The sequence below is a fragment of the Mesorhizobium sp. M1217 genome, from assembly GCF_040318275.1.
Taxonomy (GTDB): domain Bacteria; phylum Pseudomonadota; class Alphaproteobacteria; order Rhizobiales; family Rhizobiaceae; genus Mesorhizobium.
The window spans coordinates 1-110,256 of sequence record NZ_JAMYMA010000005.1; the positions used below are offsets into that span (position 1 = coordinate 1).

Below are 110,256 nucleotides of genomic sequence, written 5' to 3' on the forward strand. Positions count from 1 at the left end.
ACAAGACGTCAAATCCCCCGCAAACAAGCGAACAACCGCCGCAACCCCGCCGCCGCAAGCTTTTGCTCATGACTGCGCAACAGGTCCCTTGTGGGAGAAGGTGGATCGGCACGCAGCGCCGAGCCGGATGAGGGTGCTGGAAGAAACTCGGCGTAAAATATTGAGGGATTTTAAGCGCTTATTTCTTCGCTGTAGCGATCCGTCCAACACCCCTCATCCGACCGAGCTTCGCTCGGCCACCTTCACCCCCAAGGGGAGAAGGGAAGCCAGCGCCGGGCTTACTACCGCACAGCGATCCAGCGCTGTTCCGCGAACGAGCGCGCCATCGCATGCACGGTGCGCTCGATCTCCAGGCCTTCGTCGAAGTCGATGATCCGCGCCGGCTTGCCGGCAAGCCGCGTCAACAGTTCCCGGCATTCGATGATCTTGAGGTCATTGAAGCCAAGGCCGTGGCCGGGCGCCGGCAGGAAGGCGTCGTAAGGCCTGTGGTGCGGGGCAACCAGGACTGTCCGATAGCCTTGCTCCGTCGGTCGGTCGGCTGTCAGATAGAGCTGGAACTCGTTCATCCGCTCCTGGTCGTACAGGATCGAGCCCTTCGAACCAAAAATCTGGATGGCGATCCGGCCCTTGCGGCCCCAGGCCGAACGGTTGACCAGCAACGTGCCGGCAATGCCGTTTTCGAGATGCATCAGGATGCTGGCGATGTCATAGGTCTCGACGGCGCGGCGCCCGCCCGAGGCGACGCGGCGTTCGGCATAGGGCCTGGCCATGTCGCACATGACTCGGGCGACGCGGCCGAACAGTACCGCTATGAGCGACAGCGGATGCACGGCGAAATCGTCGAGCGCGCCGTAACCGGACGCCGCCTCGTGCTTCCAGAAGAACGGCGCCTCCGGATCGGCCATGAAGTCCTCGTCCATCTCGATACGCAGATGGTTGACCTCGCCGATGATCTTCTCGTCGAGCAGCGCGCCGATATGGCGGATCGCCGGGTTCTGAATATAGTTATAGCCCAGCGCGGCAACCTTGCCGGATTTCCGCGCGGCCGCAGCCATCGCTTGCGCCTCCGCAAAACTTGGCGCCATCGGTTTTTCACACCACAGATGCTTGCCGGCTTCGAGGATGGCGATGGCCATTTCCGGGTGGAACTGGTTCGGCGTAGTCAACGAGATGACATCGACGTCGGGATCGTCGACCACTGCGCGCCAGTCGCCGGAGGCCTTGGCGAAGCCGAATTCGCTGGCACGGCGTTTGGCAAGGTCCTCGTTGACCTCGCCCAGATGGACCAGCCTTGGCTTGTCGACATCGGGAAAGACGGTGCCGACCGCGTTCCAGGCAATGGCGTGGCACTTGCCCATGAAGCCCGTGCCGATAAGACCTACCCCGACCATCCGCTTGCCTCCCTCTGTGCAAATTTTGTGTGGATGAATTAATCCATTTTGTTCGCAAATGGAACGCTTGTCTCATTTTTTATGGTGTTCTTGCACAGGCCCGCTATGATGGGGCACAGAGGGAACCGACGATGAGCCTGGGCGGAGCTACGATGGACGAACGGGTGCCGCGCGATTTCGAAACGCTGCGGGCGACGATCCTGGAGCGGCGTCAGAGCCTGCCGAAACGTATCGCCCAGATCGCCGCCTATGCGCTCGACAACCCAGACGATATCGCCTTCGGCACCGCTGCCAGCATCGCCGCTTCGGCCGGTGTCCAGCCTTCGACCCTGATCCGCTTTGCTCAGCAGCTTGGTTTTGACGGTTTCACCAGCCTGCAGCTGGTGTTTCGCGAGCGCCTGCGCGAGCGCAACTCGTCCTATGATGAAAGGCTGGCCGCATTGCGCGCCAAGGCCGAGGAAGGCGCCGGCCACCGGGCGATCTTCGACGGTTTTGTCGCCGCAGCCAGCACCTCGCTCAACGACATTTCGCGCACGCTGAATGAAGACCATTTCGAAGATGCGATCGCCGTGCTGGCCAAGGCGGAAACCATTTACCTGCTGGCCAAGCGACGCTCCTACCCGGTCGCCTCCTATATCGCCTATGCATTGGGCAAGCTCAAGATCCGCAACCAGCTGATCGAATCGGCCGCCGGCCTGAACGCGGAGATGATCGGCTTTGCCTCTCCAAGGGATGCCGTGATCGCCATCAGCTTTTCGCCCTATGCCCCGGCCACCATCGAGGAGGCGCGCGTCATTTCGGAGCAAGGCGTGCCGATCGTGGCGATCACCGACAGCTCCTTTTCGCCGCTCGCCCAATTCGCCAGGGTCTGGTTCGAGGTCGCCGAGGCCGATTTCGCCGGCTTCCGCTCGCTGTCGGCGACGATGGCTTTGGCCATGGCGCTGACCGTTGCCGTCGGCGAGAAGCGGCGCGATAGCGGCCGCAAGCGCAAGGCCTAGATCACCTCTATTGCCGTTTCGCCTTCTGCCAAAAGCCGCGCTGCGTCGCGGGCAGGCGGCGACCCGAACTGGCGGGCATACTCCCGGCTGAACTGGGAAGCACTCTCATAGCCGACAGCGAAGGCGACACGCGCCACGTTGCCCGGCTGGGCAATCAGCAGATGGCGGGCTTCCAGCAAGCGGATTTGCTTTTGATACTGGATTGGGCTCATGGCCGTCGCCGCCTTGAAGTGACGATAAAACGCAGCACTGCTCATATGGGCGATCTCGGCCAGATCCCCAACCCGGACCGGCTGATGGGGGTGCGAACGGATCCAGGCGATCGCCCTGCCGATCCGGGACAGATGGCCATCGGCGCGCGCAAGTTCACGAAGCTTTCCGCCCTGGGGGCCTTGCAGGAGCCGAAACAGCATCTCCCGCTCGAGCATGGTCGCGAGCACGGGAATCTCCGCTGGCCGGTCAAGCAACCGCATCATTCGACGCAACGCGTCGAGCAGATCGTCATCAACGGGAGTGGTGGAGAAGAAACTGTAGCCACCGAGGGCTGGCGCGTGCTCGACGAGGAGCGCGGCGACGGCTTGCAGGTCAAGGGTCAAGCCAATGGCCAGATAAGGACGCGCCGCGCTCGCTTCGACTATCTGGCTGATAGTGGGCGTCTCGACAGTGTAGATGAAATAGCTGGCCGGCTTGTAACGAAGAGCCCGGGAGCCGATCAGGACCGTCTTTGCGCCCTGCAATACGAATAAGATCCCCGACCCCCACACACCCGGCAATGGTGCCGTGGCGACTTCGCTGCGGCCGATCGAAACGCCGGGAACCGCCGTTCTTGTTCGTCGCCCGCGCGCATGGCGGCCGGCGATCTCGATCAACTCCTGCAGCGCCTCGCTCATCGCGCCAGCATCGCGCATTCGCGGTGGCTGAGCAACAGCGTGAGAGGATTAGGCAAGAGCTGGAGAGTTTCCGGCGCGCGGCGTCCGCTGCGTCGCGCCATTTGTGGGGTCTTCCACAAGCAACATGGAGACACCGATATGAGAACATCAAAGACCGCGCTGGTGACCGGCGCCAACAAGGTTATAGGCCGCGAAATCGCCCGGCGGCTGGCGACCATGGGCTTCAAGGTCTGGCTCGGCGCCAGGAGCGCCGAACGCGGCATGGCGGCTGTGCAAGCCTTGCGCGCCGAAGGGCTCGACGCCGCGTGGCTTGAGCTCGACGTCACGCAGGATGACAATGTGGCGGCGGCAGCCGAGGCACTCGGGCAGGCCAGCCCCTGCCTCGACGTGCTGGTGAACAACGCCGGCGTCGCCATCAATTACGACCTGCTGCCGAGCCAGCAGCGGATCGCCGACATCCAGGCCACCTACGACGTCAATGTCTTCGGCCCGATCCGCGTGACCCAGGTATTCCTGCCGCTGCTGCTGGCAGCACCTGCTGCCCGGATCGTGATGGTGAGCAGTTCCACCGGGTCCATCGGCCGGGCGCTCGATCCCGCCACCGCGAACCACGCCGTCAATATGATGGGCTACGGCAGCTCCAAGACAGCCTTGAACGCCATCACCGTGGCCTTCGCCAGGGAGCTCGCGCCCCGAGGCATCAAGGTCAACGCCGCCGCGCCCGGCTATACCGCCACCGATCTCAACGGGTATAAAGGTCACCGCACGGTGCAGCAGGCGGCCGAGATCGTCATTCACCTGGCGACCTTGGACGCCGATGGCCCGACCGCCGGATACTTCAACGATGACGGCCCGCTTCCTTGGTAAATCAGCTGGTTTCAGTGGTAGACCCTTGACGTTCGTCCGACTTCAAAGTTTCTGAACGCGCGAGCCTTGCACAGCACTTTTCAGCCTTGGGAATGCTCGTTCCATATTGACTATGGATTGGAATTATTATTTCATATTGCCGGCGCCACGCTGCCGCTCGCGCGTGTTACCCAAGACAACAAAGCCGATGGGAGGTTCGAATGGGCGAAGCCGTGGAAGCGAGACATGCGCCGCTCGACATCATCACGATCGGCCGTGCGTCCGTCGATCTCTATGGCCAGCAGATCGGCTCGCGCCTGGAAGATATCACCTCCTTTGCCAAGTCGGTCGGCGGCTGTCCAGCCAATATCGCAGTCGGCACTGCCAGGCTCGGCCTGCGCTCGGCGTTGCTCACCCGCGTCGGCAATGAGCAGATGGGCCGCTTCATCCGCGAGCAGCTGACCCGCGAGGGCGTTTCGGTCCAAGGCCTCAAGACCGATCCGGAGCGGCTGACCGCCCTGGTGCTGCTGTCGGTCGAGGATGAGGGCGTCTCGCCGATGATCTTCTATCGCAGCGATTGCGCCGACATGGCGCTTTCGGAAGACGATATCGATGAGGCCTTCATTGCTTCAGCACGCGCGGTCGTCGTCACCGGCACGCATTTTTCACGGCCCAACAGCGACGCCGCGCAACGCAAGGCGATCCGTGTCATGAAGGCCAAGGGCGGCAAGGTGGTGTTCGACATCGACTACCGCCCTAACCTGTGGGGCCTCGCCGGCCATGCCGAAGGCTTCGAGCGCTATGTGAAATCCGACCGCGTCTCGGCGCAGTTGAAGACGGTGCTGCCCGACTGCGATCTCATCGTCGGCACCGAAGAGGAGATCATGATCGCCTCCGGCGCAGACGATTGCCTGAGCGCGCTGAAAACCATCCGCTCGCTGTCGACGGCGACCATAGTGCTGAAGCGCGGTGCCATGGGCTGCATCGTCTATGACGGGCCGATCAGCGACGATCTCGAGGACGGTATCGTCGGCAAGGGGTTTCCGATCGAGGTCTACAATGTGCTCGGCGCCGGCGACGCTTTCATGTCGGGCTTCCTGCGCGGCTGGCTCGGCGAGGAAAGCCTGGCGACGGCCGCGACCTGGGCCAATGCCTGCGGCGCCTTTGCCGTATCGCGGCTGCTCTGCGCACCTGAATACCCGACTTTCGAGGAATTGCAGTTCTTCCTGAAAAACGGCAGCAAGCATCTGGCGCTGCGCAAGGACGAGGCGATCAACCACATCCATTGGGCGACCACGCGCCGGCGCGACATCCCCTCTCTGATGGCGTTCGCCTGCGACCACCGCGTCCAGCTGGAGGACGTCGCGGCAAAGGCCGGCGCCGATCCGTCGCGAATCCCGGCTTTCAAGGTGCTGACGGTCAAGGCTGCGGCAAAGGTCGCGGCTGGCCGCGGCGGCTATGGCATGCTGCTCGACGAAAAATACGGGCGCGAGGCGATGTTCGAATTCGCCCACCATTCCTTCGCCTGGCTCGGCCGGCCGGTCGAGTTGCCGGGTTCGCGGCCGCTTCGCTTCGAGTTCTCGCAAGACATAGGCTCGCAACTGACCGAATGGCCGGTCGACCACTGCATCAAATGCCTGTGCTTCTATCATCCCGACGATCCCGCGGCGCTGAAGAGCGAACAGCAGCAGAAACTGCGCGCTTTGTTCGAGGCCGCGCGGAAAGTGGGGAGAGAACTTCTGGTCGAGATCATCGCCGGCAAGCACGGCAAGCTCGACGACATGACCATCCCGCGGGCGCTTGAGGAACTCTACGCACTCGGCATCAAGCCCGACTGGTGGAAGCTCGAACCGCAGGCATCGACCGGCGCATGGGCAAAGATCGAGGCGGTGATCCTGAAGAACGATCCGTGGTGCCGCGGGATTGTACTGCTGGGTTTGGAAGCACCGCAGGACGAATTGGAAGCGGCCTTCGCCGCCACCGCCAAGGCGCCCATCGTCAAGGGTTTCGCTGTCGGCCGTACCATCTTCATCAACGCGGCCGAACAATGGCTTGCCGGCAAGATGTCGGACGATGAGGCGGTTGCCGACATGGCGTCGCGCTTCGAGAGGCTGACCGAGGCATGGCTTGCCGTGCGCGGCCGCAAAGCAGCATAAGAAGGCGCGGCATAAGGACTGCGGAGGAAAACGACATGACCAAGACAATCCGCCTGACGATGGCGCAGGCGCTGACCCGCTTTCTTGCCCAACAGATGGCCGAGATCGACGGCAAGAAAGTGCCGATCTTCGGCGGCGTCTGGGCAATCTTCGGCCACGGCAATGTGGCCGGCGTCGGCGAGGCGCTCTACCAGGTCCGCGACGAATTGCCGACGTTCCGTGCCCATAACGAGCAAGCGATGGCGCATGCGGCGATCGCCTATGCCAAGGCCAATTTCCGCCGCCGCTTCATGGCGGCGACCAGTTCGATCGGCCCTGGCGCGCTGAATATGGTGACGGCGGCAGCACTTGCGCATGTAAACAGGTTGCCTGTCCTGTTTCTGCCCGGCGACGTCTTCGCCAATCGCATTCCCGATCCCGTCCTGCAGCAAGCCGAGGATTTTTCCGACGGTACGGCGACGGTCAATGACTGCCTCCGGCCGGTGTCGCGCTATTTCGACCGCATCACCCGGCCGGAGCAGATCATGCCGGCGCTCAACCGCGCCATGCAGGTGCTGACCGATCCGGCTGAGTGTGGCCCGGTAACGCTGGCGCTGTGCCAGGACGTGCAGGCCGAGGCCTATGATTATCCCGAGAGTTTCTTTGCCGAGCGGCTCTGGACCCAGCGGCGAGCGCGCCCGGACCGCCAAGAGTTAGCAGCTGCAGTGGCGGCGCTGAAGAGCGCGAAGAAGCCATTGGTGATTGCCGGCGGTGGCGTGCTCTATTCGCAAGCGTCGGATGAATTGGCGAAGCTGGCGCAAGACGCTGGCATTCCGGTGTGCGAGACGCAAGGCGGCAAATCCTCGCTGCCCGACGATCATCCGCTGAACATGGCGGCGGTCGGCGTTACCGGCACTTCGGCTGCCAACAGGCTGGCCGAAGAGGCCGACGTCGTGCTTGCCGTCGGCACCAGGCTGCAGGATTTCACCACTGGCTCCTGGGCGTTGTTCAAGAATTCCGGCAAGACCATGATCGGGCTCAACGTCCAGCCTTTCGATGCCGGAAAGCACCAGGCGCTGCCGCTGGTCGCCGATGCGGCTGAAGGGCTCGCCGAACTCGGTGCGGCGCTGAAAGGCTGGAAAGCTCCTTCTGGCTGGACCGACAATGCGATCAGCGGCAAGAAGGACTGGCAGGCGGATGCCGGCAAGGTGACGGCGTCGACCAATGCCGCCTATCCGTCCGACGCGCAGGTGATCGGCGCCGTACAGCGCGCCATGGGCTCCGGCGTGGTACTGCTCCATGCCGCCGGCGGCTTGCCCGGCGAATTGCACAAGCTATGGCAGGCGGGCGCGCCCGGCTCCTATCATGCCGAATACGGCTTCTCGACCATGGGCTACGAAATCGCCGGCGGGCTTGGCGTCAAGATGGCCAAGCCCGACGAGGAGGTTGTGGTGATGATCGGCGACGGCTCCTACCTGATGCTCAATTCCGAGGTCGCTACGTCGGTGATGCTCGGCCTCAAGCTGACCATCGTGCTGCTCGACAACCGCGGCTATGGCTGCATCAACCGGCTGCAGATGGCGACCGGCGGCGCCAACTTCAACAATTTGCTGAAGGACGCTCGTCACGAGACCTTGCCCGAGATCGACTTCGCCGCGCATGCTGCAAGCATGGGTGCGATTGCCGAAAAAGTGGCGTCGATCGCCGGGCTGGAAACGGCCCTGGCGCAAGCGAAGAAGAATACGCGAACGACCATGCTGGTCATCGACACCGACCCGCTGGTTTCGACCGAGGCCGGTGGAAGCTGGTGGGATGTCGCAGTGCCGGAAGTCTCGGCACGGCCGCAAGTGAACGCGGCGCGCAAGAAATATGAGGAAGCGCTGAGCGGGCGGCGGTTTTAACGCGCCCGCCAACGCCGCCTCGAATGTCAGAAATTGGAGTGACGACTTGAAAGCCAAACTGGGCATGTCCCCGATTGCATGGTGGAACGACGATCTTGCCGAACTCAGCGATGATGTGTCGCTGGAGGAGTGCCTGCGCCAGTCGCGCTCGGCTGGCTTTACCGGCATGGAAATGGGCCGCCGCTTTCCCAACGATCCGGAGATCATGCTGCCGATCCTGAAAGAGGCCGACGTGACGCTGTGCGGCGGCTGGTTCTCCGGGACGCTGGTCGACGAAGACATGGCGAAAAACAAGGTTCGTATCCAGCCGATGATCGACCTGTTCAAGGCGGTGAATGCGCCCTGCATCGTCTATGGTGAAGTCGGCCGTTCAATCCAGGGCGACCGCTCGAAACCGCTTGCCATCAAGCCGAGGCTGTCGGACGATGAGATGAAAGCCTACGCCAGGCGGCTAACCGAGTTCGGCGAATGGTGTGCCGGGCAAGGCATGCCGCTCTCCTACCATCATCATATGGCGGCGGTGATCGAGACCGAGCCGGAGCTCGACGCTTTCATGCGCTATTCGGGAGAGGGCATTCCGCTGCTGCTCGATGCCGGTCACCTGGCCTTTGCCGGCGGCGATGTGCTGCGCGCGATAGACAACCACCACCGGCGCATCAACCACGTGCATGTCAAGGACGTACGCATGCAGGTGATCCAAAAGCTGGATCGCAACAAGCAATCCTTCCTCGACGCGGTAGCACTTGGTGCCTTCACCGTGCCGGGAGATGGATCGCTGGATTTTGGCGCCATCGTCCAGAGGCTCGCCAACCACGGCTATGAAGGCTGGTTCGTGGTCGAGGCCGAGCAGGATCCGAAGAAGAACCCGCCACTCAAGATGGCACAGGTCGGCTACAAGGAATTGATGCGGGTGATGACGGCGGCCGGCTATACGGTTGAGACACAGGGCTTTCCCAATGCTTGAGAGTTCGCGAGGAAGGGCTGACCCTATGCCGGCGTTTATCCGATGAAAGACTCCGAGCACCCGTTTTTCCGGCCTTTGTGGCGGCGCGTCGCCATTGTCGCGGTCTGCCTGGTCTGGTCGGTGATCGAATTCGCTACCGGCACGCCGTTCTGGGGCGTGATCGCGCTCGGCTTCGCCGGCTATGCGGTCTGGCAGTTTTTCTACCTCTACAAACCGGCCGACGAAGACAAGCCATCGGCAAACGCCAAACCGAAGGAATGACCATGTCGAAGCTGCTCGTCAAAGCCAATAAGGGCCACGGCCGCATAGCCCATGTGACGCCGCAAAACGCCGGCTGGACCTATGTCGGCTTCGATCTGCATCGGCTGAGGCCCGGCGACACCGCTTCCGGGCAAACCGCGGATCGTGAGGTCTGTCTGGTATTCGTCACCGGCAAGGGCAAGGTCAAGGCCGACGGCAAGGATCTCGGGCTGCTGGGCGAACGCATGTCGCCGTTCGAGGGCAAGCCGTGGTCGGTCTATGTGCCGCAGGGCTCGGAGTGGTCGGTGAGCGCCGATACCGATCTCGAACTCGCCGTGTGCTCGGCGCCGGGGCTTGGCGGCGGTCTGCCGGTCCGCATCATTGCGCCGAAGGATCTCGGCCAGGAGACCCGCGGCAAAGGCACCAACACGCGCTACGTCACCAACGTCCTGCCGGAGCGAGAGCCGGCCGATTCCCTGCTGGTGGTCGAGGTCATCACGCCCGGCGGCCACACATCGAGCTATCCGCCGCACAAGCACGACCAGGACAATCTGCCGGCCGAATCCTATCTCGAAGAGACCTATTACCACCGCCTCAACCCGCCGCAGGGCTTTGCTTTCCAGCGCGTCTACACCGATGCCGACCAGAACGGCTCTCGTTCGCTCGACGAGGCGATGGCGATCGAGGACGGCGACGTCGTGCTGGTACCCAAGGGTTATCACCCCTGCGCCGCCTGCCACGGCTATGATCTCTATTATCTCAACGTCATGGCCGGACCGAAGCGGACGTGGAAATTCCACAACGCGCCCGAGCACGAATGGCTGATGGCCTGACCGTTTCCCCTTCCCTTCTCAACCGCTGGTCCAAGCCGAAAAAATCGTCGGCTAATGACCAGGCTGTGTCGTTTTGTTACCGAAAACGCTGCAAAGCTTCGTCATTTCGTCATGCAAATCGCCTATGGCAGCGGGGCTGACGAGGAACTTCGATGCGCTACGCGATCTATTTCACCCCCCTGCAGGACGAACCGCTGGCGCGGATCGCCGCCAATTGGCTCGGCCGTGATCCCTTCGGTGCCGCCACGAGGCCGGTCGAGGCGGTGGGCGAGTTGTTGGCAGCGGAAGTTGCCTTCCATACCGCCTCGGCGCGCCGCTACGGCTTTCATGCGACGCTGAAGGCGCCCTTCCGGCTGGCTTCAAACGAGACGGAGGCCTCGCTTCGCGCCGCACTCGACGATTTTGCCGAGGCGACGCCGGTGGTGACGGTCCCGCGTCTCGTCGTCAGCCAGATCGACAGCTTTTTCGCGCTCGTGCCGGAAGGACCGCTGCCGGGGCTCAACCGTTTCGCCGATGATGTGGTGCGCGGCTTCGACCGCTTTCGCGCGCCGCTGACAGACGCGGAGATTGAACGCCGCAGCCCCGACTCGCTGAAGCCCGATGAGTTCCGCAATCTCTGCCAATGGGGCTACCCCTATGTCTTCGAGACGTTTCGTTTCCATATGACCCTGTCCGGCCGGGTGTCGTCACAGGAAAGCCCCCGTCTTCGCCTAGCAATCGACAGCCTGTTTGCGGACGTGCTGCAACGGCCGGTGCCGGTGGACGCGCTGACGCTGTTTGTCGAAACTGAGCCGGGTGCGCCGTTCATGGTGCTGTCCCATCACGCGCTCGGGCGCCGCCCGGCCAGAAGAACTGCCTGAGATGACTATTTGCTTCAACCGCATTGTGCGACGCCAATCCATTTTCAGTTGGCTGCAAAATGCTCCGAGGACTGCCTGAAATGACCGCCGAGACCGTTCTTGACAACGCCCGCATCGTGCTTGCCGACCAGATCGTCGAAGGGTCGATCGTGCTGCGCGACGGCGTGATCGCCGACATTGCTCCCGGCGCTGGCCGCAGCGGCAAGGACATGGGCGGCGACTTCATCATCCCTGGGCTGGTCGAGCTCCACACCGACCATCTCGAAGGCCATTACGCGCCACGGCCGAAAGTGCGCTGGAACCCGATCGCCGCGGTGCTCGCCCACGACGCGCAGGTGGCGACCGCCGGCATCACCACCGTGCTCGACGCCTTGCGCGTCGGTATGGACGAGGACGCCGACCTGACGGCCGCCGACATACGCAAGCTGGCCGAGGCGATTGAGGACAGCGTCCAGCAGGACCGGCTCAGGGCCGACCATTTCATCCATCTGCGCTGCGAGGTTTCGGCGCCGGACTGCCTCACAGCCTTCGCCAATTTCGACGGCGACGAGCGGGTCAGGCTGGCGTCGCTGATGGACCACGCGCCGGGACAGCGGCAATTCGTCGATCTCGAAACCTATGCGTATTACTACCAGCGCAAGCTGAAGCTGACCGATCGCGATTTCCAGAAATTCTGCGAAAAGCGGATGGCGGAATCGGCGAAGAACTCGAGCCCGAACCGCAGCTTCATCGCCGCTGCGTGCAAAGAGCGCGGTATCGTGCTCGCCAGCCATGACGACGCAACCGTCAGCCATGTCGATGAAGCGATCGAGCAAGGCGTCCGTGTCGCCGAGTTCCCGACCACCGAGGAGGCGGCTCGGGCTTCGAAAGAGGCAGGGCTCGGCGTTTTGATGGGCGCGCCGAACGTCATGCGCGGCGCTTCGCATTCGGGCAATGTCTCGGCCCGCACACTGGCCGGCGACGGCCTGCTCGATATCCTGTCATCGGACTACATTCCGTTCAGCCTGATCCAGTCGGCCTTTTTCCTCGGCGACGTGGTCGAGGGCATCTCGTTGCCTCAGGCAGTGGCGATGGTGTCGAAGAACCCGGCCGAGGCGGTCGGCCTCACCGATCGCGGTGTCATCGAGCCCGGCCGGCGCGCCGATCTGGTTCGCGTGCGCGTCGACGATCACGTCCCGGTTGTCCGCACGGTGTGGCGGCAGGGACGGCGGGTCGCATGATGGTGTCGGCATCGGTCGAGCGTGAATTGTCCGCCGCGGGATTTCCAATCCGCGACGGCGTCTTCGTCGCCGTCGTCGGACCGAGCGGTGCCGGCAAGGACACGGTGATTGGCTATGCGCGCGCCATGTTTGCCGACGAGAGCCGACTGGAGTTCGTTCGCCGGGTGATCACCCGGCCGAGCGATGCGGCCACCGAGGATCACGATACGCTAGCCGACGCTGCCTTCGTCGAGGCCGAAACGGATGGCGCCTTCGCGATTTCCTGGGAGGCGCATGGCCTGCGCTATGGCATCCCGGCCGAAGTCGACTGGTCAGTCTCCAACGGCCGTGTCGCGATCGCCAACGTCTCGCGCGCGATCATCCCGACGCTGCGGGACCGCTACGCCAATCTGGCTATCGTCGAGATCACGGCTGCACCGGAGATCCTGGCCGAGCGGCTGGCCTTGCGCGGGCGCGAGTCGCGCGGCGAAGTGCTGGCACGGCTGGCGCGCAGCGCCAATGTGGCGCTGTCCGGACCGGGCGTCACCTCCATCGACAATAGCGGCCCTCGTGAAGCCGCCGGCGAGCGCTTCACCGAGGTGCTGCGCAAGGCCATGGCCTTCTCCGACATGTCGGGCCTCATCTAAGGCGCGCCCATCCGATGCATTCGGGATGGGCGCTACTTGTCTAACCCATATCTTTTTGGAAACCGGTATCCACTGTTCGGATCATGGCCTCATGCGGCGTGCCGGTCCCGACCAGCGTGATGAGTATCCGTGCTAGTGGTTGTCGAAGGCTTCGCTGGTGCATCCGCCGGTGTATCCAGAACTGCAACGTGATGCCGATAGACCATCTCCCAGCCCTTCCAGCCGGTGAACAGCAGTATGCAGACCACTATGAACGACAACAGCGCGCCCCACGGTCGGACCGCGGCCTCGGCGCCTTGAGCATAGCGAAGGTAGAAATTGATCAGAGCCACAACGACCGCGGTCAAGTTGCCCAGCATGTGGTACCAGGCGTCGGACAAGGCGCGAATGCGCGGCTCGTTGAGGAAGTCGATAAAACCAGCTGTCGCAGCGAGAAGCGCCATTACGATAGCTGCCCCGATCAGCCACATCGATGCCCGTGCCCAGAAGGCGTCGGCAGTCCCCCAGAAAACCAGGTCGGTGACAAAGGCACCGGCAAGAAACGCGACAGGAAAAGGTATCAGCATCGGGTGGAGGGGGTGAGTTCCTACCTTTGCGGTACTTACTGGATTCATGGGCATGGAACGCCTCCGCGTAGCAAAGCTTAAATAAACGCTCAGATACGGGTTTCGTTCCAAATAGAGATTAACCTGAACTGCTGTCGCGAAGCTCAGGCTGACCTTTTCATGCCTGCCAATGGCAGTCGGCGTATTTCATCCAGCTATTTTTGCGTCATTCCGCGGCAGCACCCGCCACGCCCTTGCGGGTGGCTTCCAGCATCCGCCGCCGCGCCCTGAACACGCCCCATTGCTGGTCGACCAGAACGCCGATGAGGATCACCCCGCCCATCACGGCGAAGTTGAGCGAGGACGGGATACCGAGCAGGTTGACGAGGTTCTGCAACTCCTGCAGCAGCACCGTGCCGAGCAGGACGCCGATCAGCGAGCCTTCGCCGCCGCGCAGCGAGAAGCCGCCGAGCACCGCTGCCGCGATGGCGTAGAGCTCGTAGAACTGGCCGTGGCTCGCCGGCGAGATCGAGCGTGTGTACATGGCGAAATAGATAGCCGACAGCGCCGTCAGCACGCCGCAGATGACATAGGCGGCCATGACGATGCGGCCGGTGCGGATGCCGGAATATTTCGCCGCTTCCTCGTTCTTGCCGATGGCGTAGAGATATCGCCCGAACACCGAACGGTGCAGCACCACCCACATGACGACGGCGATGACGATCAGCGCGATGAAACTGTTCGGCACGCCCCAGGACCGCCCCGCCGTCAGGAACTCGAGTTCCGGGAAGTTCTGTCCGAAGGCAAAGCCGGCGGTGCCGTCGGCGGTATAGAAGCGCGCCACGCCGCGATAGATCAGCAGGCCGCACAAGGTCACCACGAAAGGCTGCAATTTGAGCCGGGTGATCAGCCAGCCATGCGCCAGCCCGATGATGCCGCCGAGCACCAGGATCAGCGGCAGGGCGACCGGCCAGGCCATGCCGCGCGTGGCGATGAAGTCGATGAACAGCACGCCGAGCAGCGCAACCACCGAGCCGACCGACAATTCGATGCCGCCGGTGATGATGACGAAAGCCTGGCCGATCGACAGGATGCCGAACAACCCGATCAGGTTCGAAGTGTTGGCGAGATTGATCGGCAGCAGGAAGCGCGGGTTGATGATCGCCACCACCGCGCCGACCACCAGGATCAGGATCAGCAGGCCGAGATCTTTCTTGCTCATCGTCTTCTCCCAATGCCGGCGAACTATTTCGGGTGCTTGCCGACCGCCAGCAGCAGCACGTTTTCCTGGCTGAACCGGTCCTTGTCGAGAATGCCGGAGATCTGGCCTTCATGCATGACGGCGATGCGGTCGGAAACACCGATCACCTCCTCCATGTCGCTGGAGATCATCAGCACGGCGACGCCGGCATCGGCCAGCGCCCGCATCAGCCCGTAGATCTCGGCCTTGGCGCCAATGTCGATGCCGCGTGTCGGCTCGTCGAGGATCATCACCTTCGGCTTCATCGCCAGCCATTTGGCCAGCACGACCTTTTGCTGGTTGCCGCCCGACAGCGTGCCGGTACGCGTCTGCACGGTGGGCGCCCTGATGCCCAGATCGGTCTTCTGTTTCTCGGCGGTGGCGGCCTCGGCGCTGGCCGAGACCAGCGAGCGCCGCGAATGCGCCGGCAGATTGGGCAGCGAGATGTTCTGGGCAATCGACAGATCGAGCAGGATGCCGGTCAGCTTGCGGTCTTCCGGGACGAGGAAAATACCGTTGGCCACTGCGTCCGCGGCCGAACCAAGAACCAGATCTTTTCCGTCAAGCTGGAACGAGCCGCCAAAGCTCTTGTCGATGCCGAACAGCACGCGCGCCAGCTCCGTCCGACCGGAGCCGACGAGACCGGCAAGGCCGAGGATCTCGCCATGCCTGACGTCGAGGTCGACGGGCCGGTCGGGATAGGCGGCGGTGCGAATGGCCTTGACCGACAGCGCGACAGAGCCCGGCGGGCGCGCCGATTCTGCGGCCTTCTCCCTCTCCTTGAGCATGCGGCCGATCATCAGCTTGACCATCTGGTCGTGATTGATGGCGCTCTTCGGCAAAGTTCCGGCGAGCATGCCGTCCCTGAGCACGACGACGCGGTCGGCGACGCGCTCGACCTCGTGCAGGCGGTGTGAGATGAAAATGACGCTGATGCCGTCTGCCTTCAGCGCCTTGATGACACCAAGCAGCTTGTCGGTTTCGGCGATCGGCAGGCTCGAGGTCGGCTCGTCGAGGATAACCAGCCTTGCCTTGATCGACAGCGCCTTGGCGATCTCGACCATTTGCTGCTGGGCCAGCGACAGCGCCGATACCGGCGTATCGGCCGAGAAATTGGCGCCCACGCGTTTGAGCAGCGGCGCCGCCAGCGCTCGCAGCCTGGCGCGGTCGACCAGCTTGAGCGGGCCGGCGCGCAGCGGTTCGCGGCCGAAGAAGATATTGGCGGCAACGTCGAGGTTTTCGAACAGGTTGAGTTCCTGGTGGACGAAGGCGATGCCCGAACCGATGCTGGCCTCGACAGTCAGCCCGTCATGGGCGGCGCCATCGACAATGATGGTGCCGGTGTCCGGCCTGGTGACGCCGCCGAGGATCTTCATCAGCGTCGATTTGCCGGCGCCGTTTTCGCCGACCAGGCCGATGACCTCGCCGGGCCTGACCTCGATCGAGAACCCGTCCAGCGCGACAACGCCGGGATAGGTCTTGCGCACACCGTTGAGGCTCAGGAACGGAGCGTCCGTGGATGCAACGATGGATGGGTCGGAATAATTCATCACGCCTGACAGCAGCCGGTGAGCCGTTTTGGACTCAGACTGACGGGCCTCGCGAGGCCCGTCAATAGAACGCCGGCTCAAGGCGAACCTTGAGCCGGCGCAACCTAGTTTGCTCAGTTTCCAGACATCGCCTTGAGGCTGGCGGCGTAGGCGTCGACATCGTCCTTGCCGATGATCTTGGTCGGGATGATGATCAGTCCATCGGCGGGAACGCCCGACTTGTTGCCTTCGAGATAGGCGGCCATCAGCTTCATTCCCTGATAGGCCCATTCGAAGGGCTGCTGCACGACGGTGGCGGCGACGGTGCCTTCCTTGACGCCGCCCAGCGTGATCGGATCGTCGTCGAAGCCAACGACGGTGATCTGGCCGAGCTTGCCGGCATCGCGCAGCGCCTCATAGATACGCGGCGTGTTGTAGGAATAGAAGCCGACCATGCAGGTGACGTCGGGGCTGGCGACCAGCGCGTCCTCGACGTTCTTCTTGGCGCGGGCCTGGTCGATGTCATCGCCACGCACGTCGACCAGTTCGATCTTGGTGCCGGCGAGGCCGTCCTTCATGCCCTGGATGCGTTCCTTGGCATTGTCGGCGCCGAGCAGGCCGACGAAGCCGAGGCATTTGCCGCCATCTGGCATCGCCTTCTTGGCAATCTCTGCCGCCTGCTTGCCGGCATCGACATTGGACGAGCCGATATAGGCGACACGCTTGGTCTGCGGTGCGTCGCTGTCGGTGGTGAACAACGCCGTTTCCGAGGCGATCTTGTTCAGCCCGTCGGTCGACGTCTTGGGATCGACGGCCGAGACCATGATCGCCTTAACACCGGCCGTCACCAGATCGTCCATCAGGCGCTGCTGGATGGCGACCGAGGACTGCTCCGGATATTTGAGTTCTAGATTGTAATTGGGCAATTCGCCTTGAGCCTTCTTGACCCCGGCTTCGGCAGCCTTCCAGAAATCGGAAGCGCCGTTGACGACGAAGGCCAGTGTCGGCTTGTCGTCGGCCCGCGCAATTGCGCTCACGGACAGGCCGAGCAGCAGGGCCGCAGCGGCGACGGACGCATTTCGTATCGCAGATTTCATATTCAACCTCCCATTTGACTCAGTAATTTTCGCTGATGATGAACGTGCCGGCGCGGCTTGGACGCCCTCCTCCTCAGGGTTCCGGCAGCGAAGAACGACGCCATTCCAGCCGCGATCGTCGACTTTAGAGACTCATTCGTCGTTCGTAAATAGTCCGATTTGTCTGACATTTCCTCGAAACGGCAGGCGAGCTTCGGTTGACGGGAACTGTCCGCCACTAGGCTGGCTTACGTTCCGAACATGCGCGGGTCCGATGTTCGTCCGAGCATGATGGATTGACGTTATAGGGCCGCCGGATATTAGTAAAGAGTATTAGTTTAATCGGGATTCTCACAAGAAAGGGGCCTCCCAATGCGCTGTCACGTCGGATTCGCGACTAAATCACTTAAGACGGCACTTATATCTATTAGCATCGCTTTACCTTACAAATGCGAGATTTGAGGGACGAATGACATGAACGAACCACTACGCGATCCCGTCCTTGAGGGTACAAGGCGGCGCAAACCGTCCGGGAAAAACCCCAGAGGCCGCGTTACCATGACCGACATCGCCAGGGCCGCCGGTTGTTCGCAGGCGACGGTTTCGTTCGTCCTCAACAACACGCCGGGCATCAGGCTATCGCAGCAAACTCGTGAGCGGGTGATAGAGGCGGCGCGGGCCCTCAGTTATGCGCCGCCGGTGTTTTCCGCCCTGCGAGCCCCGGTTGCCGCTTTTGACGGGCTGGATGGCGTGATCGGCTTCGCCGTCGACCAATTGGCGACCAGCCCGGAGGCGGTCGTCGCCATTGAAGGGGCGCGGCAAGCCTCGTGGAACGCTGGCAATGTACTTTTGGTGGCGCAGACCATGGGCGACGAGGTGATGGAGCCCCGGGCCATCGCGGCGCTGACCAAGCAGGGCATTTCGGCGCTGATCTACATGACCATCTTCACCCGCGAGATCGTCGCGCCGGAGTATCTCTACGGCCTCGACATTCCGGTCATCCTGCTCAACTGCTACACCGCCGACTATGCCTTCCCCGCCGTGGTGCCGAGCGAGATCGCCGGCGGCCAGAGCTCGACCCGGCACCTGATCAGCCATGGCCATCGCCGTATCGCCACCATCACCGGCGAGCCATGGATGCAGGCGGCGCAGGACCGGCTGAAGGGCTACCGCCGGGCGCTGGCGACAGCCGACATCCCGTTCGACCCGGCCTTGGTCGTCGAAGGCGATTGGTCGGCGAGCGCCGGCTATGCCGCGACCATCAAGCTACTGGCGCTGAAAGACCGGCCGACCGCCATCTTCTGCCAGAACGACCGCACCGCGATCGGCTGCTACGAGGCGCTGAAGGAGGCCCGCCTGCACATCCCCCAGGATATTTCGGTGGTCGGCTATGACGACGAGGAGATCGCGCGCCATCTGTTCCCCCCGCTGACGACGTCGATCCTGCCGCATATGGCGATGGGGCAATGGGCGATCGAGCAGCTGGAAGTCCCCGCCCCTCCCGGTCGTGGCCGCCATCCCATCACCAAGCTCGAATGCCCGCTGGTGGAGCGGGAGTCGGTTGGCGCGGTGGCGGGCTGACGCGAGGCGGCGGAATAGTCGGCGATCGACAATTGCATAGGCTTGACATCGCGCCCCGCATAGATCCGATTGAGCCCTATGAGGTTGCAAAGCTGCTATAATTTTCAGGACTTTCGCAGGCTGGCCAGACAGCGCCTGCCAGGACCGATCTTCGACTATATCGATGGCGGCGCGGACGACGAGACGACGCTGCGGCGCAACACGGCTGCGTTCGAGGACTGCGACCTCGTCCCAAACGTGCTTGCCGGTGTCGGGCAGATCGACATGTCGGTCACCGTCATGGGCCAGAAACTGGCGATGCCGGTCTATTGCTCGCCGACGGCTCTCCAGCGACTGTTCCACCATAGCGGCGAGCGCGCCGTCGCCGCGGCGGCGGAGAAGTTCGGCACGATGTTCGGCGTCTCATCGCTCGGCACGGTCAGCCTGGAGGAAGTCCGCAAGCACAGGACGCCGCAGGTCTATCAGTTCTATTTCCACAGGGATCGCGGCCTGAACCGCGCCATGATGGAGCGCGCCAAGGCGTCCGGCGTCGAGGTGATGATGCTGACCGTCGACAGCGTCACCGGCGGAAACCGCGAGCGTGACCTGCGGACCGGCTTTTCGATCCCCTTTCGGCTTACGCTCGGCGGTATGATGCAGTTCGCGATCAAGCCGAGATGGGCCATCGACTATTTGACGCACGAAAAGTTCAGCCTGCCGCAGTTGGACGGCCATATCGATCTCGGTGGCGGAGCGCTTTCCATCAGCCGCTATTTCACGGAGATCCTCGACCCGTCGCTGGATTGGAAGGACGTCGAAGACATGGTCCGCTTCTGGAACGGCCAGTTTTGCCTGAAGGGGATCATGAGCGTTGCCGATGCCAGAAAGGTCGTCGACATCGGCTGCACCGGCATCGTTCTGTCAAATCATGGCGGCAGGCAGTTGGACGGCTCGCGCAGTCCCTTCGACCAGCTGTCAGAGATCGTCGACGCGGTGGGCGACAGGATAGACGTGATCATCGACAGCGGCGTCCAGCGCGGCACGCATGTGCTGAAAGCCCTGTCGTTGGGTGCCAAGGCCGTCGGTATCGGGCGCTACTATCTCTTCCCGCTGGCAGCCGCCGGACAGGCCGGCGTCGAACGGGCGCTCGGCCTGATGCGAACCGAAATCGAACGCGACATGCGGCTGATGGGATGCAGGTCGGTGGCAGAGCTTTCCAGTGGGAATGTGCGGTTTAGGTGAGTGGCGGGAGATGCGCACGGCATAAGCTTTGTCGAAATGCGAACACTACACCGACCTGCCGCCGCTCCTGCCGTCCGTTTCGAAGACGGCCTCGCCGGAAACAGCATCCGTATATCCGCCTTCAAGCTGCTGCAACGTATGCCGGAACCGATCAAGATTGCCTCGCATTTTGGGCCGAGCATCGACCATGTGCTGGAAAGTGTCCCACTCTCCAATCGAAAAGAAGGCGCCATCTCCGGATTTGATGAGAGCCATTTTTCGCAATCCCTCGAAATTGCGCGGAGCGCTGCTGAACAGTTCGACGAATTCGTCTTCACTTCCCGGCTTGACCTGGAAGCGGACGCTGTTGAATGCCATCATGTATGTTCCCCCCGTGAAAGACCTGAAGAACCTCGAATGCGCGAAAGCCCTAAGGCACCTCAAACCCTCAAACGAGCGTATCGGAAAATCGGAAGGTTGGCTTCAGCCATCTCACGCCGAACGCCTGTTCCTGGCGATGTTTGTTAGGAAGAGGACGACACTCGATCTCAATCGCGCGCCCTGCTGGCCAGCAATGAAACGCGCTGTTAACGCCGTTCGCGGGTGACAGGATGTTGGCCGCAGGTCAAACGTGTAGTCTGCATCTGGCTGTCAGTTGCGGAGGCGGAAATGAATTTGCTTCGGATTGCGCTCTTGTGCACGGCCATGATCGACCTTGGAATGCCTACCGTTCGCGCTGAGGATCGGCCTGTGCCGCCGAACAACAAAGCCGCAACAGTGCAGCCGCCCGTTCATTGTGAAGGCCAAAACTGTCTCCCGCCGGCGAAAGATCCCGTGCAGGAATGCACCGGCCAGGATTGCACGCCAGCGCCGCCGACTGAACTGGGTCCGGAGATCAAGCAGGCCGACTGAGTCGGCATCAGCAGACCATCCCCTCTTTTGGCAGGGATGGCGCTCAGCCCTCGCGACCCTCCGACCATCGGCGCCGGTCACGGTCATAGTCGGGCGGCTATGAGCTCACCGCGCCCGAGAGGCCCCATGAGGCGGGCCGTGCATTGGATTGATGGCGCGCCCGAAGAGGATGAAACTGGGAACTCGTATGTTATTGCTGCGCCTATCGATTTCTCAGATCACCGCTCGGAGCCGAAGGTCCGCCTTGCGCGCCATAAACTGTCCCTTGCCACCCCTGAACAGCCAAAATCGGATCCAACCGGTCATTCGTCAAGGGGAAGCGAAGTGACCTCCATGCAGAATTCGAGCGCTCATCGGCGTTGGGCGCAATCCGGCCGCGGCCCTCCTGGGGCTAACGTTCAGGGCAGCGGGATCGGCTTGTCGCTGAGTGTGCGCAAGTAGGCGATCAGGTCGACCCGTTCGGTCTCGTCCGGAACACCAGGCGTCTCCATGTAAACGCCCGGCGTGGTGAGCATGGGTCCGAAGAGATATCTGTTCAGATCCTCGTACGTCCATACACCCTCCCAGTCGAGCAAAGCGTCGGAGTAACGCATTTTTGCCACAGACGCCTTGTCGCGACCGACGACGCTCCACAAGTTGGGTCCCGTCTTGGTCGCTCCCTGTGGCTCGGCATTGTGGCAACCGGCACACAGGCGGGTGAAGTAGGTTCGGCCTTTCTCGACATCGGCAGTAGCCAACTTCATCGAGATCGGAGCTGGTGTTGGCAAGACGACGCCGTGCGACATGAGATAGTCGGCAACTTCGCGTTGCCCCTTGAATTTTGCCAGATGGAGCGGTGTCTTGCCGTCCTTTGTCTTCGCATTCACGTCCGCGCCGGCCTCGACCAGTGCCTTCACGCAGTCGAAACAACCGAGATTCACCGCGATGTGGAGTGCGTTTTCGCGGCTGCGCTTCGAATTTGGATTTGCGCCCCCATCCAGCAACAGATTGATCAGGTCGATCCTGCGTTTTGCCAAAGCCGGCATGAGCGCAGGCCCCAAAAGCGGCGTCGGGGCGGCGTTAACGTCGGCACCGCGTTCCATGAGCAGTTTTGCCGCCGCAAAATGCCCGCCCCTAACCGCAAGATAGAGTGGTGTCGCGCCCCCGTCGCTCTCATCGACGCCGGCACCAGCGTCGAGCGCTGCCGTGATCCCGGCGACATCGCCCTTCATGGCGGCGTCGTGGATGGAGGCGGCATGCGATACAATCGGAATGTGTAGAAGCACCAACAGAATGAAAGGCAAGAACCCGCGCATTAGCATCTCCCAAGGCAAGCCTGAGGACCCGGCACGATTTCAAGAAGGGCAGAGGTTAGTACGAATGCTCGATAGCGGCAACGCACGTGTGATCGAGTTCGCCGCCGCCGTGGCGGGCGGCGGCAGCGCATGCAGTCGCCTGCATGCAAGGCGGTCCTAAACATCAGCCGACCAGCCGTGGCTCATCCCCCAAGGAGAAGCCGTTTCTCAGCGCCGGGAATCCCGCAGATTTGCCGGTAACCGCTAAAGCGCCACCACGATGGCAATGATGAGCGGCTAAGCGGTCCATCGATGCCGGTGGATTGGGATGTACATTACAAATGGCGCGCCCGAAGAGATTCGAACTCCTGACCCCCAGATTCGTAGTCTGGTGCTCTATCCAGCTGAGCTACGGGCGCGCAACAGGCCATGCTTTGCATAGCCCCGCGATCCGATCCTGGCGACCGGCCGCGAATGTGAGCTGTTCCCTAGCGACTGAATTTGCGAAAAGCAAGCCGATCCTGGCCAAAAGTTTTGCCGTCACGTTTTGCCGTCATGCGCCGGCCGGCGAAGGTAAGATCGCGTCACGCGGCGGCCGAGCCGATAGGTCGTCGTCTTGGATCGGTCATTTGCCAATCGGAACGGTCCGTAACGAAACAAGCCGTTGCACGGCGGCCGAGCCGATGACTCTTAGTCCCGGACCAACCATTTGCGAATTGAAACGGTCCGTAACGAAACGGTTCGTTACGCCGGGCGGCGCAGGCCGTTGCGGGCTTGGTCGAGCCGGACCGGCTGGTCGGGAATGGTGACGGCGAATGTGGTGCGGCCGCCGATGCTTTCGACCAGCTCCACCGTGCCGCCATGGGCGCGGATCAATTCATGGGCGATCGCCAGGCCAAGGCCGGTGCCGCCGCTGCGGGCCGAGCCGCGAAACGCCGCGAACAGGTTTTCGCGCGCCTTCGGCGGCAGGCCGGGGCCGGTGTCGGTGACGACGATGCGGCTGACGCTGCCGATGCGCTCGGCCGATATGGTCAGGCGGCGCACTACGGCGCTCTCGGTGTCCGCCGCCATCGCCTGCACGGCGTTGCGGCTAAGATTGGTGAGCACGCGGAACAGCTGATCGGAATCGGCGTCGACCTCGAGCACCGGATCGACGGCGTTGACGAATTCGATGCCGCATTCGATGTCGAGCAGGCCCTGGACGTCCTCGACCAACTGGCGGAGCCGCAGCCTGCGACGCGACGGCGGCGGCTCCTGGGTGCGGCCATAGGACAGCACGCCTTCCGAATAGGACACGGCGCGATCGAGCGCGCGCAGCAGTTTTGGCGCGAAGGCCTGAACAGTCGGGTCCTTTACCTGGCGCAGGCGGTCCGACATCAGCTGCGCCGAGGCAAGGATGTTGCGCATGTCGTGGTTGATCTTCGACACGGCCAGGCCGAGATCGGCCAGGTGCTTCTGCTCGGTCAGCATCTTTTGCAGCCGCTCCTGCATCTGCGACAGCTCGCGTTCGGCGACGCCGATCTCGTCGGCCCGGGCGGCGGGGTGAATGATGCGACCGGGATCGTCGGGCGCCTCGGAAAAGGACAGCATCGAGCGCGTCATCGTCCTGATCGGGCCGATCATGATCAGGTCTATCGCGGCGTAGACCAGCATGGCGGTGAACAGCGAAATCAGCAGCGAGACGAAGGCGACGTTGCGCGAATAGATCAGCATGGCATTGCGCAGGCGGTGGTCGGGCATGATCAGCTCGAACTCCTTGTCGCTGTCGCCGACCGGCCCGAAAACGCGCAGCATCCTCTTGCCGCCGAAAAACAGCGTGTCCAGCGCGCCGGTCATGCCCTTGATCATGCCGACATTGGCGATATCGATATGCTCGTCCACCTGCGGCGGCATTTCGGCCACGACCAGCAGCCGCGAGACGCCGCCGTCGCGCACCGCGATCGCCTTGGCGCCGATCGCCATCAGCACGTCGTTCTGGGCGGCACGCGACAGCGAGGCAGGTTCGCCCTGCACCAGGACGATGGAAACAGCAGCGGCAGTACTCAGCCTCTCCTTCAGCCAACTCAGCCGGTAACTGGCGATCCAGGGCACGAAGATGAGGATTTCAGCCAAGAGCACGAAGACGATGGTGAGCAGCAGCAACTTGGTCGACAGGCCGCGCGCCAAGGGCACCCTGCGGGTGGCGGCCTTCGCCTCGGCGATGCTTTCGTCGGTTGCTGGGACTTCACTCATGCTCGTCGTCACGGCTGCCTGTCATCACGGCTGCTTGTCTTAAGGACTGCTTGTCTTCACGATCGCTTGATCGGGTGAGATTAGGCGATTGCGGCTTTTTTGCCAAATTCATCCTTGGTCGAAGCCGGACAAAGGGCCGCAAGACGTCCCTCCCGGTCCGACAACGCCGGCCCGACGCGCTGGATTGACTTCCAAAACCCTTCTTTCTATAAGCCCGCTCACGCTCGGGCCATTCGTCCCGGCGCGGTTTCGATCGCGCCAAAACCGGCCCGGCAAAGCTCCTGTTACAAAGTGACAGAATCAAGAAGGGCCGCACCCCGCGGTATTTAAACAAATGAAGCGTACTTACCAGCCGTCCAAACTCGTCCGCAAACGCAGGCACGGCTTCCGTGCCCGCATGGCCACCAAGGGTGGCCGCGGCGTCGTCGCAGCCCGCCGCAACCGCGGCCGCAAGCGTCTCAGCGCCTGAGCACCAAGCGAGAGACAAGATCGTTGCCCGCAACCGGCAAGCCAACGGGTGCCCATCCCAAGCGGCTTCTGAAGCGCGCGGAATTCCTGGCTGTCCGCCGCGGCGAAAAGCGCCGCGGACGGCTTTTCCTCGTCGAGGTTCTGGGCCGCGGCGACTGCGAAGCGCCGCGCGTCGGCTATACCGTCACCAGGAAGGTCGGCAACGCCGTCGTTCGCAACCGCATCCGGCGGCGGCTGAGAGAGGCCGTGCGCACGCATGCCGCGGATGACATGGCGCCGGGCAATGATTATGTCATCGTCGGGCGCGAAGACGTGCTTACCACTCCGTTTGGCCAGTTGAAGGCCGAACTCTCCCGCAGATTGCGTGGAACACGATAGGCCAAGGGCTTCGATGGAAAACAACCGCAACTTCTTCATCACCATCGCACTGTCGGTGCTGATCCTGGCGCTTTGGCAATATTTCTATGTGATGCCGCGCAGCGAGATGCAGCGCGAAGCCGCCCGGATCGAAGAGCAGCGCGTGGCGGAGCAGAAGAAGGCCGCCGAAGGCACCAGTCCGGGCGCCAGCGAAACACCGGTACAGCCCGGCGCCATTCCGAGCGCGCCTGGCGGCGATGCGGTGACGCCGGCCGGCCGCGACCAGGCGATTGCCTCGACCAGCCGCGTCAAGATCGACACGCCGAGCCTCGAAGGTTCGATCAACCTCACCGGTGCGCGCCTCGATGACCTCCGGCTCAAGCATTACAGGGAGACGGTCGACAAGACCTCGCCCGAGATCGCGTTGCTCAACCCGGCGTCCCTGCCGAACGGCTATTTCGCCGAGATCGGCTTTTCTGGCGCGCCGGATGTGGGCACGCTGCCCGGCCCCGACACGGTCTGGCAGACCGACGGCAAGGCGACGCTCACACCGGCGACGCCGGTCACGCTGACCTTTACCAACGACAAGGGCCTGACCTTCAAGCGCACCTTCTCCGTCGACAGCCAATATATGTTCACCGTATCCGACACGGTTCAGAACGGCGGCTCGGCGCCGGCGACGTTGTCGAACTATGGCCGCGTTACGCGTTTCGACAAGCCGGCCATCGCCAGCACCTATGTGCTGCACGAGGGCCTGATCGGCGTTACCGGAAGCGAGGGCCTGCAGGAATACAAATACTCCAGCGTCGAATCGGACAAGGAATACAAGCCAGGCAAGTCGACCGACGGCTGGCTGGGCATCACCGATAAGTATTGGGCGGTGACCCTGGTGCCGCCTAGCGGCCGCGAATTTCAGCCCAAATTCTCTTATTTCGAGTTCAAAAGCGGGCCCCATCCTCACAGCTACCAGTCCGATTTCCTGTCCGATCCCGTCACGGTCGCTCCCGGGCAATCGACGACCGTGGAGTCGGAGATATTCGCCGGCGCCAAGGAAGTTTCGACGATCAACGCTTATGAAAAGGACCGTCATATTCGCCAGTTCGACCTGCTGATCGACTGGGGCTGGTTCTATTTCATCACCAAGCCGATGTTCTGGCTGATCGACACGCTTTACAAATTCTTCGGCAATTTCGGCCTGGCGATCCTCGCCACCACCGTCATCGTCAAAGCGCTGTTCTTCCCGCTCGCCAACAAGTCCTATGCGTCGATGGCGAACATGAAGAAGGTGCAGCCCAAGATGCTCGAGATCCGCGAGAAATACGCGGACGACAAGATGAAGCAGCAGCAGGCGATGATGGAGCTGTACAAGACCGAGAAAATCAATCCGCTCGCCGGTTGCTGGCCGGTGGCGTTGCAGATCCCGGTGTTCTTCTCGCTCTACAAGGTGCTCTACATCACCATCGAGATGCGGCACGCGCCGTTCTTCGGCTGGATCCAGGATCTGGCGGCGCCGGATCCGACATCGATCTTCAACCTGTTCGGGCTGATCCCGATCACCTTGCCGCACATGCTGATGATCGGCGTCTGGCCTCTGATCATGGGCGTGACGATGTTCCTGCAGATGCGCATGAACCCGACGCCGCCGGACCCGACGCAGGCGGCAATCTTCACCTGGATGCCTGTGATCTTCACCTTCATGATGGCGGGTTTTCCGGCCGGCCTCGTCATCTACTGGGCCTGGAACAACACGTTGTCGATCCTGCAGCAGGGCGTGATCATGAAGCGGCAGGGCGCCAAGATCGAATTGTGGGACAATCTGGTCGCGCTGTTCCGCAAGAAACCGTCGCCGGCGGAATAGCCGGCGCTCCGATAATGCGAAACCAGAAAGCCCCGGTTCGTCCGGGGCTTTTTGCACAAGCTGCCGGCCTGGATTAAGCGATTGGTACTGCGGGACGGATCGCGCTATTTTGACCTGCCTGGCAGGTGCTCGACGGAGCTCGATATGACCGGACCCAATCCATCGATCAAGCATCCGATCCCGTTGCACACACGCGTCGGCTTTCTGAAACCGCTGGTGACGGCGCCTAATATCGAGATCGGCGACTTCACCTATTATGACGACCCTGACGGACCTGACAAATTCGCCGAAAAATGCGTGCTGCATCATTATCCGTTCATCGGCGACAGGCTGGTCATCGGCAAGTTCTGCGCCCTCGCCGAGGGCGCGCGTTTCATCATGAACGGCGCCAATCACGCCATGTCCGGCTTTTCGACCTATCCGTTCAATATCTTTGGCCACGGCTGGGAAGAAGGCTTCGACCCGGCGACATGGTCGAAGGAGGTGCGTGGCGACACAATCGTCGGCAACGACGTCTGGATCGGCATGGAAGCGGTGATGCTGCCGGGCGTCAAGATCGGCGACGGCGCCATTGTGGCGGCAAAGTCGGTGGTGACGCACGATGTGCCGGCCTATGCGATCGTCGCCGGCAATCCGGCCAAGGTGGTGAAGATGCGCTTCGATGACGGGACCATCCGGCGGCTGCTGGCGCTGGCGTGGTGGCACTGGCCGGTGGAAAAGATCAGCCGCAATCTCGATGCCATTCGTGGCAGCAACATTTTTCTTCTGGAGGCAGCGGTTTGAACGCGTTGAACAAGACCACGATCGGCATCGAATTGTTCACGCGAGCCTGGATCTTCATCCGCGGCGTGCCGGCGATGAAATTCCTGCCGCCGGAGGGTCCACCCGAGATCGCCTTTGCCGGCCGCTCCAATGTCGGCAAATCGTCGCTGATCAACGCGCTGGTCAACCAGAAGGGGCTGGCGCGCACCTCCAACACGCCGGGCCGGACGCAAGAGCTCAACTATTTCGTGCCGGGCGGATTTTCGGGAGAAGGCGCCGATCTGCCGCCGATGGCACTGGTCGATATGCCGGGCTATGGCTACGCCACGGCGCCGAAGGAAAAGGTCGACGAGTGGACGAAGCTCGTGTTCGACTACCTGAAGGGCCGGGTGACGCTGAAGCGCGTCTACGTGCTGATCGACGCCCGCCATGGCATCAAGGCCAAGGACGACGAGGTGCTGTCGCTGCTCGACAAGGCGGCGGTGTCGTATCAGATCGTGCTGACCAAGACCGACAAGATCAAGGCGGCGGGGGTACCGCGACTGGTCGAGGAAACGCTCCAGAAGATCAAGAAACGACCGGCGGCCTTCCCCTTCGTGCTCGCCACGTCGTCGGAAAAGAGCGAGGGTCTCGAGGAACTGCGTGCGGCGATCGTGCTCGCCGCCAATGGCGGATAGGCCACCGACCCTGGCAGCCTGTCAGGCGGGGCTGGAGGCCCGTTCCTGCTCTGCAAGCTGTTCGGTGCCGTAGGCCTTCAGGAACACATCGACGCCCGACCTGACGATGTGTTCGATCTCGGCCACACTTGGCGCCTTGGTGCGATAGGCGAAAATGCACTGGCGGAAAAGACCGGCCAGACACAGCTCGGTGAACTGATAGGCGGCAAGCTCGACGTCGTCGATCTTCAGCAGGCCGCGTTCGATAGCCATGTTGAGGAAAACGACGACCCTGTCATGGCCACGCTTCGGGCCGCGTTCGTAGAACCGGGCACCAAGCTCCGGGATGCGTTCCGACGCGCCGATCACCGTCCGCTGCGCCAGGATGACCCTCGCCGAAGTGATCTTCATGGACAGCACGATGCCGAACTTCACCAACGTCTGGCGAAGGTCGCCGATCTGGTCGAGCACCTCATACATGTTCTTGAAAATCGTGCCGCGCTCTTCCTCGATCAGCGCTTCGAAGAGCTCTTCCTTGTTGGCGAAGTAGACATAGATGGTGCCCTTGGACACGCCGGCCTCGCGCGTAATGTCGTTCATCGACGCGGCTTCGAAGCCCTTTTCGATGAAGACACGGCGCGCACCGTCGATGATCTGGCTGCGCTTGACCGGGTCTTGACCCGCGGCCGGGCGGCCGCGCGGCAGACTGTCCAGCAGATCGCACTGGTCCTTGCCAGCGCTGGGCAATGAGCCTGAACCAGGCAAAGGAGCGGCCTTGGGGACTTCGGCCATAATGTCACACCTCGTAAAATAATTCGAACCATCCGGTTCGATTGCTCTTGATATGGTCCTCTTTAAGCGCTAAGTCAACGTCGAGATCGAACCGAACGGTTCAGTCTGACAAAATTCAGCGCCAGTTAATTTAGAGAGACTATCATGTCCTCGAACGCGCCCACCAGTGCCGAAGTCCGCCCCTTCCCCAGTGCCAAGGTCCAGCCTGCGATCGAAGCGCCGGAAACCCCTCTCAAGCCCGCCGACGTCACCCCGCTGGCTCCCGCCAAGAAGAAGCGGTCGATGCGCTCGATGTTGCTGCCCATCATCGGCCTGGCCCTGCTGGGCGCCGGCGCCTGGTATGGCTATGATTACTGGACCGACGGGCGCTTCATGATCACGACCGACGATGCCTATGTCCAGGCCGACACCGCGTTCATCTCGCCAAAAATCTCGGGTTATGTCGATCAGGTCAAAGTGACCGAGAACCAGCAGGTGAAGGCCGGCGACCCGCTGCTGATCGTCGATGACGGTGACTACAAGATAGCCGTTGCCCAGGCCGAGGCGCAGATCGCCACGTTGAGCAAGACGCTCGACCGCATCGATGCCCAGACCGAGGCGGCGCGCGCCTCGCTCAAGCAGGCGCAGGCGCAGAAGACCGCCGACCAGGCCGCGGCCGATAATGCCAAGCGAGCTCAGGTTCGTGCCGCCCAGTTGCTCAAGACCCGCGTCGGTACCCAGGCCCAGTTGGACGATGCCCAGACGGCGGTCGAGCAAGCCAATGCCGCACTAGCCGGCGCCGACGCGCAGATCGCGGCGGCTCAGGCGAATATCGGCGTGCTCCAGGCGCAGCGGGCGGAATCGGCAAGTACGCTGGGCTCGCTGCAGCTTGCCCACGACAAGGCGGTGCGGGATCTGTCCTTCACCGTGCTGCGCGCACCCTATGACGGCGTGGTCGGCAACCGCTCGGTCGAGCAGGGCGACCTGATCAGCCCCGGACAGAAGCTCGCCGTCATCGTGCCAATGGACAAGCTCTACATCGTCGCCAACTTCAAGGAGACCCAGCTTGCCCGGCTGGTGCCTGGTGAAAAGGTCAGAGTGTCGGTCGACGCGATCGACGGTCAGGACATCGAGGGTACCGTGTCGTCGCTGGCCCCGGCTTCGGGAGCAGTGTTCTCGCTGCTGCCGCCGGAAAACGCCACAGGCAATTTCACCAAGGTGGTGCAGCGCGTTCCGGTTCGCATCGACGTGCCCGCGGATGTGCTGAAGACGGGCAAGCTGCGCGCCGGCCTGAGCGTCGTCGTCGCCGTCGACAGCCGCACGGCGCCTTCGGCATCGAAGTAAAGCGGAACCGGGAGCAAAGGTCATGGCGACCGCAACCCTAACTGCAGGATCGGCGCCGACGCCAGCCATGCCGGCGCCGGTTGACCACATCTCGACACGCCGCGTCATCGCCTTCCTGGCAATGGTGTTCGGCATGTTCATGGCCATCCTGGACATCCAGATCGTCTCGGCCTCGCTGGCCGAGATCCAGGCGGGCCTGAGCGCCAGTTCGGACGAGATTCCGTGGGTGCAGACGGCGTATCTGATTGCCGAGGTGGTGATGATCCCGCTGTCGGGCTTCCTCAGCCGGATGCTGTCGACGCGGGTGCTGTTCACAATCTCGGCGGCAGGTTTCACCGCGGCCAGCGCGCTGGCGGCGACCGCAACCAATATCGACCAGATGATCGTCTACCGCGCCGTGCAGGGCTTCATCGGCGGCGGCATGATCCCGAGCGTCTTTGCAGCCGCCTTCACCATCTTCCCGCCGTCGCGTCGCGCCATCGTCTCGCCGATGATCGGCCTGGTGGCGACGCTGGCGCCAACCATCGGCCCGACCGTCGGCGGCTATATCAGCCATGCCATGTCCTGGCACTGGCTGTTCCTGGTCAACGTCGTGCCCGGCATTCTGGTGACGACGGCCGCCTGGTCGCTGATCGACTTCGACAAACCCAATCTCAAGCTGTTCAGCAAGTTCGACTGGTGGGGGCTTGCCGGCATGGCCGCCTTCCTGGGCTGCATGGAATATGTGCTGGAGGAAGGTCCCAACAACGACTGGCTGCAGGATCAGGCGGTGTTCATCTGCGCCGTCATCATGACCTTCGGCGCGGTGCTGTTCTTCTGGCGCGTGTTCACCGCCGAGGAGCCGATTGTCGATCTGAGGGCTTTCAGCAATATCAATTTTGCCTTCGGCTCGCTGTTCTCCTTCGTCGTCGGCATCGGCCTCTACGGTCTGACCTATCTTTATCCGGTGTTCCTGGGGCGGATCCGCGGCTACGATTCGATGATGATCGGCGAGGCGCTGTTCGTCAGCGGCCTGGCCATGTTCTTCACTGCGCCGATCTCCGGCATCCTGTCGAACAAGATGGACCCGCGCATCATGATGATGATCGGCTTCTTCGGCTTCGCCACGGGGACCTGGTGGATGACGCATCTCACCGCCGACTGGGATTTCTATGAACTGCTGATCCCGCAGATCCTGCGCGGCTGCTCGATGATGCTTTGCATGGTGCCGATCAACAACATTGCGCTCGGAACCTTGCCGCCGGAGCGGCTGAAGAATGCGTCTGGCCTGTTCAACCTGACCCGCAATCTCGGCGGCGCCGTCGGCCTGGCAGTCATCAACACCGTGCTGATCGACCGCAATGCCTTCCATTACGCCAGGCTCTCCGAGCACGTGCAATGGGGAAGTGCCGCTGCGCAGCAGAAGCTGCAGAACATGACGCTCAACTTCGAGCAGACCGCCGGGCTCGACGCCTCCAAGGCGGCCATCTCCAAACTGTCAGGCATGGTCCAGCAGCAGGCGTCGCTGCTGTCGTTCATGGACGTATTCTTCATGCTGACGGTTTTGTTCGCGACGCTTGGGCTCTTCACCCTGGTGATCCGCAAGCCAGCCGCTCAGGGCGGCGGTGGCGGAGGCCATTGAGGCGCGCTGGATCCCCCGCCTGGCGCCCTCGCGCATGACCCCGAAAAGCGATTTCGGGGTCATGCGCAAAATCAACCATTACGAAGTCTTGGAGCGGCGGACACTCCACCGCTCCAACTTTTTGTTTGAGCATCGGATTTTCCCAAAACCGCTTCGCACTTTTGGGTCCGATGCTCTAGCGCTCTCCGACAAAGTCAGGGGCGCAGCCATCCTCAGGCCGTCGCCGGCTTGAAGGTCAAGGCGACACCGTTGATGCAATGCCGCAACCCGGTCGGCGGCGGACCGTCGTCGAAGACGTGGCCGAGATGGCCACCGCAGCGGCGACAATGGACCTCGGTGCGGGTCATGCCCAACGACCTGTCCACGGTCTTGCCGATCGCGTTGGGGATTTCCTGCCAGAAGCTCGGCCAGCCGGTGCCGGAATCGAACTTGGTCTCTGACGAATAGACCGGCAGGTCGCAGCCGGCGCAAGCGAAGATGCCTTTGCGGTGCTCGTTGAGCAGCGGACTGGTGCCCGGGTATTCCGTGCCCTCCTTGCGCAGCACATTGAAGGCCGCGTCGGACAGGATGGCGCGCCACTCGGCCTCGGTCTTGGTAACCTCGAAAGTCTCGGCCGCGCGTGCATCCTGGGCTCCGCCCATGCGCAGCGCGGTGGCGCCTGCGACAACGCCAATGGCTGCCGCACCACTCAAAAGAAGCTCGCGACGGTTCATGCCCATTCCTCCTGTTACTGCTTGTGCCAAATTCGACCGCCAGACGGAAATCAAAAGCCGGTGACGATCGCTGTCCTCAAAGCGGGACTCCGCGCCTATCCACTTGCGTGAACGGCGCGGAGTGTGCGCAGGGAGGCCCTTAGCGATATCTTCGCCGGCAGCGTGCGTTTGTTACATCTTCGGCAGGAGAACCTTGTCGACGACGTGGATGACGCCGTTGGACTGCTCGACATCGGCGATCGTCACATTAGCGACATTGCCGTTCTCGTCGGTCACGGTGACCTTGCCGCCGTCGGTCTTGAGCGACAGTTCGCAACCACCGACCGTCTTGACCTTGTGGGTGCCACCGTCATCCTTGACCATCTTGGCGACGTCGGCGGCCATCGCCTTGGCGCCGATGACATGGCAAGTCAGGATCTTGACGAGCTTGTCCTTGTTTTCAGGCTTGAGCAGCGTCTCCACCGTGCCGGCTGGAAGTGCCGCAAAGGCCTCGTTGGTCGGCGCGAACACGGTGAAGGGGCCAGCGCTTTGCAGCGTATCGATCAGGCCGCCTGCCTTGACGGCAGCGACCAGCGTCGTGTGGTCCTTCGAGTTGACAGCATTTTCGACGATGTTTTTCTGGGCATACATGGCGGCGCCGCCGACCATCGGATTTTGGGCATAGGCAATGGTGGCGATCGCAGAAATCGCAACCGTGCCGGCAAGCAAAAGGGTGGCGAATTTACGCATGATTTCAATCTCCTTGGGTTATCGTTCCCCTCGTTCGGGAACGCAAGAAGATACGCAACAGAAATGCCGGAGTTTCGTCCTCACGTAAGAAATATTGTGTCGCTTCAATTTTCCATGTGCTAATCGGTCACCGCCGACAAGCTTTGCATGATTTTGGTTCGTGAGAGATAGATTTCAGGTCTTATTCCGAAGCAAGAATCGGTCAGATGCTCTTCAGATCGCCCGCTGCGACCACCGGTCCAGTCGGCTGGCCGGTCGGCGAACCGCCGGCAGGCTCGACGCTGACCGCAAGCACGGCGCCTTGCGCCAATTTCTCCCGGACGGCGGGCGGGATGGCCAGATGCGCGGTCGCACCGGCCGGGATGACGCCCATCGACACCGGCGCGTTCTTGCCTTCGATCATCCACAGCTCGAAGTCCTTGCCGGCGGTCCGCTCGCCGGAGACGTGGGAAAGGCCGACATCGTGACGGACGGCGTCGTAGACGACGAGATATTTGACATCGCTGCCTTCGGCTGCCAACGAGGCGACAAGCCGGGTTTGCGGCTCGACGACCGGTGGATTGACGTAAGGCAAGGCAATATAGATTGCCAGCGCCGCAATGGCGGCGGCGGCAAGACCGCGCCAGAAGCCAAGGCTCGACCAGAGGCCGGCGCGCGGCTCTGCAGCGAACAGCCGGCGGTCCAATGCTTCCTTGACCCTGATCGGAGGCTCTGTCTCCGGATAGGCGGCGGCCATCGGCGAAAGATGCGCCTCCCAGGCATCCACAAGGCGCGCGAAGGCGGCGTCCGCATCGATGCGGCGCGACGCGATCTCGCGTTCATCGGCGGCCAGAACGCCAAGAACGTATTCGGCGGCGAACAGGTCGTCGCCCCCACGTTCCGGTCCATTGTCGTCAGCCAGCGTCATCTTTCCAGGCATTCTCTCAGTTTCAACAGGCTGCGCCGCAGCCAGGTCCGCATCGTGTTCAGCGGTACGCCATAGCGCTCCGCCAGCTCCGCATAGCTTTTGCCGTCCAGATAGGCGCCCCGGACGGCCGCCGCCCTGTCCTTTTCCAATTCATCGAGACAATGGTAGATGCGTCCGGACTCACCGCCCGCCACGGCCATGGCCTCCGGCCCCGGCGCCGGATCGGCCACGTCGAGCGCGGCATCGATATAGGCGGCAGGCTCTCGCCGCGCCCTGATCCGATCGATCGCATGATTGCGCGCAATGGCCACCAGCCAGGAGATCGGGCTCAGATCCGAAACGGCGAAACGGTCCGCCTTCGTCCATATCTTGACGAAGACCTCTTGAAGCGCCTCTTCTGCATCTCCCCGATCCTTCAATACACGAAGGCAGACGCCGAAAAGTTTCGCGCTGGTCTGCCGGTACAGCAGATCGAACGCAGCCCGGTCCTTCATCGAGGTCCGGACAATCAGGTTGCTGATGTCCTGCGGCGTCATCGGCCGCCAAATTAGGCGATTGCAATGTATTTGCAACGACTGAAATGGTCTTGCGCACTGGCAGCGCCAGCGTCGATTGCCAAGGAAATCGCCGCCCGCTAGCTTGCCATGAGCGGGAGGGCGACCATGTCGATCGAGCGGGTTCTGTGGGAGCATGACGCAACCGGCCAGGCCGCACTCGTGCACAAGGGAGAGATCACACCGCAAGATCTCGTCGATGCGGCGATCGCCCGGGCCGAGGCCACCCAGCCGGAGATCAACGCCATCGCCGAACCGCTTTTTGAGGCGGCGCGGGCGCGAGCGAAAACCGTCGACCACAAGCTGCCGCTTGCCGGAGTGCCCTTTGCGCTGAAGGACCTCGGCATTGCCATGAAGGGCGTGCCGACGCATGGCGGCAGCCGCATCCCAGCCTACACCCCCGATTTTAACTCGGTCATGACGGAACGCTATCTGGCCGCCGGCCTGGTCCCGATCGCCACCAGCACCGCACCCGAACACGGGCTGAGGCTGGTGACCGAGTCGGTGGCTTACGGCGTCACCCGCAGTCCATGGGACACCGCTCACACGACCGGCGGTTCCTCGGGCGGCGCGGCTGCGCTGGTCGCGGCCGGCGTCGTGCCGGTGGCGCACGCCTCGGATGGCGGCGGCTCGATCAGGGTGCCTGCGGCCTGTACCGGGCTGGTCGGGTTGAAAACCTCGCGCGGCCGCGTGCCCTTGACGCCGCTCGTCACTGAAAGCTGGTACGGCTTTGTCGTCGACCATGCGTTGGCCCGCTCGGTGCGCGATACGGCCCTGCTGCTCGACCTGACCCACGGGCCCGAACCGCTGTCGCCCTACGCGGCACCCTCGCCGAACGGCAGTTTCACTGCGGCCGCCGGGCGCGATCCGGGCAAGCTCAAGCTCGCCTTCTACCGAAAATCGCCGCTCGGCCTGCCGATTTCGGAAGAAACCTTGAAAGCTCTGGATGCGGCGATTGGGCTGGCGCGCGAAGGCGGGCACAGCGTCGAGGAGATCGACCTGCCCTATATCGACCGCGATTTCATCGCCGATTTCGCCAGAACCGTCGCCGCGGCGGTGGCCGGCACGATGCGTGGCGAGGCCTTGCGCGTCGGCCGCTCCATCTCAGGCGATATCGAACGCGCCACGCGCGTGATGAGCCGGTTCGGTGAAATCCTCTCGGCCGGCGAAATCTATGCCGGCCTGCAGCGGCTGCACGCAACCTCGCGCCGCCTTATCACCGAAACCGCGCACTATGATGCAGTGCTGATGCCTGTCATCGCGCACCCGCCGCTCGCCTGCGGCACCATGGACCCGAAAGGCGCCGACGAATTCATCGAGAATGTCCTGGACAGACTGCGCCTCGCCGGCCTGCTGAAGTTCAAGCCGCTATTCGGCCAGCTGATGGACAAGAGCCTTTGGTTCACCCACTGGCCGGCGATCCAGAACGTCAGCGGGCAACCGTCGATCACGCTTCCGGTTTACGTGACCGATGCCGGCCTGCCGCTAGGCGTCCAGGCCGCCGGCCGCCCCGGTGACGAGGAGACGCTTTTGTCGTTCGCCGCGCAGATGGAAAAGATCTCGGGATGGCTGGGCCGGCGGGCGCCGCTGCAGGTGCCGGCATAGGCGGTGATTTGATCGATCGTGACAGCAAAGCCGTTTGCCCCCTCGTCCAATTCCCGCTAAGACGCCGCCGTTCATGCCAAGCTGGGAACCACGCCGATGACGGATGTCGCCGCCACCGCCGAAATGCAGGCCGCGCTGCTTTCAAGGGCGCTGCCCTATATGCAGCGCTACGAGAACAAGACGGTCGTGGTGAAATATGGCGGCCACGCGATGGGCGACATCGCGCTCGGCAAAGCCTTCGCCCGCGACATCGCACTGCTCAAGCAATCCGGCGTCAACCCGATCGTCGTGCATGGCGGTGGGCCGCAGATCGGCGCCATGCTCAGCAAGATGGGCATCGAATCCAAATTCGAGGGCGGCTTGCGTGTCACCGACCAGAAGACCGTCGAGATTGTCGAGATGGTGCTGGCCGGGTCGATCAACAAGGAAATCGTCGCGCTGATCAATGCCGAGGGCGAGTGGGCGATCGGCCTGTGCGGCAAGGACGGCAACATGGTGTTTGCCGAAAAGGCGCGCAAGACCATGATCGATCCTGATTCCAACATCGAGCGGGTGCTCGACCTGGGCTTCGTCGGTGAACCGGTCGAGGTCGACCGCACATTGCTCGACCTCCTGGCGCGGTCCGAAATGATCCCGGTGCTGGCGCCGGTGGCGCCCGGCCGCGACGGCCATACCTACAACATCAACGCCGACACTTTTGCCGGCGCCATCGCCGGCGCCTGCCAGGCGACGCGCCTGCTGTTTCTCACCGACGTGCCCGGCGTGCTCGACAAGGATAAGAAGCTGATCGACGAGTTGACCGTGGCCGAGGCCAAGGCCCTGATCAAGGACGGAACGGTCTCGGGCGGCATGATCCCCAAGGTTGAAACCTGCATCGAGGCAATCGAGCGCGGCGTCGCTGGCGTCGTCATCCTCAACGGCAAGACGCCGCATGCGGTGCTGCTCGAGCTGTTCACCGAACACGGCGCCGGCACGCTGATCGTGCCGTGAGTGGCCTCAGTCTGTTCAACGCCGCGACAGACCGGAAGACCATCCGATCACCATCGCAGCGCTTGTCAAGACAGGCGGGCGGGCGAACGGTCGACTAGGTAGTCTCCGCCTTCGTCGCTCGCCGCCAATCGATCATCCGGGCTGAGGAAGGCGCGCGATGACCTTTATCTCAAAATCGAAGCCCGCCAGCCAATTCACCCCCACCGCGGTCCAGTTCGGGTAGGGCGGTTCACCGATCGCCCTAAGTCGAACGGCGTCAATCGCCTCCCACTGTTTGGCCGGGTCGGTGTGGAACGTGGTCACGTCAACAATGTCGTCAAACGTGCAACCGGCGGCCTTCAGCACCGCCGCGAGATTGTCGAAGGCAAGCTGGACCTGCTTTTCGAAGGCTGGCTCCGGCGATCCGTCCTCGCGGCTGCCGACTTGGCCCGAGACGAACAGAAAGCCGCCTGAGCGGATCGCCGCCGAATAGCGATTGACTTCGTAGAGGGCCTGCCGACCGGCAGGGAAGATCGCATCGCGTTTGGTCATTGTTTCACTCCAATCAGACAAGGCAGGCCGGTCCCGACCATCGCGATGTGGCTTCTCCGAGAAGGTGAGAGCCGCCCGCAAGACTTCGGGGTTTTGGATCGCTGCGTTCCATTTTCCGGGGCGGTCGCTGATATCCGTCCCGTATCCCGAAGTGGGTACATACATTCCGTATGTCAATATACATACGTTGCGTATGCTTGTTAAAAGATTGCCCGAGCCGGTCAGGCGCGCGACGAAATCGTGGTCGCAGGCGGTGTCAGCCTGCGCGCCGGGTGCGCGACCACCATCGATTCCTCTTCCTCGTCCTGCGGCGCGCCCCAGAATTCGGCGAGCGTCGGGCCATTCTTCAGGCGGCGGTCGCGAACCAGAAAGCCCCAGACTTCGCGGAACCAGACGCGGCGGCCCATTTTGGTGTACCAGCGCATCGAATGCCGTTGCTCCGGATCCTTGTGGAACAGGATGCGCGCCAAGGCCTTGGGCCGCGACTGCACGGCCAGTTCGATCAGCTTGACGGCGAAGAACAACATCCACGGCTTGAGGCGGGTCATCTGCAGCACCTGGTGCTTGTAGTCCCACAGGCGGGCGTCCAGCTGGATCACCTTGCGATCCCTGGCAATCCTGAAGAACGGCGTCCAGCGGTGCGGCGTCACATAGAGCGCCTGGATCTGGTCGGGGTCATAAGCGATCAGCTGGCGGAAGCCGCGCCAGAGGTCGCGGAAACTTTCGTCCTCGAAACCGGCCACCCAGGTCGCCATCGACAAGATGCCGTTGAGGCGCAGCAGCCGTATCGCCTCGCGGTCGGATGAGGTGCTGCCGCCCTTGCGGATCAACTGGAGCGTCTGCTCGTCGGTATTTTCCATGCCAAGCAGCCAGCGGATGACGCCGGCCTTGCGATAGAGATGCAGGCTGCCGGCGTCGCGGACGATGTCGTCGGCGCGGGTGGAGCCGACGATCAGCACCGGCACATTCTCGGCGATCATCGCATCGAGAAAGGCGCGCCAGGCTTTTTTGGACGAGGTCGGGTTCTCGTCGGCAAGGTTGATCAGCTCGACGCGGTGCTCGCGGTATAGCCAGGCAATCTCCCGCGCGAACTTCACGGGGTCGCGGTGCCGCCAGCGCGTCCAGAACCCCCGCTGGCCGCAATAGTTGCACAGATGCGGACAGCCTCGCGAGAACTGCATGACCACCGCACGCTTGCCTCCCCAATAGCTATAGCGAGTGATATCGATCAGTTCCCAGCCGATGCGGTAGTCGTCGAGATTGGCGATCGTCCTTGCCGGGTTGGTGGCAAAAGGCCGGCGCAAATCGTCGCGAAAGGCGATGCCCGCCACATCCGACAGCGGCTTGCGTTTTTCAAGCGCTTCGACCAGCGCGACGATGGTCGCCTCCCCCTCGCCACGAACGATGAAGTCGAAGGCCTCCGTTTCGGCCAGTATGTCGCGCCAGTGATAGGTCGGAAACACGCCGCCATAAATCAGGATTGTCGCCGGATCGATGTGTTTGACCATGCCGGCGATCAGTAGGGCTGTCGGATGCGCAGAGGTCGAGCCGGAATGGCCGATCAGAATACAGTCGGGATGATCGCTCAAGGCGTCCCGGACCAGCGTGGCAAGCGGCATCGGCCCGAATTCGGCGTCCACAAGTCGCACTTGATGTCCCGCGTCGATCAGCGGACCGCCCAGTGCCAGCAAACCGAGCGGCGGCAGATGGTCGTCCGGCACACGGCTGCCGATGGCCGTATGTGGCGGGTTGATCAGGACGATTTTCATGGCGGACCTTATGCAATGGCGGTCCGCATGTCGTAGTCGGCGATCTAGCGCTGGAGATTGGCTCGCTTCAGCAGTTTGTGTGCAGCTTTTCCGCAGAAATGCCTACCGTCTGAGATGTGCAAGCGGGACATGGCCCGGCCCCTTGATGTTCTGCAGCACAAGCTGGGTGTGGACGTCGCGCACGCCTTCGAGCCGCATCAGCCGGTGCATGACGAAGGCATTGAGCTCGTCGACCGACGGCACCATCACATGCAACAGGAAATCATGATCGCCGGTCATGGTCCAGCATGAGGACACCTCGTCCATCCGCTGGACGGCGGCGATGAAGCTTTCGGGCGAGCCGTCGCTGTGGCTGGTCAGGCGCACCTGGATGAACACCTCGACCATCAGCCCGACGGCGCGACGGCTGAGCACCGCGGCGAAGCCCTTGATGATGCCCGCCTGCTGAAGCGCCTCGAAGCGCCGCGCGCAAGGTGTCGTCGACAGGCCGATCTCCTGCGCCAGTTCGGATACCGGCTTGCGCCCGTCGCGCTGCAGGCTGTCGAGCATCTTGATCTCGAATTCGTCAAACTGAGGCATTTTCACTCTCCCAAAGCTCGATCGTGGAGTCTTTTACCTCCAACCCCGCATTTGAGCCACCATCAAAGCTGATTTGCCTCGCGCCATCCGGCTAGAATTTCCGACGATCCGCTGATCATGATTTCCAGGGAGAGCAAGCCATGACGATGAACGTTGCCGACTACGCCCGCGAATGCGCGGCGCGAGGCCTTCGCGGCGATTATTCGGTCTGCCGTGCCGATTTCACCGTGGCGCAGGGCTACAATTATAGCGACGAAGAACAGGCGGTGTGGCGCACGCTGTGCGACCGCCAGACGAAGCTGACCAGGAAGCTCGCCCACCATTCCTATCTCGATGGCGTTGCGGCGCTCGGCCTTCTCGACAAGATCCCGGATTTCGGTGAGGTCAGCGAGAAGCTGCGCAAGCTCACCGGCTGGGAGATCGTCGCCGTGCCGGGGCTCATTCCCGCCCAGCCGTTCTTCGACCACCTCGCCAACCGTCGCTTCCCGGTCACCAACTGGCTGCGAACCCAAAAGGAGCTCGACTACATTGTCGAGCCCGACATGTTCCACGATTTCTTCGGTCACGTGCCGATCCTGACGCAGCCGGTCTTTGCCGACTTCATGCAGATGTATGGCAAGAAGGCCGACAGCGTGATTGCGGTCGGCGGCGACGAGATGATCACCAGGCTTTACTGGTACACCGTCGAATACGGGCTGATACGCGAGCCGGGCCAGCCGCTGAAGGCTTTCGGCGCCGGGCTGATGTCATCCTTCACCGAGCTTCAGTTCGCGGTCGAAGGCGGCGAGGCGCACCATGTCGCCTTCGACCTGGAAACCGTAATGCGCACCGGCTACGAGATCGACAAGTTCCAGCGTGCCTATTTCGTGCTGCCGTCGTTCGACGTGCTGCGTGATGCTTTCGAGACCGCCGATCTTGCGGCGATCGTGGCGCGCCGCAAAGGCGAGCCGGCGCTCGACCCGGCGAGCCTATAGGCTGTCGGCTGTTTCCAGGGCCTCGGATTTCAGCCGGGCAAGCTGGTCGCGCTGAAGGTCGAGCGACGCGGTGACGAAGCGCAGGATCGTGGCCAGCTCGGTGTCGCTAAATGTGGCGATCACCTTTTCTCCCTCCTGCGCGATCGCACCATAATAGCGCGCCGATAGTTCTCGCGTGAGTTCCGTCGCCTCTATGACCACCTTGCGCCTGTCCTCGAGGCTGCGCGTTCGTGTCAGCAGGCCGCGCGCCTCCAGCCGGTCGATCAGCGCGGTGACTGCGGCCGGCGTCAACCCTGTTGCGGCCGCGACCTCGCCAGCCGATTGCGGGCCGCCATAGAGCAGCGCCAGGCAATGGCGTTCCGCCGTACTCAGCTCAAGCCTATCGCCTACTGCCTCGTCATAAGCCTGCGTCGCGTCTTGCCAGCCCATAATGGCAAGGCTGATGGCCGTCTTCATGTCGGCCCGATTCATGCTTGACGAGTTTATTTCGATCATCTAACTATCAATTTGCCTAACATTACGGCCATTATAGTAATATGCTGCGTCGGGCGCAAGGCACGGCCTGTCGCAGCACGCAAGGAGTGGACAATGAACCAGAACCAGACGCGCGGCCCACTCACACCGGCCGAAGAATTCAAATACGCCAAGCTGGCGATGGAATGGTATGGCTGGGGTTCTCCCATTGGCCTTGGTATTGCACCGGTCGCGCTGGCGGCCGCTGCCCTGCTGTTCCGCATCGCCATCTTCGGATTTTGACAGCACTGGCCGCGGCGCGGTTGAATTCTGATAGGGTGGAATTTTTCCAGCAGAAGGCTTAGGGCCGAGCTCACGCCGCTTCGGAAATGTCACGATCGATGATCGACAGGTTGCGGCCGCGATGCTTGGCCTCGTAGAGCCGCTGGTCGGCGGCGCGCATCAGCTCCGACACTGCGGCGTCCTCGCCGCAGGTGGTCCCGCCGATACTGACCGTCAGCGGAACGGTTCGTTCGTCGACGGGCCGAAAACGGATACGCTCTACTTCACGGCGGATGCGCTCGGCGACGCGCCTGGCTTCGTGTTCGGTGGCGCCGATCAGAAAGGCGCAGAATTCCTCACCGCCGATGCGGCCAAGGACATCGCCGCTGCGCACGCCACGCTCTATCGCACTTGCGATCAGGAGCAGCGCCTCGTCGCCGATCAGATGGCCGTAGCTGTCGTTGATAGTCTTGAAATGGTCGGCATCGACGATCAGCAATGCCCCGCGATCGGATTTACGCCGAGAGCCGTCGAGGGCGGCAAAGAAACTTTCGCGGTTGAGCATGCCGGTCATGTCGTCGCGGCTCGCCTTTTCCGCCAAGCGCCTGTGGGCGGCGGCGAGCTGGGCATGGGCGCGGGCGAGTTCGCGATGCGCGGTCTTCAACCTTTCGCCCTGCCAGACCGTATAGGCGCCGGCGCCCCAGGCAAGAGCCAGCGGGCATACGGTAGACGTCAACCAGATGGTGCGATTGATCGGAAAACCCATTGCCGGCACGACGATCAGCGTCAGCAAAAGTGAGACGGCGACGGAGGCGAAAGCGATGGCGGCAGACTTTAGAAATATGCGATTCATCGCTTGCTCCCACTGGTCCGTCTTGGTGCCAGCAAGCGCTGAATGTCACCTTTCGGCGATGCTTAAGATTTTAATCACGGCACCATTTTCACCACCCAGGGCGCGCATAGGTTGTGGATAAACCTCCTGTTAGAAAGATCGTTTCGTGCCATAAGGACGGTATGACCACGCTTCCCGACCCCGCCCGCTTTGCCCATGTCACCGACTGGGTGTTCGATCTCGACAACACGCTCTATCCGCACCATTCCAATCTGTTCTCGCAGATCGATGTGAAGATGACCGCCTATGTCGGAGAATTGCTGACGCTGCCGCGCGAGGAAGCACGCAAGCTGCAGAAGGAGCTCTACCGGGAATACGGCACGACACTGAACGGGTTGATGACGCGCCACGGCATCGACCCCGACGACTTTCTCGAGAAGGTCCACGACATCGATTATTCCTGGCTGGTGCCAGATCCCGTCCTCGGCACCGCCATACGCCAGCTTCCCGGCCGCAAATTCATCTTCACCAATGGCGATCGCCGGCATGCCGAACGCACCGCGCGGCAGCTGGGCATTCTCGAGCATTTCGACGACATTTTCGATATCGTCGCAGCCGGGCTGAACCCCAAGCCGGCGCGACAATCCTACGAGAAATTTGCCGAACTCCACGCCGTCACCGGGCAAAATGCGGTGATGTTCGAAGACCTCGCCCGCAACCTGTCGGTGCCGAAATCGCTGGGCATGACCACGGTGCTGGTGGTGCCGCGCAATTTCGAGCCGACCTTCTCGGAAATCTGGGAACGCGACCCGGCCAACGAGGACGACGTGGACTTCGTCACCGACGATCTCGCCGGCTTTCTCACGGCGATCGTCGAAGTCCCCGCTTGAGGCAGTCGGCGCGCTTCAAATTCTTGCTTGCATATCAGAGCTTATAGAAGCGGCTGACGATCCCCCAGGCCTCGTCGGCGGTGTCGACGAAATCGATGATGTCCTGGTCGCCGGGGGTGATCGTACCTTGCTCGGCGAGGAAATCGAGGTCGATCGCCCGTGCCCAGAAAGCCTTGCCGAACAGGATGACCGGCACCCGTTCCATGCGGCCGGTCTGGATCAGGGTCAGCGTCTCGAAGAACTCGTCCATCGTACCGAAGCCGCCGGGAAACACCGCAACGGCCTTGGCACGCATGACGAAATGCATCTTGCGGACCGCGAAATAGTGGAAGTTGAAGCAGAGTTCCGGCGTCACGTAGGCGTTTGGCGCCTGCTCGTGCGGCAGCACGATGTTGAGACCGATCGACGGCGCGCCTACATCGTCGGCGCCGCGATTGCCGGCCTCCATGACGCCAGGCCCGCCGCCGGTCACCACGACGAATTCGCGATAGTACGAAGTGGCCGACTGCTGCGAGCAGAGGCGGGCGAATTTGCGCGCCTCCTCATAGTATTTGCTGTTTTGCTCGAGATTCTTCTTCTGCGTCTCGTTCTTGGCCGCCCAGGCTTCACCGCCGGGCTCGGGGATGCGCGCGCCGCCGAACAGGATGACGGTCGATTGGATGCCGCGCTCGGCCAGGATCATCTCCGGTTTCAGCAGTTCGAGCTGCAGCCTGACCGCGCGCAACTCGCGCCGCGTCATGAAATCGGGGTCGTTCCAGGCCAGCCGATATGTCTCCGCGCGCGTTTGCGGCGTGTCCGGCACGCTTTTCGACCGCTCCAGATCCTCGTCCGAATGCGGTAGCGGCGTCCACCCCGCCTTTTCCATGGGAGTCATATTTTGCTTTACCCGTCCAATCATTCACTTGCGCCGTCCCGTGACGCTGCCGCGATTGACCCTCCCCAAGCCTTCACATAGGGTCCGCGCGACTTTCAAACAGGTTAAGGCGCCGGCCCTTAACAGCTTGGTAATGGAGCGAATTCATGTCGAAGCCCGATCTCGCGAGTCTCGAGAAGATCATCGAGAACGCCTTCGAGGAACGCGACACCATTTCGACCGCAACCCGCGGCGAGACGCGCGAGGCCATCCAATCGGCGCTCGACCTGCTCGACCGGGGCGTCGCCCGCGTCGCCGAGCGGCAGGCCGACGGCAAATGGCACGTCAACCAGTGGCTGAAGAAAGCGGTGCTGCTGTCCTTCCGGCTCAACCCGATGGAGATCATCAAGGGTGGTCCCGGTCAGGCGGTATGGTGGGACAAGGTGCCTTCGAAGTTCGACGGCTGGAGCGCCGTCGATTTCGAGAAGGCCGGCTTCCGCGCCGTGCCGTCGTCGATCGTGCGCCGCTCTGCCTATGTCGCGCCGGGCGCCGTGCTGATGCCGTCCTTCGTCAATGTCGGCGCCTATGTCGATAGCGGCACCATGGTCGACACCTGGGCGTCGGTCGGCTCCTGTGCCCAGATCGGCAAGAATGTGCATCTGTCGGGCGGCGTCGGTATCGGCGGCGTGCTGGAGCCGATGCAGGCCGGCCCAACCATCATCGAGGACAATTGCTTCATCGGCGCCCGTTCCGAAGTGGTCGAGGGCTGCATTGTTCGCGAGGGCTCAGTGCTCGGCATGGGTGTCTTCATCGGCCAATCGACCAAGATCGTCGACCGCGCCACCGGCGAGATCTTCTACGGCGAAGTGCCGGCCAATTCCGTCGTCGTCGCCGGCTCACTGCCGGGCAAGCCTTTTCCAAACAACGAGCCCGGCCCCAGCCTCTACTGCGCCGTCATCGTCAAGCGGGTCGACGCAAGAACCCGTTCCAAGACCTCGATCAACGAATTGCTGCGCGATTGATCTCCCGAGAACGGATGCACCGGGTTGACTGACAAACCTCAATTCCTATGGCTTTTCTTCAGCCTTTCTGGGCGGGTGAATCCGAGCGCTTATGTTTTGGCTGGCCTCTTGCCGGTCATCGTTCAACTCTTTCTGCTCTACCAGTTCGCGCGAACGCCGTTAGGCACTGCCGCGAGCCAGTATTGGGCGCTCGCCTTATGGATCGCTGTGTTCGTCTCGACATGGTCGACCTTTGCGCTAACGGCGAAGCGGTTCCATGATTTCGGCAAGCCTGCCTATTACGCATTGATCTCTCTCATTATCGGCTTCGTCCTGCTTTTTATCCTGGCTTTTTTCAAAAGTGACCCAGGCCCCAACCGCTACGGCAAGCGCACCAACGCACCGGCCGAACCCTGAGCGCCAATCGGACATTTCGTCATGCGCTACCGCTCGCTTGATTCGAAACTGATCCTCGAAACCGCCGAACGGCTGGAAGAGCGCGTCGCCGAGCGCTTTCCCGATGCAGGCCTGCGCGGCGTCGCCGCCGAGCTCGTGTCGCTGTCGCGCGATCTGGCAAAGGCAGCCAAGGCGCTGGAGGCGCCGATCTGGTGGCTGCGCGGCCTCATCATCGCCGCTTTCGTCGTCGGAGCGCTGATGTTCCTGTTCGTCGGCACAATCCTGCCGCTCGGCCGCATCTCGGGAAACCACGATGCCTTCCAGTCGGTGCAAGGCATCGAAGCCTCCCTCAACATGATCATCCTCGCCGTGCTGGGCTTCCTGGCCCTGATCCGCTCCGAGGAGCGGATCAAGCGCAAGCGGGTGTTCCGCCAACTCCACGGGCTGCGGTCGCTCATCCACGTCATCGACATGCACCAGCTGACCAAGGATCCGGCAGCACTTTCAGCCAGTTTCAAGCCGACTGCACATTCGCCAGCCCGCATCACCAACGCCGCCGACCTTGCCCGCTATCTCGACTATTGCTCCGAAATGTTGTCGATCACCGGCAAGATCGCCGCGCTGTTTGCCCAGTCGGTCAATGACGCCGTGGTCATCGATGGCGTCAATGACATCGAGAACCTGGCGTCGAACCTGTCGCGAAAGATCTGGCAGAAGATCACGCTGATCGAAACCCCTCATGGGCAGCCGGCACATGCGAAGAAAACCGATCCCGAGCCGGGTCCGCCGCGTCGGCCTGCAGTCCGCAGACGACCGGGGCCGGCAAGCTAAGACCCGCGAGCCGGCGGCAGATCCGCTAGAGCGGCAGAGCGGGGAGTTCCGAAACCCCGGTTTTGCGCCGGACGCTCTAAGCGAATGTTAATCACCCTGGCCCAGCATGCCGGCGAAAACTGTGTCGACCGGCACGGAGCGCTCGACTGGCAAGCGACCTATCCCTGACCACCAAGGAGCCGCGCAAAACGTGGAGCGCCGCCGCTCGCCTGTTTGCCTGGTTCTCTTCGCCGATGAGATTGGAACCGGAAGCCGTCCGCGCCCGGCTTCTCGACACCACTTTCGACCGCAAATTCGCAGTCTTGTTCGGCACCATCAGCGTTCTGGTGGTTGCGGTCAGCGCCGCACTTGCCACGAAGGATTGGTGGCCCTACGCCTGGATCGCAGCCGACCTGATGCTTTTCGTCGTCCGCGTTCTGCTGATGCGGGAATGCGAGCAGGCCCGCAGGCGCGGCTCGAAAGGGCCGCTGGCGGGCCTGATGGCAGCCAGCGGTGTATGGTCGGTCGTTTTCGGCCTCGGCTGCTATGGCTGTGTTGCCAGCGGGAATATGGCGCTTTCCGTACTTGCCGCCTTGAATGTCGCAGGTGTCGTTGGCGTGGTGTCGTCACGCAATGCGGCCACCCCGCGCTTCGCCATATTCGTCATGTTGGCCGTAAGCCTGCCTTACGTGGTCGGTGCATTGTTTTCCGCAGCGCCCGGAATGCCGATCGTCGGAATTCAAACGCCGTTCTATGTGGCCGGCGTCATCATCGTGCTGCTTCAGAACCACGCAATCAACGCCCGCATGATCCGCGCCGAGCTGGACAATCGCGACCTGGCGATCAAGGACGCGCTGACCGGCCTGCCAAACCGCATCTTCCTGCAGGAAAAATTGCGCGACATGTGCCGCGACCTTGCGGCGCCGGCCGCCAATGGCGGCAAGCCGTTTGCCGTGCTCAGCATGGACCTCGACGGCTTCAAACAGGTCAACGACCGTTTTGGTCATGCGGTCGGCGACGTGCTGCTGCGCAAGGTGGCCGAACGATTGAAGCGCGGCTTCCGGCCGGGGGACGTGGTCTTCCGTATCGGCGGCGACGAATTCGTCATCCTTTTGCCCGCAACCTCGGAGATCGAGGCCACCTATCTGGCAAAGCGGGCCATCGAAAAGGTCTCGGTGCCTTTCGACCTCGGGGTCGGTTCCGCCATCCATGTCGGCTTGAGCGTCGGCAGCGCCTTTGCACCCGCCGACGGCGGCGATCCGGAAATCCTGCTCACCTGTTCCGACCATGCACTCTACGAAGCCAAGCGCACCGGCAAGGGCCGTTATTGGGCGCCTGTGCGGGCTACGATCTGACGGTCGCAGCGACAGCTTCCGGCGGCAAGCAAGGCGATCCGCGCCTCTCCTGCTCGGCCGCGCGCACCAGTGCAGTGACATGCTTCAGCAAAGGCGCCGGCGTGCCGGCCTTTTCGGCCAAACGCAGGACCGCGCCTTGCAGTTCGCCGATCTCCGTCGACCGGCGGCGCCGCAGGTCATCCCACATCGACGAACGCGCGGCCGGATCGATGGCAAGCATCCGCCGCGCCAAGAACTTGAACAGCCCGTCGGGCAGGCGAAGCACTTTCGGCAGCAGTGCGGGACGCAGGCCGGCGATGCGAGCGGGTTCGATGCCTGTCGCCGTCATTGCCGCCAATGCTTCGTCGATCTGACCGGCCAGGATCAGCCGCCAGCGGCGATCGGCAAGCTCTGCCGCCAGCGGCAGACCGGAAAGCGCCACCAGCGCGTTGTTGAGGTTGAGCAGCAGCTTGTCCCATAACACCGCGTCGATGTCACCATGCGTCGCGACGGCAAACCCCTCGACATCAAGCAGTTCGTCAAGGCCCGCCGAGCCCTGTTCGATCATCACTTTGCCGCCGCTGGCGCGGTGCAGGCGAAGCGGCAATTCGCCCTCCGGCGATTGGACCACGTTGAACGGCACCATGCCCGCGAGCACCGGCTGGGCGGTGAGATGGGCTCGCAATTTATCGGCATTGTCGACGCCGTTCTGCAGGCTGAGTATCACCACGTCCGGTCGGGCATGGGCGGCAATCAGCCCGGCCATGTCTTGCGTCGCGCCGCTCTTGACCGTTACCAAAATGACATCGGCATCGGAGAATGCTACCGCCGGATCGGCGGTGACCGACAATGCGTCCGGTTTGACAGAACGGTCGCGGCCGTCAGGGTCGGTGATGCGCAATCCAGCTTCTTGCAGGGCCTTCTCGACGCGCGGTCGCGCCAGCAGAACCACCTTTCGCCCGGCAAGTATCAGGCAGCCGCCGGCGTAGCAGCCGATACTGCCGGCACCGGCGATTACGATCGTCTTGCCACGCGTGACCATGCGATGGCCCTGTTCTGGTCGAGAGACCTTGCCGCAATTATACGACATGAAAACCATAATGTCGGCGGCATGGCTGGCCCTCACGTCTGGCCGTGACAGACCTTGCGCTTTCGACTATCGCTTTTGCCCATGATGCTGCCTACCGATCCGGTTAGAAATCTCGCTGCACTCATCCGCTGTGCTTCCGTGACGCCCGCCGAAGGCGGTGCGCTGCGCGCGCTGGAGGCGATGTTGAAGCCGCTCGGCTTTGCGGTCGAGCGACCGGTGTTTTCCGAAGCCGGCACACCGGACATCGAGAACCTTTACGCGCGGCGTTCCGGCAATGGCCCGCATCTGATGTTTGCCGGCCATACCGACGTGGTGCCGGTGGGCGACGAGGCAGCCTGGACGCACCCGCCCTTTGGCGCCGAGATCGCCAATGGCGAGATGTTCGGCCGCGGCGCCGTCGACATGAAGGGCGGCATTGCTTGTTTCGTCGCGGCGGTGGCGCGACATGTCGAGCAGAAGGGCGGCCCGAAGGGGTCGGTCTCGCTGCTGATAACCGGCGATGAGGAAGGCCCGGCGATCAACGGCACGACGAAGCTGCTCGAATGGGCGGCCGCCAAAGGCGAGAAATGGGATGCCTCGATCGTCGGCGAGCCTACCAATCCCGACGCGCTTGGCGATATGATCAAGATCGGCCGGCGCGGCTCGCTATCGGGCACGGTCGTCGTCAACGGCCGCCAGGGCCACGCCGCCTATCCGCAGCTAGCCGACAATCCGGTGCGCGGCCTGGTGACGCTGGTCGACGCCTTGCTGCACCCCGTCTTCGACAACGGAACAAGGGATTTCCAGCCGACGAATCTTGAGGTGACCTCCATCGATGTCGGCAATCCCGCCACCAACGTCATCCCGGCGAAGGCAGCAGCTACCTTCAATATCCGCTTCAACGACACATGGACCGCCGAGACGATCCAGGCCGAGATCCACAACCGCCTCGACCGGGCGGCGAAACGCAAGAAATACCGCGCCGGCAAGAAGACGCCGGTCGACTACGAGATCGTCTGGCGCGACGGGCCGAGCCATGTTTTCCTGACACGCGACGACAGGCTAATCGAGACGCTTGGCGGTTCGGTCAAAGCGGTGACCGGCAGGAAGCCGGCGCTCTCCACCTCCGGCGGCACCTCCGATGCCCGCTTTATCAAGGATTATTGTCCGGTGGTCGAATTCGGCCTGGTCGGCAAGACCATGCACATGGTCGACGAACGTGTGGCGATTGCCGATCTCGAGACGCTGACGCAGATTTATCTGCGCTTCGTTGAAGACTGGTTTGCGCAGGACATATCCTAGTGATGCTTTCAGCGGATGAAACCTATGCTTCGCTTGCCGGCGCCTGGCGGCTGATGCTCGGCAAGGCCGACGGATTTCGCCTGCTCGACCTTTCGGCGGACGGTTTCTGGAACTCCTTTTTTGCCATCGTCGTCGCGGCGCCGGCATTGATCGTCGGCTGGGTCGGCATTGCCAACGAGATCGGCGATCCCGACGCATTCGTCGGCCGTTTCAGCATGTTGATCCGGCTGGCCACCGTCGATATCGGCGCCTGGGTGCTGCCGCTCATCGGCCTGGCCCTGGTCGCGCCGCGGGTCGGCGTCGGCAGCCGTTTCGTCCATTATGTCGTCGCCAGCAACTGGGCCTCGGCGATCATCGCCTGGATGATGCTGCCATCGGCGTTGATCCGGCTTTTCCTGACATCGGCCAACGAAGTCTCCGGGCTGGTGTCGCTGCTGCTGTTCGCGCTGTCAATGGTATTGACCTGGCGGATGACCAACGTTGCCATCGGCAGGGGTGCGGCTGTCGGCAGCGCTGTTTTTGCCGGCATGTTCGTGGCGTCGCTGATCGTCCTGTTCGGCCTGCAGGCGCTGCTCGGTATCAGCGTGCCGGATCAGCCAGGCGTCGGATAATCGACGCCGACTAGAAACAGCCCGTCGGGCGGCGCCACCTGACCGCAGGCCGCACGGTCGCGCGCCTCGAGCGCGGCCTTGAGGTCGGCAATGGTCCAGCCGCCTTCGCCGACACGTTTGAGCGAGCCGACCATCGAGCGCACCTGGTTGTGCAGGAATGACCGCGCCGAAGCGCGGACTTCGATGAAATCGCCCGCCCGGCTGACATCCAGCCGGTCGAGCGTGCGGACCGGGCTGGTGGCTTGGCACTGGGTCGAGCGGAAGGTGGTGAAATCATGCCGGCCAAGCAGCACTTTTGCCGCTTCGTGCATGGCGGCGGCATCGAGCTGCTTCGGTACCCACCAGATCTTGCCCTTGTCGAGCGCTGCTGGCGCGCGGCGGTTGACGATACGGTAGAGATAGTGGCGGCCGATCGCCGAGAAACGCGCATCGAAGCCATCCGGCACGACGGCGGCCTTCAGGATGGCGATGTGCGCCTTGGCCGCTTGCAGATGCGCGTTGACGGCGTCGCGCACCTTGTCGCCGGGCCATGCCTTGACCAGATCGACATGCGCCACCTGAGCGGTCGCGTGGACACCGGCATCGGTGCGGCCGGCGGCGCGCAGAGAGACCTGCTCGCTGCAGAACTTCTCGATCGCCTGCTCGATCGCCTGCTGCACCGAAGGCTGATTGGCCTGGCGTTGCCAGCCGGCGAAGAGACTGCCGTCATATTCGATGTCGAGGCGAAAACGCGGCATTCCCGGATCGAGGCGAAATCAGGCGGCGAGGGCTGAGCCGAAGGCCGAGGCGTAGACCAGCCTGCCGGTCTCCGGCGCCTCGCCCCAGGCAAGCGCCTGCAAAGCCTCGCCTTGGTAGTCGCTCTCGAATTTCGCTGCACGGGCGCGGCTGTAGCCGAAGCGGCCATAGTAGGCCGGATCGCCGAGCACCACAGCGAGCGTCTCGCCGGCGGCTTTCAGGCGGATATGAGCCTCGCGGACCAGGGCACCGCCGATGCCGGTGCCGTGGAACGACGGCTCGACTGCCAGCGGCGCCAGCGCGACTGCCGGGAAGCTCTTGCCGCCATTCTGCACGAAGAGCCGTGAAAACAGGATATGGCCGACCACTTGCCCGTCTTCGTCCGCCACCAGTTCGACGACGGCATCACCGCCGGTGACCAGCGCGTCGACCAGTCCGGCCTCCGCCTGCTGGCCGAATGCGTGTTCTTCGACAAGGCGAATCGCCTCGCGGTCCCGCGGCGTCGCCGCGCGTATGGACATCATGCTCATGACAATTTCATCCCTTTTTCGAGCTTGGCCCCGCGCAGAAACTCCTGCGCGGCAATGGGCCTTCCGCCCGCACGTTGAACTTCGACCAGCCTGATCGCGCCTGACCCGCAGGCAACCGTCAGCCGGTCATCGAGAATTCCTCCCGGTTCGCCGGCGCCTTGCGAGAGCGTCGAGCGAAGCAGTTTCAGCCGTTCCATGCGGCCGCCGATTTCGGCCTCGCACCATGCACCGGGAAAGGGCGACAGGCCGCGAATCTGGTTGTGCACGTCGCCGGCAGGTCGCAGCCAGTCTATGCGAGTCTCCGATTTATCGATTTTCTTGGCGTAGGTCACCCCCACCTCCGCCTGTGTGGTAAATGTCAGCGTATTCCGCTCGAGCCGTTCGAGCGCTTGCACCATCAGCGCAGCACCCAGGATCATCAGCCGGTCGTGCAGATCGCCGGCCGTCATGTCGGGTCCAATAGCGCATTTTTCAACCATTGCCACAGGCCCGGTGTCGAGGCCTTCCTCCATCCGCATCACCATCATGCCCGTCTCGGTATCGCCGGCCATGATGGCGCGCTGGATAGGGGCAGCGCCGCGCCAGCGCGGCAATAGCGATGCGTGGCCATTGAGGCAACCGAGCCGCGGCGCCTCGAGAATAGGTTTGGGCAGAAGCAGCCCGTAGGCGACGACCACGGCGACATCGGCGCGCAAGGTGCGGAACGCCTGCTGCTCCGCCTCGCTCTTCAGCGACACCGGCGACCGCACCTCGATGCCAAGCCGCTCCGCCTCACGCTGCACCGGCGACGGCGTCAGCTCGAGCCCGCGCCGGCCTGCGGCGCGCGGCGGCTGCGTGTAGACGGCTGCCAATTCATGCCCTGCCCCGGCGATCGCTCGCAGCGTCTGCACGGAGAATTCGGGCGTACCCATGAAGATGACACGCAGGGGCATTCGTCGACCCCTATCCCACCATCTTGCCCGGCGCCTTGTCCCTGGCGAGCTTCTTGAATTTCTTGACCACCATGTCGCGCTTCAGCTTGGAGATGTGGTCGATGAACAGCACGCCGTTTAGGTGGTCGATCTCATGCTGCAGGCAGGTCGCCATCAGCCCCTCGGCCTCGATCTCCTGCAGCTTGCCGTCGCGATCGAGATACTTCACCCGCACCGCTGCCGGACGCTCGACCTCGGCATAGTAATCCGGGATCGACAGGCAGCCTTCCTCGTAGACCGAACGCTGGTCGGAGCTGTCGAGGATTTCGGGATTGATGAAGACGTGCGGTGCCGGCGTCTCGTCCTCCTTGGCGAGGTCGATCACTAGCAAGCGCAAGGGTTCGCCGACCTGGATCGCCGCGAGGCCGATGCCGGGCGCGTCATACATGGTGTCCAGCATGTCGCCGGCCAGTTTACGCAAATCACCGTCGACACGCTCGACCGGTTTTGAAACCTGACGCAGGACGGGATCGGGGAGGATGATAAGCGGCTTGATCGACATGGCGTCTCACCTAAGACCTCGCAGGAAAAGCGTCAACCGGGACGCCTTCTGGTCGTTCACGTTTTGATCTGTGCCGCCAGACCGAATCATCTATGCTGTCGGCATGAACGATCTGGCCACCATCCTGTCCGAACCTGTCGCCCGCCTCGGCGCCACCACGATCACGCTCGGCCCTGCCCTGGGTTTCGGCGCAATGCTGTTCCTCGGCCTGTTCGTGGCGCTCGTCATTGCGCTCTGGCGATCGGCCAAGGCGCGTGCAATGGCGGCCGCCGAAGCCGCCGACCACGCCCGCGACGCCGAGGTGCGGATGGCCGGCATCTTGGCAAGCCAGGCGGAAATGCAGGGCCGTATGGGCGCTATCGCCGAAGTGTTCGGGGCGCGTCAGGCCGAACTGACCCAGTCGATCGGCCAGCGCCTCGACGCCATGACCGGCCGCCTCGGCCAGACCATGACCGAGCAGACGAGATCGACGCATGAGAGCCTCGCCAAGCTGCAGGAGCGGCTGGCGGTCATCGATATCGCGCAAGGCAACATCCAGTCGCTGGCCGGCCAGGTCGTGCAATTGCAGGCGATCCTTTCCAACAAGCAGACGCGCGGCGCCTTCGGCCAGTCGCGTATGGAAGCCATCGTCGCCGACGGATTGCCCCACGGCGCCTATGAATTCCAGGCGACCTTGTCGAATGGCAGCCGGCCCGACTGCCTGGTGAAGATGCCGAACGGCGCACCGTCGCTTGCCATCGATGCAAAGTTTCCACTCGAGGCCTGGAATGCCATCCGTGCCGCCGAAGGCGCCGACCTGCAGAAGTCCGCCGCTCAGGCTTTCCGCCGCGACATCGAGGTGCATGTCCGGGATATTTCCGAAAAATACCTGATCCAGGGCGAGACGCAGGACACTGCCTTCATGTTCGTGCCCTCGGAATCGGTGTTCGCCGAAATCCACGAGAATTTCGAGGCCGTTGTCCAAAAGGCGCATCGATCGCGGATCGTCATCGTCTCGCCATCGCTTTTGATGCTGTCGATCCAGGTCATCCAGGCGATCCTCAAGGATGCCCGTATGCGCGAGCAGGCGCACCTGATCCAGGGCGAGGTCATCCGGCTGATGGAAGACGTCTCTCGGCTCGACGAGCGGGTGCGCAAATTGCAGACGCATTTCGGTCAATCGGCCAAGGATATCGAGGACATCCTCGTCTCGACATCGAAGGTGACCAGGCGCGGACAAAAGATCGAGGCGCTGGAGTTTGGCGTGCAGCCGGCGGAGGACACCGCTGGGTCGAATGGCAGCGGAGCAAAAGCGGAAAGCAGCGCGCGTGTTGCCGATTCGAAAACCGGGCAGCTGAGGCTAAGGGTCGTCGAAGGCGACGATTGAGAGCTACGCCGGAACCGGAGCCGAGGCTTCGCCCGGTCTGGCGCTACTGCTCCTCGATGATGGTTGTGCCTTCGAATTCCGGCAGCCAATGCAGCGCCGAGCGATGCCAGATCTGCTTTCTCGGCACCAGTTGATCGCGCTGCCATGCCGTGCCGACCCTGATGCCGTAAACCTTCGGTCCCGCGCCCGCCGACGTGGCGTAGAGATGCGAGCCGCACTCACCGCAAAATGCCTGAGCGCGCTTGGCACCACTCGAACCGGTCTTGATGTAGATTTTCGGCGCGCCCTTGGTGATCGTGTAATTGTCCTCGGACGCCGGCACGGTGACGCGAAAGGCCGTTCCGGTTAGCTTCTGACAATCGATGCAGTGACAAATGGTGGTCTTTTCCGGATCGACCTCGGCCTCGTAAGTAATGGCGCCGCAATGACACCCGCCGTCGATTTTCATCTTCGTTCCTCCTGGAGCTTTTGCGCGCAATCATAACCGGGACTGCCCGATGGCGCAGCCATTTTCCTCAGGCCGGCTCCCCTCCGGACGCCGCCAAGGCCTTGCTCCGCCGTTCCCAGGTGCCGGTGGTCTGCGGCTTGACGAACAGGCGCGTGACCTCCGGCATCTCCGCCTTCAGCCGTGTCTCGAGGCGTTCGACACAGGTCTCTATCTCGGGCGCCGACAAGTGGTCCTCGAACTCGATGCTCAGAGCGGCGACGATCTCCTGAGGCCCCATATGGAGCGTCAGTACGCCATTTGCCCGCTGCACCGCCGGGTCCTGCTGGACAATGGCCAGCACTTTCATTTGCACCTCGGGCGAGGCCGGCTCGCCGAGCAGCAGGCTCTTGCTTTCGCGGGCCAGGAAGATCGCGGTCGCGCCCAGGATCAGCGCGATGCCGATCGACGCGGCGCCGTCGAGCTTCGGCATGTCCAGCAGTTCCGCCGCCAATATGCCGGCGAAGGCGACAACGAGGCCGAGAAGTGCCGCGCTGTCCTCGAAGAGTACGGTGTAGACACTCGGGTCCTTGCTGAGCTGCACCGCCTCGAGCCAGCCGTGGCTGCCTTTTTGGTGGCGGAACTCGTTCAGCGCCACCAGCCAGGAGGTGCCTTCGAACAGGAAGGAAAGGCCAAGTACAGCGTAGTTCACCTTTGCGTTGGCAATCGGCTCCGGCGCCATGATGTGCGTCACGCCTTCGTAGAACGATATGCCGGCGCCCAGTGCAAAGACGAGGAGCGCGACGATGAAGCTCCAGAAATACAGCTCGCGACCATGGCCTAGCGGATGCGTCCGATCGGCCGGCCGGGCGGCGCGGTGCATGCCGTAAAGCAGCAGGCTGCCATTGCCGGTATCGACGAGCGAGTGGACGCCTTCCGAGAGCATTGCCGAGCTGCCCGTGAACAAGGCAGCGGCGAATTTGGTCAGGGCGATCGCAAGATTGCCGGCGAGCGCCGCATAGATCACTTTTTTCGACCCGCCATGCGCCGCCATGGTGTGCTGCCTTGGTTGATGCACCGAGATTAGCGGAGCACGCCCACGCTCCACAGCTCGAACAACGCCCGAAGTGTCGAGTTGTTCAAAAGGGCAGCGCGAGAGGCTATTCGATGACCTCCTCCGTCCAGACCTTGAAGCCAGCCAGCGCGCCCGGTCCAAAAATGTGGGTGAGTGGGACATCGGCGGCATCGCGTCCGGAGGCAATCAGGATGCGGCCGATGCGCGGCGCGTTGTTGCGCGGGTCGAACGCGTGCCAGCGGCCGCCGAGATAAACCTCCATCCAGGCGGCGAAATCCATGTCCGACCACGGCTTTGGCAGGCCGATATCGCTGATATAACCGGTGCAGTAGCGGGTCGGGATGTTCAGGGCGCGGCAGAAGGCGACTGCGAGGTGGGCAAAGTCGCGGCACACACCACTCTGCTCGCGATAGGCTTCGGCTGCGGTGCGTGTCGGCCGTGCATTGAAATAGTTGAAGACGATATGGTTATGGACGAAGTCGCAGACCGCCTGGACGCGCGGGATGCCGAGCGGGGTATTGCCGAACAGCCGCCAGGCTTCGTTCGCCAGCACGTCGCTCTCGCAATAGCGGCTGGGCAGCAGGAACAGCAGCGTCTCCGACGGCAGATCGCGCACCTCATGCTGCCATGCCGTCAGCTCGCGCGTCTCGAAGGAGCCGGGGTCGCGGATGACCGCGTCCGTGCCGAACGCAAAGCGCCCGGCCGGCGCAACGAGACGGTTGCACCAATTGCCGAAACTGTCGCGATAGCTTTCGATCGGCACCGGCGGGTTCGACGTCAGGAAGTCCGGCCGCTCGAGATCGGATGCGCGCGAATAATGGACGTTGAGCATCGCGATCAGCGGTGTTTCCTGCGGGAAGTCGAAGCTCATCTGGCAACCGATGTGGATCCGCATTGTCGTCCTGACCGGACTGCGCGATCATCAGCCGGCGAAAAGCAAGGGCTGATGCTGCAGTGCGAAGAGGACCATCGCACGGACCGCTGCGGTTTACGAGGGAATTAGAAACCGGTTGACGGCCATCGGCCAAGGCGACTGCACGGCAGCGGCCTCTTGCAGTCTAGCGTTTTCTCTTGTTTCACTTCGCCAGACATCAACCGGAGGAACGAATCATGGCTAAAGGTGCGATGAAGGCAGGCAAGGAAGCCCGCAAGCCGAAGAAGGACGCGAAGAAACCCGCTCCGGCGCCGGCCCTGAAGGCACCGCCGGTGAAGGCGATGAAGCTGAAGGACAAGTAGGGCCGCAGCTACCGTTTTGGCTTATTTCGACCGGCCGCAAATGCGGCCGGTATTGTTGTTCATTAAGCGCACGAGCATCCCATATGGATGCGGCGAAGATAGTTTTTGCGCTTTCAAGAGATCGGCCGGGAGCCATCGAAACGGAGCGTTCCGATGTCGTGGATTTTCCTGTTCTTCGCCGGCCTGTTCGAGATCGGCTGGGCGATCGGCCTAAGATACACCGACGGATTCTCGAAGCCGCTGCCAACCGTCCTGACGGTAGCCTCGATGATTGTCAGCCTGACCTTGCTCGGCCTGGCGCTGAAGGCACTGCCGGTCGGCACAGCCTATGCGGTATGGACCGGCATCGGCACCGTCGGCACGGCGCTGTTGGGGATATGGCTGCTCGGGGAGCCGGCGACCGCGATCAGGCTGGCCTGCATCGCGCTCATCGTTTGCGGCATTATGGGACTGAAGCTCGCGGCTTAAGTCGGCCCGACAGACCAAACGCCTTCAGGGCCGCTGCAAGGCGGCCCTGATTCTTGAATTCGGCTGATCAGCGCCGGAAGGCGCTATCGGGCGGAGAAGCCGGGCGGCGTCCTGCCGGTGCGCTGCTTGCGCGCGGCATAGCGTGCGTCACGCTTGGCCTTGCGTTCGGCCTCGTCGGCAAGAAAACGGGCGATGCGCTCGTTCTCTTCAGCTTCCCGGATCTTCGCTTCGGCCTGTGCTGCCTCTTCGGCGGCAATGCGTGCCGCTTCGGCAGCTGCCTCGCGCTCGGCCTTTTCGGCCGCTTCGCGCGCCAGCTTTTCCTGCTTCAGCCTGGCCTTTTCGGCCTCGCGTATCGCGCGGGCCTCGAGGATTGCCTTGCGCTCGGCCTGTCGTGCCAGCACCGCTGGATCATCTGCCGCCGGCTTTGCCTTGAAGCGCTCCAGAAGCGCCTTCTTTGCCTCGTTTGCGGCATTGCGCCGCTCGAAAACGTCTTTTTCCCTGTAGATAGCCAAGTCCACTTCCCTGGAGTCAATTTGCGAGGCTTACATACGCGTGAAAACCGAGAGTTCAAGCGCCAAAACGGTATGCCAGCCATGAAATTCTGATCTGTTGCAACCGGGAGACGCCATTTCGATCGAATTCGGCTGAAAGCCACCCGCACTGTTCACCATCCAGGCCTCTGGCGGCGCAGCGGACTGATCGCTACCTGTAGCGCCAAGACAAAACGCTAGGATGACACCACTATGGAACTCGGTCTCTACACCTTCGCTGACGTCAGCCCGGAACCGGGTCCCGGTGCGATCGGTGCGCATGAGCGGCTGCGCAACCTGATCGAGGAGATCGAGCTCGCCGATCAGGTCGGGCTGGACGTCTTTGGTCTCGGCGAGCACCACCGTCCCGACTATGCTGCCTCCGCTCCGGTGGTGGCGTTGGCGGCGGCTGCCGAACGAACCAAGCGCATAAGGCTGACCAGCGCGGTCACCGTTTTGTCCTCCGACGATCCGGTGCGCGTCTTTCAGCAGTTTGCCACCCTCGATCTTCTGTCCGGCGGCCGGGCCGAGATCATGGCCGGGCGCGGCTCGTTCATCGAATCCTTTCCGCTGTTCGGCTATAATCTCGAAGACTATGACGAGCTCTTTGCCGAGAAGCTCGACCTGCTGCTCGCCATCCGTGATCATGTCAAGGTGACCTGGTCGGGCAGTCTGCGCGCGCCGATCAACGATCGCGGCGTCTATCCCCGGCCCTTTCAGGACAAATTGCCGATCTGGATCGCGATCGGTGGTACGCCGCAATCGGCGGCGCGGGCTGGCGTACTCGGGTTGCCGCTGGCTCTGGCGATCATCGGCGGCGAACCGGCGCGGTTTGCACCACTGTTCGACATCTACAGGGATGCAGCCAGGCGGGCCGGCAGCGATCCGGCGAGCCTTGCCACCAGCCTCAACGTGCACGGCTTCATCGCCGACACCGCCGACCAGGCAGCCGACGAGTTCTACAGGCCGCAGGCCGAAGTGATGAACCGCATCGGCCGCGAGCGCGGCTGGGGGCCGACGTCGCGGGCTCATTTCGACCAATCGCGCGGCCCGAACGGCGCCCTGTTCGTCGGCAATCCAGAACAGGTGGCGCACAAGATCATTGCCCAGCACAGGATATTCGGCAACGACCGCTTCCTGCTGCAAATGGCGATCGGCACCATGCCGCACGCCAAGGTCATGAAGGCTATCGAACTCTACGGCACCAAGGTGGCGCCGATCGTGCGCCGGGAAACTGCGAAGGCCGTCGCCGCGGCAGCGCCGGTTGCCTGATTCACCAGCAAAGCCGCGAGGCGGCCTTGCCGGTGACGCCGGCTAACGGAACCTTGAAGCCGCAGAGGCGTTTTCGCCAACGGTCTACACCAATCGCGGTGTGCCGCCGAGGGTCAGAATGAAAGCCGAACCCGCCGCTTCGGGCGCAAGCGCTGCCGAAAGCCCGGATTCGCGCGTCGAGGCGCGGGCGGATGCGCATCTGATGCGTTCGCTGCTCGTCGGCATCTTCATCCTCATGGCGATCTACGCGCTTTACTTCGCCCGCGCCTTCTTCATGCCGGTCATTCTGGCTTTTCTGCTGGCGCTGACGCTGACGCCGATCGTTCGCTTCCTGCGCAAGCATGGCATGCCCGATGTCATTTCGGCGACACTGCTGGTGCTGCTTTCGTTTTGCCTCGTCGCCGTCGCGGGATATCTGCTCAGCGGCCCGGTCATCGACCTCATCAACAACACCTCGACGATCGGCCAGCAGCTTACCGACCGTCTGGCACAACTGCGCCGTCCGTTCGAACGGATCGTGGAGATTTCGCGCCAGATCGAGGGCCTGACACAGACGTCCCAGGAGCCGGGCGTTCAGAGGGTGGCGATGGCGCCATCGGGTATTCTCTCGCAGGCCGCCGGCAATGTGCTGTCGGCCGGCGCCAGCGTCACCATCGTCTTCGTCCTGTCGCTGTTCCTGCTCGCCTCGGGCACGATGTTCTATGAAAAGATCGTCCAGTCCTTCCCCAGTCTAAGCGAAAAGAAGCGGGCGCTGCGCGTAGTCTATGACGTCGAGCGTGAAATCTCGCACTATCTGCTTACTGTCACGGTCATCAATACATGTCTCGGCGTGGTCATCGGGCTCGGCCTGTGGGCACTCGGCGTGCCCAACGCGCAGGTCTGGGGCGCGGCAGCGGCCTTGCTCAATTTCCTGCCCTATATCGGGGCGCTGACCACCATCACGCTGGTCACGATCATCGCGCTGATCAGCTTCGACACGATTTCCTATGCGCTGCTGGCGCCGGCCTTCGTCCTCTTATGCGACGTCGTCGAAGGCCAGTTCGTGACGCCGACGGTGGTCGGCCGCCGTCTCGAGATCAACGCCGTGGCGATCCTGATCGCCATCGCCTTCTGGTCGTGGCTATGGGGTTTCGTCGGCGCGCTGATGGCGGTGCCGCTGCTGGTCGTCATCAAGGTATTCTGCGATCATTTCGACGGTCTCAGCCATGTCGGCAATTTCCTCGCGGCGCAGCACACGGCGGTAATCGAGGATGAAGAGATTTCCGAGCCAAAAAGGTAGCGGCTTAAGAGCCCAAAGCGTCACTGATTGGTGTGCATATCAACGACCTTGCATCGGTTGCACATCCGTCGGGCGCACAGCGCTCTATCAACATTTTGAATTTGCCGCCCCGGCAACGGCTTCCTACATCCGTCCGGTCCACAGGAATCCCCGCCGATGACCGCTCTTTCCGTTCTCGACCTGTCGCCGATCGTCGAAGGCAGCAATGCTTCGCAGTCGCTCGCCAATTCGCTCGATCTCGCCCGTCATGCCGAGCGGCTGGGATATAAGCGCTACTGGCTGGCTGAGCATCACAACATGCCAGGCATCGCCAGCGCCGCCACCTCGGTGGTCATTGCCCATGTGGCCGGAGGTACCCGTACGATACGCGTCGGCGCCGGCGGCGTCATGCTGCCCAATCATTCGCCACTTGTCATCGCCGAGCAATTCGGCACGCTCAACGCTCTGCATCCCGGCCGCATCGATCTCGGCCTCGGCCGGGCGCCCGGCACCGACATGCCCACGGCACGGGCGCTGCGCCGCAACCTCGACGCTGGCGCCGACAATTTCCCGCAGGACGTCGTCGAGCTGATCGGTTACTTCCAGCCAGCCGAAGACGGCCAACGCATCCGCGCGGTGCCCGGCGAAGGCGAAAAGGTGCCGATCTGGATTCTCGGCTCCAGCCTCTACGGCGCGCAGCTTGCCGCCACGCTCGGCCTGCCCTACGCCTTCGCTTCGCATTTTGCGCCGGCCGAGCTCGACCATGCGCTGGAGATCTACCGCTCGCGCTTCCAGCCTTCGGAGCAGCTCGACAAGCCCTATGTGATGCTCGGCCTCAATGTCTTCGCTGCTCCTTCCGATGCCGAGGCGCGGCTGTTGTTCACCTCGCTGCAGCAGGCCTTCGTCAATCTGCGCACCGGCCGGCCCGGCCGATTGCCGCCGCCGGTCGAAGGATATGAGCGCGACCTCGATCCAATGGCCAAGACCATGCTCGGCCAGGCGCTTTCCTGCGCCGTCGTCGGCTCCCCCGAAACGGTCAGGCAAGGCATCGAGGCATTCGTGCGCCGCACCGGCGCCGACGAACTGATGGTCACAGCGCAGATTTTCGACCATGCGGCGCGGGTGCGCTCGTTCGAGATACTGACCGACGCCCACAAATCGCTGTCGGAAGCTGCCTGAGAGCTGGTTCGCCACTTGGCACTGTTGCGGGCAAGGCCGGCCTTAGGCAGGGAACATCGCGAACAGGTGTGCGAAGACGTCGCGAACAGTTCGCGCGCTTTACGCGGAGAGTTTTCGATCCGTCATGCTCGTCTGTTAGACGGAAACGCGGCGTCTACTAAATGACGATCACCTTGGTGCCGACTGTGGAGCGGTTGTAGAGATCGATGATGTCCTGGTTCATGAGGCGAATGCAGCCCGCCGACACAGCTTTGCCGATGGACCACCATTCAGGGCTACCGTGCAGGCGATATCCAGTGTCACCTTTCTCGTTGAAAAGATAGAGCGCCCGCGCCCCGAGCGGGTTCATGAGTCCGCCCTCCATATGAGCCGGTATGATGCGGCCCCGCTTCTGCTCGCGCACGATCATCGCAGACGGCGCGCTCCAATCCGGCCATTCGCGCTTCCTCGCAACGTGAGCAGTGCCATGCCACTCGAAGCCCGCCTTGCCAACGCCGATTCCGTAGCGCAGCGCCTGACCGTCTCCCAACACGTAGTAGAGGAACTTCGCTCCTGTATCGACAATGATGGTGCCAGGCGCCTCTTCAGTCGCATAAGGCACTGTCTGCCGATGGAACTTTTGGTCAACCTTGTAGATCGGAACCGGCGGAACGCGAAAACCGGCGTCGGTGAGGCCGCCATAGGCCGAGGGGAAAGTCTTTAATGCGCCGCCGGTGGTGCAGCCGAAGAATGCGACCATCCCAGCAAGTACCAGCCCGATTAGGATCGATTTCACGCACATGACTCAAGCCGGCGCCCGTGTAGGCGATCAGCCGCATCTCGTCATATTCCTAATCCGACATGCTTCGATTGCCAAGATTTTCCTGCTTGTCGGCGGGCTGATTGTTGCCCACTTGGCTCGATCGGCGCCGCGTCCTTCAATTGCTCGGTTTTCGAACGACGAACGCCCGTAGCGGCTGCGAAGGGCCGGGGTCGGCAGGACAGAGGGAGCGCTGTCCGTCCGGCATTACAACGTTCTGAACAGAGCCCAAGCGCTACGCGCTGACGCTTTGTGCGATCGCGCCAAGTGGCCGGCATGAATTGCGGATCATCAGGCGTCCCTTGAGCGTCAGCTTGCGCGGCGGCGCATCCCTGTTGCCGGCGAGCCGGTCGAGCAGCAGATTGGCCGCCTGTTCGCCAATCGCCTGCACCGGCTGTGCGACCGTGGTCAATTGCGGCCGGAACACATCCGACCACGGAAAATCGTCGAAGCAGGCGACCGAAATATCCTCCGGACAGGACAGGCCGATATCGCGGATGGCCTTCATCGTGCCGATCACCATCGGGTTGTTGGCCGAAAAGATGGCGCTCGGCCGGTCGTGCAGCGAAAGCAGCTGCATGGTGGCGTTGTAGCCATCGACTTCGTGGAAATTGCCGAAGCGGACGAGCTCGGGCTCGGCCGGCAGGCCCGCGGTCTGGAGGGCTTCCCGGTATCCCGCCATGCGGTCATGCATCGGCGAGATATCGAACGAGCCGGAGATGTAGCCGATGCGCCGATGGCCGAGATCGATCAGATAAGTGATGGCGTCGAACACCGCGCGCTGATTGTCGAGAACGACGGCATCGGTGTCGACACCCTGGCAAACACGGTCGAGTAGCACGACCGGCACATTGGCGTCGTCGACAATCCGTTTGAGGATCGCGCCGTCGCCGACACGCGCGACGATCAGCCCGTCGACCATCCGGTCGAGCAGCAGCCTGATCTGGTCGTCCTGCGTGTTCAGGTGCTCGTCGGTGCAGCACAGCATGACGGCGTAGCCGGCCCTGTCGAAAGCCTGCTGGATCACCGAAACCACGTCGGTAAAGAACGGGTTGGTGATGTGTGGGACGGTGAGCCCGATGGTGCGTGTGGTGCCCATCTTGAGGCTGCGGGCGATGGCGTTGCGCTTGTAACCGATGTCGCGGATCGCCTGTTCGATGCGCTGGCTGAGCTCGGGGCTGACGGTCGCGGTGCCGTTGATCAACGCCGATACGGTGGCCACGGAAACACGCGCCGCTTCGGCCACGTGAAGCATGGTCGGTGCAGTGGATTTGCGCTGCTTTTTTCGTCCTGACGCTGTCATTTTCGAAACGTTTCACCACTCCGCGGCAGCAATACGTACGGAAACTTATGGTTTTGCGCAAGAATTGAAATGGAACAATCTTAGACACCAGATATTGGCTTGACATGATCGAAACGTTTAGATTAGCGTTTGAGGCGTTCGGTGACGACGGAGGGAGGCCGTCCTTGTCATGCAGCACGGCAATTCCATCCCTGCGGAAGGCGTTATGGCGGACGGCTCGGCTATCGTGCTGAGCGCCGAGCACATCTCCAAGTCCTTCGGCGGCATCGCCGCGCTTGTCGATGTCGGCTTCGAACTGCGGCGCGGCGAGGTCTATGCGCTGATGGGCGAGAACGGCGCCGGCAAGTCGACGCTGATGAAGATACTATCCGGCGTCTATACGGACTATAACGGAACGGTCAGTATCGATGGCCATCCGGTGCGCTTTGCCGGCGTCCGCGAAGCCGAGCGCGCCGGCATCGCCATCATCCACCAGGAGCTGAACCTCGTTCCCGAACTCAGCGTCGCGGACAATATCTTTCTCGGCCGCGAGAAGCTGATCGCCGGGCTGATTGTCGACCGCAAGGCGAGCAGCCGCGCTGCCGGCGCGCTCTTGCAAAGGCTCGGCATCGAGCTCGACCCGGATGCGCGCGTCGGTGCCTTGCGCGTCGGCGAACAGCAGCTGGTCGAGATCGCCAAGGCGCTGTCTATGTCGGCGCGCATTCTGATCATGGACGAGCCGACCTCGGCGCTGTCGCCAGCCGAATGCCAGCGGCTGTTCCGCATCATCCGCCAGCTCGCCGATAGCGGCGTGGCGATCGTCTACATTTCGCACCGCATCGACGAGGTCATGCATCTGGCCAGCCGGGTCACCGTGTTTCGCGATGGACGCCACGTCCTGACACAGGCGATGGACAAGCTCGACGAAGACGCCATAATTTCGGCGATGGTCGGGCGAAACCTGCTTGCTTGCTCCCAGGAGCACCGCATCCCCGGTGGCAACACCATCCTTTCCGTAAGCGAGCTGTCGCTATCGAAGCCCAATCGCCATGGCTGGCGCACCGTGCTCGACGGCGTCAGCTTCGATCTTGCCGCAGGAGAAATCCTCGGTATCGGCGGACTGCTGGGCTCGGGCCGTACCGAAATCCTGGAAACGATCTTCGGGTCCAGCGGAGGACGTGCTGGCGGTGAGATCAGGCTCGATGGCGAGGCAGTAGAAATCCGTTCGCCGCGCGATGCGCGCCGGCTCGGCATCGCCCTGGTCACAGAAGACCGCAAGACGCAAGGCCTGCATCTCGAGGCCTCGATCACAGACAACGTCGCGCTGCCGCTGGTCGGTTCGCTGGCGCGGTTCGGCCTGCGCTCGCTGGCCGGCGAGCAAGGGTTGGCACGGGACGCCGTCAAGGCGCTCGGCATTCGCTGCGAGACCGTCGAGCAGCCGGCCGGCACGCTGTCCGGCGGCAACCAGCAGAAGGTCGTCATCGGCAAATGGCTGGCGACGAGGCCACGGGTGCTGCTGCTCGACGAGCCGACGCGCGGCATCGATGTCGGCGCCAAGCGGGAAATTTACGATCTCATCTTCAAGCTGGCGCGAGACGGGCTGGCGATCGCCGTCATCAGCTCGGAATTGCCGGAGCTGCTGCATCTTTCCGACCGTATCCTGGTCATGGTGGATGGCCGCCAGACGGGAATCCTGTCCCGCGCGCAAGCCAGCGAGGAGGCCATCATGCGGCTTGCAGCGCCGCGACGGACCATGACGAGGCCTGCTGCATGAGCATTTTGCATATCCTGTCCCGGACGAAGCTCTATTGGGGCCTGATCGCAATCTTCCTGATCGGCGTGCTTGGCTCGCCGATCAGCTCCAAGGGCAACAACATCTTCCTGTCCTACGGCAACCTGCTCGATGTGCTGCGCCAGGTGTCGACCACGGGGCTGATTGCCACTGGCATGACGGCGGTAATCATCACTGGCGGTATCGACCTTTCCGTCGGCTCGCTGATGGCGATCTGCACGGTAGTCTGTGCCATGCTGCTGACGGTCCCCGGCGTGACGCCGGCGGTGGTGCTGGGGGTGCCGACAGTTGCTGTGGCAGCCCTTTGCCTCGGCATTCTCGTCACCCGTTTCATCCTGCTGAACATCGAAAAATCCCGCGCCGGCGCGCAGGCCACGCACGACATCAGGTTGGATAGCGTTCGTGGGCTGGTTACCCCCGGCATTGTCGGGGTGATCCTGTGCAGTCTGGTGCTGTGGTTCCTGCTGCCGCAGGTAGGCTCAAAATTCGGCGTGCTCGGCGTGCTGCTGGTGGCGCCTTGCGTCGGCCTGCTGTTCGGCGCGCTCAACGGCTTCATCATCGTCGCCGGACGGCTGCAGCCCTTCATCGTGACGCTGGCGATGATGGTCACTGCGCTCGGCATCGCCCGGCTGACAGCCGGCCAAAACAATGCGGTGCTGCCGGTCTACACCGGCTCGAATGCCACCGCCGATTTCGAAATGCTGCGCTCGCTGGTGTTCGGCGTGATTCCGATGCCGGGCCTGTTCTTCCTCGGCGCGATCCTGATCTACGGCGCCGTGCTGCGCTTCACGCCGTTTGGCCGCTATGTCTATGCCATCGGCGGCAATGAGGAAGCGGCCCGGCTGTCCGGCATCGCCGCCGGCCGCGTCAAGATCGCCACCTACGCGGTTTCGGGGCTGCTGGCCGGCATCGCGGCGGTGCTCTATGTCGCGCAATACCGGCAAGGGAAGCCGGACGCCGGCGCCGGGCTGGAACTCGACGCGATCGCCGCCGTGGTCATCGGCGGCACCAGCCTGATGGGCGGACGCGGCAGCCTCACCGGGACGTTCTGCGGCGTGCTGATCTTCGGGCTGCTCTCCAACATCCTGCAGCTGCACAACATCAATTCGAACCTTCAGCTGGTGCTGAAGGGGATGATCATCATCGGTACCGTGCTCGTACAGGAGCGCAATGCCGGCGATCTTCTCTTCTATCTGCGATTGCCCGGTGGGCAAGCGCACAAGGAAACGGCCGCGGCAAAGCGGCCGTCGCAAGAGACCGCGTCTCTGAATATTGGAGGAAACAAGAAATGAAACGACGTGAATTGTTGAAGCTTGCCGCGCTGACAGCGGCACTCCTGACCACGACCGCGATGCTTGCCAGCGGTGCCCACGCGCAGGACAAGAAATGGAAAATCGGCTTCTCGCAGGTTACGACCATCGAACCCTGGCGTGCCCAGTTCAACAAGGACATCCTGGCCGAAGCGGCCAAGCATCCGGAAGTCGAGCTGATCGTAACCGACGGCGAGGACAAGACCGAGAAGCAGGTCGCCGATGTCGAAAACCTGATCCGTCAGGAGGTCGATGCGCTCTTGGTGTCGCCGAAAGAGTCCGCCGGCCTGACCGGCGTCGTGCAGCAGGCGATCGATGCCAAGATCCCGGTCTTCGTGCTCGACCGCAACGTCGAAACCAACGACTACACGCAGTTCGTCGGCGGCGACAACAAGCTGATCGGCCGGGCTGCCGGTGAATATGCCGTCGAGCTGCTTGGCGGCAAGGGCAAGGCCGCCGGCAACGTCGTCGAAATCTGGGGCGGCATGGGCACCCAGCCGGCGCATGACCGCCATGACGGCTTCCATGAATTCACCGACAAGGAGCCGGGTATCAAGAACCTGCTCGACCAGCAGTCGGGCGACTGGAAGCAGGACCAGGCCTACAACATCATGGCCACGGCGCTGCGCAACAACGAAAAGATCGATCTCGTCTACGGCCACAATGATCCAATGGCCTATGGCGCCTATCTTGCCGCCAAGGACGCCGGACGTGAGAAGGACATCAAGTTCATCGGCATCGACGGCCTGCCCAATGAAGGCGTGCAACTCGTCGCCAATGGCGAGCTGACGGCGACGTTCACTTATGTGACGCCGGGCGCCGAAGGGCTGCGGCAGGCGATCAAGTTCCTGAACGGCGAGAAGGTGGAAAAGACCATCATCCTGCCGACGCAGAAGATCACCAAGGAAAATGCTGCCCAGATCCTGAAGGACAACGGCCTCTGAGACGAGGCTTTCCTGCCGGGCGTTCAGCGCCCGGCAGGAGTAACAACTAAACGCTCGGCGGGTGGCAGCTCAAGCCAGCTTGGCCAGCAGCTTCATGAAAATGGCCGCCTCCTTGGCGGAAAGCGGCGCCAGCGTTTCCTGCGTAATCTCGCGGGCAAGCGGAATCAGCCTCTCGATCGCGTCGCGCCCCTCGGCCGTCAGATTGACCAGCAGGCGCCGTTTGTCGACTTCGTGTTTGCTAAGTTCGACAAAGCCTCGCGCTTTCAGCCGGTCGATGACACCTTTCACCGTCGCCGCATCCATGGCGATCAGGCTGCCAAGCTGGTTCTGCGAGGTCTCGCCGACGTCGCGCAATTTGGCCAGGGCGGCAAATTGCGGCGGCGTCAGATCGGCGATGTGTGCGGCGAAGATCGAGACATGGCGCTGGTGCGCCTTGCGCAGGATAAAGCCGACCTGCTCCTGCAAGCGATAGTCGTTTTCGTCAGGCTCCTCGGCCTCGACCAGCTTGAGCAGATTGTCTTCGGCGCTCACCTCAGCCCATCCCATGCCTTGATGTCCTTGGCAGCCAGCCCGCCCATGCGGTCATGCACGCGCGGGCCGCAGGTCATTGCGAGGCAAAACAGGATCTCGTCGGGACGCGGGCCATCGCTGATGCCGATTTCCATGGCATCGAAATGGCTGCGCACATAGGCCGCGTTGATGTGGCCGAGCGGCACATCGAGCCGCGCGCCGAAGCCGCCGACCTTCTTCGACGACGGCACGATCGACTTGGCGTCGCCAAGCCGTTCGCGCATGGCATAGCCGCCCGGCACATGCCACAGCGCGCCATGCTCCAGCTCGCCCGCCGCGCCGACGATGGCACCCTTGCCGTAACCGTCGATCTGTTTCACGTCGCCGCCCAATGCGGCAATGAGCCTGTCGGAGAGCAGCAGCCCGAGCGGCTTCAAATCCTCCATCGCGCTCTGCAGTTCCTCGACGTAACGGCCGGCGAACGGGTTCTTCACCACAGCCATGGCCGCGGCGCGGCGCCGCGGCACCTTCGCCACCGGCCCGCCTTCGTGAAAAATCTCTTCGGTCAGCACGGCGATCTTGCGGATCGGAAACTCAGGCATGAGCAATTTCCCTCTCTAAAACTTTGTTGGCGAGCGCCATCGGACCTGCGATGCGCACCTGACCGCCGAGGAAAAGCGCCGCGGCGGCAATCAGGCCGCGCCGCCGAAACTCCTCGGCAACGGCAAATCCGCTTTCCAGCGCAATAGCGATTTCAGCGGCGGAAAGCGGCCCCACGCCCTGCGTCACCAAACGGTCGCCGAGATCGCTGTCCGGTGCGAGATCGTGCGCCCGTATGCGCCTAACGGCCGGATGACCGGGCACGTCGACGGCGTTGGCGATCAAGGTCGCGGCGGCATCGGCTTCAGCACCCGTCCGCGCCAGCACCGTGACCGCGTCGGCGATGCCGAGCGAAAACGAACGGCCGCGCCAGCCGCTTGTCGCGACACCGCGGATCCCGTCTTCGGCGCGGATCGTGAGACGGTCTGCCAGCCCGTGACCTGTCCCGGCAATGGCAAGCGTCATCGACTGGCCGTGGCCGAGATGGATCGCGCTGTCGCCGCCATTGTTGACATAGGCGCGCTCGAGCCGGCGGCCGGCAAGCAGAGCGCCAAGCACTTCGTCGGCTACCGAGCCGGCGACGGCCGCCATCGGCGTGATGAATTGTTTCGCTAGCGGAACGACCGCCGCTTCCATGCGACGTGCCGTCGGGCCGACAAACATGCGAGGACGCAGCGGCGCCTGGCGACGCAGTTCGGGCAACTCTTCGACCAGTTCGGGCAGGATTGTCTGGAAGCGCGTTGCCGCCTGATGATAGGCGGCGCGGCATTCGCTCGCCTCGCCGAAGGCCTCGACGATCAGATCGATCGGCCCATGATTGAGGTGAAGCCTTCGGCCGTCCTCGAGCCAATGCGCCTGCGGGCCGTTCATCACCCTGCCCCATTTGTCGTCGCGCGCCGCAGCTGCACCAGCGGCGGCCAGGGATTGTCGCGAGGTGCGGCCTTGCCGCGGCGCGGGTTGAGATACTCGCCGCCCTTGGCCAGGATATCGTCGACGCTGCGGATTTCGGCTTCATAGCCGCCGAGCCTGACATAATCGTCGCGGCGCATGGTGAATTCGATGGGCGCCACCAGCGCCGGCGTCGGGACATAGCCGAAGGCGCCTTCCGGCACGCGGATGACGTCGACCATCAGCGTGATGCCGCCGCCCGGCCAGACATAGACCGGCGCGCCGCCGACCGTCACATAGGTCTTGAGGCCCTGCACCGAGCGGGTCAGATTGACCGGGTTCTCGGTGACGCCGGCGCGCAGCGAGCCGCCGGCGCCGCCGACGAAAAGCACGGTGCAGAGCGCCGGCTCGCAATTGTCCTCGATCAGTTCAACCGACTTCCGCAGCCGCTCCGGGAACGGTTTCTGCACCGGCTTCAATTCGTCGTCGAGCTCGTAATAGGCGAATTGCTCACCGGTGGTCGAGACCATCAGCAGCGACATGCCGGGGCGCGCACCCTTTTTGGCGCTCCATTCACCAAGGATCGACAGCGGGTCGGAGATATTGGTGCCGCCCCAGCCGAGGCCGGGCTCCGACACCTTGAAATAGCGGCCCGGCGTCGAACGGCGGCCGATGATCTTGATGCCGGTATCCTGCCAGCCAAGCACCTTGCCCGCCTGATGCTCGGAGACGACGCCGGTGATGTGGTCGTCGACCACCACCACCTCGTCGACAAGGCCGCGCCACTGGGTGGCGAACATGCCTATGGTGGCCGAACCGCAGCCGACGCGCATGCGCTGCTCAAGTTTGCCGTCGATGACAGGCGGTTTGCCGGCTTCGACGATGACGGTGGCGCCGCCGTCGATGACGAGCTCGACCGGCTTGCGGTTGCACAGCCTGAGCATGGCATCACAGGTGGCGCGCCCTTCAGCCTTTGAGCCGCCGGTCAAATGATGCACGCCGCCCAGCGACAGCATCTGCGAGCCGTATTCGCCGGTGGTGACATGGCCGATCGCCTCGCCTTCGGCACGGACCGTTGCCGTTTCGGGGCCGATATGACGGTCGGTGTCGATCTTCACCTTGACGCCGCAATAGGAGAAGATGCCCTCGGTGACGACGGTGACCAGATCGACGCCCTCGACCTCCTGGCTGACGATGAAGGGCGCCGGCTTGTAGTCGGGATAGGTGGTGCCGGCGCCGATCGCGGTGACGAAGCGGCGGCCGGTGTTGACCAGTTCGCCGTCCCAGCCCTTGCCTTCCTCGGCAAAGGGCACGACCGCGCCGCCTGTCTCGGCCGCGTGGTCGAGGATGGTCAGCGGATCCATCCGCACGATCCTGCCGCCAACATTGCCGTAGCGATCGCAGGCGCCGGTGCGGCCATCGGCGATGTAGCACATGACCGGACAGGCATCGCACCGGATCTTCTCCGCCACCAGCTTCTCGCCGGGATCGTGTGTCTCGAAGCGTTCGGCAAGCTCGCTCATCGGCGCGCCTCCTTGTCGAGGATGGCGGCGCGGATGCGGGTCGGAGTCGCCGGAATCTTGGTGACCACCACACCGGCGGCATGGCGTATGGCGTTGAGGATCGCCGGCGCCGTCGGGATCAGCACATGCTCGCCCAAACCCTTGGCGCCGAAGGGTCCTTCCGGATCCGGAACTTCTATCAAGATGGTCTCGATCGGCGGCACGTCGCCGATCGTCGGGATCAGATAGTCGTGCAGGTTTTCGGTGCGGCCGGGGATGTATTCTTCCATCAGCGCCATGCCGATGCCCTGGGCGATGCCACCCTCGATTTGGCCTTCGGCAAGCAAGGGATTGATGGCCTTGCCGACATCGTGCGCGGCGGTGATTTTTATCAGCTTCACGGTGCCGAGCCTGAGGTCGACCTCCAGTTCGGCGATCTGGGCGCCATAGCCATAGACGGCGTAAGGCTTGCCCTGACCTTTTGCATCGAGCGGCTGCGTCGGCGGGTCGTAGCTTTCCTCGGCCCGGAAGACGAATCCTTCGGCGTCTGCCTTCAGCGAGGAAAGATCGATGCGGCGCGTCGCTTCGCCTTCCCCGATGCTCAGACTTGTGCCGTCCAGCGCAATCGCCGCCTTTTCCGAGACATTGGCGAAACGCAAGATCTCATCGCGCAAGGCGCGGCCGGCCTTTTCGGCGGCCTTGCCGGTGACGAAGGTCTGGCGCGAGGCCGATGTCTTGCCGGCGTCGGGGGTGATCGCCGTGTCGGCGCCTTTCAGCCGGAGCTTTTCAAGCGGAAGCCCCAACGCGTCGGCGCAGATCTGCGCGATGACAGTGTTCGAACCTTGCCCGATATCGACCGCCCCCTGATGCAGGACGACTTCACCCGATACCGAGATGCCGACCTTGACGGTCGACGGATTGGGCAGCGAGGTGTTGCCGCAGCCGTACCAGCAAGAGGCCACGCCGACGCCGCGTTTTTTGATGCTGCTACCGGCATTGAACGCTTCGGCATCACGAAGGGCACGCCGCCAATGTGAGCGGAGGGCCTCCAGGCAGTCGGCGATGCCGACGCCTGACTCGAGCCGCTGCCCGGTAACTGTTTCGGATCCGTTCCGAAGGCAGTTCTTCAGGCGAAAGTCGAGCCGGTCCATGCCTAGCTTGTCGGCCAACTCGTCATAGAGGGTCTCCTGCATGATCGTCGCCTGCGGCACGCCGAAACCGCGAAAGGCGCCGGCAATCGGGCCATTGGTGTGGATGGCGCGGCCTTCGGCGCGATAGTTCGGCGTCGCATAGGGGCCGGAGGCGTGCACCGGCACGCGGTTGGCGACCGTCGGCCCCCAGCTGGCATAGGCGCCGGTGTTGAAATCGCCGGCGAAGACCATGCCGGTGACGCGGCCGTCGGCATCGGCGCCGATGCTCGCTCTCATCCGAGCGGGATGGCGCTTGGTGGTCGAGATCATCGATTCGGTGCGGGTATAGGCGAGTGCCGCCGACCGGCCGGTTTTCATGGCGACGAGGCCGATGAGCGGTTGCAGCGAGACATCGAGCTTGGAGCCGAAGCCGCCGCCGGTGGCGGTCGGCACGATGCGCACCTTTTCCGGGGCAAGGCCGAGCACTTTTGCCGTGTCGTCGCGGTCCATATAGGGGGCCTGCGTGCAGGCGACGACGACCAGCGTATCGCCGTCCATGAAGGCATAGCCGGCTTCCGGTTCGATATAGGCATGCTCGACATAGGAGGTGTCGATGGCGCCGGAAACGACGAAAGCCGCACCGGCAAGGGCGGCCTCGGGGTCGCCACGCTCGACGAAGCCGGAGGTGAGCAAGTTCGAGGGCCGGTTTTCATGGACCAGTGACGCACCGCCGGCCTGTGCTTCGCAAGGCTCCAGAAAATGCGGCAATTCGGTCCAACTGACAGGAAAATCGGCAAGGTCGAGATCGACGATGGCCTCGCGTTCGCCGGCAACCAGCGCCACCGCCTCGCCGCGAAAGCGCGAAAATGCTTCGGCCAGCGCCGGCTGGTCGGCGAAGGGCGCGATGACGCCGAAACAATTCTTTCCCGGAATGTCGGCGGCGGTAAAGACGCCGGCAATGCCGGGACGGGATTTCACCCAGCCATCGAGATCGCCGAAGCTGAAGGCCGCATGATAATGCGGCGAGCGGATCACCAGCACCGACAGTGCATCCATGGGAAAGGAATCGCCGCCGAATTTTTCGACGCCGGTGACTTTCGGCACGCCATCGAGGCGGATCGGAGAGGAGCCGACGGCATGGCCGGACAATGGCATGCGCGGATCGAGACCATCGGCGTGGCGCCAAGCATCCATCACCGCGGCGACGATCTTGCGGTAGCCGGTACAGCGGCAGAGCACGCCGCCCAGCGCATCCTGCGTTTCGGCCTCGCTCGGGTAAGGCGTCCTGTCCAGGAGTGCCGTTGCGGCGACCAGCAGGCCGGGCGTGCAGGCGCCGCATTGTGCTGCGCCATGGCTGAGAAACGAGGCCTGCAGCGCCGACAGCCTGCCATCGCCGAGACCTTCGACGGTCGTCACCACGGTGCCGGAGGCGGAAGCCGCCGGCATCAGGCAGGCGCAGACCGGCTCGCCGTCGACCAGCACCGTGCAGGCGCCGCAATCGCCGGCATCGCAGCCGATCTTGGTGCCGGTCAGCCGCAGCTCGTCGCGCAGCACCGCGGACAGCCGTCGCACCGGCGGTACGCAAACGCTGACGGCGGCGCCGTTGACCTCGAAGGCGATGTCGGCGCGCTCCATGCCCATCAGGCCGCCGCCCTTTCGCCGGGAATAGCGCCCATCGCACCAAGCACGGCGCGGACGACGATCTCGCGCGCCGCATCCAGCCGGTATTCGGCGCTGCCGCGCACGTCGCCGATCGGCGACAGCTCGTCCATTGGCGCGGATTGGATGGCAGTGGCCAGCGCGGGGCCGACCGGACGGCCGCGCAGCGCCGCCTCGACGCCCGCCAAGCGCCTGGCGACGACCGAGCAGGACCCGACGGCGACGACCGCGTTCCTGACGATGCCATCTTCGATGGCCAGGCGTGCGGCGGCCATGGCGATGGAGATGACGAGATAACGCCGTGCGCCAAGCTTCACGAAGGCGGAGCTGCCGGCGGTCGCGGGTTTGGGAATGCGGATTGCCGTGACCATTTCGCCGGGCTGCAGAGCGGTGCGACGGTTGCCGAGGATGAATTCTGCAAGGGGCAGATGCCGGGTCGCCACCGAGGAACGCAGTTCGACCTCGGCGTCGAGCACCAGCAGCGCCGGCACGCCGTCGGCGGCCGGCGAGGCATTGCAAAGATTGCCGGCAATCGAGGCAACGTTCTGGATCTGCACCGAGCCGACTTCCCGCGCCGCCTGCTTCAGCGCGTCGAAAGCCGCCGGCAGCGGATGGCGGACGAGATCGGTCCAGGTGGTGCGCGCGCCAACGAGCCAATGGTTCTCGGCTTCGGCAATGCCGCGCAATGCCGCCAAGCCATTGATGTCGAGGACATTGTCGCGGAAAGGCTTGCTGCCCTGTGCCGGATAGAAGTCGGTGCCGCCGGCGAGGATGCGCCATTGTCCTTCGCCCAGCAAAGCGAGGGCGTCGTCGACCGTGGTGGGTTTTGCGTAACGGATCACGCTTTGCCTTCCCAGAATGGACTTCCCGAGAGGGGATCCTGCCGAAAGATTTTCCCGAGCATGCAAGGCAGGAAATTCATTCGTATGCAAATGATATCAAGCCGGCAGGAATTGTCAAAGCCAGAGTTTGCACGGCTATGGGCACCGGTGCGCCCGGAACGCATTTGTTATGCCGTGAGAGGTTGACGCAGCCGGCCATCTGGTCAAGTTTCTGCGTCCGGTCGCGTTTTCATTGGAGCCTAAGCTCAAGACCAAGAAAATAAGGAGGCTCCATGGCCGACGAAGCGCTTGTCGTCATCGACCTGCAGAACGATTTCTGCCCGGGTGGCGCCCTGGAAGTGGCTGGCGGCGACGAAATCGTGCCGTTGGTCAACGACCTGATCCGGCGGACCGAGCACGTCCTGCTGACGCAGGACTGGCACCCTGCCGGCCATTCCAGCTTTGCCTCCAGCCACCCCGGCAAGCAACCGTTCGAAACGATCGATGTGCCTTATGGCCACCAGACGCTGTGGCCGGATCACTGCATCCAGGGCAGCTTGGGATCGGATTTCCATTCGGGCCTCGCCTGGAGCAAGGCCGAGCTGGTGATCCGCAAAGGGTTCCGTCCTGCGATCGACAGCTATTCGGCATTCTTCGAGAACGACCGGACGACGCCGACCGGCCTTGCCGGCTATCTTCGGGATCGGAACATCGAGACGCTGACCCTGGTCGGCCTAGCGACGGATTTCTGCGTCGCCTTTTCGGCGCTCGACGCGGTCAAGCTCGGTTTTGAGACGTCCGTGCGGCTCGACGCCTGCCGCGGCATCGATCTCAACGGCTCCGTGGAGAGGATGCTGGGCCGGATGCGCGATGCCGGCGTGGCACTGATTTGAACGTCATCCAGCCGAACCTGACAGACTTTTGAGGGGCTCCATGCGGTTTGCGGCGTTGACGGCAAGTGCTGCACTGATTGCCGCAATCTTTTCTCCGGGAGCGGTTCTCGCGGCCGAAGCGCACGAATTGCCGGGCGCCGCCATGTCGCTGTGGTGGGTGCTGCCGTTTGCCGGGCTATTGCTTTGCATCGCGACCGGGCCGTTGCTCTTCCGTCATGCCTGGGAGCACCATTACGGCAAGATTGCCGCTTTCTGGGCAGCGTTGGTGATCGGGCCGCTGGCGCTCGCCTTCGGCATCCCGTCGGCAACGCAGGCGGTGCTGCACGCGCTGCTCACCGAATACATGTCGTTCATCATCCTGTTGTTCGCACTGTTCACCATTTCGGGCGGCATCTTCGTTGCCGGCAACATCCACGGCACGCCGCTGGTCAATGCCGGGCTGTTGCTGGGCGGCGCTGTGCTTGCTTCGATCATCGGCACAACCGGCGCCTCGATGATCCTGATCCGGCCGCTCATCCGCGCCAACGACAACCGGCGCTTCAACGCCCATGTCGTCATCTTCTTCATCTTCCTGGTGTCCAACATCGGCGGGTCGCTGACGCCGCTCGGCGATCCGCCGCTGTTCGTCGGCTTCCTGCGCGGCGTCGATTTCTTCTGGACGACAGTTCACCTGTTGCCCGAGACACTGTTCGTCGCCGGCGTGGTGCTGGCGGTTTTCCTGGCGATCGACATCATCATGCATCACCGGGAGGAAGGCGCGCCGAAGATCAAGGATCCGACGCCCGACAGCAAGGTGCGCATTCGCGGCCTGGCCAACATCCCGCTGCTGGCAGGGGTGATCGCCGCGATCCTGATTTCCGCTGCCTGGAAGCCGGGAGTGAGTTTCTCTTTTCAGGGCGTCAGCCTCGAGCTGCAGAATCTGGTGCGCGACGCCGCCATCCTGATACTGGCCTTCACGTCGCTTGTCGTCTCGCCAAAGGAGTTTCGCGGCGCAAACGCCTTCAGCTGGGGGCCGATTGCCGAGGTGGCGAAGCTGTTCGCCAGCATCTTCATCTGCATCGTGCCGGTCGTCGCCATATTGCGGGCCGGCCTCGACGGCGCGCTGGCGCCGTTGGTGCTGCTGGTCAGCTCGCCGACCGGCGCGCCCGACAATCTCGCTTATTTCTGGCTGACCGGGGCGCTGTCGTCCTTCCTCGACAATGCGCCGACCTATCTGGTGTTCTTCGAGCTGGCCGGCGGCGATGCGCAGCATCTGATGACCGAGCTCGCCTCGACGCTGGCGGCCATCTCGGCCGGCGCGGTGTTCATGGGTGCCAACACCTATGTCGGCAATGCGCCGAATTTCATGGTCTATGCCATTGCCAGGCATCGCGGCATCAAGATGCCGAGCTTCTTTGGCTACATGGCGTGGTCGGGCGCCGTGCTGATCCCGACTTTCCTGCTCGCCGGCTTGCTGTTTTTTGCCTGATCAGCCGACGCCGACATAGCGGCGGACCGCCGAGGGATCAGCACGCAGTTCCTCAACGTCGACCGTCTCGCGGTTGCGGCCGTTTTCGATGAAGCAAACGCGGTCTGCGACCGAGAGCACGGCATCGACGCGCTGCTCGACAAGGATTGTCGACACGCCAAGCGCACGCAGCTTCGAAACGGTTTCGCGGATCTTGGCGATCATCGACGGCATCAGCCCTTCGGTCGGCTCGTCGAGTAGGAGCACCTGTGGTTCCAGACACAGGGCGCGGGCCATGGCCAGCATCTGCTGCTCGCCGCCCGATAGCGTGCCAGAACGCTGCCTAAGGCGCTGGCGCAGCAGCGGGAAGAGATCGAGCACGTTTTCGCGCGTCGCCTTGCCCTTGTTGCGGGCCATCAGGCCGATCTCGATGTTTTCAGCCACCGTCATCTCGGCGAACAGCCGCCGGCCCTGCGGCACATAGGCGACGCCGGCCTTGGGCACCTCGTGCGCCGGCAGGCCGGTCAATTCCCGCCCTTCGAGCCGGATCGAGCCGGCGCTTGCCGGCACCAGGCCCATGATCGCCTTCAGCGTCGTCGTCTTGCCGGCGCCGTTGCGGCCGAACAGGCAGAGCACCTCGCCCTCGCTCAAGACGAGATCGAGGCCATAGAGCACCTGGACCTCGCCATAGAAGCAATCAAGCCCGGAGATCGTCAGTGCCCTGGACTGGGCCTCAGCCATGGGTCGTCCCCAGATAGGCGTCCTGCACCGCGGCATTGGCGCGGATCTGCTCGGGCGTGCCTTCAGCTAAAATCCTGCCGGCGTTGAAGACGGTGATGCGGTCGGCGAGCTGCATGACCACCGGCATGTTGTGCTCGATCAAAAGCACGGTGGCGCTATCGGCGATCTCGCGCACCAGCTCGATGAAATTGTCGATCTCGCTGTCGGCCAGCCCTTGCGTCGGTTCGTCGAGGATCAGCAGCCGCGGCTTCAGTGCCAGCCCCATCGCCACTTCCAACAGGCGCTGGTGACCGTAGGACAACTGCCCGGCCGGCATTTGCGCCCAGTCGGCAAGTCCGGTGCGCTCGAGCGCCGCCATGACGCCGGTGTGAACCGCGCCCTTCGAGCGGCTGTCGGTCAGCGTGCGCTGCACCGGCAGGGCAACATTGTCGTAGGCGCTGAGATTGGCAAAGACGCTGGTGATCTGGAATGTATAGGCGATGCCAAGGCGAACCCTGGCGTAGGCAGGCAGGCTGGTGATATCGGCGCCGTCGAAGATGATCGTGCCCGACGAGGGCTGGATGCGGCCGCTGACCAGGCTGACGAAGGTGGTCTTGCCGGCACCGTTGGGGCCGATGACAGCGCGGATCTCGCCCGGCATCAGCGCGAAGTCGACGCCGTCGACGGCGCGCAAGCCGCCGAAACTGCGCGACAGGTCTTTGGTGGTCAAAAGCGGCATCATGGCAGCCATCCGAGCCAGCGCTGGCGAATGCTGCCGAGAATGCCTTTTGGGAAAAACAAAACCAGCAGGATCAGCGCGATGCCGACGATCAGCAGATAGGCGGAGGTGTAGCCGCTAGCGACGTCGATGACATAGTACATGAACAGCGTGCCGATCAGCGGCCCGAGCGTGGTGGCAGCACCGCCCAGCAGCACCCAGAGCAGCGGCAGGATGGAATACTGCACCGAAGCGAAGCTCGAGCCGACATAGCCGAACAGCAGCGCATAGGCGGCGCCGGAACCCGCGCAGATGGTGCCGGAGACGATGACGGCGGCGAGCTTGTTGGAAAACGTATCGTAGCCGAGCATTTTTGTCCGCTCCTCGTTCTCGCGGATGGCGACCAGCACGCGGCCATAGCCGGAGCGGACTATGGCCAGGCTTATAAGCAGCACGATCGAGAACAGCGCCAGCGCGCTCATATAGCGCACGGTCGGGTTGGTGAGGTCGAGCGACGTGCTGCCCAGGACAAGGACACGCATCGACTGCGGTACGACCATGCCCTGGTCGCCGCCGGTCCAGGCGGCGAGATAGAGGATGACGAGATAGAATACCTGAGCGAACATCATTGTTACGATCATGAAGGCGACGCCGGAGGTGCGCAGCGCCAGCAGCGCGATCACCAGCGCGAGAAGTGCGCCGCAGGCAAGCCCGGCTGCGAAGGCGGCCGATACGCTCCAGCCGAGATGAATGACGGCGAGGCCGGCGCCATAGAGCCCGGCTGAAAAAAACATGGCATGGCCGAGGCTGAGCAGCCCGACATAGCCGAACAGCAGATTGTAGCCCATGGCGAAGACCGCCAGCACCATGATGCGAGCGAGCAGGCCGTGATGGTATTCCGGCAAGACGAAGCTCAGGGCGAAAAGCAGGGCGATGACGCCGAGGTGCAGCGCATATGGCTTTGCCGGCGAAGCATCCTTCATCGCGATGCCGTCCCGAACAGGCCCTGCGGCCGGAACACCAGCACCATGGCGACGAGCAAGGTGGCGATGATCTTGGCCAGCGTCGGTGAGAAGAACACCGAGATGATGCCGTCGGAAAGGCCGATCAGCACCGCGGCGACGACCGTGCCGCGCAGCGAGCCGAGGCCGCCGATGATGACGACGATGAACGACAGCAACAGCGGGTCTTGTCCCATCAGATAGTGGGCCTGGCTGATCGGCACGATCAGCACCGCGGCCACAGCCGCCAGCATGGCGCCGAGCGCGAAGACGCCGGCATAGACTCTGGTCACCGGAATGCCAAAGGCCTGCGCCGTCTCGCTGTCATATTGCGTGGCGCGCATGATGAGGCCGATTTTCGTGCGCGTCAGCACCAGCCAGGTCGCGACCAGAAGCAGCGCGGATGCGGCGATGATCGACAGCTTGTAGCCGGAATAGCCGAACCACGGCAGGAGGATGCGGTAGCTGAACGGCGGCTCCACAGGCCGCGCCTCCGGGCCGTAGAAGGTCAGCGCCAATTGCTGGATGATGTAGAGCATGCCGATGGTGGCGACGATGGTGGCTTCCGGATTGTAGTTGAGCCGGCGCAGGACCAGCCGTTCGGCGAGCAGTGCGATCAAGCCGACGATCAGCGGCGCCAGCACCAGGGCGGCCAGGAAGCCGAGCGCCGGATGGCCGGATATCGCCGTAGAAATCGCCCAGGCAAGCACCGCGCCCAGCATGAAGAACTCGCCATGCGCGACATTGACGACGCGCATGACGCCGAACACCAGCGACAGGCCAAGCGCCGTCAGCGCCAGGACGGCGGAGGTGACGAGTCCTTCGAGGGCGGCGAGGAGCAGGTGGGGTCCGAAGTGCATCGGCTAAGCACCGGCGGATGCGCGAAGCACCCCCCTCTGGCCAGAGGGGGGTGTCTTGGCGCTCACGCTTGCTGCAGCAGCCAAGCTCACAGCGCCTGCGTCGTGTAATCCCCTTCCGGCTCGTAGAGGCCGTCCTCGATCTTGGTCTTGTGGACGACATTCAGCCGGCCGCCTTCGACCTTGGAGATGTTCTGGATACCAAAACACTGGTGGATCTTGCCGTTGAAGGTTTTCGGTCCCTGCGGATGCTCGGGCCCCTCGGCGAACTCGGTCAACGCCTCGGTCGCCTCGACCAGCTTGGCGCGGTCTTCCGGGCCCTTATAGCCGGCATCCTCCATCGCCTTCTTGACGACGTAGAGCGTTTCCCAGCAGCCGAACATGTGCGCGGCGGTGGAGACGTCCTTGGGATCGCCGACAGATGCACCATTGTCGTCGATGCCGACGGCGGCACGATAGGCCTTCTGTGCAGGGGAGTCATCGGGCTGCGCATAACGTGGCGAGCCTTCCCAGAAATGGCTGCCGTCGAGGAATTCGAGGCCGGGGCTGTTGATGTCGGTGGCTTCGAGCGAATCGATGAAGCCGAACAATTGCGGCCGGTTGGAGCCGTAGAACTCGCCGAGTTCCTTGACGAAGGTGAGCACCGCCGGGCCGACCATGACGTGGTAAATCACCTCGGTCTCGGCCGGGATCTGCGGAAAATATTTGGTGAAGGAGGATTCCGTCGGCGGGATGGCGATCTGCGCGATGACCTCGGCGCCTTGCGCCTTCAGCGCCGGCGGCAGGTAGTCGCGATGATCGTAGCCGAAAGCGAAATCGGGGAATATCTGCGTCACCTTCTTGCCGGCATTGGCGGCAATCCACGGCGCCATCGACTGGATCTGGCTCTTCACGTCGGTGATGCCGGGCTGGAAGACGTAGCGGTTCAATTTGGTCGACGCGACGTGGTGACCTTCACTGACGACGAAATAGGGCATCTTGGCCTCGCCGGCGGCCGGCGCCGAGCCGATGACGACATGCGAAAACAGCGTGCCGTAGACGATGTCGGTCTTGTGCTGGGAGGCGAATTTGCCGACCACTTCGGCGCCCCGGCCGGGATCGGTGCCGTCATCCTCGATGATCACCTCGACCGGCCGGCCGTTGATGCCGCCGGCATCGTTGATCGCCTTGACCGCCGCGGCCGTGGTCTTCTCGTACCAGCGGCCATAGGCGGCGCCGATGCCGGTGCGGTGCGACTGGAAGCCGATCTTGATCGGCGCCGAGCTCTGCGCCTGGCTGTAGCGCACGAAGCCCGGCGCGACGGCAAGACCGGCGCCGGCGGCAAGGACCTTCAGCGCCGTGCGGCGGGTGAGAGCGGATCTGGAGAGATCGAAGAACCCATTCTTGTCAGTCACGGCAGTTCCCCTTGTTTTTGAGCTTTGACCAATGGCTGTAGCGAGGCGGGCCACTCTTGCTAAGAGGGCCGAAAATTGCATGTGTACAAACTAAATCACCAAAGCTCTGACGTGGCAAGCGAGCTTTCCCCAAGGTTCGATTGACGGGCATCGCGCATCTCGTTCACCCGGCGGTTGGCGTCGCAAGCAGCCACAAGCCGAAGACGGTGTAGGCGATCATCAGCAACGTGAGCGGAAACTGGCTGAGCGCGGCGCGAGCGGGAATGGGGTGCAATCGCCAGGCCAAGCCATGGGCGACAAGCACTGCAAGCATGTGGCCGGCTATGATGACGCCGGCCTGGAGATTCCACAGCCACCACGCCGAGCCGGCGCCGGCGACGACGCCGGCTTCAATTGGCAGTTCAGCGGTGCCGAACAGGTTCCAGCCCAGCGCAAACGGGTCGGAGAGAGCGGCAATCGCATATTGGCCGTCGACCAGCAGCGCCGTCAGATAATGCGCGAAGTGATAGGCGAGCGCGATCGGCACGATCGACCAGACTAGTAGCCCTGCGGCGTGAGCGAGGGAATGCTTGCTGCCGGCAAGGTGCTGGCCAAGAAAGACGGCAAGCGCGAACACGGCCGCAAGCACGACAAAGGTCAGCACAAGGCCGAAACTGCCGATGCCGATCAAGGCGGTGCGTCCCGGAAACTCCAGCGGATTGATGCCGAACCGGCCTAGCCAGAAGAAGGTTTTCGACAGGCCGTCGAAGGATACCGACGACAGCGCAAGCAGCAGGAAGGCGACGCCGCTGAGCGGCAGCGGCGCATCCTCGAGCAGCTTAGCGCCCGGCCAGCAGAGTTTGAGCCGGCCGTCCTCGTTGCGTTCGACGATGGCGAAGCGCGCCACCATCGAAAAGAACACTGTCAGGAACTCGCCGCTGCGGGTCCAGCCGCGGTAGCCGAAGACCTGCATGGCCGCGAAGCTTAGCAGCCAGTAGACGCCGGCGGCCCAGGTCAGCCGCCCCGGGTCATCGGGCGCCGGGTCGATCAGCTCGAACCAGGCGAAGGCGAAGAACAGCACGAAAGCCGGCCAATAGCCGAGCCACTGGGGCAGCCGCCGTGGCTCCGTTCTGTCGGACAGGCGCGAGACGACGCGGCAAGGCCCGTACCACGGATTGAGCCACGACCAGAGATCGCCGCTGAGCCCTTGCAGCAAAGCCAGCCCAACCCAGAGCAATGTCCATACGGTCAGCGGCAGCGGATTGGAGAGCGGATCGCGGCTGCCGAACAGGCCGGCGGCAGTGAGAATTGCAAAGCCGGCAAAGGATATCAGGCTGACGGCAGTCCGCGCGCCGTCGCCGAAGGTGAAAAGCGGCAGGCGTTTGCGCCAGAAGCGGTCGAGGGAGTCCGGCCTCAGTAGCGCCAGGACAAGGAAACTGGCGGCGACGGCGAGCGCGCCGCCGGCGACGTAGTAGCCGGTGGGGAGGAGCAGGACGTGGCCGCGGTCGGAGGCGTGGGCGAAGGCGGGGGTGGGCAGGAATACAGGTGCAAGGGCCAGGAAGAAGGAGAACCGCGGCAGGGCTACTAGGTTATGGCAGCGCTCTACGGCACCCCCCTCTGTCCTGCCGGACATCTCCCCCTCGAGGGGGGAGATTGGCAGTTGAATCGGCCGGCGCTTTTCTTGCCTCGTTGAGGGTTGGCCAGAGCGGAGATGAGAGCCAATCTCCCCCTCTGAGGGGGAGATGTCCGGCAGGACAGAGGGGGGTGGGCGGGAACTCATGCTTTCCAAGAAATACTTCTTGTCGGCCCTCACACCTTCACCAGCTGCTCCACGCGGTCCTTCTGGCCGAAAATGCGCAGATAGCGCTCGATCTCTTTCTCGTCGCCTGTCGACTTGGCCGGATTGTCGGAAAGCTTGACCGCCGGCCTGCCATTGGCCTCGGTGACCTTGCAGACCAGCGAGATGGCGTCGAGCCGGTTGGTCTCGGTCGGTGCGCAGCCTTCGAAATCATTGGTCAGGTTGGTGCCCCAGCCGAAGGACATGCGCACCTTGCCGCGGAAGTGGCGGTAGGTCTCCTCGATGGTCTCGACCTCAAGCCCGTCGGAGAAGATGAGCAGCTTCTGCTTGGGGTCCTTGCCCTTTTCGCGCCACCAGGAAATGATCTTCTCGCCGCCCTCGATCGGCGGCGCGCTGTCGGGGCGGAAGCCGGTCCAGTCGGCGACCCAGTCCGGCGCATCGCGCAGGAACGCCGCGGTGCCGAAGGTGTCCGGCAGCACGATCAGCAAATTGCCGCCGTAGTAGCGCTGCCAGTCCTGCAACACCTTATAGGGCGACTGCTTCAATTCCTTTTCCGAATTGGTGAGCGCGGCGAACACCATCGGCAGCTCATGCGCGTTGGTGCCGAGCGCTTCGAGGTCGTTGTCCATGGCGAGCAGGACGTTGGAGGTGCCGGTAAAGGCCTCGCCGATGCCCTCCTTCAACGCTTCGACGCACCAGCGCTGCCACAGGAACGAATGACGGCGGCGGGTGCCGAAATCCGAGATGCGGATGCCGGGCAGCGCCTTCAGCCGCTCGGTCTTGGCCCACATCTTGGCCTTGGCGCGGGCATAGAGCACGTCGAGCGCGAACGGCCCGAACGCCCGCATGGCCGCGCGAGATCGAAGTTCATTGATAATTGCCAGCGCCGGGATCTCCCACAGCGTCGTGTACATCCACGGGCCGCTGAAGGCGAGTTCGTATTGGCCGTCGCGCCTGGAGAGCTCGTATTCGGGCAGCCGGAAATTTTCCAGCCAGGCGAGGAATTCCGGTTCGAAGATCTGCTTGCGGCCATAGAAGGTGTTGCCGCCGAGCCAGATCATCTCTTTCTTCGAGAAGCGCAAGGTGCGGGCATGGTCGAGCTGCTCGCGCAGCTCCGTCTCGTCGATCTCCTCGGCAAGGCGGACCGAGGTGGTACGGTTGATCAGCGAGAAGGTGGCGTCGACCTTGGGATACATGCCCCAGATCATCTGCAGCATCAGAAGCTTGTAGAAATCGGTGTCGAGCAAGCTACGCACGATCGGGTCGAGCTTCCAGGTGTGGTTGTAGACGCGCCGCGCTATATCGGTCTTTGCCATCGCTCAATGCGCCTTCGCTGCTCGTTCTAGCTTTTGTCTAGCGCAATTCCGGACGGAAAACCGCTGCGCACTTTTCCTGGAATTGCTCCAAATGCCTCTTAGCATCGAATTTTTGAACGCGCCTCCCGCTTTGCGGGCTGGCCCGACAAAAAGAAGCCCCTGCGGCAAGCGGCGCCCACGGCAGTTTCGGCCTCAGGATGCGGTCTTGGCGCCGACCACCTTGAGCGCTGGACGCTTGCGGCGAAAGCCGATGCGGCCTGCCACCGGCGCGTCGGCGCGGCGATCGGCCTGCTCTTTCTCGGCAAACAGCCAGTCGATGAACAATTGCACGATCGGCGCCGACCGCATCTCGTTGCGGCAGACGACGTAGAAATCGTCGACGGCCGGCACGGAAAGGCTGAATGGCGCGACAAGCAGACCCCTGGCGAGCAGTCCGCTTGCCGTCACCGTGTCGCCGAGCGCCACGCCATGGCCGTGGACTGCGGCCTCGGTCGCCATGCGCGCGTCGCCGAGATGGTGGCGGCGGCCGCGCTCCAGGTCCAGCGCATCGGCGGCGGCCAGCCAGGTGTGCCATTCGCGGCCGTCGTCGCCATGCAGGAAGACGTGATCGGCGAGGTCGCGGACGGTGCGGATCGGGCGGTTGTTGATCAGCGTCGGGCTGACCACCGGGAACAGTTCGAGACCCGACCATTTGCGCATCCAGCAATCGGTCCAGCTGCCGTCACCATAGTGCACGCAGACATCGATATGCGGTGCGCGGACGTCCTTGGCATCATTGGATGGGATCAGCGTCAGCCGGATATCCGGATATTGCGAAGTGAAGCTGCCCAGCCGCGGGATCATCCACAGCAATAGCAGCGCCGGCACGCAGGATACCGATAGCGCGCCGGTGCTGGCCGGCCGTGTCATGCGCTGCGTGGCGGCGGCAATGCCGTCGAAGGCTGTCGACACCGCCGGCAGCAATTCGGCGCCGTGCGGCGTCAGCTTCACCCGCTGGCCGGCACGCTCGAACAGCTTGACGCCCAACGATTGCTCGAGCGCCTTGATCTGATGGCTGATGGCACCGTGGGTGACGTTCAGCTCGGCCGCCGCCTTGGTCAGCGAGGCATGGCGCGCCGTCGCCTCGAAGGCGCGCAGCGGGTTGAGCGGTGGCAAACGCTTGGCCATTTGGAACCTAAGCTCTGTGAGATTTTCTCACAGCGAACACCCTAACAATATCAATTGATTTTTCAATGCAGCTACAGGACACTTTGCCCAAGCATTGCATCAAGACGTGAAATCTGCAGGCAGCCAACGGCTGCGGCTATCGAGGCCGCCGTCCGCGCTGCACCAGCCATGGAGGACCGACATGGGTTATGACCGCGGCAAGCTCGAAGCGCTGCGCCGCAAATACGGCGAGAGCCATGGCGGCGAAATGTTCGACCCGAAATTCCAGCGTGTCGCCGACAAGATCTTCTCCAAGACCGGCACGCGGCTGGCGCCCTATTCCGGCATCCCGACCTTCCTCGCGGCGCCCTATCGTGAAATCGCCGCCGACAATCCGGATTTCGGCGATCTTCAGGTGGCGATGATCGGTGTGCCGATGGATCTGGGCGTCACCAACCGGCCGGGCGCCCGTTTCGGGCCAAGGGCGCTGCGCGCCATCGAGCGCATCGGCCCCTACAATCATGTGCTGGAATGCGCACCGACGCATGAGCTGAAAGTCGCCGACATTGGCGACGTGCCGTTCCAGAGCCGCTACCGGCTGGAGACCAGCCATGACGACATCGAACGCCGCACCAACCAGATCGTCGACGCCGGCGTCCTGCCCTTGTCTGTCGGCGGCGACCATTCGATCAGCCACCCGATCCTGAAGGCTGTCGGCAAGAAGGCGCCGGTGGGCATGATCCATATCGATGCCCATTGCGACACCAGCGGCCTGTTCGACATGACCAAGTTCCACCATGGCGGTCCGTTCCGCAACGCGGTGCTGGACGGCGTGCTCGACCCGAGCCGCACCATCCAGATCGGCATTCGCGGCTCGGCCGAGTACCTTTGGGAGTTCACCTATGAGTCCGGCATGACCGTGGTGCATGCCGAAGAGGTGACCGGCCTCGGCATTCCCGCCATTATCGAGAAGGCGCGCAGGATAGTCGGCGACGGCCCGACCTATGTCTCCTTCGATATCGACAGCGTCGATCCTGCCTTCGCGCCGGGCACCGGCACGCCGGAGGTCGGCGGGCTGACGACGCGCGAAGTGCTCGAGCTGCTGCGCGGCCTGAAGGGCCTCAATATCGTCGGCGGCGACGTCGTCGAGGTGGCGCCGCAATATGACGCGACCACCAACACGGCGCATGCCGGCGCGCAGGTGCTGTTCGAGATCCTCAGCCTGATGGTCTTCAGCCCGGCAATCACCAGCAAGGCGGGCTGACACGCTCGACCATGATCCCGAAAAGTGGGAACCGGTTTTCGGAGACGATCATGGTCCACTAGAAAATCCCAAAGGCGACCGCCGCGCTGGAGCCGGCGGTTACACTCACACAAACAAGCTTCCAGCAGGGGAACGACAATGACACTTCACATGAAACTCAAATCATCCATCGCCGCCGTGCTGATGCTCGGCGCAACCGGCTTTGGTTTCACTACCCAGGCCGCCAATGCCGACGCTATCGACGACATCACCAAGGCCGGCGCCATCAATGTCGGCATCTTTTCCGATTTCCCACCCTTCTCCTCGGCCAGCGCCGACATGAGCATCAAGGGCTACGACATCGACGTGGCGCAATCCATCGCCGACCAGCTCAAGGTCAAGCTCAATCTGGTCAGCGTGACCGGCCAGAACCGCATCCCATATCTTACCGACAAGCGCGTCGACCTGCTGATGAGCGTCGGCTATTCCAAGGAGCGTGAGCAGGTGATCGATTTCGCCGCCGCCTACGCGCCTTACTACATCGCCGTCATCGGCCCGGCAGCACTTGCGGTCAAAGGCAAGGAAGACCTTGCCGACAAGTCGATCGCCGTCAATCGCGGCACGCTGGAGGACACCTCGCTGACCGAGGCAGCACCCGCCTCGGCCGACATCCGCCGCTTCGACAACTACAATTCCGTCATCCAGGCCTTCATTTCGGGCCAGACCCAGCTGATGGTGGTCGGCAACGATGTCGGCGCCCAGGTGCTCGCCCGCCAGGAGGCGCTGAAGCCGGAACAGAAATTCCAGCTTCTCACCTCGCCATCGCATATCGGCCTCAACAAGAAGGAAGACCGCCTCAAGCAAGCGGTCAACGATGCGGTTGCCAAGATGCTGGCCGACGGCAAACTGGACGAAAGCTCGAAGGCCTGGCTGAAGACACCGCTCGATCCCGCCAATCTCAAGGATTGACGGCTGGTGACCTATAGCCTCGACTTCGGCTGGCTTGCCGGGGCGACAGGGGCGATCGCGCGCGGCGCGGCCACGACGATCCTGTTGATCGCCGTGACCACGCTGGCGGGAACGTTGCTCAGCATCCTCGGCGCCGCAGGGCGGCGGAACGGCCCGCTGCTGCTCAAGCGGGCGATCGGCGTCTATGTCGAGGTGATCCGCAACACGCCGTTCCTGGTGCAGCTGTTCTTCATCTTCTTCGGGCTGCCAAGCATCGGCGTGAGGCTCGATCCCGTGCTGGCAGCCATGCTGGCGATGACGCTCAACATGGCGGCGTACACGATCGAGATCGTTGGCGCCGGACTCGACGCGGTGCCGCCCGGGCAGACGGAAGCGGCAATGGCGCTTGGGCTCAGGCCGCGCCAGGTCTTCATCAAGATCGTGCTGCCGCAGGCGCTCAAGGTGATCTATCCGGCGCTGACCAGCCAGATCGTCATCATGATGCTGGAATCCGCCGTCGTGTCGCAGATCGCGGTGCGCGAGCTGACCTACGAGGCCGACATGCTGCAGGCGCGCACGTTCCGGGCTTTCGAGACCTATTTCGTGGTGACGGTGGTCTATCTCATCCTGTCGATTGGGCTGCGCCGTCTGCTGATTGGCGGCGGACGCCGGCTTCTCGGAGCCGGCGTATCATGATCGAATTCACCTTCTGGGATATTCTGCGCAACCTGCTGCTGGCGGCGCGCTGGACGGTGCTGTTGTCGTTGGCTGCCTTTGTCGGCGGCGCCGTGGTCGGCATGATCGTGCTGTTCCTCCGGATCGCCAAGAATAAATGGGCGCGCCGGTTTGCCTCCGGCTACATCGCGCTTTTCCAGGGCACGCCGCTGCTGATGCAGCTCTTCCTGATGTTCTTCGGCTTGCCGATGCTGGGCCTGCGCATCGAGCCGTGGACCGCGGCGGTGCTTGGCCTGACCTTCTTTGCCAGCGCCTATCTCGCCGAGATCTGGCGCGGCGGCGTCGATGCATTGCCACGCGGCCAGTGGGACGCCGGCGCCAGCCTCGGCCTGCACTATCTGCAGGAACTCCGGCTGATCATCCTGCCGCAGGCGTTTTCGATCACCCGCGCGCCGACCGTCGGCTTCCTGGTGCAGCTGATCAAGTCGACCGCGCTGACCTCGATCATCGGTTTCGAGGAGCTGGTGAGGACATCCAACGCAATCAACAATGCGACCTTCGAACCGTTCAAAGTCTACGGGCTGGTAGCGCTGATCTTCTTCGTCATGTGCTTTCCGCTGACGCAATACGCACGTTCGCTCGAGCAGCGGGCGGCGGCCCGCTGAGCGGGCGACCAGCAATTCAACGCCCGAACACCAGCGGCGGCGCGATCCTGTCCCGCCGCAGCCAGCGTCCCAGCAGGAGCGCGGCGACCACCGCCAGCCCGGACGACAGGCCGATCCAGATGCCGACGCCGTTGAAGCCGAAATGGAAGGCGAGCAGCACGCCGAGCGGCAGGCCGATGCCCCAATAGCCGATCGCGGCATAGATCATCGGTACCTTGGTGTCGTGCAGGCCGCGCAGCATGCCGCTGGCGACCGCCTGCGCACCGTCAAAAACCTGGAACAGCGCGGCAAAGGCGAGGAACGACACGGCAAGCGCCACCACCTCGGCATTAGCCGGATTGCCCAGATCGATGAAGGCGCCGATCAAGAGATGCGGCCACAGGATCATCACCAGCCCCATCAGCGCCATGAAGGAGACACCGACGACATACGCGGTCCAGCCGGCCCGGCTGACACCTTCCGGATTGCCGGCGCCGTGGGCAAGTCCGACGCGCACCGTCACCGCCTGGTTGAGGCCGAGCGGCACCATGAAGGTGATCGAGGCGATCTGGATGGCGATCGCATGGGCGGCAAGCGAAGCCGCATCGATCAGGCCCATGAGAAAGGCCGCCGCGTTGAAAATCGTCACCTCAAACGCCAGCAGGCCGGCGATCGGCAGGCCGAGCCGCAGCAGGCCCTTGAAGCGCGGCCAATCGGCCCGCCAGAAGCGTCCGAACAGACGATAGCGCCGGAATTTCTTCTCAAGCATCACCACCGCCGCCATGCCGGCGAACATTAACGTGCTGGACAGCGTGGTGGCGAGGCCGGAGCCGGCGATGCCCATCGATTGGATGCCGAGATTGCCGAACATGAACAGCCAGTTGAAAAAGGCGTTGCAGGCGACGGCAACGAAAACGATGATCAGTGCCCAGCCCGGCCGCTCCAGCGCCGAAATAAACGAGCGCAGGACGATGTAGCCGAAAAAGGGCAGCACCGCCCATTCGAGCCAGCGCAGATAGATGCCGGCCTGATGCGCCAGTGCCGGTTCCTGACCCATGGCCAGCAACACGGCCTCGCCGTGCCAGAGAAAGACCCAGATCGGAATGCAAATGAGGATCGCCAGCCACAGACCCTGGCGCACGGTGCGGCGCAGGTCGCGCACCGAGTGGCGGCGACGGCCGAGCTCGGTCGCCATCATCGGCGAGGTCGCCAGCATCAGGCCAAGTCCAAAGATCAGCGGCATGAAGTAAAGGTTGGCACCAAGCGCACCGCTGGCCAGCGTGTCCGGCCCCAGCCGCCCCATCATCATGACGTCGGTAGCGGTCATCGCGGTCTGACCGAGATTGGTCAGCACCATCGGCCAGGCGAGCGCCAGCATCGCCCTGATTTCCCGACGCCAAAGGTTTTCCGGCGCGCGAGCGTCGGCTTCGATCGCAGACATTTTTTCCGCCTATCCGATTGCGGCACGTCGGCAAGAGCCGGAAGCCGCGTCTCAGCGCGGAAAATGGCCAAGATCGGCCGGATTCCGCATTACGACGGGTTTGTCTATGAAATGGGCACCGGTGGCAAGAGGCTAACTTGCGGAAGGGTTAAGCCAGTCGGCTCAATGCAGGCTATTGGAGAGGCCATGGAAGCCGCTATGGTCACGGTGGATTCCTTTGAAAGGCAGCCTGATGAGCGCGTTTCCCGAAATCTATCTGGTTCGGCATGGCGAGACGGAATGGAGTGCGTCCGGAAAACATACCGGCCGGACCGACATACCGCTGACGCCGGCCGGCGAGGACGCGGCAAGGCGGGTCACTGAGCGGCTAAAGGGTCTATCCTTCTCGGCGGTGTGGTCGAGCCCGTCGCAGCGCGCCTTCAACACCTGTGCGCTGGCCGGCTTCGGCTCGTCAGGCGTGAAGAAGGACGATCTGGCGGAGTGGGATTATGGTGCCTATGAGGGATTGACCACCAAGCAAATCCTCGCCGAGCGTCCCGGTTGGCGGCTCTTTCGCGACGGCTGCCCGCGCGGCGAGTCCGCCACGGATGTAGGCTCGAGGGCGGACCGGATCGTCAGCCAGTTGCTCGAGGCCAGCGGCAATGTCCTGGTCTTCTCAAGTTCGCATTTCCTGAGGGTGCTAGCCGCACGCTGGCTCGGCCTGCCACCGCAAGACGGCGCGCTTTTCGTGCTGGATACCGCCAGCGTAAGCGTGATCGGTTATGAGCACGGCCTTGACGAACCGGTCGTCCGGCGCTGGAACCAGAGATAGCCGCCGATCCCGATCTATCGGATCGCGTCCAGCGCCTGCCTTTGCCGATGCATCTCGAGAAACACGCGGTAGTCGCGATCGAACCGGCCGGCGGCAGCCGGATTGGGCTCGCGCGTCCTGCCGCCTTGCTGCATGGCGACGCAAGCGGCGTTCAAATCGGGAAAAAGCCTGGCAGCGGTGGCGGCAATCATGCCGGTGCCGAGCAGCACCGCCTCGTCCGCCAGCGGCTCGACCACCGTGCATCCGGTGGCGTCGGCATAGAGCTCCATCAGCAAGGGGTTCTTGGTGTGGCCGCCGGTGACGTGCAGCGTGTCGATCAGATAGCCGTTCTCGTTCAGCGCCTCCAGCACATGGCGGACGCCAAGCGCGATGCTGACGGCGGTGCGCCAATAGAGCTTGCACAGACTGTCGAAGGACGAATCCAGCGTCAGCCCGCTGATGACGCCTACGGCATGCGGGTCGGCGAGCGGCGAGCGGTTACCGTGAAAATCGGGCAGCACATGCAGCCTGGCGGCGAGGTTGTCTCCTTCAGCGGCGCGCAGCTCGGCGACGCGGCGGGCGATCCTGGCATGCATGGCGGCATCCGGCTCGCCGCCGGCGCCATGCCAGCGGATGATGTGATCGAGCAGCGCGCCGGTGGCTGACTGGCCACCTTCCGACAGCCACAGGCCGGGAAGGGCGGCGCCATAGTAAGGACCCCAAACACCGGCGAAAGGCTGCGGATCGGGCGACATCGCCATGACGCAACTCGACGTGCCGGCGATCAGAGCGAGATGGCGGCCGATGTTGGTCGCGTCACCGGCGAAGCCGCCGAGCACGCCAAGCGCGCCGGCATAGGCATCGATGACGCCGGCGCCAACCCGGCATTTTTCGGTGAGGCCAAGCTCCGCCGCGGCTTGCGTGTTGAGCGCACCGATATCTGCGCCGACCGGGCTTGCCTTTCCCGGCAGATTGCCGTGCTCGAAAACGTCGCCGAGCCCGACCGCTTCGAAGAAGTCGCGCCGCCAGCCGGTCTCTTCATGGGCCAGATAGGTCCATTTGGCGGTCAGCGTGCATTGCGAACGGGCGAGCGAGCCGGTCGCCTTCCAGGTGAGGAAGTCGGTGAGGTCGAATAGGTAGCCGGCTTCGTTCCATGCTCCGGGTAGGTTGCGCTTCAGCCACATCAGCTTGGGCGTCTCCATTTCCGGCGACATGACGCCGCCGATATAGTCGAGCACGGCATGGCCGCTTTCGGTGCATTCGTCGGCCTCGGCAATGGCGCGATGGTCGAGCCAGACGATGGTGTCCCAGCGTCTTTCGCCAGTGACGGACACGCTGAGCTGGCCGCCATGCCGGTCCCGCACCACCAGCGAGCAGGTGGCGTCAAAGGAGATGCCGACGATATCCTCAGCCTTCACGCGCGCCTTTTCGCGGGCAGCGCGGACGGCCATGCACACCGCCGACCATATATCCTGCGAATCGTGCTCGGCGTGGTCGGCCTTCGGCTGTTGCATGGCGATCGGGTGCTCGGCGCGGCCGAGCAAGGCGCCACCGGTGTCGAGAATGCCGGCACGGGCGCTTCCGGTGCCGACATCGACCGCGCAAACGAAACTGTTGGTCAAGGTGTTCTTGCTCTCGCTCCCAGGCCTGCAATCAGATCGGGCAATTGCAGCATGTCTGCGAATATAAAGTCCGGCTCACTCGACGCAAGCCGCGCTTTCAGTGCCGGGTTGCCGGTGTGCGAGCCCCCGGTGAAGGCAAGGACGCGCATGCCTGCCACCCGCGCCGCTTGGATGCCGGCCGGGCTGTCCTCGACGACGAGGCAGTTTCGCGGGTCCGCTCCCATTTTAGCAGCCGCATGGAGAAAAAGATCGGGCGCCGGTTTGCCCCGCGCCACCATGGCAGCGCTGAACAAATGCGGCTCCAGCAGCCCAAGCAACCCCGTAACCTTGAGCGCATAGCGGATCCGCTCCAGCGTGCCGGAGGAGGCGACGCAGCACGGCACGCCGAGCTTCGGCAGGACCTGTGCCATGCCTGGCATCGGTTTCAGCTCCTGGCGAAACTTGCGCATCAGTTCGGAGCGCATCTCGGTCAGATGCTGGTCGGTGAGATCGAGCCCGAAGTCGCTTGCGAGGATTTCGCGGACGCTCTTCATGCTCTTGCCGAGGAAGTGCTCGTAGGCAACGTCCTCGCTGACGTTGCCGCCGGCAAGCGCGATCATCTCCAGCAATGCCGAGACGGACAGCATCTCGCTATCCACCAGCACGCCGTCACAGTCGAAAATGACCAGTTCAGGCGTCATCGCGCTGGATCGGCTTCAGAGGTCGCCGGCGAGATAGCGCGTCAGTGTCGCGCGCGCGCCGTCCGCCCACAGCGATTTGAGCGCATGGGCGAACGCTTCGGCGAACGGCGGCGAGCGGCCGACATCGCCATAGATGTCCTCCATGGCAAGCCAGGCGGCAGGCATGTCCCTGGCCGCCTTGGCCGTCCCCTGCAACCGGCCCCAGTTCGGGTCGTTGGGCTCGGTGACGGCACCGGAATCCGTGGTGCCGAAGCAGTAGCGACACCAGAGCGCAGATTCCAGCGCCAGGCCGGTGACACTTTTGCCAGCCTTCAGCCGGTCAGCGATGGTCGGAATGATGAATTTCGGCTGGCGGTTAGAGCCGTCGAGGCAAAGCCGGCGTATGGTGTCGCCGATCTTCGGATTGGAGAAGCGGTGCTCGATGAGCTGGTAGTAATCTTCGAGGTCGGTGTCCGGAACCGGCGGCACGGTCGGGATGATTTCGTCATGCTCGAGCTTGTCGAGGAAGCCGCGTACCAGCGGCTCCTGCATCGCCTCATGGACGAAATGGATGTCCATCAGCCCGGCCGGATAGGCGATGGTCGCATGGCCGCCATTGAGGATGCGGATCTTCATCAGCTCATAGGGCGCGACATCGCTGACGAACTGCACGCCGACCTGTTCCAGCGGCGGCCTTCCATCGGTGAAACGGTCCTCCAGCACCCATTGCTTGAACGGCTCGCAAAACACCGGCCAATTGTCGTCGAGACCGAACTCGCTGGAGAGAATGCCGCGCTCGCGATCGGTGGTGGCCGGGGTGATGCGGTCGACCATGCCATTGGGAAAGGCCACGTTTTCGTTCACCCAATTTGCCAGATCCTCGTCGATCAGCCGCGCCAGGCCGATAACGCCATCGGAAGTGACGTGGCCGTTGTGGGGGATGTTGTCGCAGGACATGATGGTGAAGGGCACGATGCCATCGGCGCGGCGGCGCAGCAGCCCAGCGAGGATGAGGCCGAAGACGGTCTTCGGCGTCGCCCCCGGCTCAGCGTCGGCAACGATGTCGGGATGCGTCGGATTGAACACGCCAGAAGCCGGATCGATAAAATAGCCGCCCTCGGTGATGGTCAGGGAAACGATCTTGATCGCCGGATCGGCAAGCCGCTCGACGATTGCGGTCGCTTCGCCCGGCATCAGGAAATCGATCATAACGCCGGTGACGCGCGCGCTCATATGGCCGCTGTCCTGCTCGACCACGGTGGTCAGCCAGTCCTGTTCCTGCAGCTTGCCGCGGCCGACCTTCTCGCCCTCGAAGACGCCGGCGCCAACGATGGCCCAGTCGTGGCCGACGCCCGAATTGAAGAGGTCGTCGAGATAGACGGCCTGATGCGAGCGATGGAAATTGCCGACGCCGAAATGCACGATGCCGGCCTTGAGCGCGGCGCGATCGTATTTCGGGCCGGCGATCTTGGGCGGAAGCTTGGCGAGTATGGAAGAAGAGAGTTTCACGGACATCTGCTTTTACCCTTTAGCGGGACGGCTCTTCCCCCCGTTGGAGGAGGCGGGGAGAAGAGCGCCTTCGCCCCCTCAACTCATCCACTGGCCGCCATCGACATTGTAGGTCTGGGCAACGATGTATTCGGCCTCATCGCTGGCCAGGAACACCGCCATGCCGGTGAGGTCTTGCGCCGTGCCCATGCGGCCATAAGGCACGGCTTCGCCGACCAGCCTCTTCTTTTCGCCTTTCGGCCGGTTCTCGAACTTGGCGAACAGGGCATCGACGTGATCCCAATGCTCGCCGTCGACGACCCCCGGTGCTATCGCGTTGACATTGATGCCGTGCTTGATCAGGTCCAGCCCTGCCGACTGGGTGAGCGAGATGACCGCCGCCTTGGTGGCGCAGTAGACGGCGACCAGTGCCTCGCCGCGGCGCCCGGCCTGGCTTGCCATATTGATGATCTTGCCGCCCTTGCCGCGCGCGATCATCGAACGGGCCGCAGCCTGAAGCGTAAACAGTGTGCCGGCGACGTTGACCGAGAACAATTTGTCGTAGCTTGCCTTGCTGATCTCGACGATCGGCGCCAGGTCGAACAGCGCAGCGTTGTTGATCAAAATATCGAGGCCGCCGGTTCTGGTTTCGACCGCCTTGACAGCCGCATCTATCGACGCGAGATCGGTGACGTCCAACTTCACCGCGTAGGCGTTGCCGCCGATTTCCGAAGCCGTCTTCTCGGCAGCCTCGAGATTGATGTCGCCGATGGCGACGGTCGCGCCCTCCCGCATGTAGGCTTCGGCAAACGCCCTGCCGATGCCGCGCGCCGATCCGGTGATCAGCGCCGATTTACTCTTCAGCCTCATTGCACCATCGCCTTTCCGTCGGCGCCGAAGCGATGCAGCTTGGCCTGATCCGGCGTCAGATAGATCGTGTCGCCGTGATGGACGGCCAGTTCGCCGTCGGCGCGCACCGTCAGCGGACCGACGCCGTCGGCTTGCACATGCAAAAATGTGTCGGAGCCAAGATGCTCGGCGACGCCGACCGTCGCCTTCCAGTCGCCTGATGTCTTTGAGATATTCATGTGCTCGGGACGGATGCCGACGGTTTTGGCGCCATATTTGGCTGCCGGCGCGCCTTCGAGCAGATTCATCTTCGGCGAGCCGATGAAACCGGCGACGAACAGGTTCTTCGGCGTCTTGTAGAGCTCCATCGGCGAGCCGACCTGCTCGATATTGCCGGCGTTGAGCACGACGATCTTGTCGGCCATGGTCATCGCCTCGATCTGGTCGTGGGTGACGTAGACCATGGTCGTCTTGAGCTGGTGATGCAGCTCGCTGATCTCCAGCCGCATGGTGCCGCGCAGCGCCGCGTCGAGATTGGACAACGGTTCGTCGAACAGGAAGGCCGATGGCTGGCGCACGATGGCGCGGCCGATGGCGACGCGCTGTCGCTGGCCGCCGGAAAGCTGGCCGGGGCGGCGATCGAGATAGTTGGTGAGGTTCAAGATCCGCGCGGCGTCCTTCACCTTCTTGTCGATGGTCGCCTTGTCCTCGCCCGCCATCTTCAGCGGGAAAGCGATGTTCTTGGCCACCGTCATGTGCGGGTAGAGCGCATAGGACTGGAACACCATGGCCAGCTTGCGCTTGGCCGGCGCCTCACCGGTGACGTCGCGGCCATCGATGTTGATGGTGCCGCCGCTAGTGTCCTCCAGGCCGGCAATCAGACGCAACAGCGTGGACTTGCCGCAGCCCGACGGGCCGACAAAGACGACGAACTCGCCATTCTCGATGACCAAATCGAGGCCGGGGATGATGGACGTTGCCCCGAAGGATTTGGAGACGTTCTTGAGCGTGATGTTTCCCATGATTTCCTCCCCCGAAGGGCTATTTCGTCGTTTTGCGTCAGGCAGTTTCCGTTACTTAACTGCCCCAAATGTCAGGCCGCGGACCAGCTGCTTCTGGCTGAACCAGCCCATGATCAGGATCGGCGCGATCGCCAGCGTCGAGGCGGCCGAAAGCTTGGCCCAGAACAGCCCCTGCGGACTGGAGAAGGAGCTGATGAAGGCGGTGAGCGGCGCTGCCTCAGTGGTGGTCAGCCGGATCGTCCAGAACGCCTCGTTCCAGGCGAGAATGATGTTGAGCAGCATGGTCGAGGCGATGCCCGGCACCGCCATCGGCGTCAGCACGTAGATGATCTCGTTCCAGAGCGATGCGCCGTCCATGCGCGCCGCTTCCAGGATCTCTCCCGGGATCTCGCGGAAGTAGGTGTAGAGCATCCAGACCACGATCGGCAGGTTGATCAGCATCAGCATGACCATCAGGCCAATGCGGCTGTCGAGCAGGCCGGTGTCGCGGAAGATCAGATAGATCGGGAACAGCACCGCGACGGCAGGCATCATCTTGGTGGAAAGCATCCACATCAGGATGTCCTTGGTGCGTTTGCTCGGCGAAAACGCCATCGACCATGCCGCCGGTACGGCGACAAGCAGAGCCAGGACGGTCGAGCCGACCGACAGGAACACCGAGTTCAGGAAGAATTTGAAATAACCGTTCTGCGCCTGGACCTCGGAATAGCTCTCCGTGGTTCCCGACGGGAACAGGTTGAAGCCCTGGATGGCCTCCTGCTCCGATTTGAACGAAGTGATGATCGTATAGAGGATCGGGAAGAAGATCAGTAGCGCGACGATCCAGGCGGCCGCGGTCGCAATCGTCTTGTGCTGGTTGGTGACTGCACGTGCCATCGTTTCCTCCCTTATTTATCCAAATTCTTGCCGACGGCGCGCATAGCGAAGAAGGCGACGATGTTGGCGAGAATGACTGCAATGATACCGCCGGCGGACGCCTGGCCGATTTTGAACTCCAGCAACGCCTTCTGATAGACGAGGAAGGGCAGGTTGGTGGAGGCATAACCCGGGCCGCCATTGGTGGTGACGAGGATCTCGGCATAGACCGACAGCAGGAAGATGGTCTGGATCAGGATGACCACAGTTATGGCGCGCGACATATGCGGCAGCGTCAAATAGATGAAGCGGCTGATGAAGCCGGCGCCGTCCATTTCGGCGGCTTCCTTCTGCTCGCCGTCGAGCGACTGAAGCGCGGTCAACAGGATCAGCGTCGCAAACGGCAGCCACTGCCAGGCGACGATGATGACGATGGCCAAAAGCGGGTGCTGCCCGAACCAGTCGATCGGCTGCCCGCCGAAGAAGCGCGCAATATCGGCGAAGACGCCGTATTGCGGATGCATGATCATGTTCTTCCAGACCAGTGCCGCCACCGGCGGCATGACGAAGAACGGCGAGATGACGAGGATGCGGACGATGCCCTGTCCCCACATCGGCTGATCGAGCAGAAGGGCCAGCAAGATACCGCCGATCACCGTGATCAAAAGCACGCTGACGACGATGGTGAGCGTGTTGAGGATCGACTGCAGGAATGCCGGGTTGGAATAGAACAGCGCGTAGTTCGAAAACCCGACGAAGCCGTCGCGCATCGGATTGAGCGGATTGTACTGTTGGAAGGAGAACCACAGCGTGAATGCCAGCGGTACAATCATCCAAACCAGCAGCAGCACCACGGATGGCGCCATCATGAAGCGGGCAAGCGAACGGGTCTGCTGAGTAGCCATGACGGTCACCCTTCGAGGTCAGCCAAGTTTTCAGCGGTGTGATAGCCGGCCGCCCGAACTGGGATTCGGGCGGCCGTTGCCGGTCGCCATTGGCAACCGGCACCGGGAGGAGCCTACTTGATGTAACCGCCCTCGGTCATCGTCGCGGTGGCGGCGTCCTGCGCCTGTTTCAGGGCATCGTCGACGCTCGACTGGCCGGCAAGTGCCGCCGAGAAGAGCTGGCCGACAGTGGTGCCGAGGCCCTGGAACTCAGGAATGGCGACGAACTGGACGCCGACATAGGGCACCGGCTTGACGGTCGGATGCGTCGGATCGGCGGAGTTGATCGAGTCCAGCGTCATCTTGGCGAAAGGTGCTGCCTTCTGGTACTCAGGATTGGCATAAAGCGAGGTGCGTGTGCCCGGAGGAGCGCTGGCCCAGCCTAGCTTGGAGGCGACGAGCTCGGAGTAATGCTTGCTGGTCGCCCACGATACGAACTTTTCGGCGGCGTCGGCCTTCTGGGTGCCGGCGGGAATGGCCAGCGACCAGGCCCACAGCCAGTTGCCGCGCTTGCCGAGGCCATTGTCCGGCGCCAGCGCATAGCTAACCTTGTCGGCGACCTTCGAACTCTTCGGATCGGAGACCATGGATGCGGCGACCGTAGCGTCGATCCACATGCCGCATTTGCCCTGCTGGAACAGCGCCAGGTTTTCGTTGAAGCCATTCGACGATGCACCCTCGGGGCCGTCGGCCTTCATCAGGTCGACATAGAACTGCAGCGTGTTCTTCCATTCGGGCTGGTCGAATTGCGGCTTCCAGTTCTCGTCGAACCAGCGCGCGCCGAACGAGTTCGACATGGCGGTCAGGAAGGCCATGTTCTCGCCCCAGCCGGCCTTGCCGCGCAGGCAGACGCCGTTCACGCCGTTGGCGCGGTCGGTCATCTTGTCGGCGGCCTGCTTGATGAAGTCCCAGGTCGGTGCATCGGGCATCTTGAGCCCGGCCTTTTCCATCAGGTCCTTGCGGTACATGACGAAGGAGCTCTCGCCATAGAACGGCGCTGCATAGAGCTTGCCGTCGACCGACAGACCGCCAGCGATGGCCGGCAGGATGTCCTTGGCGTCGTAGTCGTCGCCGAGTTTATCGAGCGGCAGGAGCCAGCTCTGCTTGGCCCAGATCGGCACTTCATAGGTGCCGATGGTCATCACGTCATACTGGCCGCCCTTGGTGGCGATGTCGGTGGTGACGCGCTCGCGCAGCACGTTCTCTTCGAGCGTGACCCAGTTGAGCGTGACGTCGGGGTTCGCCTTGGTGAAGTCGTCCGTCAGCGTCTGCATGCGGATCATATCGGCATTGTTGACGGTGGCGATGGTGATGGATTCGGCATGCGCGGCGAAAGCAAGTGCGCTGGCCGACAACAGGCCTAGGGTGAACGTGCGAAGTTTCATCAAAATTCCTCCCATAAACCAAGATGAGCATTTGCCTTGGCTGTGAGCAATTACTCACTTGCGATGAATTATGTCAAGACGGATTCGTTGCTGCAGCGCAGCACGCCGGGTCTCGTGCAGCGGCAAGCCTGGGACGTTTGCGGCATGTCTGACGAAGGATTCGGCCGGGCGGATTGGGCCCGGCGCTTTGCTATCGGGCTTGCTGGGATTCAGCCTACTGGCAAGCGATCTCGCTCAGGATCCAATCGCGGAAGGCGCGGATCTTCGGCACGTTGCGTCGTGCCGTCGGATAGACCAGCCAATAGGCGTGGCCGTCGTCACCGACCAGATCAAAGGGCTGGATCAGGCGGCCGTCGGCAAGTTCGGTCTTGAACAGCGCCTTGGTAACGATCGCCACGCCGTGGCCGGCAATCGCGGCATTGGCCTCGTAGGCCTGCGCGCCCATGCTGGTGCCGGGACGCTTGGCCAGCTCCTCGACCGGCAGGCCGGCGACGGCAAACCAGTCCCGCCACCAGATGTCACCCGGGTCGAGGATCGGCAGCCGCAGCAGGTCGGCCGGCTCCTTGACGCCGCCGATGCTTGCCGCGAGCTTTGGACTAAGGACCGGCGTGAAATCGGCCCTGAAAAGCATATGGGTCTCGACGCCCGACCAGTTGCCGCCGCCGGAGCGGATGGCGATGTCGATATCCTCTCTGGCAAAGTCGACAACCCTGTTCGAAGTGTCGACGCGCACCGCCAGCGACGGATGCGCGACCTGGAACGAGCCGAGATGCTGCGCCAGCCAATTGGAGGCAAAGGTCAGCAGCGTCGAAACGCAAAGCACGCCGTCGGCGCCGGTGCGCGCGGCGGCATAGGCGCCGCTCAACAGCGCGAACGCCTCGCTGACCGCGGGCGCCAAGCGCTGGCCGGGTTCGGTCAGCACGATCTGTTTTGGCTGGCGCAAGAACAGGGGCGCGCCGATGCGCTCCTCCAGAAGCTTGATCTGATAGCTTGCCGCCGCCTGCGTCATGCCAAGCTCCTGGGCGGCCTTGGTGAACGAGAGATGCCGCGCCACCGCCTCGAACACCCGGATCGCCTGAAGCGGAGGAAGCTGCGAAACCAGCTGTCGTGAATTGAGCTCCGGCATAAGCCCTCCTTATGGGCAGTGATCGACGTTTGATTGGCGGCACCGGCCGGTCCTACCGATATTCCGTATTGAAGATCAATTACGCGTAGAGATAGCGAAGGCTGACGATCATGACCACAATACAGGAAAAGCTGCTTCTTGCTCCAGCCCATGGCTGGTTTTCACGGTTGGCGCGGGGATTGGCAGGGCACGCGGCGCGGAAACGGGGCTATCTCGACGTCCGGGAGCTCCCGCCGCATCTGCAGCGCGACATGGGCTTTCTCGACGGCAACGATCCTTGCGGCCGGCACCAGTAGTGACGCTCGTTTTATCGGGGATTCAGATGCGTTTCGATTTCACATGATCGTTTCCGACCGCCAGCGGCTCGGAGATCATGCGCCCGCCAGCAAGGCGGCGGCGGTCCGCTCATCGGTGATGAGGCCGTTGACCAGCCGCCGGTTGACGGCGGCGAAGATGCCCGGCAGCTTGCGGTCGCCCATGGCAAGCGCGATCACCAGCGACTTTTCGCGCGACGGCAGCGGCGCCGACGACACCCGGTCGTTGGTGATGCTCTCGATCATGCGGCCGTCGCGGTCGAACACCCAGCCGACGATCTCGGCGACGCCGCCGGCCTTCTGCAGCGCCTTCAATTCACCCTCCGAAATGAAGCCGTCCTCGTAAAGCGGCGCCTTCGGGCCGAGATCGCCGATGCCGACAAAGGTGACGTCGGCCTCGGCCGCAAGCGCCAGTGTCGGCTGGATCATCGGCTGGCTGAGCAGCATCTCGCGCTCCTCGGGCGAGGAGGCGATGACCGGCAAAGGCATCGGAAACGAGCGCGCCTTGACCCTGTCGGCCATGGTGAAGATCACGTTGTAGAAGGCGGCCGAGCCGTCCGGCGAGATGTTGCCGGTCAGCGACACCACCTTGTGCTGCGGGCATTCCATCGGCGGCAGCTGCTCGATCGCCGCCTTCAGCGTGCGGCCGGTGCCGATCGCCATGACGATCGGCGTCGGCGACCGCAGCCGCCGCTCGATCTCGGCCGCCGCCGCCTCGGCGACGCCGATGACGGTGGAGGACGAAGACGGGTCGCTCGGCACCACCTCGACCAGATCAAGCGCAAAGCGCGATTTCAGCCGTGCCGCAAGGTCGAGGCAATTGGCGATCGGATGGTCGACGCGCACCTTGATCAACCCTTCGGAGACTGCGAGCGACACCAGCCGCTGCGCCGTCTGCCGGGAGATGCCAAGCGTGGCGGCGATCTGGTCCTGGGTGTTGCCGGCAACGTAATAGAGCCAGCCGGCGCGCGCCGCGTCGTCCAGCCTGTTGCCGCCGCTATCCTGCCGCGAATTCAAGGTCCTGCCTCCCAGCCCGCCGAGCATGAGAGGCGGAGCACCATAGTTTCGCAGGGAATGAGGTTGTGCGCAATTGCCTATTGGAAGAGCAATTGCTTAAGGTCCGGACTTGGTGCTTCGAGCGAAGTGACGGGGCCGACCTAGTCTCGTCGCAACAGCAAGGCTGTCGAGGTCGCACCAATCTCGGTTCCAAAGCGCGACGTGTTCGATCGGCCTCATGCGATCCGCTTTAGATTCTTTTTTATGCATGTCGTTATCACAAAACCGCTGCACACTTTTGCGCGACATGCATTAGCGGGGACGCGGCGGTTTATCTCCCACGCTAAACGCTTTAAGGGATTTTGGAGAATGGAGCCTTGCATGACGCCGAAAGCGGTTTTCTGGGATATGGACGGCACGCTGGTCGACAGCGAGCCGCTGCACGAGGCGGCGCTGATTGCGGCGCTGCACAGCGTCGGCATCGCGCCGCCGGCCGACCTGCACGAGCGGGTGCTCGGCATCGCCGCATGGCCGGTCTACGAAATGCTGCGCGACGAGTTCGGCCTCGACCTGCCTTTCGACGACTGGATCGTGCGTAAATACGATCACTATCTGCCGATGGCGCAAACGCTGACGCCTCGCAGCGGCGCGATCGAGATTTTCAATGAGCTGCGCGCGCTTGGCGTGCCGCAAGCGGTGGTGTCCAACTCGGACAGGCTGATCGTCGATGCCAATCTGCGCGCCGTAGGCCTCGTCTATCCCGGTATGAAGACGGTCAGCCGCAACGACGTGCGCGAAGGCAAGCCGCACGCCGAACCTTTCCTGCGCGCCGCCTGGCTGGCCGACGTCGATCCCGCCGAGGCCGTGGCGGTCGACGACAGCGTGACGGGCGCCACGGCGGGGCTGGCAGCGGGAATGAAAACGATCTTCTGGCCAGAGGTGCCCATGGAAGGGCCGCCGGGGGCGATTGTCATCAACGGCGCCGACGAATTGCGGGCTCATTTGGGGCTGTAAGCTTGGCTGAAAAGGCCGCCGCAAGCTAGACTTCCTGCAACGCCGATGATTGGCGAAACCAGCGATAACAGCGTCCTTCTCCCCGTCATTGTACGGGGAGAAGGGCGCAGCTCAGTACCGGTAGACAGGCTCCTGCTCGTCGAGGATAGCCTTCAGTTCGGAGAGGTGGCGTTCGGCCTGGCCGGGATAGTCTTCCTGTTCCCTTGCCGCTTTCTCTGCGATCTCATCCGACAGTACCCGCAGCGGCCGGCCGGTCCACAGCGCCTTGATATAGGTTTCGGCGGCGCGCTCGAAATAGAACATGCGGTTGAAGGTGTCGGCGACGCTGTCGCCGATGACCAGCACGCCATGGTTGCCCATCACCATCACCTTGACCTTCGGGTCGACAAGAAGCTGCGAGCAGCGCTCGCCCTCTTCCTCGAGGGCCAGCCCGCCATAATGAGCGTCGACGACATGGCGGTTGAAGAAGATCGCCGAGTTCTGGTCGACCGGCGGCAGCGTCGAGTCGGCGAGCGAGGCAAGCACGGTGGCGTGGATCGAGTGGACATGCATGACGCAGCGCGCATGACGCACGTTGCGATGGATGGCGCGGTGCAGGCCCCATGCCGTCGGGTCGGGCGCATTCGGGCCTGTCAGCGTGTCGGGATCATTGGCGTCGATCAAAAGCAGGTCGCTCGCCTTGATGCGCGAAAAATGCACCTGGTTAGGGTTCATCAGGAATTGCGAGCCATCGTCGTTGACCGCCAGCGAGAAATGGTTGGCCACCGCCTCGTGCATGTTGAGCCGCGCCGTCCAGCGGAAGGCGCAAGCGAGGTCGACGCGCTCCTCATAGAACGGCAGGTTGGTCAGCACTTCCTTCTGCAGGCGCGTGATGCTCATCGTATGTCTCCGCGAATGGAGCGAGCATGCCGCGCGGCTGGAACACCCGCAACCGATTTCGTTTGGTGCAGGCGAGCACTGTCGCCTTACGCCGCCGTGCTGGCGGCGGCGCCGACCCTTAGGCCGCCATGCTCGACGATAAAATCGATGACCTCCTGCAGCCCCTTGCCGCGCGACAGATCGGTGAAACCGAACGGCCGCTTGCCGCGCATGCGGGCGGCGTCGCTCTCCATGACATCGAGATTGACGTTCACATAGGGCGCAAGGTCGCTCTTGTTGATGACCAGGAAATCGGACCGGGTGATCGCCGGTCCGCCCTTGCGCGGAATCTCCTCGCCCTGGCAAACCGAGATGACATAGAGCGTCAGGTCGGCAAGGTCCGGCGAGAAGGTGGCGGCGAGGTTGTCGCCGCCCGATTCGATGAAGATGATGTCGAGATCCGGGAATTTTTTGGTCATTTCGGCAATCGCCTGCAGATTGATCGAGGCGTCCTCGCGGATGGCGGTGTGCGGGCAGCCGCCGGTCTCGACGCCGATGATGCGATCTTCGGGCAGCGCCTGGAGGCGCGCCAGCATCATGGCGTCCTCCTTGGTGTAGATGTCGTTGGTGACGACGGCGATCGAGAACTCGTCGCGCAGCGCCTTGCAGAGCTTTTCGGTGAGCGTCGTCTTGCCGGAGCCGACCGGACCGCCGATGCCGATGCGAAGAGGGCCGTTCGGGGATATCATGCGGGGAACTCCGTGAAGGCAAGGATGGCGAAGCCGAGGCCGATCAGCAGGCACAGCGGCGAATAATAACGCAGATCGAGCCGCGCGAAAGGTTGCTCGGGCGTCAGCCGGCGCCACCACGGCGTGAAGCCGGCAATGCCGCGCGCCAGGAAAACCAGCGCGATGAGCAGCGACGTGGCGGCAAGCCCGGCCTTGGGAAAGGGCGTGGCAAAGATGCCCTCGAGCGCCATCGGCCACAGTGTCGCCAGGCCGAGGCAGGCGGCAACGGCGAAGCTGGCGAAGGGCGCCGGCATTTCGTCGACGCCATGAAAGCCGATGACGGCGCGGGCGCAGGAGGCAGCATCCCTGCCCGGCCAGATGCCGCCAATGGCCCAATAGACATGCAGCGCGGTGATCAGCAGCAGAACCAGCGAGAGGGCGAAAGCGAGGACGATCATGAGCGGAACAGCCGCGAATACTGGGTCTCGTGCCTACTCGCCGTGATGTCGGAGATAAAAGCGCAGCCGCCGAGATCGTCGAGCGTCGAGCCGGTAGCGCGGGCCGCGGTCGCCAAGGCCAGCGGCTCGAAGCCGGCGAGCAGCGTCATCGCAGCACTCTGGCCGACGACACCGAGCCGGATCGCTGCCTGGACGAGGTTGGAAAAGAAGGCCTGCAGGAAGGCGCCCAGCGCGTCCCGCAGCATAAATCCGTGGCCGCCGGCGACGGCACCGACGGCGACGCAATAGGCACATTCGGCCGGCAGGCGGTCCAGCACCTGGCACGGCCAGGCCGAGGCCGCCTTCAGGAAGGCGGCGCCCTGCAGCATGGTTTCGGCATGACGCTCGCGCGAGCCGGCTAAGGCCTCGCCGAGCGCAGCGACCTCGACGAGATCGCCGGCTTCGCGCGCCCGGCGCCAGCTTTCGGCAAACAGCACCGCATCGTTCCAGCCGGAACCCATCTCGACCAGCGTTTCCAGCCACGCGGCGAGGTCTTTGCTGTCGGCAACCAGCCCGGCATGCACGGCTTGTTCCAGGCCATGGCTGTAGGAAAAGCCGCCGACCGGGAAGGAAGGCGACAGCCACGCCATCAGCCGCAACAATGCAATGTTGGAAGGCTGGTCAGTCATGGTCATGGTCGTGCGAATGGCTGTGGGAATGCGATTCGCTATGGCTATGAGAATGCGCTTCGGCGTGGCTGTGCGTATGCGCCTCGGCATGAGCATGGCCGTGCCCGCCATGGCCGGAATAAGCGCCGCGCACCGGCTTGAACGGCTCGGAGACGTCGCTCACAATGGCGCCCAATCCCTCCAGCATCGCCTTGATGACATGGTCGCGCAGGATGAGGATGCGCCCAGCTTCGATTGCGGCGGCGAGATGGCGGTTGCCGATGTGCCAGGCAAGCTCGGCCAGATGGACAGGATCGCTGGCCCTGATGTCATAGAGCGGCTCCTCGGCCGCGATGATCTCGATTTGGCGGCCATCCTCCAGCACCAGCCGGTCACCATGGTTCAACGTCACCGGTTCGGGCAGGTCGACCAGCACCTTGTCGCTACGGGCCGTTTCGATGGCGCGACGGCGCAGATGCCGCTCGTCATGAGCAAGCACCGCACGGTCGTATGGCGTGGCAGTTCCGGCTTCGCCTGCGGCCAGGACGGAGACGGCGCGCGGGAATTTGGTGAAGTCGGTGCGAATATCGAGCTTCATGTAAGACTGCCTTTCGCAAAAAGCCTAGACTATCCGGTCCGCCGCCCCAATGGGGCTCAGACGATCGTGTCGAAGAGCCGCAGGATGAACGATATCTGATAGACGAGCGCGCCGGCGACAAAGGCGATGTGAAAGCGGCGGTCGCGCAGCAGGATCGCAATGACGCAAAGCGCGACGAAAACCGGCGTGCGGATCAGATATTCGATGCCGAAATGGGCGAAATGCTCCGGCCCTTTCAGCAGCGTGTCGATCACGTCGAGCAGATAGGTCGCCGCCAGCAGGCCGAAGAACCAGGCCCGGCGCGAATAAAAGAAATCCTCATAGCTGGTGTAGTCCAGCATCGAATCCGGGAACAGCAGCGCGCAGAGCAGGAACAGCGCGACGGCGTAGAAGATGATGAACAGGTATTTGCCGAAGGTCCAATTCTCGATCTGGAACAGGCCGAACTCCCACCACCAGAAATGCACCAGCATCAGAAGCACCGACGCAACCCAGGCGAGGTGCACGGGATAGAGCCGGTACTGGCCGGGATGCTGGACGATGCGGGCGAGCCCCGACAGCAGCCGTGTGACGCCAAGGCCGATCACCATGCCCAGGACAATGCGGATATGCGGGAAAATGTCGTGGGCGTAAGGGAGTTGCTGGTCCATAGGCCTGGCGCGGCATGTTCTACATCGGTCGTTCTAACGCCTATGGTTCAGAACAGGAAGTAGCGTTGCGCCATCGGCAGCACGGTGGCCGGCTCGCAGGTGAGCAACTCGCCGTCGGCGCGGACCTCGTAGGTCTCGGGGTCGACCTCGACATGCGGCGTGGCGTCGTTGAGCACCATCGAATGCTTGCCGATGCCGCCGCGGGTATTCTCGACCGCCACCATCTGCTTGTCGACACCGAGCCTGCCGCGCAGGCCGGCGTCGAGCGCGGCTTTCGAAACGAAGGTCACCGACGAATTGGTCATCGCCTTGCCATAGGCGCCGAACATCGGCCGATAGTGCATCGGCTGCGGCGTCGGGATCGAGGCGTTGGGATCGCCCATCGGGGCGGCGGCGATCATGCCGCCGATCAGCACCATGTCCGGCTTGACGCCGAAAAAGGCGGGGTTCCACAACACGAGGTCGGCGCGTTTTCCCACCGCCACCGAGCCAATGTCCTTCGACAGGCCATGCGCGATGGCCGGATTGATGGTGTATTTGGCGATGTAGCGGCGGACGCGGAAATTGTCGTTGTCGCCGGTCTCCTGCGGCAGCGAACCGCGCTGGCGCTTCATCTTGTCGGCGGTCTGCCAGGTGCGGATCGCGACTTCGCCGACGCGGCCCATGGCCTGGCTGTCCGACGAGATGATCGAGAAGGCGCCGATGTCGTGCAGAATGTCTTCGGCGGCGATGGTTT

At 63.2% G+C, this 110,256-nt stretch carries 111 protein-coding genes and 1 tRNA gene (1 of these 112 only partly in view); 48 read left to right on the forward strand and 64 right to left on the reverse strand.

Going from position 1 to position 110,256, the window contains the following annotated elements; all coding sequences use genetic code 11:
• Positions 1-281: 281 nt before the first annotated feature.
• Positions 282-1,391, reverse strand: a complete 1,110-nt coding sequence (locus NKH37_RS09550) for a Gfo/Idh/MocA family protein (RefSeq protein ID WP_353005817.1) — start codon at positions 1,389-1,391, stop codon at positions 282-284.
• Between the two features lie 152 nt (positions 1,392-1,543).
• Between NKH37_RS09550 and NKH37_RS09555 the strand changes: the two genes are divergently transcribed.
• Positions 1,544-2,389, forward strand: a complete 846-nt coding sequence (locus tag NKH37_RS09555) for a MurR/RpiR family transcriptional regulator (protein WP_353005821.1) — start codon at positions 1,544-1,546, stop codon at positions 2,387-2,389.
• Here NKH37_RS09555 and NKH37_RS09560 read toward each other — a convergent pair.
• Positions 2,386-3,279, reverse strand: coding sequence for an AraC family transcriptional regulator (locus NKH37_RS09560; protein WP_353040963.1), 894 nt, complete (start codon positions 3,277-3,279; stop codon positions 2,386-2,388). The genes NKH37_RS09555 and NKH37_RS09560 overlap by 4 nt on opposite strands.
• A gap of 138 nt (positions 3,280-3,417) precedes the next feature.
• Here NKH37_RS09560 and NKH37_RS09565 point away from each other — a divergent pair, with 138 nt between their 5' ends.
• From NKH37_RS09565 to phnN, 9 genes are all read left to right on the forward strand, one after another.
• Positions 3,418-4,146, forward strand: a complete 729-nt coding sequence (locus NKH37_RS09565; RefSeq protein ID WP_353005820.1) for an SDR family NAD(P)-dependent oxidoreductase — start codon at positions 3,418-3,420, stop codon at positions 4,144-4,146.
• A 200-nt stretch (positions 4,147-4,346) separates the two neighbouring features.
• Positions 4,347-6,281 (forward strand): bifunctional 5-dehydro-2-deoxygluconokinase/5-dehydro-2-deoxyphosphogluconate aldolase, encoded by a 1,935-nt coding sequence (locus NKH37_RS09570; RefSeq protein WP_023718235.1) that lies wholly within the window; start codon positions 4,347-4,349, stop codon positions 6,279-6,281.
• A 35-nt stretch (positions 6,282-6,316) separates the two neighbouring features.
• Entirely contained in the window at positions 6,317-8,161 is a 1,845-nt protein-coding gene (gene iolD / locus NKH37_RS09575) for a 3D-(3,5/4)-trihydroxycyclohexane-1,2-dione acylhydrolase (decyclizing) (protein WP_353005815.1), read from the forward strand.
• A gap of 46 nt (positions 8,162-8,207) precedes the next feature.
• Positions 8,208-9,125 (forward strand): myo-inosose-2 dehydratase, encoded by a 918-nt coding sequence (gene iolE, locus NKH37_RS09580; RefSeq protein ID WP_353005814.1) that lies wholly within the window; start codon positions 8,208-8,210, stop codon positions 9,123-9,125.
• Between the two features lie 42 nt (positions 9,126-9,167).
• Positions 9,168-9,386, forward strand: coding sequence for a DUF3329 domain-containing protein (locus NKH37_RS09585; RefSeq protein WP_023718232.1), 219 nt, complete (start codon positions 9,168-9,170; stop codon positions 9,384-9,386).
• A 2-nt stretch (positions 9,387-9,388) separates the two neighbouring features.
• Positions 9,389-10,198: a 5-deoxy-glucuronate isomerase gene (gene iolB, locus NKH37_RS09590; protein WP_353005813.1), complete on the forward strand. Its 810-nt coding sequence runs from the start codon at positions 9,389-9,391 to the stop codon at positions 10,196-10,198.
• A 152-nt stretch (positions 10,199-10,350) separates the two neighbouring features.
• Positions 10,351-11,058: a DUF1045 domain-containing protein gene (locus tag NKH37_RS09595; protein ID WP_353040965.1), complete on the forward strand. Its 708-nt coding sequence runs from the start codon at positions 10,351-10,353 to the stop codon at positions 11,056-11,058.
• A gap of 80 nt (positions 11,059-11,138) precedes the next feature.
• Positions 11,139-12,278 carry an alpha-D-ribose 1-methylphosphonate 5-triphosphate diphosphatase gene (locus NKH37_RS09600; RefSeq protein WP_352495023.1) on the forward strand — a complete coding sequence of 380 codons (1,140 nt, stop codon included), beginning with the start codon at positions 11,139-11,141 and terminating at the stop codon, positions 12,276-12,278.
• Positions 12,275-12,904: a phosphonate metabolism protein/1,5-bisphosphokinase (PRPP-forming) PhnN gene (phnN, locus tag NKH37_RS09605; protein ID WP_353005811.1), complete on the forward strand. Its 630-nt coding sequence runs from the start codon at positions 12,275-12,277 to the stop codon at positions 12,902-12,904. The genes NKH37_RS09600 and phnN overlap by 4 nt, the downstream gene beginning before the upstream one ends.
• Positions 12,905-12,993: 89 nt before the next feature.
• Here the strand turns inward: phnN and NKH37_RS09610 are convergent, their stop codons facing one another.
• From NKH37_RS09610 to NKH37_RS09625, 4 genes are all read right to left on the reverse strand, one after another.
• Positions 12,994-13,524, reverse strand: coding sequence for a DUF2231 domain-containing protein (locus NKH37_RS09610; protein WP_353005810.1), 531 nt, complete (start codon positions 13,522-13,524; stop codon positions 12,994-12,996).
• A gap of 151 nt (positions 13,525-13,675) precedes the next feature.
• On the reverse strand, positions 13,676-14,671 hold the full coding sequence (locus NKH37_RS09615) for an ABC transporter permease (RefSeq protein ID WP_023677502.1): 996 nt from the start codon (positions 14,669-14,671) through the stop codon (positions 13,676-13,678).
• A gap of 23 nt (positions 14,672-14,694) precedes the next feature.
• Positions 14,695-16,239 carry a sugar ABC transporter ATP-binding protein gene (locus NKH37_RS09620; RefSeq protein WP_353005809.1) on the reverse strand — a complete coding sequence of 515 codons (1,545 nt, stop codon included), beginning with the start codon at positions 16,237-16,239 and terminating at the stop codon, positions 14,695-14,697.
• 113 nt (positions 16,240-16,352) lie between these two features.
• Positions 16,353-17,315 carry a sugar-binding protein gene (locus NKH37_RS09625; RefSeq protein WP_352484310.1) on the reverse strand — a complete coding sequence of 321 codons (963 nt, stop codon included), beginning with the start codon at positions 17,313-17,315 and terminating at the stop codon, positions 16,353-16,355.
• A gap of 537 nt (positions 17,316-17,852) precedes the next feature.
• Here NKH37_RS09625 and NKH37_RS09630 point away from each other — a divergent pair.
• Positions 17,853-18,875: a LacI family DNA-binding transcriptional regulator gene (locus tag NKH37_RS09630; protein WP_353005808.1), complete on the forward strand. Its 1,023-nt coding sequence runs from the start codon at positions 17,853-17,855 to the stop codon at positions 18,873-18,875.
• Between the two features lie 78 nt (positions 18,876-18,953).
• Entirely contained in the window at positions 18,954-20,096 is a 1,143-nt protein-coding gene (locus NKH37_RS09635; RefSeq protein WP_353005807.1) for an alpha-hydroxy acid oxidase, read from the forward strand.
• Between the two features lie 45 nt (positions 20,097-20,141).
• On the opposite strand, the gene NKH37_RS09640 is transcribed toward NKH37_RS09635, so the two are convergent.
• The 4 genes from NKH37_RS09640 to NKH37_RS09655 all read right to left on the reverse strand — a co-directional run bounded on the left by NKH37_RS09640 (position 20,142) and on the right by NKH37_RS09655 (position 24,493).
• Positions 20,142-20,456, reverse strand: coding sequence for an antibiotic biosynthesis monooxygenase (locus NKH37_RS09640; RefSeq protein ID WP_353005806.1), 315 nt, complete (start codon positions 20,454-20,456; stop codon positions 20,142-20,144).
• Positions 20,457-21,385: 929 nt separating this feature from the next.
• Positions 21,386-22,288: an ankyrin repeat domain-containing protein gene (locus NKH37_RS09645; RefSeq protein ID WP_353041041.1), complete on the reverse strand. Its 903-nt coding sequence runs from the start codon at positions 22,286-22,288 to the stop codon at positions 21,386-21,388.
• 315 nt (positions 22,289-22,603) lie between these two features.
• Positions 22,604-22,680 (reverse strand) — tRNA-Arg (locus NKH37_RS09650).
• Positions 22,681-23,005: 325 nt separating this feature from the next.
• Positions 23,006-24,493 carry a sensor histidine kinase gene (locus NKH37_RS09655; RefSeq protein ID WP_023718217.1) on the reverse strand — a complete coding sequence of 496 codons (1,488 nt, stop codon included), beginning with the start codon at positions 24,491-24,493 and terminating at the stop codon, positions 23,006-23,008.
• A gap of 334 nt (positions 24,494-24,827) precedes the next feature.
• Here NKH37_RS09655 and rpmH point away from each other — a divergent pair, with 334 nt between their 5' ends.
• From rpmH to yihA, 5 genes are all read left to right on the forward strand, one after another.
• Positions 24,828-24,962, forward strand: a complete 135-nt coding sequence (gene rpmH / locus NKH37_RS09660) for a 50S ribosomal protein L34 (protein WP_008833937.1) — start codon at positions 24,828-24,830, stop codon at positions 24,960-24,962.
• Positions 24,963-24,985: 23 nt separating this feature from the next.
• On the forward strand, positions 24,986-25,339 hold the full coding sequence (rnpA, locus tag NKH37_RS09665; protein ID WP_352484313.1) for a ribonuclease P protein component: 354 nt from the start codon (positions 24,986-24,988) through the stop codon (positions 25,337-25,339).
• A gap of 13 nt (positions 25,340-25,352) precedes the next feature.
• On the forward strand, positions 25,353-27,176 hold the full coding sequence (gene yidC / locus NKH37_RS09670) for a membrane protein insertase YidC (protein WP_023718215.1): 1,824 nt from the start codon (positions 25,353-25,355) through the stop codon (positions 27,174-27,176).
• Positions 27,177-27,320: 144 nt separating this feature from the next.
• On the forward strand, positions 27,321-27,959 hold the full coding sequence (locus tag NKH37_RS09675) for a CatB-related O-acetyltransferase (protein ID WP_353005804.1): 639 nt from the start codon (positions 27,321-27,323) through the stop codon (positions 27,957-27,959).
• A complete protein-coding gene (gene yihA / locus NKH37_RS09680; RefSeq protein ID WP_352472343.1) occupies positions 27,956-28,615 on the forward strand; it encodes a ribosome biogenesis GTP-binding protein YihA/YsxC in 660 nt (219 codons plus the stop codon). The genes NKH37_RS09675 and yihA overlap by 4 nt, the downstream gene beginning before the upstream one ends.
• Positions 28,616-28,636: 21 nt before the next feature.
• Here yihA and NKH37_RS09685 read toward each other — a convergent pair whose 3' ends face one another.
• Positions 28,637-29,386, reverse strand: coding sequence for a TetR/AcrR family transcriptional regulator (locus NKH37_RS09685; RefSeq protein WP_352640278.1), 750 nt, complete (start codon positions 29,384-29,386; stop codon positions 28,637-28,639).
• A 144-nt stretch (positions 29,387-29,530) separates the two neighbouring features.
• Here NKH37_RS09685 and NKH37_RS09690 point away from each other — a divergent pair, with 144 nt between their 5' ends.
• Entirely contained in the window at positions 29,531-30,709 is a 1,179-nt protein-coding gene (locus tag NKH37_RS09690; RefSeq protein WP_352539957.1) for an HlyD family secretion protein, read from the forward strand.
• Positions 30,710-30,776: 67 nt separating this feature from the next.
• Positions 30,777-32,330, forward strand: a complete 1,554-nt coding sequence (locus NKH37_RS09695; protein ID WP_352588947.1) for a DHA2 family efflux MFS transporter permease subunit — start codon at positions 30,777-30,779, stop codon at positions 32,328-32,330.
• A gap of 212 nt (positions 32,331-32,542) precedes the next feature.
• On the opposite strand, the gene msrB is transcribed toward NKH37_RS09695, so the two are convergent.
• From msrB to NKH37_RS09715, 4 genes are all read right to left on the reverse strand, one after another.
• The gene (gene msrB / locus NKH37_RS09700) at positions 32,543-33,043 is read right to left on the reverse strand and encodes a peptide-methionine (R)-S-oxide reductase MsrB (RefSeq protein WP_292655897.1); all 501 of its coding nucleotides are present in this window, start codon (positions 33,041-33,043) and stop codon (positions 32,543-32,545) included.
• Between the two features lie 171 nt (positions 33,044-33,214).
• On the reverse strand, positions 33,215-33,772 hold the full coding sequence (locus NKH37_RS09705) for a fasciclin domain-containing protein (protein WP_353005803.1): 558 nt from the start codon (positions 33,770-33,772) through the stop codon (positions 33,215-33,217).
• A 202-nt stretch (positions 33,773-33,974) separates the two neighbouring features.
• On the reverse strand, positions 33,975-34,679 hold the full coding sequence (locus NKH37_RS09710; RefSeq protein ID WP_352484356.1) for an anti-sigma factor: 705 nt from the start codon (positions 34,677-34,679) through the stop codon (positions 33,975-33,977).
• Positions 34,676-35,215: a sigma-70 family RNA polymerase sigma factor gene (locus NKH37_RS09715; protein WP_352856015.1), complete on the reverse strand. Its 540-nt coding sequence runs from the start codon at positions 35,213-35,215 to the stop codon at positions 34,676-34,678. Before NKH37_RS09715 ends, NKH37_RS09710 begins: the two co-directional genes overlap by 4 nt.
• 126 nt (positions 35,216-35,341) lie before the next feature.
• Here NKH37_RS09715 and NKH37_RS09720 point away from each other — a divergent pair, with 126 nt between their 5' ends.
• On the forward strand, positions 35,342-36,838 hold the full coding sequence (locus NKH37_RS09720; protein ID WP_353040968.1) for an amidase: 1,497 nt from the start codon (positions 35,342-35,344) through the stop codon (positions 36,836-36,838).
• Between the two features lie 96 nt (positions 36,839-36,934).
• Positions 36,935-37,828: an acetylglutamate kinase gene (gene argB / locus NKH37_RS09725; RefSeq protein WP_023677482.1), complete on the forward strand. Its 894-nt coding sequence runs from the start codon at positions 36,935-36,937 to the stop codon at positions 37,826-37,828.
• 132 nt (positions 37,829-37,960) lie between these two features.
• Here the strand turns inward: argB and NKH37_RS09730 are convergent, their stop codons facing one another.
• The 3 genes from NKH37_RS09730 to NKH37_RS09740 form a co-directional block, all read right to left on the reverse strand.
• The gene (locus NKH37_RS09730) at positions 37,961-38,359 is read right to left on the reverse strand and encodes a RidA family protein (protein WP_352495032.1); all 399 of its coding nucleotides are present in this window, start codon (positions 38,357-38,359) and stop codon (positions 37,961-37,963) included.
• Positions 38,360-38,580: 221 nt separating this feature from the next.
• A complete protein-coding gene (gene bchE / locus NKH37_RS09735; RefSeq protein WP_352495033.1) occupies positions 38,581-40,128 on the reverse strand; it encodes a magnesium-protoporphyrin IX monomethyl ester anaerobic oxidative cyclase in 1,548 nt (515 codons plus the stop codon).
• Positions 40,129-40,230: 102 nt separating this feature from the next.
• On the reverse strand, positions 40,231-40,707 hold the full coding sequence (locus NKH37_RS09740) for an Lrp/AsnC family transcriptional regulator (RefSeq protein ID WP_023718203.1): 477 nt from the start codon (positions 40,705-40,707) through the stop codon (positions 40,231-40,233).
• Between the two features lie 140 nt (positions 40,708-40,847).
• On the opposite strand from NKH37_RS09740, the gene phhA reads away from it, so the two are divergent.
• Positions 40,848-41,681 carry a phenylalanine 4-monooxygenase gene (gene phhA / locus NKH37_RS09745; RefSeq protein WP_352591275.1) on the forward strand — a complete coding sequence of 278 codons (834 nt, stop codon included), beginning with the start codon at positions 40,848-40,850 and terminating at the stop codon, positions 41,679-41,681.
• Here phhA and NKH37_RS09750 read toward each other — a convergent pair.
• Entirely contained in the window at positions 41,676-42,176 is a 501-nt protein-coding gene (locus NKH37_RS09750) for a MarR family winged helix-turn-helix transcriptional regulator (protein ID WP_352591278.1), read from the reverse strand. The two genes, phhA and NKH37_RS09750, sit on opposite strands and share 6 nt — an antisense overlap.
• 93 nt (positions 42,177-42,269) lie before the next feature.
• Here NKH37_RS09750 and NKH37_RS09755 point away from each other — a divergent pair, with 93 nt between their 5' ends.
• Positions 42,270-42,437 (forward strand): hypothetical protein, encoded by a 168-nt coding sequence (locus tag NKH37_RS09755; RefSeq protein WP_352846917.1) that lies wholly within the window; start codon positions 42,270-42,272, stop codon positions 42,435-42,437.
• Positions 42,438-42,507: 70 nt separating this feature from the next.
• Here NKH37_RS09755 and NKH37_RS09760 read toward each other — a convergent pair whose 3' ends face one another.
• Positions 42,508-43,269: a GGDEF domain-containing protein gene (locus NKH37_RS09760; RefSeq protein WP_023718199.1), complete on the reverse strand. Its 762-nt coding sequence runs from the start codon at positions 43,267-43,269 to the stop codon at positions 42,508-42,510.
• Positions 43,270-43,430: 161 nt separating this feature from the next.
• Here NKH37_RS09760 and NKH37_RS09765 point away from each other — a divergent pair, with 161 nt between their 5' ends.
• Positions 43,431-44,138 (forward strand): pyrimidine 5'-nucleotidase, encoded by a 708-nt coding sequence (locus tag NKH37_RS09765; protein ID WP_023677476.1) that lies wholly within the window; start codon positions 43,431-43,433, stop codon positions 44,136-44,138.
• A 34-nt stretch (positions 44,139-44,172) separates the two neighbouring features.
• On the opposite strand, the gene NKH37_RS09770 is transcribed toward NKH37_RS09765, so the two are convergent.
• Complete coding sequence (locus tag NKH37_RS09770; RefSeq protein ID WP_023718198.1) at positions 44,173-45,012, reverse strand: LOG family protein; 840 nt, start codon at positions 45,010-45,012, stop codon at positions 44,173-44,175.
• Positions 45,013-45,158: 146 nt separating this feature from the next.
• Here NKH37_RS09770 and dapD point away from each other — a divergent pair, with 146 nt between their 5' ends.
• The 4 genes from dapD to NKH37_RS09790 all read left to right on the forward strand — a co-directional run bounded on the left by dapD (position 45,159) and on the right by NKH37_RS09790 (position 48,553).
• Entirely contained in the window at positions 45,159-46,013 is an 855-nt protein-coding gene (gene dapD / locus NKH37_RS09775) for a 2,3,4,5-tetrahydropyridine-2,6-dicarboxylate N-succinyltransferase (RefSeq protein ID WP_352484324.1), read from the forward strand.
• Positions 46,014-46,037: 24 nt separating this feature from the next.
• Complete coding sequence (locus NKH37_RS09780; RefSeq protein WP_031193743.1) at positions 46,038-46,409, forward strand: DUF805 domain-containing protein; 372 nt, start codon at positions 46,038-46,040, stop codon at positions 46,407-46,409.
• Positions 46,410-46,430: 21 nt separating this feature from the next.
• On the forward strand, positions 46,431-47,219 hold the full coding sequence (locus tag NKH37_RS09785; RefSeq protein WP_352484325.1) for a hypothetical protein: 789 nt from the start codon (positions 46,431-46,433) through the stop codon (positions 47,217-47,219).
• Positions 47,220-47,452: 233 nt separating this feature from the next.
• A complete protein-coding gene (locus NKH37_RS09790) occupies positions 47,453-48,553 on the forward strand; it encodes a GGDEF domain-containing protein (RefSeq protein WP_023718195.1) in 1,101 nt (366 codons plus the stop codon).
• Here the strand turns inward: NKH37_RS09790 and NKH37_RS09795 are convergent.
• On the reverse strand, positions 48,543-49,574 hold the full coding sequence (locus tag NKH37_RS09795; protein ID WP_352846915.1) for a 2-dehydropantoate 2-reductase: 1,032 nt from the start codon (positions 49,572-49,574) through the stop codon (positions 48,543-48,545). The two genes, NKH37_RS09790 and NKH37_RS09795, sit on opposite strands and share 11 nt — an antisense overlap.
• A gap of 129 nt (positions 49,575-49,703) precedes the next feature.
• Here NKH37_RS09795 and dapE point away from each other — a divergent pair, with 129 nt between their 5' ends.
• Entirely contained in the window at positions 49,704-50,903 is a 1,200-nt protein-coding gene (gene dapE / locus NKH37_RS09800) for a succinyl-diaminopimelate desuccinylase (RefSeq protein ID WP_352484327.1), read from the forward strand.
• Between the two features lie 2 nt (positions 50,904-50,905).
• On the forward strand, positions 50,906-51,514 hold the full coding sequence (locus tag NKH37_RS09805; protein ID WP_023718193.1) for a hypothetical protein: 609 nt from the start codon (positions 50,906-50,908) through the stop codon (positions 51,512-51,514).
• Here NKH37_RS09805 and truA read toward each other — a convergent pair.
• Genes truA through def form a run of 4 tightly spaced genes read right to left on the reverse strand, consistent with a single transcriptional unit; the run spans position 51,496 to position 54,252 of the window.
• The gene (gene truA / locus NKH37_RS09810) at positions 51,496-52,251 is read right to left on the reverse strand and encodes a tRNA pseudouridine(38-40) synthase TruA (RefSeq protein WP_353005801.1); all 756 of its coding nucleotides are present in this window, start codon (positions 52,249-52,251) and stop codon (positions 51,496-51,498) included. The genes NKH37_RS09805 and truA overlap by 19 nt on opposite strands.
• A gap of 18 nt (positions 52,252-52,269) precedes the next feature.
• Positions 52,270-52,779: a GNAT family N-acetyltransferase gene (locus NKH37_RS09815; RefSeq protein ID WP_292662840.1), complete on the reverse strand. Its 510-nt coding sequence runs from the start codon at positions 52,777-52,779 to the stop codon at positions 52,270-52,272.
• Positions 52,776-53,705 (reverse strand): methionyl-tRNA formyltransferase, encoded by a 930-nt coding sequence (gene fmt, locus NKH37_RS09820; RefSeq protein ID WP_352548109.1) that lies wholly within the window; start codon positions 53,703-53,705, stop codon positions 52,776-52,778. Before fmt ends, NKH37_RS09815 begins: the two co-directional genes overlap by 4 nt.
• 16 nt (positions 53,706-53,721) lie before the next feature.
• A complete protein-coding gene (gene def / locus NKH37_RS09825) occupies positions 53,722-54,252 on the reverse strand; it encodes a peptide deformylase (protein ID WP_023718189.1) in 531 nt (176 codons plus the stop codon).
• Positions 54,253-54,355: 103 nt separating this feature from the next.
• Here def and NKH37_RS09830 point away from each other — a divergent pair, with 103 nt between their 5' ends.
• Positions 54,356-55,618, forward strand: a complete 1,263-nt coding sequence (locus tag NKH37_RS09830) for a DNA recombination protein RmuC (protein ID WP_353005800.1) — start codon at positions 54,356-54,358, stop codon at positions 55,616-55,618.
• A gap of 43 nt (positions 55,619-55,661) precedes the next feature.
• On the opposite strand, the gene NKH37_RS09835 is transcribed toward NKH37_RS09830, so the two are convergent.
• The 3 genes from NKH37_RS09835 to NKH37_RS09845 all read right to left on the reverse strand — a co-directional run bounded on the left by NKH37_RS09835 (position 55,662) and on the right by NKH37_RS09845 (position 58,012).
• Positions 55,662-56,066, reverse strand: a complete 405-nt coding sequence (locus NKH37_RS09835) for a GFA family protein (protein ID WP_352484328.1) — start codon at positions 56,064-56,066, stop codon at positions 55,662-55,664.
• Positions 56,067-56,133: 67 nt separating this feature from the next.
• Complete coding sequence (locus NKH37_RS09840; RefSeq protein WP_352548083.1) at positions 56,134-57,096, reverse strand: cation diffusion facilitator family transporter; 963 nt, start codon at positions 57,094-57,096, stop codon at positions 56,134-56,136.
• 106 nt (positions 57,097-57,202) lie between these two features.
• Entirely contained in the window at positions 57,203-58,012 is an 810-nt protein-coding gene (locus NKH37_RS09845; protein ID WP_023718185.1) for a transglutaminase-like domain-containing protein, read from the reverse strand.
• A gap of 215 nt (positions 58,013-58,227) precedes the next feature.
• Between NKH37_RS09845 and NKH37_RS09850 the strand changes: the two genes are divergently transcribed.
• The gene (locus NKH37_RS09850) at positions 58,228-58,353 is read left to right on the forward strand and encodes a hypothetical protein (protein WP_013528464.1); all 126 of its coding nucleotides are present in this window, start codon (positions 58,228-58,230) and stop codon (positions 58,351-58,353) included.
• 153 nt (positions 58,354-58,506) lie between these two features.
• Complete coding sequence (gene sugE / locus NKH37_RS09855) at positions 58,507-58,821, forward strand: quaternary ammonium compound efflux SMR transporter SugE (RefSeq protein WP_023718184.1); 315 nt, start codon at positions 58,507-58,509, stop codon at positions 58,819-58,821.
• Between the two features lie 83 nt (positions 58,822-58,904).
• On the opposite strand, the gene NKH37_RS09860 is transcribed toward sugE, so the two are convergent.
• Entirely contained in the window at positions 58,905-59,333 is a 429-nt protein-coding gene (locus NKH37_RS09860) for a DUF6481 family protein (RefSeq protein WP_023718183.1), read from the reverse strand.
• Between the two features lie 231 nt (positions 59,334-59,564).
• On the opposite strand from NKH37_RS09860, the gene NKH37_RS09865 reads away from it, so the two are divergent.
• The 3 genes from NKH37_RS09865 to NKH37_RS09875 all read left to right on the forward strand — a co-directional run bounded on the left by NKH37_RS09865 (position 59,565) and on the right by NKH37_RS09875 (position 63,060).
• The gene (locus NKH37_RS09865) at positions 59,565-60,623 is read left to right on the forward strand and encodes an LLM class flavin-dependent oxidoreductase (RefSeq protein WP_353005798.1); all 1,059 of its coding nucleotides are present in this window, start codon (positions 59,565-59,567) and stop codon (positions 60,621-60,623) included.
• A gap of 118 nt (positions 60,624-60,741) precedes the next feature.
• A complete protein-coding gene (locus tag NKH37_RS09870; RefSeq protein ID WP_353005797.1) occupies positions 60,742-61,902 on the forward strand; it encodes an AI-2E family transporter in 1,161 nt (386 codons plus the stop codon).
• A 156-nt stretch (positions 61,903-62,058) separates the two neighbouring features.
• Positions 62,059-63,060, forward strand: coding sequence for an LLM class flavin-dependent oxidoreductase (locus NKH37_RS09875; protein WP_352495038.1), 1,002 nt, complete (start codon positions 62,059-62,061; stop codon positions 63,058-63,060).
• Positions 63,061-63,217: 157 nt separating this feature from the next.
• On the opposite strand, the gene NKH37_RS09880 is transcribed toward NKH37_RS09875, so the two are convergent.
• Positions 63,218-63,841: a L,D-transpeptidase gene (locus NKH37_RS09880; protein ID WP_353005796.1), complete on the reverse strand. Its 624-nt coding sequence runs from the start codon at positions 63,839-63,841 to the stop codon at positions 63,218-63,220.
• A 253-nt stretch (positions 63,842-64,094) separates the two neighbouring features.
• Positions 64,095-65,114, reverse strand: coding sequence for a LacI family DNA-binding transcriptional regulator (locus tag NKH37_RS09885; RefSeq protein WP_023718178.1), 1,020 nt, complete (start codon positions 65,112-65,114; stop codon positions 64,095-64,097).
• 217 nt (positions 65,115-65,331) lie between these two features.
• Here NKH37_RS09885 and NKH37_RS09890 point away from each other — a divergent pair, with 217 nt between their 5' ends.
• The 3 genes from NKH37_RS09890 to NKH37_RS09900 are packed head-to-tail and all read left to right on the forward strand — an operon-like array spanning position 65,332 to position 69,187.
• Positions 65,332-66,915, forward strand: a complete 1,584-nt coding sequence (locus NKH37_RS09890) for a sugar ABC transporter ATP-binding protein (protein ID WP_353005795.1) — start codon at positions 65,332-65,334, stop codon at positions 66,913-66,915.
• Positions 66,912-68,225: an ABC transporter permease gene (locus NKH37_RS09895; RefSeq protein ID WP_023718176.1), complete on the forward strand. Its 1,314-nt coding sequence runs from the start codon at positions 66,912-66,914 to the stop codon at positions 68,223-68,225. Before NKH37_RS09890 ends, NKH37_RS09895 begins: the two co-directional genes overlap by 4 nt.
• Positions 68,222-69,187 carry a substrate-binding domain-containing protein gene (locus NKH37_RS09900; RefSeq protein ID WP_023718175.1) on the forward strand — a complete coding sequence of 322 codons (966 nt, stop codon included), beginning with the start codon at positions 68,222-68,224 and terminating at the stop codon, positions 69,185-69,187. Before NKH37_RS09895 ends, NKH37_RS09900 begins: the two co-directional genes overlap by 4 nt.
• 69 nt (positions 69,188-69,256) lie before the next feature.
• On the opposite strand, the gene NKH37_RS09905 is transcribed toward NKH37_RS09900, so the two are convergent.
• The 6 genes from NKH37_RS09905 to NKH37_RS09930 are packed head-to-tail and all read right to left on the reverse strand — an operon-like array spanning position 69,257 to position 76,318.
• A complete protein-coding gene (locus NKH37_RS09905; protein ID WP_023718174.1) occupies positions 69,257-69,718 on the reverse strand; it encodes a MarR family winged helix-turn-helix transcriptional regulator in 462 nt (153 codons plus the stop codon).
• Positions 69,715-70,299: an amino acid synthesis family protein gene (locus NKH37_RS09910; RefSeq protein WP_023718173.1), complete on the reverse strand. Its 585-nt coding sequence runs from the start codon at positions 70,297-70,299 to the stop codon at positions 69,715-69,717. The genes NKH37_RS09905 and NKH37_RS09910 overlap by 4 nt, the downstream gene beginning before the upstream one ends.
• Complete coding sequence (locus tag NKH37_RS09915; RefSeq protein ID WP_352548076.1) at positions 70,292-71,167, reverse strand: UPF0280 family protein; 876 nt, start codon at positions 71,165-71,167, stop codon at positions 70,292-70,294. The genes NKH37_RS09910 and NKH37_RS09915 overlap by 8 nt, the downstream gene beginning before the upstream one ends.
• Positions 71,167-72,708: a 6-hydroxynicotinate reductase gene (locus NKH37_RS09920; RefSeq protein ID WP_352484339.1), complete on the reverse strand. Its 1,542-nt coding sequence runs from the start codon at positions 72,706-72,708 to the stop codon at positions 71,167-71,169. Before NKH37_RS09920 ends, NKH37_RS09915 begins: the two co-directional genes overlap by 1 nt.
• Complete coding sequence (locus tag NKH37_RS09925) at positions 72,705-75,458, reverse strand: molybdopterin-dependent oxidoreductase (protein ID WP_352548074.1); 2,754 nt, start codon at positions 75,456-75,458, stop codon at positions 72,705-72,707. The genes NKH37_RS09920 and NKH37_RS09925 overlap by 4 nt, the downstream gene beginning before the upstream one ends.
• Positions 75,458-76,318 (reverse strand): FAD binding domain-containing protein, encoded by an 861-nt coding sequence (locus tag NKH37_RS09930; RefSeq protein WP_352548072.1) that lies wholly within the window; start codon positions 76,316-76,318, stop codon positions 75,458-75,460. The genes NKH37_RS09925 and NKH37_RS09930 overlap by 1 nt, the downstream gene beginning before the upstream one ends.
• A 272-nt stretch (positions 76,319-76,590) precedes the next feature.
• Here NKH37_RS09930 and pncA point away from each other — a divergent pair, with 272 nt between their 5' ends.
• Together pncA and NKH37_RS09940 are read left to right on the forward strand one after the other, a co-directional pair.
• Positions 76,591-77,190, forward strand: a complete 600-nt coding sequence (gene pncA / locus NKH37_RS09935) for a bifunctional nicotinamidase/pyrazinamidase (protein ID WP_023718168.1) — start codon at positions 76,591-76,593, stop codon at positions 77,188-77,190.
• Between the two features lie 40 nt (positions 77,191-77,230).
• Positions 77,231-78,658, forward strand: coding sequence for a sodium:proton antiporter (locus NKH37_RS09940; protein ID WP_023718167.1), 1,428 nt, complete (start codon positions 77,231-77,233; stop codon positions 78,656-78,658).
• Here the strand turns inward: NKH37_RS09940 and NKH37_RS09945 are convergent, their stop codons facing one another.
• The 8 genes from NKH37_RS09945 to gcvA form a co-directional block, all read right to left on the reverse strand.
• Complete coding sequence (locus tag NKH37_RS09945; RefSeq protein ID WP_352484342.1) at positions 78,659-79,378, reverse strand: ABC transporter ATP-binding protein; 720 nt, start codon at positions 79,376-79,378, stop codon at positions 78,659-78,661. It abuts the gene before it with no gap.
• Positions 79,371-80,099, reverse strand: a complete 729-nt coding sequence (locus NKH37_RS09950) for an ABC transporter ATP-binding protein (protein WP_023718165.1) — start codon at positions 80,097-80,099, stop codon at positions 79,371-79,373. Before NKH37_RS09950 ends, NKH37_RS09945 begins: the two co-directional genes overlap by 8 nt.
• The gene (locus NKH37_RS09955) at positions 80,096-81,058 is read right to left on the reverse strand and encodes a branched-chain amino acid ABC transporter permease (RefSeq protein ID WP_023718164.1); all 963 of its coding nucleotides are present in this window, start codon (positions 81,056-81,058) and stop codon (positions 80,096-80,098) included. Before NKH37_RS09955 ends, NKH37_RS09950 begins: the two co-directional genes overlap by 4 nt.
• Positions 81,055-81,936 carry a branched-chain amino acid ABC transporter permease gene (locus tag NKH37_RS09960; RefSeq protein WP_023718163.1) on the reverse strand — a complete coding sequence of 294 codons (882 nt, stop codon included), beginning with the start codon at positions 81,934-81,936 and terminating at the stop codon, positions 81,055-81,057. The genes NKH37_RS09955 and NKH37_RS09960 overlap by 4 nt, the downstream gene beginning before the upstream one ends.
• Before the next feature lie 86 nt (positions 81,937-82,022).
• On the reverse strand, positions 82,023-83,327 hold the full coding sequence (locus NKH37_RS09965) for an ABC transporter substrate-binding protein (RefSeq protein ID WP_023718162.1): 1,305 nt from the start codon (positions 83,325-83,327) through the stop codon (positions 82,023-82,025).
• A gap of 163 nt (positions 83,328-83,490) precedes the next feature.
• Positions 83,491-84,939: a hypothetical protein gene (locus NKH37_RS09970; protein WP_352640298.1), complete on the reverse strand. Its 1,449-nt coding sequence runs from the start codon at positions 84,937-84,939 to the stop codon at positions 83,491-83,493.
• A gap of 176 nt (positions 84,940-85,115) precedes the next feature.
• Complete coding sequence (gene pncB, locus NKH37_RS09975) at positions 85,116-86,420, reverse strand: nicotinate phosphoribosyltransferase (protein ID WP_352484344.1); 1,305 nt, start codon at positions 86,418-86,420, stop codon at positions 85,116-85,118.
• Positions 86,421-86,612: 192 nt separating this feature from the next.
• Positions 86,613-87,587, reverse strand: coding sequence for a transcriptional regulator GcvA (gene gcvA / locus NKH37_RS09980; protein ID WP_023722516.1), 975 nt, complete (start codon positions 87,585-87,587; stop codon positions 86,613-86,615).
• A 181-nt stretch (positions 87,588-87,768) separates the two neighbouring features.
• Between gcvA and speB the strand changes: the two genes are divergently transcribed.
• The 4 genes from speB to NKH37_RS10000 all read left to right on the forward strand — a co-directional run bounded on the left by speB (position 87,769) and on the right by NKH37_RS10000 (position 91,097).
• Entirely contained in the window at positions 87,769-88,830 is a 1,062-nt protein-coding gene (speB, locus tag NKH37_RS09985; RefSeq protein WP_352484345.1) for an agmatinase, read from the forward strand.
• A gap of 138 nt (positions 88,831-88,968) precedes the next feature.
• Complete coding sequence (locus NKH37_RS09990; protein WP_352484346.1) at positions 88,969-89,778, forward strand: transporter substrate-binding domain-containing protein; 810 nt, start codon at positions 88,969-88,971, stop codon at positions 89,776-89,778.
• A gap of 6 nt (positions 89,779-89,784) precedes the next feature.
• Positions 89,785-90,453, forward strand: coding sequence for an amino acid ABC transporter permease (locus NKH37_RS09995; RefSeq protein ID WP_023722519.1), 669 nt, complete (start codon positions 89,785-89,787; stop codon positions 90,451-90,453).
• The gene (locus NKH37_RS10000; RefSeq protein WP_352484347.1) at positions 90,450-91,097 is read left to right on the forward strand and encodes an amino acid ABC transporter permease; all 648 of its coding nucleotides are present in this window, start codon (positions 90,450-90,452) and stop codon (positions 91,095-91,097) included. Before NKH37_RS09995 ends, NKH37_RS10000 begins: the two co-directional genes overlap by 4 nt.
• 16 nt (positions 91,098-91,113) lie before the next feature.
• Here NKH37_RS10000 and NKH37_RS10005 read toward each other — a convergent pair whose 3' ends face one another.
• Entirely contained in the window at positions 91,114-92,517 is a 1,404-nt protein-coding gene (locus tag NKH37_RS10005) for an MATE family efflux transporter (RefSeq protein WP_352484348.1), read from the reverse strand.
• A 229-nt stretch (positions 92,518-92,746) separates the two neighbouring features.
• Here NKH37_RS10005 and NKH37_RS10010 point away from each other — a divergent pair, with 229 nt between their 5' ends.
• Positions 92,747-93,328 (forward strand): histidine phosphatase family protein, encoded by a 582-nt coding sequence (locus NKH37_RS10010; RefSeq protein ID WP_031195179.1) that lies wholly within the window; start codon positions 92,747-92,749, stop codon positions 93,326-93,328.
• A 14-nt stretch (positions 93,329-93,342) separates the two neighbouring features.
• On the opposite strand, the gene NKH37_RS10015 is transcribed toward NKH37_RS10010, so the two are convergent.
• From NKH37_RS10015 to NKH37_RS10055, 9 genes are all read right to left on the reverse strand, one after another.
• Positions 93,343-94,929: an FGGY-family carbohydrate kinase gene (locus tag NKH37_RS10015; RefSeq protein ID WP_023722523.1), complete on the reverse strand. Its 1,587-nt coding sequence runs from the start codon at positions 94,927-94,929 to the stop codon at positions 93,343-93,345.
• Positions 94,926-95,609, reverse strand: a complete 684-nt coding sequence (locus NKH37_RS10020) for an HAD family hydrolase (RefSeq protein WP_352484350.1) — start codon at positions 95,607-95,609, stop codon at positions 94,926-94,928. Before NKH37_RS10020 ends, NKH37_RS10015 begins: the two co-directional genes overlap by 4 nt.
• Before the next feature lie 15 nt (positions 95,610-95,624).
• A complete protein-coding gene (locus tag NKH37_RS10025; protein WP_352484351.1) occupies positions 95,625-97,103 on the reverse strand; it encodes a mannitol dehydrogenase family protein in 1,479 nt (492 codons plus the stop codon).
• A 72-nt stretch (positions 97,104-97,175) separates the two neighbouring features.
• The gene (locus tag NKH37_RS10030; protein WP_353005792.1) at positions 97,176-97,946 is read right to left on the reverse strand and encodes an L-iditol 2-dehydrogenase; all 771 of its coding nucleotides are present in this window, start codon (positions 97,944-97,946) and stop codon (positions 97,176-97,178) included.
• Positions 97,943-98,947, reverse strand: coding sequence for an ABC transporter ATP-binding protein (locus NKH37_RS10035; RefSeq protein ID WP_352525832.1), 1,005 nt, complete (start codon positions 98,945-98,947; stop codon positions 97,943-97,945). Before NKH37_RS10035 ends, NKH37_RS10030 begins: the two co-directional genes overlap by 4 nt.
• Before the next feature lie 51 nt (positions 98,948-98,998).
• Positions 98,999-99,823 carry a carbohydrate ABC transporter permease gene (locus tag NKH37_RS10040; RefSeq protein WP_353005791.1) on the reverse strand — a complete coding sequence of 275 codons (825 nt, stop codon included), beginning with the start codon at positions 99,821-99,823 and terminating at the stop codon, positions 98,999-99,001.
• 11 nt (positions 99,824-99,834) lie between these two features.
• Entirely contained in the window at positions 99,835-100,707 is an 873-nt protein-coding gene (locus NKH37_RS10045; protein ID WP_353005790.1) for a carbohydrate ABC transporter permease, read from the reverse strand.
• A 113-nt stretch (positions 100,708-100,820) separates the two neighbouring features.
• The gene (locus NKH37_RS10050; protein WP_352846872.1) at positions 100,821-102,131 is read right to left on the reverse strand and encodes an ABC transporter substrate-binding protein; all 1,311 of its coding nucleotides are present in this window, start codon (positions 102,129-102,131) and stop codon (positions 100,821-100,823) included.
• A 214-nt stretch (positions 102,132-102,345) separates the two neighbouring features.
• Positions 102,346-103,257, reverse strand: coding sequence for a LysR substrate-binding domain-containing protein (locus tag NKH37_RS10055; protein ID WP_353005789.1), 912 nt, complete (start codon positions 103,255-103,257; stop codon positions 102,346-102,348).
• Positions 103,258-103,367: 110 nt separating this feature from the next.
• On the opposite strand from NKH37_RS10055, the gene NKH37_RS10060 reads away from it, so the two are divergent.
• The gene (locus tag NKH37_RS10060; RefSeq protein WP_352846868.1) at positions 103,368-103,553 is read left to right on the forward strand and encodes a hypothetical protein; all 186 of its coding nucleotides are present in this window, start codon (positions 103,368-103,370) and stop codon (positions 103,551-103,553) included.
• A gap of 75 nt (positions 103,554-103,628) precedes the next feature.
• Here NKH37_RS10060 and NKH37_RS10065 read toward each other — a convergent pair whose 3' ends face one another.
• Complete coding sequence (locus NKH37_RS10065) at positions 103,629-104,588, reverse strand: sugar-binding transcriptional regulator (RefSeq protein WP_353005788.1); 960 nt, start codon at positions 104,586-104,588, stop codon at positions 103,629-103,631.
• 360 nt (positions 104,589-104,948) lie between these two features.
• On the opposite strand from NKH37_RS10065, the gene NKH37_RS10070 reads away from it, so the two are divergent.
• A complete protein-coding gene (locus NKH37_RS10070; RefSeq protein WP_352852147.1) occupies positions 104,949-105,581 on the forward strand; it encodes an HAD family hydrolase in 633 nt (210 codons plus the stop codon).
• Positions 105,582-105,692: 111 nt separating this feature from the next.
• Here the strand turns inward: NKH37_RS10070 and NKH37_RS10075 are convergent, their stop codons facing one another.
• The 7 genes from NKH37_RS10075 to ureC form a co-directional block, all read right to left on the reverse strand.
• Complete coding sequence (locus tag NKH37_RS10075) at positions 105,693-106,460, reverse strand: class II aldolase and adducin N-terminal domain-containing protein (protein ID WP_352791971.1); 768 nt, start codon at positions 106,458-106,460, stop codon at positions 105,693-105,695.
• 86 nt (positions 106,461-106,546) lie between these two features.
• Positions 106,547-107,188 carry an urease accessory protein UreG gene (gene ureG, locus NKH37_RS10080; protein WP_352791970.1) on the reverse strand — a complete coding sequence of 214 codons (642 nt, stop codon included), beginning with the start codon at positions 107,186-107,188 and terminating at the stop codon, positions 106,547-106,549.
• Positions 107,185-107,625: a DUF3995 domain-containing protein gene (locus tag NKH37_RS10085; RefSeq protein ID WP_023722538.1), complete on the reverse strand. Its 441-nt coding sequence runs from the start codon at positions 107,623-107,625 to the stop codon at positions 107,185-107,187. Before NKH37_RS10085 ends, ureG begins: the two co-directional genes overlap by 4 nt.
• A complete protein-coding gene (locus NKH37_RS10090) occupies positions 107,622-108,293 on the reverse strand; it encodes an urease accessory protein UreF (protein WP_352495055.1) in 672 nt (223 codons plus the stop codon). The genes NKH37_RS10085 and NKH37_RS10090 overlap by 4 nt, the downstream gene beginning before the upstream one ends.
• Positions 108,286-108,870 carry an urease accessory protein UreE gene (locus NKH37_RS10095; protein WP_023722540.1) on the reverse strand — a complete coding sequence of 195 codons (585 nt, stop codon included), beginning with the start codon at positions 108,868-108,870 and terminating at the stop codon, positions 108,286-108,288. Before NKH37_RS10095 ends, NKH37_RS10090 begins: the two co-directional genes overlap by 8 nt.
• Positions 108,871-108,926: 56 nt before the next feature.
• Complete coding sequence (locus NKH37_RS10100) at positions 108,927-109,520, reverse strand: hypothetical protein (protein WP_023722541.1); 594 nt, start codon at positions 109,518-109,520, stop codon at positions 108,927-108,929.
• Positions 109,521-109,567: 47 nt separating this feature from the next.
• Positions 109,568-110,256, reverse strand: the 3' end of a protein-coding gene (gene ureC / locus NKH37_RS10105; protein WP_502895920.1) for an urease subunit alpha. 1,024 nt of this gene lie beyond the right edge of the window; 689 of the gene's 1,713 nt are visible here — the last part of the coding sequence; the start codon falls outside the window, past its right edge; its stop codon occupies positions 109,568-109,570.

What these genes read in the sequence shown, in the direction of transcription:
- NKH37_RS09550 (WP_353005817.1), bottom strand. Translation starts at nt 1,391, where the DNA reads ATGGTCGGGGTAGGTCTTATCGGCACGGGCTTCATGGGCAAGTGCCAC.
- NKH37_RS09555 (WP_353005821.1), top strand. Translation starts at nt 1,544, where the DNA reads ATGGACGAACGGGTGCCGCGCGATTTCGAAACGCTGCGGGCGACGATC.
- NKH37_RS09560 (WP_353040963.1), bottom strand. Translation starts at nt 3,279, where the DNA reads ATGAGCGAGGCGCTGCAGGAGTTGATCGAGATCGCCGGCCGCCATGCG.
- NKH37_RS09565 (WP_353005820.1), top strand. Translation starts at nt 3,418, where the DNA reads ATGAGAACATCAAAGACCGCGCTGGTGACCGGCGCCAACAAGGTTATA.
- NKH37_RS09570 (WP_023718235.1), top strand. Translation starts at nt 4,347, where the DNA reads ATGGGCGAAGCCGTGGAAGCGAGACATGCGCCGCTCGACATCATCACG.
- iolD (WP_353005815.1), top strand. Translation starts at nt 6,317, where the DNA reads ATGACCAAGACAATCCGCCTGACGATGGCGCAGGCGCTGACCCGCTTT.
- NKH37_RS09585 (WP_023718232.1), top strand. Translation starts at nt 9,168, where the DNA reads ATGAAAGACTCCGAGCACCCGTTTTTCCGGCCTTTGTGGCGGCGCGTC.
- iolB (WP_353005813.1), top strand. Translation starts at nt 9,389, where the DNA reads ATGTCGAAGCTGCTCGTCAAAGCCAATAAGGGCCACGGCCGCATAGCC.
- NKH37_RS09595 (WP_353040965.1), top strand. Translation starts at nt 10,351, where the DNA reads ATGCGCTACGCGATCTATTTCACCCCCCTGCAGGACGAACCGCTGGCG.
- NKH37_RS09600 (WP_352495023.1), top strand. Translation starts at nt 11,139, where the DNA reads ATGACCGCCGAGACCGTTCTTGACAACGCCCGCATCGTGCTTGCCGAC.
- phnN (WP_353005811.1), top strand. Translation starts at nt 12,275, where the DNA reads ATGATGGTGTCGGCATCGGTCGAGCGTGAATTGTCCGCCGCGGGATTT.
- NKH37_RS09610 (WP_353005810.1), bottom strand. Translation starts at nt 13,524, where the DNA reads ATGCCCATGAATCCAGTAAGTACCGCAAAGGTAGGAACTCACCCCCTC.
- NKH37_RS09615 (WP_023677502.1), bottom strand. Translation starts at nt 14,671, where the DNA reads ATGAGCAAGAAAGATCTCGGCCTGCTGATCCTGATCCTGGTGGTCGGC.
- NKH37_RS09620 (WP_353005809.1), bottom strand. Translation starts at nt 16,239, where the DNA reads ATGAATTATTCCGACCCATCCATCGTTGCATCCACGGACGCTCCGTTC.
- NKH37_RS09625 (WP_352484310.1), bottom strand. Translation starts at nt 17,315, where the DNA reads ATGAAATCTGCGATACGAAATGCGTCCGTCGCCGCTGCGGCCCTGCTG.
- NKH37_RS09630 (WP_353005808.1), top strand. Translation starts at nt 17,853, where the DNA reads ATGACCGACATCGCCAGGGCCGCCGGTTGTTCGCAGGCGACGGTTTCG.
- NKH37_RS09635 (WP_353005807.1), top strand. Translation starts at nt 18,954, where the DNA reads ATGAGGTTGCAAAGCTGCTATAATTTTCAGGACTTTCGCAGGCTGGCC.
- NKH37_RS09640 (WP_353005806.1), bottom strand. Translation starts at nt 20,456, where the DNA reads ATGATGGCATTCAACAGCGTCCGCTTCCAGGTCAAGCCGGGAAGTGAA.
- NKH37_RS09645 (WP_353041041.1), bottom strand. Translation starts at nt 22,288, where the DNA reads ATGCTAATGCGCGGGTTCTTGCCTTTCATTCTGTTGGTGCTTCTACAC.
- NKH37_RS09655 (WP_023718217.1), bottom strand. Translation starts at nt 24,493, where the DNA reads ATGAGTGAAGTCCCAGCAACCGACGAAAGCATCGCCGAGGCGAAGGCC.
- rpmH (WP_008833937.1), top strand. Translation starts at nt 24,828, where the DNA reads ATGAAGCGTACTTACCAGCCGTCCAAACTCGTCCGCAAACGCAGGCAC.
- yidC (WP_023718215.1), top strand. Translation starts at nt 25,353, where the DNA reads ATGGAAAACAACCGCAACTTCTTCATCACCATCGCACTGTCGGTGCTG.
- NKH37_RS09675 (WP_353005804.1), top strand. Translation starts at nt 27,321, where the DNA reads ATGACCGGACCCAATCCATCGATCAAGCATCCGATCCCGTTGCACACA.
- NKH37_RS09685 (WP_352640278.1), bottom strand. Translation starts at nt 29,386, where the DNA reads ATGGCCGAAGTCCCCAAGGCCGCTCCTTTGCCTGGTTCAGGCTCATTG.
- NKH37_RS09690 (WP_352539957.1), top strand. Translation starts at nt 29,531, where the DNA reads ATGTCCTCGAACGCGCCCACCAGTGCCGAAGTCCGCCCCTTCCCCAGT.
- NKH37_RS09695 (WP_352588947.1), top strand. Translation starts at nt 30,777, where the DNA reads ATGCCGGCGCCGGTTGACCACATCTCGACACGCCGCGTCATCGCCTTC.
- msrB (WP_292655897.1), bottom strand. Translation starts at nt 33,043, where the DNA reads ATGAACCGTCGCGAGCTTCTTTTGAGTGGTGCGGCAGCCATTGGCGTT.
- NKH37_RS09705 (WP_353005803.1), bottom strand. Translation starts at nt 33,772, where the DNA reads ATGCGTAAATTCGCCACCCTTTTGCTTGCCGGCACGGTTGCGATTTCT.
- NKH37_RS09710 (WP_352484356.1), bottom strand. Translation starts at nt 34,679, where the DNA reads ATGACGCTGGCTGACGACAATGGACCGGAACGTGGGGGCGACGACCTG.
- NKH37_RS09715 (WP_352856015.1), bottom strand. Translation starts at nt 35,215, where the DNA reads ATGACGCCGCAGGACATCAGCAACCTGATTGTCCGGACCTCGATGAAG.
- NKH37_RS09720 (WP_353040968.1), top strand. Translation starts at nt 35,342, where the DNA reads ATGTCGATCGAGCGGGTTCTGTGGGAGCATGACGCAACCGGCCAGGCC.
- argB (WP_023677482.1), top strand. Translation starts at nt 36,935, where the DNA reads ATGACGGATGTCGCCGCCACCGCCGAAATGCAGGCCGCGCTGCTTTCA.
- NKH37_RS09730 (WP_352495032.1), bottom strand. Translation starts at nt 38,359, where the DNA reads ATGACCAAACGCGATGCGATCTTCCCTGCCGGTCGGCAGGCCCTCTAC.
- bchE (WP_352495033.1), bottom strand. Translation starts at nt 40,128, where the DNA reads ATGAAAATCGTCCTGATCAACCCGCCACATACGGCCATCGGCAGCCGT.
- NKH37_RS09740 (WP_023718203.1), bottom strand. Translation starts at nt 40,707, where the DNA reads ATGCCTCAGTTTGACGAATTCGAGATCAAGATGCTCGACAGCCTGCAG.
- phhA (WP_352591275.1), top strand. Translation starts at nt 40,848, where the DNA reads ATGACGATGAACGTTGCCGACTACGCCCGCGAATGCGCGGCGCGAGGC.
- NKH37_RS09750 (WP_352591278.1), bottom strand. Translation starts at nt 42,176, where the DNA reads ATGATCGAAATAAACTCGTCAAGCATGAATCGGGCCGACATGAAGACG.
- NKH37_RS09755 (WP_352846917.1), top strand. Translation starts at nt 42,270, where the DNA reads ATGAACCAGAACCAGACGCGCGGCCCACTCACACCGGCCGAAGAATTC.
- NKH37_RS09760 (WP_023718199.1), bottom strand. Translation starts at nt 43,269, where the DNA reads ATGAATCGCATATTTCTAAAGTCTGCCGCCATCGCTTTCGCCTCCGTC.
- NKH37_RS09765 (WP_023677476.1), top strand. Translation starts at nt 43,431, where the DNA reads ATGACCACGCTTCCCGACCCCGCCCGCTTTGCCCATGTCACCGACTGG.
- NKH37_RS09770 (WP_023718198.1), bottom strand. Translation starts at nt 45,012, where the DNA reads ATGACTCCCATGGAAAAGGCGGGGTGGACGCCGCTACCGCATTCGGAC.
- dapD (WP_352484324.1), top strand. Translation starts at nt 45,159, where the DNA reads ATGTCGAAGCCCGATCTCGCGAGTCTCGAGAAGATCATCGAGAACGCC.
- NKH37_RS09785 (WP_352484325.1), top strand. Translation starts at nt 46,431, where the DNA reads ATGCGCTACCGCTCGCTTGATTCGAAACTGATCCTCGAAACCGCCGAA.
- NKH37_RS09790 (WP_023718195.1), top strand. Translation starts at nt 47,453, where the DNA reads ATGAGATTGGAACCGGAAGCCGTCCGCGCCCGGCTTCTCGACACCACT.
- NKH37_RS09795 (WP_352846915.1), bottom strand. Translation starts at nt 49,574, where the DNA reads ATGGTCACGCGTGGCAAGACGATCGTAATCGCCGGTGCCGGCAGTATC.
- dapE (WP_352484327.1), top strand. Translation starts at nt 49,704, where the DNA reads ATGATGCTGCCTACCGATCCGGTTAGAAATCTCGCTGCACTCATCCGC.
- NKH37_RS09805 (WP_023718193.1), top strand. Translation starts at nt 50,906, where the DNA reads ATGCTTTCAGCGGATGAAACCTATGCTTCGCTTGCCGGCGCCTGGCGG.
- truA (WP_353005801.1), bottom strand. Translation starts at nt 52,251, where the DNA reads ATGCCGCGTTTTCGCCTCGACATCGAATATGACGGCAGTCTCTTCGCC.
- NKH37_RS09815 (WP_292662840.1), bottom strand. Translation starts at nt 52,779, where the DNA reads ATGAGCATGATGTCCATACGCGCGGCGACGCCGCGGGACCGCGAGGCG.
- def (WP_023718189.1), bottom strand. Translation starts at nt 54,252, where the DNA reads ATGTCGATCAAGCCGCTTATCATCCTCCCCGATCCCGTCCTGCGTCAG.
- NKH37_RS09830 (WP_353005800.1), top strand. Translation starts at nt 54,356, where the DNA reads ATGAACGATCTGGCCACCATCCTGTCCGAACCTGTCGCCCGCCTCGGC.
- NKH37_RS09835 (WP_352484328.1), bottom strand. Translation starts at nt 56,066, where the DNA reads ATGAAAATCGACGGCGGGTGTCATTGCGGCGCCATTACTTACGAGGCC.
- NKH37_RS09840 (WP_352548083.1), bottom strand. Translation starts at nt 57,096, where the DNA reads ATGGCGGCGCATGGCGGGTCGAAAAAAGTGATCTATGCGGCGCTCGCC.
- NKH37_RS09845 (WP_023718185.1), bottom strand. Translation starts at nt 58,012, where the DNA reads ATGCGGATCCACATCGGTTGCCAGATGAGCTTCGACTTCCCGCAGGAA.
- NKH37_RS09850 (WP_013528464.1), top strand. Translation starts at nt 58,228, where the DNA reads ATGGCTAAAGGTGCGATGAAGGCAGGCAAGGAAGCCCGCAAGCCGAAG.
- sugE (WP_023718184.1), top strand. Translation starts at nt 58,507, where the DNA reads ATGTCGTGGATTTTCCTGTTCTTCGCCGGCCTGTTCGAGATCGGCTGG.
- NKH37_RS09865 (WP_353005798.1), top strand. Translation starts at nt 59,565, where the DNA reads ATGGAACTCGGTCTCTACACCTTCGCTGACGTCAGCCCGGAACCGGGT.
- NKH37_RS09870 (WP_353005797.1), top strand. Translation starts at nt 60,742, where the DNA reads ATGAAAGCCGAACCCGCCGCTTCGGGCGCAAGCGCTGCCGAAAGCCCG.
- NKH37_RS09875 (WP_352495038.1), top strand. Translation starts at nt 62,059, where the DNA reads ATGACCGCTCTTTCCGTTCTCGACCTGTCGCCGATCGTCGAAGGCAGC.
- NKH37_RS09880 (WP_353005796.1), bottom strand. Translation starts at nt 63,841, where the DNA reads ATGTGCGTGAAATCGATCCTAATCGGGCTGGTACTTGCTGGGATGGTC.
- NKH37_RS09885 (WP_023718178.1), bottom strand. Translation starts at nt 65,114, where the DNA reads ATGCTTCACGTGGCCGAAGCGGCGCGTGTTTCCGTGGCCACCGTATCG.
- NKH37_RS09890 (WP_353005795.1), top strand. Translation starts at nt 65,332, where the DNA reads ATGCAGCACGGCAATTCCATCCCTGCGGAAGGCGTTATGGCGGACGGC.
- NKH37_RS09895 (WP_023718176.1), top strand. Translation starts at nt 66,912, where the DNA reads ATGAGCATTTTGCATATCCTGTCCCGGACGAAGCTCTATTGGGGCCTG.
- NKH37_RS09900 (WP_023718175.1), top strand. Translation starts at nt 68,222, where the DNA reads ATGAAACGACGTGAATTGTTGAAGCTTGCCGCGCTGACAGCGGCACTC.
- NKH37_RS09910 (WP_023718173.1), bottom strand. Translation starts at nt 70,299, where the DNA reads ATGCCTGAGTTTCCGATCCGCAAGATCGCCGTGCTGACCGAAGAGATT.
- NKH37_RS09915 (WP_352548076.1), bottom strand. Translation starts at nt 71,167, where the DNA reads ATGAACGGCCCGCAGGCGCATTGGCTCGAGGACGGCCGAAGGCTTCAC.
- NKH37_RS09920 (WP_352484339.1), bottom strand. Translation starts at nt 72,708, where the DNA reads ATGAGCGAGCTTGCCGAACGCTTCGAGACACACGATCCCGGCGAGAAG.
- NKH37_RS09925 (WP_352548074.1), bottom strand. Translation starts at nt 75,458, where the DNA reads ATGGGCATGGAGCGCGCCGACATCGCCTTCGAGGTCAACGGCGCCGCC.
- pncA (WP_023718168.1), top strand. Translation starts at nt 76,591, where the DNA reads ATGGCCGACGAAGCGCTTGTCGTCATCGACCTGCAGAACGATTTCTGC.
- NKH37_RS09940 (WP_023718167.1), top strand. Translation starts at nt 77,231, where the DNA reads ATGCGGTTTGCGGCGTTGACGGCAAGTGCTGCACTGATTGCCGCAATC.
- NKH37_RS09945 (WP_352484342.1), bottom strand. Translation starts at nt 79,378, where the DNA reads ATGGCTGAGGCCCAGTCCAGGGCACTGACGATCTCCGGGCTTGATTGC.
- NKH37_RS09950 (WP_023718165.1), bottom strand. Translation starts at nt 80,099, where the DNA reads ATGATGCCGCTTTTGACCACCAAAGACCTGTCGCGCAGTTTCGGCGGC.
- NKH37_RS09955 (WP_023718164.1), bottom strand. Translation starts at nt 81,058, where the DNA reads ATGAAGGATGCTTCGCCGGCAAAGCCATATGCGCTGCACCTCGGCGTC.
- NKH37_RS09960 (WP_023718163.1), bottom strand. Translation starts at nt 81,936, where the DNA reads ATGCACTTCGGACCCCACCTGCTCCTCGCCGCCCTCGAAGGACTCGTC.
- NKH37_RS09970 (WP_352640298.1), bottom strand. Translation starts at nt 84,939, where the DNA reads ATGTCCGGCAGGACAGAGGGGGGTGCCGTAGAGCGCTGCCATAACCTA.
- pncB (WP_352484344.1), bottom strand. Translation starts at nt 86,420, where the DNA reads ATGGCAAAGACCGATATAGCGCGGCGCGTCTACAACCACACCTGGAAG.
- gcvA (WP_023722516.1), bottom strand. Translation starts at nt 87,587, where the DNA reads ATGGCCAAGCGTTTGCCACCGCTCAACCCGCTGCGCGCCTTCGAGGCG.
- speB (WP_352484345.1), top strand. Translation starts at nt 87,769, where the DNA reads ATGGGTTATGACCGCGGCAAGCTCGAAGCGCTGCGCCGCAAATACGGC.
- NKH37_RS09990 (WP_352484346.1), top strand. Translation starts at nt 88,969, where the DNA reads ATGACACTTCACATGAAACTCAAATCATCCATCGCCGCCGTGCTGATG.
- NKH37_RS10000 (WP_352484347.1), top strand. Translation starts at nt 90,450, where the DNA reads ATGATCGAATTCACCTTCTGGGATATTCTGCGCAACCTGCTGCTGGCG.
- NKH37_RS10005 (WP_352484348.1), bottom strand. Translation starts at nt 92,517, where the DNA reads ATGTCTGCGATCGAAGCCGACGCTCGCGCGCCGGAAAACCTTTGGCGT.
- NKH37_RS10020 (WP_352484350.1), bottom strand. Translation starts at nt 95,609, where the DNA reads ATGACGCCTGAACTGGTCATTTTCGACTGTGACGGCGTGCTGGTGGAT.
- NKH37_RS10025 (WP_352484351.1), bottom strand. Translation starts at nt 97,103, where the DNA reads ATGTCCGTGAAACTCTCTTCTTCCATACTCGCCAAGCTTCCGCCCAAG.
- NKH37_RS10030 (WP_353005792.1), bottom strand. Translation starts at nt 97,946, where the DNA reads ATGAGGCTGAAGAGTAAATCGGCGCTGATCACCGGATCGGCGCGCGGC.
- NKH37_RS10035 (WP_352525832.1), bottom strand. Translation starts at nt 98,947, where the DNA reads ATGGGAAACATCACGCTCAAGAACGTCTCCAAATCCTTCGGGGCAACG.
- NKH37_RS10040 (WP_353005791.1), bottom strand. Translation starts at nt 99,823, where the DNA reads ATGGCACGTGCAGTCACCAACCAGCACAAGACGATTGCGACCGCGGCC.
- NKH37_RS10045 (WP_353005790.1), bottom strand. Translation starts at nt 100,707, where the DNA reads ATGGCTACTCAGCAGACCCGTTCGCTTGCCCGCTTCATGATGGCGCCA.
- NKH37_RS10050 (WP_352846872.1), bottom strand. Translation starts at nt 102,131, where the DNA reads ATGAAACTTCGCACGTTCACCCTAGGCCTGTTGTCGGCCAGCGCACTT.
- NKH37_RS10055 (WP_353005789.1), bottom strand. Translation starts at nt 103,257, where the DNA reads ATGCCGGAGCTCAATTCACGACAGCTGGTTTCGCAGCTTCCTCCGCTT.
- NKH37_RS10060 (WP_352846868.1), top strand. Translation starts at nt 103,368, where the DNA reads ATGACCACAATACAGGAAAAGCTGCTTCTTGCTCCAGCCCATGGCTGG.
- NKH37_RS10070 (WP_352852147.1), top strand. Translation starts at nt 104,949, where the DNA reads ATGACGCCGAAAGCGGTTTTCTGGGATATGGACGGCACGCTGGTCGAC.
- NKH37_RS10075 (WP_352791971.1), bottom strand. Translation starts at nt 106,460, where the DNA reads ATGAGCATCACGCGCCTGCAGAAGGAAGTGCTGACCAACCTGCCGTTC.
- ureG (WP_352791970.1), bottom strand. Translation starts at nt 107,188, where the DNA reads ATGATATCCCCGAACGGCCCTCTTCGCATCGGCATCGGCGGTCCGGTC.
- NKH37_RS10085 (WP_023722538.1), bottom strand. Translation starts at nt 107,625, where the DNA reads ATGATCGTCCTCGCTTTCGCCCTCTCGCTGGTTCTGCTGCTGATCACC.
- NKH37_RS10090 (WP_352495055.1), bottom strand. Translation starts at nt 108,293, where the DNA reads ATGACTGACCAGCCTTCCAACATTGCATTGTTGCGGCTGATGGCGTGG.
- NKH37_RS10095 (WP_023722540.1), bottom strand. Translation starts at nt 108,870, where the DNA reads ATGAAGCTCGATATTCGCACCGACTTCACCAAATTCCCGCGCGCCGTC.
- NKH37_RS10100 (WP_023722541.1), bottom strand. Translation starts at nt 109,520, where the DNA reads ATGGACCAGCAACTCCCTTACGCCCACGACATTTTCCCGCATATCCGC.